The following is a 111,726-nucleotide window of genomic DNA, read 5'->3' on the forward strand; positions in this document are numbered from 1 at the left end:
CGGGGTGGGCTTCTGCGGTTGGCGGGAGGGGGTGGGGGGGGGGGGGAGGGCGGTTTTGCGAGCGGGGGGAAGAGGGGGGGGGGGGGGGGGCGCGGTCCCCCCCCCCCCCCCCCCCCCCCCTCCGCCGTCCCGCCCGGTGGCTTCAGCCGATGTGGTAACTGTCCCCGTACACCTTCCAGTCCAGCGGCGGGTCGAGGTTCAGATTCCGCTCCCGCAGGAAGACCCGCTGGGCGGTGTCCACCCGGCTGGTGTCCGAGTGGGCCTCCTCCTGCTTCATGGCCCACACCCGGGCGTCGAGGAAGGCGTTCAGATACGTCACCTCGTCGCCGCCCTGCGCGGGAGGCTGGGCCTCGTCCAGTGCGCGCCCGCGGATGCTGCTGAAGCTCGTGCTGTCGGTGCCGTCGCCGTGCATCACGATGGCGTCGTAGTACGCGAACTGGCCGAGTACGCCGATGCCGTCGGTCTTGCCCTGCCGGACGGCCGGGTTGAAGTAGACGCGGTCGCGCTCGTCATTCTGGGCCTGCTGGAACGCCGAGTCCTGGGCGGCCGTGCGCCAGTCGGCGGGGAAGCCGGGGTCCAGGCCTTCGTGGGAGTCGCTGCCGTTCACATTGCGCAGGGCAGGCAGGTACTTGGCGAGGACGTTGCCGGGCTTGCGTTGGGTGTAGAGCTCGACGAGGTCGAGCATGTCGCCGGTGCCGGAACAGAAGCCGATGATCCCGGCGGTGTAGCCGCGCCCGTCGCCGATGTCCTCGATGTACTTGTACTGCGCCGTCCAGTCCAGCGAGGAGTTCTCCGCGCTGGAGACCAGCTTCATGGCGATTTCCTTCTTCGCCGGGTCGTCCAGACCGGCCGGCGCGGCGGTCGCGGAGTGGGTCGCGATCACCGGACCTGTCACCAGTGAGACTCCGATCAGGGTGAGCAGTGTGCGACGCGAAGTGCGTATGTGGGGGGTGTGCACGGTACCTCCGATGGGGGAGTGTGTCGTTGCCGCGTACTGTTAGGAAAGTTTCCTACCAGAGTTTCCGAGTGACGTATACCCGTCAGGGACGGGCGAGTTGACGGTTCCGCGCCGACTGTCGAACCGTACTGGGCTACGGTCTGAGCGCACGGATCACGTAGGGGCCACGCACAGATCACGTATGGACCACGCACAGACACGCTCGCAACGGGGAGAGTCGGTCATGAACGAGTCGGGCCGCGTGGAGGCCTTCAGCGACGGCGTCTTCGCCATCGCCATCACGCTCCTGATCCTGGAAATCAAGGTCCCCGAGGTCGGTGAGCACGGAGGACTGTGGCACGCGCTGGGCGCGCAGTGGCCCTCCTACGCCGCCTACGTGGTCAGCTTCCTGGTCATCGGCATCATGTGGATCAACCACCACCAGGTCTTCAGTTACGTCGCCCGGATCGACCGCAAGCTGATGTTCCTGAACCTGCTCGTGCTGATGGTCGTGGCCGCCGTGCCCTGGCCGACGGCGATGCTGGCGGAGTACCTGCGCGAGGACAAGGCCTCGCATGTCGCCGCCGCCGTCTACAGCATGGTGATGGTCGCCATGGCCCTGACCTTCCAGGCGCTGTGGTGGCACCTCACCCGCACCGGACACCTCTTCGACGACCGCGTCGACGTCGAGGGAGCCCGCCGCACCCGCGTCCGCTTCGCCCTCGGCTCCCTCGCCTACCCCGCCACAGTCGGCCTGGCCTTCATCTCGGCCCCGCTGACCCTGGCGGCCCATGGCCTCATCGCGGTGTACTACGCCTTCAATCAGGTACCGGTGCCGACGCGAACGCCTGACACGGCTGTGCGGTAGGCGTTCACCGATGGCCAGGCGGCGCGCCAACTCCCGTACGCCATCCGGAAGGTAGCTTGCCTCCGTCGACATCGCCTCCACCGCGGTGCCAAGCAGGGCCATGCGTGAGTGCCGATGGCTGCCAGGCGGTCGGGCAGGGGCACTCGGGACCGTCGCACACGCAGGGGCCCTCCAGGTGGAGGTCGTGCGCGCGGGACTACCGCGAGCCCGTGTCGACAGAGGCCGCGATGCCCGGGGCCTCCGCCCTCTTCTCGCCGGGTGTATCGGGGCCCCGTGATGTGGTGGACGCGGACGTGGTCCGGCCTGCCGTCTCGGGTGTGCCCTTCGTCGTTGCGGAGGTGCCGCGCCCCGGCCGCAGGAGCGCCGCCGCCAGCACCAGGGCCGCGGCCGCGATTCCCGTGGCCACGGTGAACGCCAGCCGATAGCCGTCCGCCGTCGCCGCGACGAGTCGCTCGACTCCGGCTCCGGCTCCGCCTCGGCCTTCGCCGAGCAGGTGCTCCGTGCGGCTCGCCGCCAGCGTGGTGAGGATCGCCAGGCCCATTGAACCGCCCACCACCTGCGTGGTGCTGAAGAGCCCGGAGGCCAGGCCCGCGTCCTCCTCGCGGGCGTCCGACATGGCGAGTCCCGTCACCGCGGGCATTGCGGCCGCGAACCCGGCGGCGAGCAGGAGCAGCGGGGGGAGGACGTCGGCGACGTATCTGCCGTCGACCGGGGCGCGGCTCAGCAGGGCCATGCCCGCGGTGATGAGGACGAGTCCGGCGAGCAGCACGCGGTAGGGGCCGAAGCGGGCGATCGTCCGCGCGGACAGGCTCAGCATCAGCACCCCGATCGCGATCGGCGCGGGCAGGAACGCCGTGCCGGTGAGCAACTCGCTGTAGTCCAGGACGCGTTGGAGGTAGAGCGCGCCGATGTACTGGAAGCCGAACATCGCCGCGATCATCAGGATCTGGACCCCGTTCGCGCCGCTCAGCACGCGGGAGCGGAACAGGCGCAGCCGCAGCAGGGGGCGGGCGGTTCGCGCCTGGCGCACGGTGAACGCCACGAACAGGGCGAGCGAGATGGCCGCGAGGGTCAGGGTGCCGCCGAGCCCTCGGTCTCCGGCGCCCACGATCGCGTACACCGTCAGCATCAGCGCGCTCGTGACCAGCGCCGCCCCGGGATAGTCGGCGCCCCTGCCGAGACCGACTCCCTTGTCCGGGGCGAGAATCCGCAGCGCGGCCACCCACGCCACCACCCCGATCGGCAGGTTGATCAGAAAGATCCAGTGCCAGTTCAGCGCCTGTGTCAGCGCCCCGCCGAGGAAGGTGCCGAGTGCGCCACCCGCCGCGCCGACGGCGCTGAACACCGCGATGGCCCGGGCCTGTTCGCGCGGCTCGGGGAAGAGCGCGATGAGCATGCCGAGCACGACGGCCGAGGTCATGGCCCCGCCGATGCCCTGCACGGCGCGGGCCGCGACCAGGACGCCCTGGCTGGTGGCGACTCCGCACAGCACGGACGCCGCGGTGAACACGGCGAGCCCGGCGGCGAACATCCGCTTGCGGCCCACCAGGTCCCCGAGCCGCCCCACGAGGAGCAGCAGCCCGCCGAAGGGGATCAGGTACGCGTTCACCACCCAGGCGAGCCCCGGGCCCGAGAACCCGAGGTCGCTCTGGATCGCGGGCATCGCGACCGTCACGATGTTGCCGTCCAGGATCGTCATGAGCGTTCCCGCGCACAGGACGACCAGGGACGCCCAACGGGAGTAGGTTCGTGGTGTGGGTGACTCGGTGCGCTGCGACACGGCGACGACCTCCGCGGTTCTCCATAGGTGCACGACTGGTAACGGGGTTCATCGTCAGTGACCATGGGGACCGGCATAAGGAGGCACTTCGATGTCCCAGGGGAACACCGGTGTTACCTCGCAGGCTGTGCTCGCGCAGGCGTGCCCGGTCCGTGAAGTTCTTGACAGGGTCGCCGGAAAATGGAGCGTGCTGATCATCGTGGCGACCGCGCACGGGCCGATCCGCTTCACCGAGCTGGAGCGCAGTGTGGAAGGCATCAGCCGCCGCATGCTGACCCTCACGCTGCGCAATCTGGAGCGCGACGGACTCGTCACGCGCACCGTCCACCCGACGGTCCCGCCGAAGGTCGAGTACGAACTCACCCCGGTGGCCCGCGAGTTGCACGCGACCCTGCTCTCTCTGACCGACTGGGCCGAGCGGCACCGCGTCACGATCGCCGAGTCGCGCGCGGCCTACGACATCGAGCACCGGCCGGAGCTGGTGGACTCCTGAGCGGTCTCGGGGAAGTGAGGCACGCCCCCACGCCGCCCTGCACGGCACCTCGCCGCACTGCCGCATCACCCAAGTACGTCCAGTACGAGGGCGATACGGCAGCACGCCGATGCTCCCCCGTAGCCCTGAACGGGCACGGGAGGTGCCCCCAGCACCGGACGACGCGGGAACGCACCCCACTTCCCCGAGACCGCTCAGGCCGCGCACGGGACTTCAGGGCGTGGCGAGAGCCTCGGTCGGCGACAGCCGTGCCGCGCGGATCGCCGGGTACAGCCCGGCCAGGCCGCCGATCACCAAGGTGGCCACCTTGCCTCCGGCCGGCGCCCACGGCGGTACGACGGCCGGCCAGCCCTGGTAAAGGGCGTACCCGGTGGTGACGGCCAGGCCCAGCAGGGCGCCGGCCGCGCCGCCGAGGGCGGACAGCAGCAGCGACTCGGCGAGGAACTGCGTACGGATCTGGCCTCGCGTCGCGCCCAGCGAGCGGCGCAGCCCGATCTCGGCCCGGCGCTCAAGGACCGAGATGACCATCGTGTTGGCGACGCCCACACCGCCGACGAGCAGGGCCACCGAGCCCAGGCCCAGCAGCAGCCCGGTGAACGCCTCGCCCGCGGCCTGCCGGGCGGCGAGCGCGTCCGAGGGGCGGGAGACCTGGACCTCGCTCGGCGCCTCGGGGTTGGCGGTGGCGCCCAGCACGGAGCGGACCGAGGTGACGGACGCGTCCGCGGAGCGTGTGTAGACCTTGGTGGCATGACCGTCGAAGCCCAGCTCCGACTCGGCCACGGGCCAGCCGACCAGCGTCGCCGTGTCCAACTCTGGTGTCAGCGGCACTGGTTGGAGGATTCCGACGACCGTGAACCAGCTGCCGCCGACCAGTACCTGGATGTCCGGGCTCGCATGGCCGATCCCGAGCCGCGCGGCGGCCGTCGCACCGAGCACGGTCGCCGGGTAGCGGCCCGTGGCGCCGTTCAGCCAGGTGCCGCTCGCCAACTCGGCGCCGACCGTCGCCCGCAGTGAGGCGCGGGCCGCGTACACCGCGATCCCGTTGGTCTGCGCCTCGGGGATCCGGTCGGTGCGATAGGCCTTCGCGTCCGCCGCCCTGCCGACCGCCGACACGGACTGCACTCCTTCGATGCGGGACACCATCTGCTCAGCGGTGGACGGAAGTTGGGACTGCCCGCCGGTCAAGGTGCTCCCCGCTGACACCGTGAGCAGATTGGTGCCGAGAGCCGCGAGCGCGCGGTCCAGATCGGCGCGGGACGAGGACGAGATGCCGACGACGGCGACCATCGCCGCGATGCCGATCGCGATGCCGAGCGCCGAGAGGAAGGCCCGCAGTGGCCGGGTGCGCAGACCGACGGCGCCGACTCTGACGACGTCGGCGGGGCCGAGCCGGGCGGGGCGCAGTACCTCCGTGGTCATCGGACCACCTCCCGTGGACCTGCGGCCGTGGGGCCCGCTTCTCCCGCGACTCCCACCGCTTCGTCGGCCGAGTCCTCGACCACCCGGCCGTCCCGCATCCGTACCCGCCGCGGCAGCGACGCCGCGATCTCCCGGTCGTGGGTGATGATCACGACCGTGGTCCCGGTGGCGTGCAGATCGCGCAGCAGCCTCATCACACCCAGACCCGACACGGAGTCCAGCGCGCCCGTCGGCTCGTCGGCGAGCAGCAGCGGCGGGTCCCCGGCCACCGCGCGGGCCACGGCGACGCGCTGCCGCTCGCCGCCGGACAGCTCGTGCGGCTCGTGGTGCATACGGTGGCCCAGGCTCACCCGGCGCAGCGCCGCGGCCGCCCGACGACGGCGCTCGGCCGGCCGCAGCCCGGAGTACAGCAGACCGTCGGCCACGTTCTCCAACGCCGTTGTCCCGCCCGCCAGATGGAACCGCTGGAAGACGAAACCGATGCGCCGCGCCCGGAGCGCCGAGAGCCGGGCGTCCGACAGCGCGCCCGCGTCGTACCCCTCGACCCGGACGCTGCCCGAGGTGGGCCGGTCGAGGGTGCCGAGCATATGGAGCATGGTCGACTTGCCGGAGCCCGACGGTCCCACGATCGCGACGAGTTCGCCGCGCGCGATGGTCAGCGTCACCCCGGCCAGCGCGGTGACCTCGCCCGGATAGACCTTGGTGACATCGGTCAGCGAGATCATGCGGGTATCCCCACCTTCGTGCCCTCGGCGATCCCCTCACCGGTGATCTCCACCCGCCCGCTCGCGAACAGCCCCGTCTCGACAGGGACGTACGCCGTGGTCGACCCCCGTACGACCTCGACGCCGAAACCGCCTTCCCCAAGCGCGACGAGCGCGGCGATCGGAACGGTGAGGACGTTCTTGCGCTCGCCCGCCGTGAAGAAGACATGCACCGCGGCCAGTACGTAGGACGCGGCCGCCCTCTGCGCCTTGGCGCCGTCGAGCGCGACCGTCACCTTCACCTTGGTCGTCGCCTCCTGGTCTCCGCTGTTGCCGGGATCGACCACGGTGGAGACGTCCTGGACGCGCCCCTCGACGCGGCTGCCGTCCGGCAGTTCGACGGCGACCTTCGTGCCCTTCTTCGCCAACCGCTGGTCCGCGGTGTCGAGTTCGAGGCTGACGACCTGGGCGGTGCCGGTGTACGAGAGCACCTTCTGGCCGGGCCCCGTCGCCGCACCCTCCTGGGCGTCCAGGGAGTCCACGCGGACGGCTCCGGGAGCGAACACCACGCGGCCGAGCTCCACGACGCCGGTCTCGTCCAGGCCGTGGTCCTCCTGCCACCGCCGTACCGCGTCGGTGGTGGCGTCGGTGTACTCGTCGTCGACCGTGTAGCCGGAGTAGCCCAGCGCCTTGAGATTCCGCTCCAGCTGCTCGACGTCCGCCCCTTCGACGCCGGGCTTCAGATCGCGGTACGCGGGAGTCGCGCCGTACATCAGGGTTACGGGCTTGTCGTCCACCTCATACAGCGCCTCGCCCCGGGTGATCCTCTCGCCGGCGTCGGGGAGTCGGGTGAGGGTGCCGGGGACGCGGCCGGCCGCGGCGCTCGCCGTGCCGTAGCCGAGTTCGCCGTCCTCGGACTGGCTGTCCTTGAGGGTCTGGCGGGTCACGTCGGCGGTGGCCGGGGGGAGCCCGGCGGCGGAGCCGTCGCCGGAGCCGTCGCGTCCGGCGAGCCCGAGCCCGGCGGCGGCCGCCCCGCCGACCGCGGCGAGCACGCCCACGGCGATGACGGCTTTACGTCCGCGACGCCGGTGGCGGCGGGGGCGGTCCGGCTCGGACGGAGGGTGAAGTTCTGGTGAGGTGTCCTCGGGCACGACCGTCGTCTCACTCATTGCCGGCCTGGTCGTTGGCGGGGCCGCTGCCCGAAGGGGCGTACTTGTCGCACTTCTTCTGGGCCTTCGCGAAGTCGGGGTCGTCGGCGATGTCCTTCGTGATCTGGATGCCGCCGTTCTCGGGGTCGGGGAAGTCCTCGACGCCGTTGTCGCGCATGCACTGGGCGAGCTTGCGTACCTTCTGCTCCAGCTCGGGGTCGGCACTGGCGCCCCCGTTCTGCACGGGGTCGTACTTGCGGCAGTCCTTCATGGCCTTGTCGATCTGGCTCTTGGGCAGATGACCGGTGATCCGGATGCCCTTTCCGGGCTCCGGGTCCTCCACGTCCACGCCGTGCTCACGCAGGCACTGCGCGAACTTGACGCCCTGGTCCTCGCGCGAGCTCTTGCTCGCCGCCGCACCGGTCTTCACGGTGTCGCCGCCGGAGCCGCAACCCGAAAGCGCCAGCGCCAGCGCCAGGGCCAGCGCGGCGGGGAGGGCGGCCAGTGTGCCGCGGGTCCGCGTCCGCATCGCGTCGTCTCCTCGTCTCGGGGCCGGAGGGGCTCTCCGGCCGCATGTCAGGAGGCAACAGGAGCGGGTGTGGCTGCGCGGTCACGCCCACGCGGTCGACACGGCGTACGACGGCGCGGCGGCACTGGAACGTGCGACGGTCGTCGACTACGACGTGGTCGTCCTCGACCGGGACCTGCCGCGCGTGCACGGCGACGACGTGTGCCGCGAGCTGGTCGCCTCCGAGTCGACCGCGCGGGTGCTGATGCTCACCGCGGCGGCCGAGGTCACCGACCGGGTCATCGGCCTCGGTCTCGGTGCCGACGACTACCTCGTCAAACCCTTCGCCTTCGTCGAACTCACCGCCCGTGTCCTGGCGTTGGGCCGGCGCTCGCGACCCGCCGCACCTCCCGTGCTGCGCCGCGCGGGGCTCACCCTCGATCCCGCCCGGGGCGAGGTGTTCCGGGGCAGCCGATACGTCCCCCTGTCGAAGAAGGAGTTCGCCGTGCTGGCCGAGCTGCTGCGCGCCGAGGGGGCCCCGGTCTCCGCCGAGCAACTCCTGGAGAAGGCGTGGGACGAACACGCCGACCGTTCCTATGGACTGAGCGGGAGTGAGTCCTGTTGCCAGGATTCATGCTCAGCCGAACGCTCCGAACGGTGTTGGGCGTTCTGGTTGCCCGCGTTCGCTCCGCGTTCCGGCGGCACGCATCTGGTGCGTGGTCCGGGGATGCGGGGGCGGGGTCCCTCACGCCCAGAAGGTCCCGGTCCGGCCTGGGCGGTCCGATGCCCCTGTACATCGCTCTGGTGTGCAGGGGGCGGTGTCGTCCGTCGCCGGATCGGGTGGCCTTGGGCGCGCCGTCCGATCGCCACGGCGGCAGCGTCGTGGCGAGTCGTCTTACGTGTTGTGCTGGTGAGGGGCTTCTGCCAGTGCTGGGCGCCCCATTTGGAGGTGTAGGCCGGGTCCACGGCGATGACCGCGATGCCGGTCTGGTCGGCCATCGAGGTCAGCCGGGCACGGAGTCTGCCGGTGGGCATGCCGGAGATCAACTGCCGGAACCGGCGCTTGCGGCCGTGCTTCTCGCGGGTCTTCTCCGCGCCGAAGTCCAGGTCCTCCACCGCGATGGCCTTCACGCCGCAGGTCCTGGCCCAGTGCAGCAGCCGGGTGAGGGCGTGGCGGACCTGGGCGTCCCGGTGCTGCGCGGTACCCGTGAGGTCGAAGAAGAACCGGCGCGGGTTGCCGATCGGGTTGCCATGAACATCGAGACGCCAGGCAGCCAGGTGATCGGCGTTCGTATCGACGCCGATCACACCGTGCGCGAGGGCGGCGGGCATCGGGATGGTCTTCGTGGGCGGGATCTGCCAGGAGGCCGTCAGGTACCAGCGGCCCCGTGCCACGTCGTAGTGGATGCGGTAGGCGACGGCCCGGTTCGCCTCCACCCGGTCCGCCCACTCCTGGCCCCGGTGCGCAAAGCCGACCCGGCAGGCAAGCACGTACCGGCCGTGCTTGGCGTTGGCCAGATCGGCGAGCGGGGCCGGGAGCTTGATGCTCACCTCGCCGTCCGGGCTGACGCGGACCGTCTCATTGCCGTACCGCTTCCCAGCCTCGCCGTCGGCCTGCAGGAAGCAGCGCTCGGCCTCCCACCGCCGACGCCACTGGGCCTCGGTGAGCCCGGCGGCGGGCAGGTGGTGGCGGGTGCGGGCCAGCCGTTTGCCGCCCCGCACGACATGCACGGTCCCGGCCTCGCGGTCGGCGCGCGCACGTTCCAGCCGGTCTTCCAGCACGTGCAGGCGGCGGGACTTGGCATGCCACTCCCGCTTGCTGCGGTAGCCGCCGGGCGCCGTCTTCGAGCCCTTCGCGCCGACCGGCAGCGACAGCCGGTGCGCGATCGTACGGATCCCCGCCTCAAGGCACTGGATGTGGGCGAGCTGGCCACGTCGGGCGAGCGCCCACTGGTCGTGCGTGGCTTTGGTGATCGAACCGGCCCACCGGGACGACGAGACACCCGTCAGGCCCCGCTTACGGGCCGCCCACGTCTGCGCGGAGTACCCCAGACCATCAGCGCACCGCGCCCTCACATCCCGGGAGGCGAGCGAGCCGAGGTGCGCGCCCACCAGCGCGAGCACCTTCTCATCAGCGGGCGTGAGCTGCTTCAACCGGGTACGGACCGCCACCCTCGAGGGACCGGCAGCGACAAACGACGCCGCAAGCTCCCGCAACCCGCCCACCCCACACCCCCCATACAGCCCCTCGAAAACCCGCTCATCACACCCAACGAGCACCACCCGAAAAGGTCACACATTCGACAGACGCACTCTGATTCCCCTCCAGGGAGAGCAGCACCCAGCCGCCGGCCGGGAGCCTCAGTACTCACTCACACACGTCAGAACGCACTCACACTCAGTCAAACCCCAGCAGTTCCCAACCCTTCCGCCGCCTCGGCGTCGACCGTGTGGTCACCTCGAAGGGCGCGGGCCTCGGCCTGTCCATCGTCCGCTCCATCGCCCGCGCCCACGGCGGGGAGGTGGTCGCACACCCGCGCGAGGGCGGCGGGCTGACGGTGACGGTCACGCTTCCGGCGGAGGAGTTCAGAGCCCGAACGCCCCCGGATCGGAGGCCAGCGACTTGAAGACCGCTCGGGGGTCGGCGACAAGCCTGCGCTCCTGGAGGTCCATCAGCCCGCCGACCGCCGTCACCTCGGCGGCCACCGTGCCGTCCGCCTTCCGTATCGTCTGCCCGATCCGGAACGTCTTGCCCTCACCCCAGAGGAAACCGCACGTCACCTCGATCTCGTCGCCCGCGCGCAGCTCCCGCAGATAGCGGATGGTCGTCTCCAGGGCCACTGGGCCCACGCCGCTGCCTATCAGCTCGTTCTGTCCGATCCCGGCCGCGTGCAGTATCGACCAGCGGGCGTGCTCCGCGTACTGCAGATAGACGCTCTGGTTGAGGTGTCCCAGCACATCGGTCTCGTACCCACGGACGGTCACTGCGACGGAAAACGGCTCTGCCACGACTTCCCCTTCTACGACGGTCAGGACGGAGGTAAGACTACTGGGAACACCTGTGCGGGTGGTGATCAACTCCCTTGCGCTGTACGGCGTTTCAGGACGTCCAGGGCGCGCCGGAGGGAGGCTTCACACCCGGCGTGGCGAGGCCAGCACGTACCGTGCCCCCGTGCGTGGCTCGGTGTGCTCGCCGACCTGCCAGCCCGCCTTCTCCAGCGTGGCCGCGCAGGCGCGCAGCGCCCCGGGATCCGGCTCGCGCACGGCGACGGCCTCCGGCTGCGGCGTCGCCCTCACCCGGTAGCCGCCGTCCTCCGCCCCCGCGGGCCGGTGCCCCGCGGCCTCCAGCGCGAGCGCGGCGGCCCGCACCAGATGCGTACGCTCCCATCCGCACGGACGGTCGATGGCACCGGCCGGGTTGGTCATCCGGCGCAGCTCCAGGAGCCCCTGCCAGGCGCTGTGCACCTCGCGTATACGCGCGGGGCCGGGGTCGGCCGTCTCCTCGCCGCCGATCCGCGCGGCGAACACACCGGTCTCGGCCGCGACGGGGGCGGCCTCCACGGCGGCGACCGGCTCGGGCGTCTCCCGTATGCGATGTCCGGCGGGCGTCAGGAAGTGGTCGTGCGGCGGCCGGGGATGCCGGAAGGCGAGCTCGCGCTTCACCAGCGCGGCGAGCTGGGCCTCCGTGCCCTTCAGCCGCCCGGTGACGGGATCGGCGGCCTCGATGACGCGCCGCTGCGCTGCGGTCGGCGGTCGTGTCACGGCGCGCTCCCTCCCGCCGCCGGTCGTGTCCCGGCGGCTCCCTCAGCCGCCCGTCAGTTGCTCCCCGGGAGTCTGTCCTGCCGAGGGGGGCGGCTCATGGGAACAGTACGTGTCGGGTCTGACATTCCAGCCGGCCACCACATGCCGCCGGTGCTCCGTGCTGAGCCGGCTCATCGTCCCGGTGCCCAGCTGGAACAGGGCACCGGCCCCGGCGGGCAGCCCCAGCCGTCGCGCGGTCAGCACCCGCAGGAAGTGCCCGTGCGACACGACCACGACACTGCCCTCCGCCTCCGCGAGCGCCGCGTCGATCTTGGCCAGCATCCGCTCCGCGCGCGCCCCGACCTCGTCCGGGCTCTCCCCGGGGTGCTCGGGCGGGCCCGCGGCGACGCCGTCCGTGAACAGGAACCAGTCGGGCCTGCTCCGGTGGATCTCGACGGTCGTGATCCCCTCGTACCCGCCGTAGTCCCACTCGGACAGGTCCGCGTCCACACGCGGCCCGCCGACCCCGGCCAGCCGTGCCGTCTCCTGGGCCCGCTGCATCGGGCTGACGAACGCCGCCGCGATGTGGTGCCGGGCGATCAGCGGAGCCAGCCTGCGCGCCTGCTCCCGGCCGTTCTCGGTCAGCGGGACGTCGGTGGACCCCGTGTGCCGTCCGGACATCGACCACTCGGTCTCACCGTGCCGTACGAGGAGCAGGTCACCCATCGCCGTCCCTTCCTGTCGTTCCCCTCGTACGGTGTCATCGACTCCCGGCGGCCCGCAGGACCGACTCCGCCAGACGGCCGTTCTCCGGGGACGCGCCGTCACCCGAGGGGAACGCGAAACGGCGCCGTGTGTAGGCGCACGCGACACCGCTCGCCGGGTCCGCGAAGGCGAGGGACCCCGTCGCTCCGCTGCGCCCGAACGCGTCCCGCCCGAGGAACGGGTACCGGTCGGCCAGGATCTCGAAGCCCAGCCCGAAGTGGTCCAGCTGCCCGGTGACCAGGTCGGGGCCCGCCGCGTGGACCCGGCTGAACTCCGCCACGGTCCCGGGGGCCAGCAGCGCGGCCCTGCCGTCCAGCGCGCCGATCGCCGCCGCGTACATCCCGGCGACCCCGCGCGCGTTGCCGACACCGCCCGACGACGTGGGCCCCAGCGCGCGTACGGCGCGGGTGTTGGCGAAGGCCACCAGGTCGGTCGGAGGAGTGGCGTTCTGGTTGAAGGCGACGGCCTTGACGCTGTCGGGCGCGAAGGCGTTCGCCGTCAGCAGCGCGATCTGTTCGGGTGTCGGCACCAACGGCTGGACCTCGAGCCAGCGCGGCGCCGGCGCCTCGGGCAGGCCCAGGTGGAAGTCGAGGCCGTACGGTGCCCGGATCCGCTCCTCGTAGAGATCCTGGATCGACTTCCCGGTGACCCGGCGCACCACCTCGCCGGTGAGCGCGCCGATCACGAAGGCGTGGTAGCCGTACGCCGTTCCCGGCTCCCAGAACGGCTTCTGCTCCGCCAGGCGAGCCGCGAGCAGCCGGTCGTCGGCCAACTCCTCGATCGAGAAGCCGCCTTCGACCCCGACCAGACCGGCCTGGTGCGCCAGCAGCTCGCGCAGCGTCAGCCGGTCCTTGTCCTCGGCGGCGAACTCCGGCCAGTAGGCGGCGACTTCACGGTCGAGGGCGAGTACGCCCTCCTGCACCAGCAGCGCGACGACGAGGTGCGCCGCGCCCTTGGTGATCGAGTAGAGGCTCGTCAGCGAATCGGTCGTGCCGTCGCCCGCCCAGAGGTCCACCACCCGGCGCCCGCCCAGGTACACGTGAGCTGGGCGCCCGGCTGGTGCTCCTCCCCGGCCAGGAAGTCCGCGCGCTCCTCCCGAACGCCCTCGAAGCCCTCTTCCACGGTGCCCCGCACCTCGTACGACATCGTCGGTCCCCCCATCCGGGGATCACGTACGAGGTCGCCAACAGGCCGGGGAGAGTGGGCATTCCCTACTGCCGGTACCCGCTCAGGAACCGCCCGATCCGGCTGATCGCCGCGTCCAGGTCGTCGGCGTGCGGGAGGGTGAGGATGCGGAAGTGGTCGGGGCGGGGCCAGTTGAAGCCGGTGCCCTGGACGACCTGGATCTTCTCGCGCAGCAGCAGGTCCAGGACGAACTTCTCGTCGTCGTGGATCTTGTGCACCTCGGGGTCGATCCGCGGGAACGCGTACAGCGCCCCCTTCGGCTTCACGCACGAGACGCCGGGGATCTCGTTGAGCTTCTCCCAGGCGCGGTTGCGCTGTTCGTGGAGGCGGCCGCCGGGCGCGGTCAGCTCGTGGATGGACTGGCGGCCGCCGAGCGCCGCCTGGATGGCGTACTGGGCGGGGGTGTTGGCGCACAGCCGCATGGAGGCGAGCATCGTCAGGCCCTCCAGGTAGTTGCGCGCGTGCTGCTTCGGGCCCGTCACCACCAGCCAGCCCGAGCGGAAGCCGGCGACGCGGTAGGTCTTCGACAGTCCGCAGAAGGTGAGAACCACCAGGTCGGGGGCGAGCGCGGCGGCCGAGTGGTGCACGGCGTCGTCGTACAGGATCTGGTCGTAGATCTCGTCCGCGAAGACCATCAGGCCGTGGCGGCGGGCGAGGTCGAGGATGCCCTCGACGATCTCCTTCGGATAGACGGCGCCGGTGGGGTTGTTCGGGTTGATGATGACGACGGCGCGGGTCCGGTCGGTGATCTTCGCCGCCATGTCGTCCAAGTCCGGGTACCAGTCGGACTGTTCGTCGCAGAGGTAGTGGACCGCCTTGCCGCCCGCGAGCGTGGTGACCGCCGTCCAGAGGGGGAAGTCCGGGGCGGGGATGAGGACTTCGTCGCCGTCCTCGATGAGGGCCTGGACCGCCATTGAGACGAGTTCGGAGACGCCGTTGCCGAGGAAGACGTCGTCGACGTCGACCTCCAGGCCCCGGTCCTGGTAGCGCTGGGCGACGGCGCGGCGGGCGGAGAGGACGCCGCGCGAGTCCGTGTAGCCGTGCGCCCGGGGCAGCATCCGGATCATGTCCTGGAGGATCTCCTCCGGCGCCTCGAAGCCGAAGGCCGCGGGGTTGCCGGTGTTGAGGCGCAGCACGCTGTGGCCCGCCGCCTCCAGTGCGTCGGCCTGCTCGATCACCGGACCGCGGATCTCGTAACAGACCTCGCTGAGCTTGCTGGACTGCCGGAACTCCATGCGCTGCGCCCTCCGGTTCGGTGTGTTGCTTGGTTTTACCAAGTAGACGCTTGGAAAGTCCAACAAGATAGCTAGACTGCGTCGCATGTCACCTCGCCGAAGCTACGACCAGTACTGTTCCGCCGCCCGGGCCCTCGACGCCGTCGGTGACCGGTGGACCCTCCTGATCGTCCGCGAGCTGCTCGGCGGACCGCGCCGCTACACCGATCTGCACGCCGACCTGCCGGGCGTGAGCACCGACGTCCTCGCGTCCCGGCTCAAGGACATGGAACGCGACGGGCTGACGACGCGGCGGCGCCTTCCGCCGCCGGGTGCGGCATATGTCTATGAACTCACCCGTCGTGGGCGGGAGTTGCTGCCGGTACTCCAAGCGCTCGGGGAGTGGGGGGCGCCCGCGCTGGGGGAGCGGCGGCCCACGGACGCCGTACGGGCGCACTGGTTCGCGCTGCCGTTGCTGCGGGGGCTGGAGGGGGAGGGGCTGGTCGAAGTCCGCCTGGACGAAGGGGAGTTCCATGTGTGGCTGGGTGCCGAGGACGGGCCGGTGTACGGAGACGGGGCCGCCCCGGAGGAGCCGGACGCGCGGCTGACGCTCGACAGCGAGACGGGTGAGGCCGTGAGTCGCGGGACCTTGGCCTTGCTGGACGCGGTGCGTGAGGGGCGTATCGGAGTGGCGGGTGAAGGGGCCCTGGCCAAGGGGTTGCGGGAGGCGTGACGCCGCGGGCTGAAAGAGAGGCCCGTCGCGCACCCGAGTTGGATGCGCGGCGGGCCTCGGCCTCAGTCGGCGTCAGATGACCGGCGGTACCCGTGAAGGCCGCCCCGACCCGCGGGTCAGCGCGTACCCGCCGATGCCCGCCAGTGCCGCGAGGACGCCGCCGATCGCGGTCCACACCCATCGGTCGGACCACCAGCCGGAGGTCCAGCCGTCGGCCGGCTCGATCGAGGAGAGCGCGGCCGTCGAGGAGTCGGAGCCCGAGTCGGAGGTCTCGGCGGTCGTCGCGATCCCCGGGACCAGCGGCTTCGCGAGCGAGCCGTCCACCGCCGCCGAGCCGCCGATGTCCTTGGAGTCCACCTGGACCTCGGCGTTCACCGGCAGCCCCAGGTCGGAGGCCCCCAGACCGGTGGCGGTCAGCCGGATGTAGTACGTGCCCGGCAGCGGGTCGTTGGCCCAGCTCTCCGACCAGGCACGGACGGTGCGCAGGGTGCAGGACAGCTCCACGGAGGCCGCGTCCTGCGCCGCCGCCCGCGTCTGCGCCCCGTACTGGCACGCCTGGCGACGCCGCAGCCCGTCGTACACGTCGATCTGCCAGGTCTCCGCGGCGTTCCGCGTCGAGGCCTCCGGCAGCTTCACCGTCGCCTTCACGGTGGGCCGCTGCCCGGCGTCCGCGGGGAACGACCAGTACAGGTAGTCACCCGTGGAGCCACTGGCCGTGGCCTGCTGCCCCTGCTCGATCTCGGTCGCCGTACGGAACGACGTACCGGCCTGGGTGGGCGCGCCACCGTCGCTCGACGGGCTCGCCGAGGGCGAGGAGTCGGCGACGGCGGGCGCCGCGGCGACCCCGAGGAGCAGCACGGCCGCACTCAACACACGTCTGATACTCATCAGTTGGTCCTCCAGACCGCGACCCGCCAGCGCGAGATCCAGCCCCACAGCACACCCGCGAGGAAGCCGGTGAGCACGAGGGCGCCGAGCAGCCACCAGCCGCGCCCGAGACCGAACGAGGCCACGTCGCCCGACTGGTCGGGCCCGTCCACGACGTCGACCGTCAGCTCCAGCGGCAGTCCGGGCGTGGTCTTCACACCGGCGGCCGCCGAGAAGGAGTTGGACACCTGCAGACACACGACCTCGGCGGCGGCGTTCTCGTCGTCGCTCTCGGCCTTCGGGTAGCGCAGCCCGGTCGAGATGACATCGGTACGGCCGTTGCCCGCCGCCTCACCGCGGACGATCTCGCGTCCGTGCGCGGTGACGGCCCGCAGCAGCACCCCGTAGTCCGGGTTGACTTCGCGGTCCGCGGCGACGCTCACCGAGGCGCGCAGCTCCTGGCCCGGCTTGACATCCACGCGGTACCAGCGGTGCTGCGCGAACTCCTCGCGGTCGGTGTAGAGCCCCGACTTGAGGGTGGGTGCCTTCGCGCACTCGGCGGCGCCCTCCACGGCGACCGGAGTCACCACCGGATCGGCGGCCCGCTCCACCAACTGCCCGACCCGGTCGGAGAGTTCTTCCTTGTGCTGGACCGAGGTGTACGTGCCACCGGTCGCGTCCGCGATGCAGCTGAGCTGGTCGCGGGTCTTGGCGTCGGGCACGAGCCCGAGGGTGTCGATGGTGAGACCGATGCCCTTGGCCGCGATCTCGCGGGCCACCTCGCACGGGTCGAGCGGCTGGCAGGTGTCCTCGCCGTCGCTGATCAGCACGATGCGCCGGGTGCCGTCACCGCCGTCGAGGTCGTCGGCCGCCTTGAGCAGCGCGGGGCCGATCGGCGTCCAGCCGGTGGGCGTCAGGGTCGCGACCGCGGTCTTCGCCTCGGTACGGTCCAGCGTGCCCACCGGATACAGCTGAGCCGTGTCCTTGCAGCCCGTCTTCCGGTCGTTGCCGGGGTAGTTGGCTCCGAGGGTGCGGATGCCGAGCTGCACCTCCTCGGGTGTCGCGTCGAGCACCTCGTTGAACGCCTGCTTCGCCGCGGCCATCCGCGACCCGCCGTCGATGTCGCGCGCCCGCATCGAACCGCTGACGTCCAGCACGAGTTCGACCTTGGGAGCGGCCTGCTCCGTCGTTTCGTCGGCGACCGCTCCGGCCGGGAAGGCCATCCCGGCCGTCAGGGCGGCGAGCAGGGCGCAGAATCCTGCCGCCAGCCGTTGTCTTGTGATCATCGGCGGATCTTATTGATCAAACGTGCCGCGCTTCAAAACGAGGGGGTGAGGCGCAGGCCGGGGAGCTGCGCCCAGCTGTCCCCGGGAGTCCCCGGAGACAGCCGCATCAGGGTCAACGCCTTGGTCGGCAGCGGCCCGTCGAGCAGGGCCGCGAGGTCCGCGGTGCGCGGCAGATCGCCCACGACGGTTTCCAGGGCCTCGCGCAGAACGGCCGACGAGCCCGCCGTCGCCCCCAGCGCGCCCCCGACGAGAGAGCCGAAGAGCTTACGGCGCAGCGTGGTCTCGTCGTCCGTGACGATACGGCCGGAGAGGGGCGGGGCCGGGATACCGTGGCGGGCCAGCCGGGCCGGGCTGATCCGGATGTCGGCCAGGTCGCGGTAGACGAGCCGGACCGGGGCGCCCGCGGGGGACAGGACCACGAGCAGGTTCTGGCCGTGTGCCTCCAGGGCCACGCCCAGGTCGAGCAGGCGCAGGCCGACGGTGAGGACGAGCCGGGTGAACTCGGCGAGCCAGGCAGGGCGTTCGGGCAGGGCGGTCGGGGGGAGGGCGGCCACGGGCACGACCTGCTCGCCCGGCCCCGCGTACAGGTCCGGGGGCTCCCTCAGCACCGCCGCCAGATCAGGGCTGTCGGCGGTGACCGCGCCGAGGGTCCGGGTGATGTGCAGCGGCACGTCCGGACGGTCGGTCACCGCCTCCATGAACGCCGACACGGTCTCGGCCGTCGCCACCGAGTACACCGAGATGTCCCGCACGGAGGAGGTCAGCCGGGCGCTCAGAGCGGTCTTGACGTGCGGTCCGTCCGGCAGGGCGAGGGTGCGCAGGGACATCAACGGGTGGGCGGCGAACCCCTCCTGGACCGGATCGCCGAGCACATGAGCCGACTGCCAGGGGTGGACCGGAATCAGGACACGCTCCCCGTCCCGCAGCCACTTCGGCCACTCGCCCGTGACCAGACAGTCGTCCACCGCCACCAGCCCCAGCTCCACGACCGGCCGGTGCTCCGGAGCGTACGCGAGCTGCTCGGCCACCGAGAACCCCGGCCGCGAACGGCAGTTGGGGTGGTACGGATGCCCGTCGACCACCTGCTGCTCCCACGTCCAGCTCGCCCCGGGCTCGGCCGGGGTCCAGGAGGCGGGCTGACCCGCCCGGGACAGGGCCAGGGAGGCGACGCTGTGATCGAGTTCGGCCGCGAAGGCGGCACCGTGCGGAACGGCCAGGGCCGTCATGAGCCGGGCCGGACCGTCGTACGGCGTTTCGTCGAGCCGCACCTCGGTCACGTATGCGGCGGTGGCGTACGGGTCCGCGTGCGGGCCGTGCAGCCGGCGGCCGTCGGTCAGGTGGAGCGTGAGACCGTCGCGCCCCGTCTCGCGGCGCGCGATCCAGGGCATCGGCTCATGCGCCAGCGCACGCCACAGGCGCGTCAGCACGGCCGCCCGGGCACCGGGCAGCGCGGCCGCGTACGGCGCCGACAGGCCGGGGCGTACGGCGCTCAGCTCGTCGGCGAGCGTGGCCTCGGCCTCGGACGTGGAGGGACGGTGCACGGGCGGGCTCCTTGGGTACGGGGACTGCGTCGCGGTCGCCTGCGACGGCAGACATACTGATCACCAGTGCACCGTATGGACGAAAGATCGCGTGGACTCCATGCCTCCCATGCTCCCCCCGCTCTCGGGGAACGACTCTCCCGGGAATGACCTTCGCAGGAATGGACTCTCCAGGATCAGCCGGTCCGGGATCGGCCGGTCCGGGATCAGCCAGTCCAGTAACACCCTTGACGGCAACGACGTAGAAGAGGCCGCAGACGCGTACGCCGCCGCGCCGCTGCTCAATTGTCTGCTGCGGGAGGTGGGAGAGCCCGCGGACGGCGTCCCCGGTGTGTACCGGCTCCGGGCGAGTGGACGGCTGCTGCGGGTGCGGGGCGATCGGCGGCCCGGCGAGCCCGAGGTGTACGCGGGCGGGGCCTGGTACCGGCTCACCCACTCCGAGCTGGTCAAACTCACGGCGGAGGAGTTGCGCCGTCACACCGGCCTGTCCAACTCCGACCTGCCCGCCGAGATGATCGACAGCCGGGACGCGGTCGCCGCGCTGCTCGCCGCCCGCGCCCGCGCGACCCCGCCCGAGGACCCGTACCTGCGCTCCGAGCAGTCGCTGATCACCGGGCACCCGCACCACCCCGCGCCCAAGGCCCGCGGTGGCGGCCCGGTCACCGGCTGGCTGCCGTACGCGCCCGAGGCGTACGCCCGCTTCCCGCTGGAGCTGCTCGCCGTGCGCGAGGACGCGGTCGTCGAGGAGGGCGACACCTCGGCACTGGACGCCCTGGGTGATCCGCCGCCGGGCTACCGGCTGCTCCCCGCCCACCCCTGGCAGCTCGACCTGGTCGGCACCCGCCCGGAGATCCGGGACGCCTTCGCGGACGGCAGGCTCATGCGACTGGGCCGCACCCCACGCCCGCTCCGGCCGACGGCCGCCATTCGCACGCTGTACGCCCCCGAGGACGACCTCTTCCTCAAGTTCAGCCTCGACGTGCGCATCACCAACGACATCCGGCGCTTGTGGCGGCACGACCTGCTGAAAATGTGCCGCACCGACCAGGCGACCGCGGCGGCCTTCACGGCGCTGCGCGGCCCCGCCGCCTGGCTGAGCGACCGCGGCTACCGCACCGCGGACTTCGCCTTCGAGGAACTCGCCGTCCTCGTCCGCGACGGACTGCGCGACCACCTGGTCCCCGGTGCGACTCCGCTCCTCGCGGCCGCGCTCGTGGAGGGCTTCGACGGCAGTCCCCTCGACCGGCTCACCGACCCGTCCGCCTGGTGGGCGGCGTATCTGCGCCAGGTCATACCCCCCGTACTGGAGGCGTTCGCGCGGTACGGGGTCGTTGTCGAGGCGCATGTGCAGAACACGCTGGTGGCCGTCGACGCCGACGGCATGCCCGTACAGGCGCTGTTCCGGGACGCGGAAGGGGTGAAGCTGCTGCCCGGGGTGACGCGAGCGGCCGGCTGGGAACGGCTCGTGTACTGCCTGGTCGTCAACCACCTCGCCGAACTGGCCGCGCTCCTCGCCGAACACCACCCGACAGCGGACCTGTGGACCGCCGTACGACGGGAGTTGACCCGTTACGACGCGGAGCACGGCCTCCCGGAGATCGCGGACCTGCTCGCCTCGCCCACACTCCCCGGCAAGACGAACCTCCTGCTGCGCTGGACGGGCGCGGACGGCGCGGACGCCCGCTATGTACCGCTGCCCAACCCGCTGCGGAAGACGGCGAGTTGATCGTCGGCCCAGAGTTGGGCCGTGACCGGTGACGACAAGGCGCGGGGCGGCGGGGGCAGGTACAACAGCGGCAGCCGCGCATAGAGACGAGCGTGAAGCGGCGTCGTATCCGGTGATCGCCCTCGAAGACGGGCAGCAGATCGAGCACGCGATGCGGCGCGGCCGCCGACCGCACCGCGAAGAGCACACTCCTGAACCCCGCCGCGGACCCCCACCGGGCCTAGCCATCGGCTGCCCGCTGCCCGCTGCCCGCTGCCCGCTGCCCGCTGCCCGCTGCCCGCTGCCCGCTGCCCGCTGCCCGCTGCCCGCTGCCCGCTGCCCGCTGCGGGAGTGTTCATCCTAGTCTGCGAGGGTCTGTCGGGTATGGCTTTTCCGCAGGTCGGTCGGGGTATGTGAGGGTCGGCGGGCGGCATGTCCGCGATCGTGCCAGGGCCGGGCGGAGCGGAAAATGCCGATCACGTTTCCCGTCCGCTGCTTTACGCTGGCCGGTGTGCTGCGCGACGTGACCGCTGTTCGATACGTGACCCCGCTGAGGGCGGGCGGCTCCGTGCCCGGAGTCGTCGAGGCCGATGACCTGGGGACGTACGTCGTGAAGTTCACCGGCTCCGCGCAGGGCCGCAAGGCGCTGGTCGCCGAGATCATCGTCGGCGAGCTGGCCCGCGCCCTCGGGCTGCGCTTCCCCGAGCTGGTCCTCGTGCACTTCGACCCGGCGGTCGGCGAGCACGAGCCCCACCAGGAGGTCCAGGACCTGCTGCGCGCCAGCGCCGGGCTCAACCTCGGCATGGACTATCTGCCGGGGGCGAAGGACTTCACCCCGGAAGTCGCCGAGACCTTCGCCGTCGACCCGCTGGAGGCCGGCAAGGTGATCTGGCTGGACGCCCTCACGGTCAACGTGGACCGCACGGTGCACAGCTCGAATCTGATGATCTGGCCCACGTTCGGCATCGCGCCCCCGCACCTGTGGCTGATCGACCACGGCGCCGCCCTCGTCTTCCACCACCGCTGGGACGCGTCGTCGCCGGAGAAGGCGTACGACTTCCGGTGCCACGCGCTCGGCGGCTACACCCCGGACACCCGGGCGGCGGACGCCGAACTCGCGCCCCTGGTGACCGAGGAGCTCCTGCGCGCGGTCCTGGCGGAGGTGCCCGACGCCTGGCTCGCCGACGAGCCCGGTTTCGCGACCCCGGACGAGGCCCGCGAGGCGTACGTCCGCTATCTCCTCGCCCGCGTGCGGGCGTCCGGCGCCTGGCTCCCCACGGACTTCCCGAGCCGCGAACAGCTCGCCGCCGAGGACGCGGACCGCGCGGCGAAAACACAGCAGGGCCGCCCGAACTGGCTCAAGCGGGTCCCCGACCTGCACGGCAAACCGGCGGCGGAACAGGATTGGTCGGTGCACCTCGGATGACCACGCAAGACACCACCCACCGCGTCCAGATCGAGTACTGCACCCAGTGCCGCTGGCTGCCGCGAGCGGCATGGCTGGCACAGGAGCTCCTCACCACCTTCGAGACGGAGCTGACCGAGCTGTCGCTGAAGCCCGGCACCGGCGGCGTCTTCGTCGTCCGCGTCGGCGACGAGGTCGTCTGGGACCGGCGGGAGCAGGGCTTCCCGGAGCCGACCGCCGTGAAGCGCCTCGTACGCGACCGAGTGGCCCCGGAAAAGTCCCTGGGCCACTCGGAGAAGTGAGACGGGGCCGGCTCAGCCGGCCAGCTGCTCGTACGCGGGCAGCGTCAGGAAGTCCGCGTAGTCCTGGTCCAGCGACACCTTCAGCAGCAGGTCGTGGGCCTGCTGCCAGTTGCCCGCCGTGAAGGCCTCCTCACCGATCTCGGCGCGGATGTCGGCAAGCTCTTCGGCGGCGACCTTGCGGGCCAGCTCGGGAGTCGCGCTCTCGCCGTTCTCGAAGACGACCCCCGCGTTGATCCACTGCCAGATCTGCGAGCGGGAGATCTCGGCGGTGGCCGCGTCCTCCATGAGGTTGAAGATGGCGACCGCGCCGAGGCCGCGCAGCCAGGCCTCGATGTAGCGGATGCCGACCTGAACGGCGTTGACCAGACCGTCGTACGTGGGCTTGGCGTCCAGCGAGTCGATGGCGATCAGGTCACCGGCCGCGACCGACACGTCCTCGCGCAGCCGGTCCTTCTGGTTCGGCTTGTCGCCGAGGACGGCGTCGAAGGAGGCCATCGCGATCGGGACGAGGTCCGGGTGGGCCACCCACGACCCGTCGAAACCGTCGCCCGCCTCGCGGTCCTTGTCGGCCTTGACCTTCTCGAAGGCGACCTTGTTGACCGCTTCGTCGCGCCGCGACGGGATAAACGCCGCCATGCCGCCGATCGCGTGCGCGCCGCGCTTGTGGCAGGTGCGGACGAGGAGTTCGGTGTACGCGCGCATGAACGGAGCGGTCATCGTCACCGCGTTGCGGTCCGGCAGGACGAACTTGGTGCCGCCGTCACGGAAGTTCTTGACGATGGAGAAGAGGTAGTCCCAGCGGCCCGCGTTCAACCCGGCGGCGTGGTCGCGGAGTTCGTAGAGGATCTCCTCCATCTCGTACGCCGCCGTGATCGTCTCGATCAGCACGGTTGCGCGGACCGTGCCCTGCGGGATGCCGACGTAGTCCTGCGCGAAGACGAAGACGTCGTTCCAGAGCCGGGCCTCCAGGTGCGACTCCGTCTTCGGGAGGTAGAAGTACGGGCCCTTGCCGAGGTCCAGCAGGCGTTGCGCGTTGTGGAAGAAGTACAGGCCGAAGTCGACGAGCGCGCCCGGGACGGGCTTGCCGTCCGCGTCGACGAGGTGGCGCTCGTTCAGGTGCCAGCCGCGCGGTCGCATGACGACGGTCGCGAGCTCGTCGTTCGCCTTGAGGGCGTATGACTTGCCGGACTTCGGGTCCGTGAAGTCGATGTTCCGGGTGTACGCGTCGATCAGGTTGAGCTGACCGAGGACCACGTTCTCCCAGGTGGGCGCGGAAGCGTCCTCGAAGTCCGCGAGCCAGACCTTGGCGCCCGAGTTGAGGGCGTTGATGGTCATCTTGCGGTCGGTGGGGCCGGTGATCTCGACACGGCGGTCGTTCAGCGCGGCCGGAGCGGGGGCCACCTTCCAGGAGTCGTCGGCGCGGATGGAGGCCGTCTCCGGGAGGAAGTCGAGCGTGGAGGTGCGGGCGATCTCGGCGCGGCGCGCGGCGCGGCGGGCGAGGAGCTCGTCACGCCGGGGCGTGAACAGCCGGTGCAGCTCGGCCACGAAGGCGAGGGCCGCGTCGGTGAGGACCTCTTCCTGCCGGGGCAGGGGCTCGGCGTCGACGATGGCCAGCGGGGACGGCGCTGGTGCGGACATGAGCTGTCACTTCCTTCAGCGAGCTACTTACGAGCTACTTACGAGCTATGTACGAGTTGTGTACAAGCTAGGTACGAGCGAACCATGTGCGTCGCGGGTACGCCGTGGCACTGGGTGCCAGGGCCCCCGCAAACGCCGGATCACGCCCTCGCAGCTGTAGGGCGCTTCTGAACAGTGGATACTAGTTTCCTCATGGTGGAAGTTCAATGGTTTGTTGATGTCGAGATTCTCTGAGTCGACAGAAGGTGGCGCTCAGTGCCACGCCGTTTACTCAAGGTGGACGAGATCCTCCTCCGTGTCGATGTCGTACGCCTGCGCCACATCACCGCACTCGACGAGCGCGATCGCGTCCTCGTGGGCCTTGAGGTAGGCGCGCGCCCCGCGGTCACCGGTCGCGGTCGCGGCGATGCCGGGCCAGTGGTCGGCGCCGAACAGCACGGGATGCCCGCGCTCACCGCCGTACGCCGCCGCGGCGAGCGACCGAGGGGACTCGTACGCCGCGAGCACCCGGGCCACCGCCTCCTGTCCGATCCCGGGCTGATCGACGAGCGACACCAGCGCGGCCCGCGCCCCCGTGTCCGCCAGTGAGTCGAGCCCCGCCCGCAGCGAGGAACCCATCCCCTCCTCCCACTCCGGGTTGTTCACGAGAACGCAGCCGGGCAGTGACGCTTGCTTCCGTACGGCATCGGCCTGGGCGCCGAGCACCACATGGACGCGGGTGCAGCCGCCGGCCCGCAGGACTCCGACCGCGTGTTCGACAAGGGGCCGCCCTCGGTGCGACAGGAGTGCCTTGGGGCGCCCGCCGAGGCGCCGTCCACCGCCGGCCGCCAGCAACAGCCCGGCCACCTGGTCTTTGTTCTCCGCCATGTCCCTTGCATACCCGACCCGGCCGGAGCGTGCCCCGGAACCCGGGCGGGCCTTGTGGTGTCCATGGACTGAATTTCGGTCCTCGGAGTGGCGCCCACCGCGCTGGGTGGCGTTTACTGGCCCGCGTCCCCCGGCGCCCGACCACCGCCACGGGGATCTGGGGCAGAGGCACAAGGACTTGCGCACAAGGGCGTGCGAGCGGGGAGAGCTGTGTTGCGGAGCTTGGGGCAGAGGCCAGTGACCGGCAGGGACGAGGACCCGAGGGTGACGGAACTTAGTTCCGCCGTCTCCCGGCTGCGCCGTGAACTCGCCACGCATCCGGCGGAGTTCCCCGACCGTGGCATAGCCGAGGACGAGCTCGCGGCCCTCGCCGCGATGGCCGTCAGTGGCATCCCCGAGATCCCCCGCCTGCGCCGCTCGCTGCTGCTGATCGCGGGCGCGATCGGCTCGGTCAGCGCCCTGGCGACGGGCCTCGCGGACGTCCGCAGCGCGGTGGAACTGTTCGGGGAACCACCGCGACGGTAGCCCTTCGATTCGGGTGAACCGTGCCGTGGCGCGATGTCCCGGACGCGGCCCGGGCCGCAGGGTGGGGGCATGTTCGTCGCGTGGAGAGACCTCAGGTTCGCCAAAGGGCGGTTCGCCCTCATGGGGGCCGTGGTCGTGCTGATCACCCTGCTCGTGGGGCTGCTGTCCGGGCTGACCGCCGGGCTCGCCAAGGAGAACACCTCGGCGATCACCGGCCTGCCCGCCGATCACCTCGCCTTCGCCGCGCCGCCCGACGGCCAGTCGGTGTCGTTCACCAACTCGTCGGTCCCCCCGCGCGCGTGGCGGACCTGGGCCGGACGGCCGGGCGTCACCTCGGCGGAACCGATCGGCATCCGGACGCTGAACGCGGGCGCGGGGCACCGTACGGCCGCGGTCTCATCCTTCGCCGTCGCGCCGGACTCCGGGATCGCCCCGGACGGCGTCGGCCCGGACCGGGTCGTGCTGTCCGAGAAGGCCGCCACCGAACTGCGCGTCGGAGCCGGTGACCGCGTACGGCTCGGTGGCACCGAGCAGACCGTCGCGGCGGTCGCGGGCGACGCCTCGTACAGCCACACGCCCGTGGTGTGGACCGCGCTGTCCGGCGACGCCACGGTGATCGCCCTGCGCACCGACGGCGCCGACGGCCCCGGCCTCGCCGCGGGCGACCGGGCGGCGGGCACCCGGACCCTCGGCAAGGACGATGCCCTCACGGCCATCGGCTCCTACCGGGCCGAGAACGGTTCGCTCCAGCTCATGCGCGGATTCCTCTTCGTCATCTCGGCGCTCGTCATAGGGGCGTTCTTCACGGTCTGGACGATCCAGCGGTCCGGAGACATCGCCGTACTGAAGGCGCTCGGTGCCTCCACGCCGTATCTGCTGCGCGACGCGCTCGGCCAGGCGGTGCTGTTGCTCACCGCCGGAACGCTCCTCGGCGCCGGGCTCGCCACCGCGATCGGCGGGCTGGTGCGCGGCGGCGACGTGCCGTTCGTCCTCGACGCGCCGACCGTCCTCGGGCCCGCCGGCGTGATGATCGCCCTCGGGGCGCTCGGCGCGGGCCTGTCCGTCCGGCGGATCACCGCCGTCGACCCGCTGACCGCGCTGGGGAGTGCCCGATGACCCTTGTCCTGGACGACATCACCCTCACCTATCCGGACGGGGACGGCCGGCTGACCGCCCTCGACGGCGTGGACCTGGAGGCGTGCGCGGGCACGCTGACCGCGGTCCTCGGCCCGTCCGGCTCCGGCAAGTCCAGCCTGCTCGCGGTCGCCGCGACCCTGGTCGCGCCGGACCGCGGACGCGTCCTCGTCGGCGGTACGGAGACGGCGCGGCTGAGCCCCGCCGAGCGGGCCGTGCTGCGCCGGCGCGAGATCGGCATCGTCTTCCAGCAGCCGAACCTGCTGCCCTCGCTGACGGCGCTGGAGCAGCTCCAGGTGATGGGTCACCTGGACGGGCGGCGCCAAGTGGCGGACCGGGCAAGGGAGTTGCTCGCGGCGGTAGGGCTCGCCGAGCTGGCGCACCGGCGTCCGCACCAGCTCTCCGGCGGTCAGCGGCTGGGGGTCCCCCCAGGCCCTTAAGGCACTGGGGGAGCGTGAACATCGCTCGCGCGCTGGTCAACGAGCCGTCCGTACTCCTCGTGGACGAGCCGACCAGCGCGCTCGACCACGAGCGGGGCGCGGCGGTCCTCGACGTGCTGGTCCGGCTCACCCGCGAGCGCGCCACGGCCACCGTCCTCGTGACACACGACCGCGCCCACCTCGGCGAGGCGGACGCGGTGCGGGAGATGGCGGACGGGCGGATCGAAGTGCTGGTCTGACAGCAGCAGCAGCAGCAGCAGCGGCAGCCGCCGCTCGCGTCCCTGGACCGGTCAGGCCGCGGGGCCCGAGCTCGCCAGCGCCTCCGACAGCTCCGTCGCGACCTGCTGGAGCACGGGCACGATCTTGTCGGTGGCGGCCTCGGTGACGCGGCCCGCGGGTCCGGAGATCGAGATGGCGGCGGCGGTGGGGGAGTCGGGCACGGAGACGGCAAGGCAGCGGACGCCGATCTCCTGCTCGTTGTCGTCGACCGCGTAGCCGAGCCGGCGTACCTCTTCGAGCGCGGCGAGGAAGCCGTCGGGCGTGGTGATCGTCTTCTCGGTCGCGGCGGGCATCCCGGTACGGGCCAGCAGCGCGCGTACCTCGTCGGCCGGGGTGTGCGCGAGCAGCGCCTTGCCCACGCCCGTGGAGTGCGGCAGCACGCGGCGGCCTACCTCGGTGAACATGCGCATCGAGTGCTTGGAGGGCACCTGGGCGACGTAGACGATCTCGTCCCCGTCGAGCAGCGCCATGTTCGCGGTCTCGCCGGTCTCCTCGACGAGGCGTGCGAGGTAGGGGCGGGCCCACGTGCCCAGCAGTCGGGAGGCGGACTCCCCGAGCCGGATCAGACGGGGGCCGAGCGCATACCGGCGGTTGGGCTGCTGACGTACATAACCGCAGGCCACCAGCGTGCGCATGAGGCGGTGGATGGTGGGCAGCGGCAGCCCGCTGCTCACGGAGAGCTCGCTCAGACCGACCTCGCCGCCCGCGTCGGCCATCCGCTCGAGCAGGTCGAAGGCGCGCTCGAGGGACTGGACACCACCGCTCGGTGCGGATGATTTGGCGGCGTCGGTGGTGCTGGCGCTGGACGTCGGCACGGCGGCGGTCCTTTCACGGCTCGGAATCGAGAGGGGCGGCCCGAAGGGCCTCGAACGGGGCGGTGGCGGGTGACGGGTGGGCAGTTGATGCAGCCTACCCGGCGGTCGGTTGACTCCTGGCTTGTGCGTAGCTACGTTCTGCTTGATGGAATTCTAATTCCGCTTTGTGGAAACGTCCAGAGGGGGCGCGTTGGGGGCAGAGTGGAGAAGTGGACCCTTGACGGCGCGAGGGCTGGAGTGAAGACTCCTTCAACAGAACGTTGAATTCCGTTACGTGGAAGTAAACGGCGGAAGTCGACAGCGGCAGAGAGAGGGGTCCGGGTGTCCGACGACGGATGGGTCGAACTGGTGCTGCGCTCGACGCGCGTCATCACTCCCGAGGGGACACGCGCGGCCTCGGTCGCGGTCGCCGCGGGGAAGATCACGGCCGTGCTCGCGCACGACGCCGAGGTACCGGCCGGCGCCCGGCTCGAGGACTTCGGTGACGACGTCCTGCTGCCCGGCCTCGTCGACACCCATGTGCATGTGAACGACCCCGGCCGCACGGAGTGGGAGGGCTTCTGGACCGCCACGCGCGCCGCGGCCGCCGGGGGCATCACCACGCTGGTCGACATGCCTCTCAACTCCCTCCCGCCGACGACGACGGTCGACAACCTCCGCACCAAGAAGGACGTCGCCCGCTCCAAGGCGCACATCGACGTCGGCTTCTGGGGCGGCGCGCTGCCCGACAACGTCAAGGATCTGCGGCCGCTGCACGATGCGGGCGTCTTCGGCTTCAAGGCCTTCCTGTCGCCGTCGGGTGTGGACGAGTTCCCGGAGCTCGACCAGGAGCAGCTCGCCCAGTCCCTGGCCGAGATCGCCGGCTTCGGCGGCCTGCTGATCGTGCACGCCGAGGACCCGCACCACCTCGCCGCGGCCCCGCAGCAGGGCGGCCGGAAGTACGCCGACTTCCTCGCCTCGCGCCCCCGTGACGCCGAGGACACGGCCATCGAGAACCTCATCGCCCAGGCCAAGCGCCTCAACGCGCGGGTGCATGTGCTGCACCTGTCGTCCAGCGACGCGCTGCCGGTGATCGCCGCGGCGAAGGCCGAGGGCGTACGGCTCACGGTGGAGACCTGCCCGCACTACCTCACGCTGACCGCCGAGGAAGTCCCGGACGGCGCCAGCGAGTTCAAGTGCTGCCCGCCCATCCGCGAGGCCGCCAACCAGGACCTGCTGTGGCAGGCGCTCGCCGACGGCACGATCGACTGTGTCGTCACCGACCACTCGCCGTCGACGGCCGACCTGAAGACGGACGACTTCGCGACGGCGTGGGGCGGAATCTCCGGCCTGCAGCTGAGCCTGTCCGCCGTCTGGACCGAGGCGCGGAGCCGCGGTTACGGCCTCGAGGACGTCGTCCGCTGGATGTCCTCGCGCACCGCTCAGCTGGTCGGCCTCGACGACCGCAAGGGCGCCATCGCGGTGGGCCGCGACGCCGACTTCGCGGTCCTCGCGCCCGACGAGACCTTCACCGTCGACCCGGCAGCTCTCCAGCACCGCAACCGGGTCACCGCGTACGCGGGCAAGACCCTCAGCGGCGTCGTCAAGTCCACCTGGCTGCGCGGCGAACGCATCGTGACCGACGGCGAGTTCGGCGAGCCGACCGGCCAGCTGCTCTCCCGCCGGCCGTAATCCGCGCACCCGACCCGCCCCGCACCCGCAGCGGCCGATCTCGAAAGGCAGACCTGATCATCGTGACGGCGATTCCTCACTTCACCGGCGACGCGAACCCCTACGGAGGAGGCGACCCGTACGCGGACTACCGCACCGCCGACTTCCCCTTCACCCAGTACGCCAACCTCGCCGACCGGCAGCTCGGCGCCGGTGTCATCGCCGCCAACGACGAGTTCTTCGCCCAGCGCGAGAACCTCCTGGTGCCCGAGGCCGCCGAGTTCGACCCCGAGCACTTCGGCCACAAGGGCAAGATCATGGACGGCTGGGAGACCCGCCGCCGGCGAGGCGCCTCCGCCGCGCACCCGTGGCCGACGGCGGAGGACCACGACTGGGCGCTCGTCCGCCTCGGCGCGCCCGGTGTCGTACGCGGCATCGTCGTCGACACGGCCCACTTCCGCGGGAACTACCCGCAGGCGGTGTCGGTCGAGGGCGCGTCCGTCCCCGGCTCGCCGTCCCCCGAGGAGCTCCTCGCGGACGACGTGAAGTGGACGACGCTCGTTCCGCGTACGGCGGTCGGCGGTCACGCGGCCAATGGCTTCGCCGTCTCCGTCGAGCAGCGTTTCACGCACCTGCGCGTCAACCAGCACCCCGACGGCGGCATCGCCCGCCTGCGCGTGTACGGCGAGGTCGTGCCCGACCCGAAGTGGCTGTCCGTCCTCGGAACCTTCGATGTCGTCGCCCTCGAGTACGGCGGCCAGGTCGAGGACGCCTCCAACCTCTTCTACTCGCCCGCCACGAACACCATCCAGCCGGGGCGGTCCCGCAAGATGGACGACGGCTGGGAGACGCGTCGGCGCCGTGACAACGGCAACGACTGGATTCGCTACCAGCTCGTCGCCCAGTCGGAGATCCGTGCGATCGAGATCGACACGGCGTATCTGAAGGGCAACTCGGCGGGCTGGGCGTCTGTTTCGGTCAAGGACGGCGAGGACGGCGACTGGAGCGAGGTCCTGCCCCGCACCCGCCTCCAGCCCGACACCAACCACCGCTTCGTCCTCGCCGCGCCCGCCGTCGGCACTCACGCGCGCGTGGACATCTTCCCGGACGGGGGCATCTCCCGCCTGCGGCTGTTCGGCTCCCTGACGGAGGAGGGTGCCACGCGCCTGGCGGCGTGGCATCAGGAGTTGGGTGGCTGAGAGGTTTTTCGCCCCCGCCGCCCCAACCCCGCTCGTCAAACGCCGGAGGGGCTGGAGACAGCCCGTCCGGCATTTGAGGACGAGGCCGTTCAGGCTGATGGCGGAGGTCTGGCGGCGGCAGCCCCCAAGTACGGGAAGGGTAGGGGCGGCGGGGGCGAAACAAACCGCCCCTACGCCGCGTACCCCCCATCCACCGAGAACTCCGCCCCCGTGACGTACCCCACCTCCACTCCCGCCAGATAAGCCACCAAAGACGCCACCTCATCCGCCGCCCCGAAGCGCCCCAGCGCGGTCATCGCCGCCTGGCCCGGCGCATGCGGGCCGTCCGCCGGATTCATGTCCGTATCGATCGGGCCGGGATGCACGATGTTCGCCGTGATCCCACGCTCACCCAGCTCCCGCGCCAGTGCCTTGGTCAGTCCGATCAGGGCGGACTTGCTGGTGGCGTACAGCGTGCCGCCGGGCCCTGGCACCCGCTGAGTCATACACGTACCGACCGTGATGATCCGCCCGCCACGCCCCATGCGTGAGGCAGCCGCCTGAGAGGCCAGGAAGACGCCTCGTACGTTCACGGCCAGCACCCGGTTGACATCGGCGAGGGACAGGCTTTCCAGAGGGCCGAGCAGACCGACGCCCACGTTGTTCACCAGGACGTCGAGGCCGCCCAGCGCCTCCTCCGTGCGCCGCACGGCGCCGGCCGCCTCCTCCGCATCCGCGGAGTCCGCCCGCAGCGCGACCCCGCGCCGCCCCAGCGCCTCGACGGCCCGCACGACGTCCTCGGCCGCCTCCTTGCCGTGCACGTAGGTGAGGGCGACGTCGAGGCCCTCCCGAGCGAGCCGCACCGCCGTGGCCGCGCCGATGCCGCGGCTCCCGCCGGTCACGAGTGCCACCTTGCCGTTCATGGTTCCTTGGGAAGTCATGGATCCATCCCAGCGCCCGCGAGGCCCGGACGCTGGCGGCGAACGGACACCGAACTCGGGTCACGGAAATACCACCCCCAGATGACCGGAACTCTTCCCTCCGCTTCCCGCGTTCTCCCGGCGTGACTCTTCAGCAAGAAATCGTCGGCAACGCCATGCAGATGGCGGTCGTCAACCTGAACCCCGGCCAGACCGTGTACTGCGAAGCCGGAAAGTTCCTGTTCAAGACGGTGAACGTGACCATGGAGACCCGGCTCTCCGGGCCGTCCGGTGGCGGTGGCGGACAGCCCCAGGGCGGTGGCGGAGGCATGGGCGGCGTGCTGCGCCAGGCCATGGACACGGCGATGCAGGCCGGCCAGCGCGCCCTCACGGGCGAGTCGCTGGCATGCCAGTACTTCACCTCGACCGGCGGCGAGGGCACCGTCGGCTTCGCGGGCGTGCTGCCCGGCGAGATGCGCGCCCTGGAACTCGACGGCACGCGCGCGTGGTTCGCGGAGAAGGACGCGTTCGTGGCGGCGGAGTCGAGCGTGGACTTCGGGATCGCCTTCCAGGGCGGCCGGACGGGGCGCAGCGGCGGCGAGGGCTTCGTCCTGGAGAAGTTCACCGGGCGCGGGACGGTGATCATCGCCGGTGCGGGCAACTTCATCGACCTCAACCCCGCCGACTTCGGTGGCCGCATCGAGGTCGACACGGGCTGCGTCGTCGCCTTCGAGGAGGGCATCCGGTACGGCGTCCAGCGCGTCGGGGGCCTCAACCGGCAGGGGCTCATGAACGCCGTCTTCGGCGGCGAGGGTCTGTCCCTGGCCACCTTGGAGGGCAACGGGCGCGTCATCCTGCAGTCCCTCACCATCGAGAGCCTGGCCAATGCCCTCAAGAAGGCCCAGGGCGGCGACAAGCAGGGCCCGACGGGAGGGCTGTTCTCGACGAACGCCGGATGACGTCCGAGCGCGGGACGAGGCCCATCGGCCGACCGATGAGTTGCGGGTGCCTGTGGGGTCTGCACTGATGACAGCAGACCCCGCCCCCAGAGAGAAGGCACCCGCCATGGGCAAGCTCGTCTCCACCATTTTCGTCACCCTCGACGGCGTCTACCAGGCTCCCGGCGGCCCGCAGGAGGACCGCCGGGGCGGCTTCGAGCAGGGCGGCTGGAGTTTTCCGTACGGCGACGAGGACTTCGGCCGGTTCATCGGCGAGGTCTTCGACCGCGTGGGCGCCTTCCTGCTCGGCCGTCGTACGTACGAGATCTTCGCCTCGTTCTGGCCGAAGATGACCGACCCCGCCGACCCGGTCGCCTCCAAGCTGAACGCCCTGCCGAAGTACGTCGCCTCCGCCTCCCTCACCGACCCCGAGTGGGCCGGCACCACGGTGATCGGCGGCGACCTCGCCAAAGAGGTCACCGCCCTCAAGGAGCGCACCGACGGCGAGCTCCAGGTCCACGGCAGCGGAGCCCTCGTCCAGTCCCTGCTCGCCCTCGACCTCGTCGACACGATCCACGTGCTGACCTTCCCCGTCGTGCTCGGCGCCGGCCTGCGCCTGTTCACCGAGGGGGCCGTACCCACCGCGTTCAAGCACGCCGGCGGGCGAGTCACCGCCGCGGGCGTCTCCATCCAGTCGTACGACCTGGTCGGACGCCCGGAGTACGGCTCGTACGAGCTCCCGGAAAACGCCTAGCGGGAGATCATCCGGCCCGGTACGGTGATCGCTCCGCGTGCGAGCCGCCGACGTCTCCACCTATCCGATGGAGACCGGGAGAGCCGCCCACATGTCCTCGATCGCCGTACCGGGAGTCGTCGCGCCACGCCGCGCCTGGCTCACCGACCTGCCCGTCCTGCTCGTGGCGGTGGTGTGGGGCGCGAGCTATCTCGCGGCCAAGGACATCACCACCGCGCGGACGGTGATCGCCGTGCTGGTGCTGCGCTTCGGTGTCGTCCTGCCGGTGCTGGTCATCGCGGGGTGGCGCGCGCTGTGTGCCCTGACGGCCGCGCAGTGGCGCGGGGCCGCGCTGCTCGGGCTGATCCTGAGTGGCATCTTCCTCCTGGAGACGTACGGCGTCGTCCACACCTCGGCGACCAACGCCGGCCTCATCATCAGCCTCACCATGATCTTCACGCCGCTCGCCGAGGCGGTCGTGACCCGGGTCCGCCCCTCGCGCGCCTTCCTCGCCGCGGCCGGGATCTCCGTGCTCGGCGTCGTGCTGCTCACCCAGGGCGGCGGCTTCACCAGCCCCTCGGCCGGTGACCTGCTGATGCTCCTCGCGGCCCTCGCCCGGACCGTGCACGTGCTCGCCATGTCCCGCATCAAGTCCGTCCAGGGCGCCGACGCGCTGCCGCTGACCACGGTCCAACTGGGGGCCGCCGTGGCGGTGTTCGCGGTGCTGGCGACGGGCGCCGACGCCACGCCGTGGAGCACGGCCGCGGACTTCGGGGCGCGGGAGTGGGCCGGGCTGCTGTTCCTCTCCGCGTTCTGCACGCTCTTCGCCTTCTTCGTGCAGATGTGGGCCGTGCGGCGGTCCTCGCCGTCCCGGGTCAGCCTGCTGCTCGGTACCGAGCCGCTGTGGGCCGCCGCCGTGGGCATCGCACTGGGCGGGGAACGCCTCGGCGTGCCGGGGCTGCTGGGCGGCGTCCTCGTACTCGCGGGGACCGCGTGGGGGCGCCGGGCGGCAGGTTAACTCCCGGAAAACTCATCGGACTTGGCGGGAGAAATCAACTACCTTGACATTGACATGCCAGGGTCTACGCGCGTCATTCTATAGCCATGAGATTCCCCCCACGTACCACTCGTATCGGCACCCTCGTCGCCCTCATGTCCGCTCTGCTCATCGGCGGCACCGCCGTGGTTCCGGCCAACGCGGCGGCGACTGCCGTGGGCAGCATCTGTTACAGCGCGCTGCCGTCACAGGCGTACGACACGCTGGACCTGATCGAGTCGGGAGGCCCCTTCCCGTACTCGCAGGACGGGGTCGTCTTCCAGAACCGGGAGGGCGTGCTGCCCGCCCAGAGCACCGGGTACTACCACGAGTACACGGTCATCACGCCCGGCTCCTCGACGCGCGGCGCCCGTCGCATCGTCACCGGAGAGGAGACGCAGGAGGACTACTACACCGCGGACCACTACGTCACGTTCAAGCTGATCAACTTCAGCTGCTGATCCGCGGGTGATCCGGTCCGCCGGAAGTCCGGTCCGCGTTCAGCCGGGCTTCCGGCTCCCGGCGGCCGCGAACAGCGCGAACGACAGTACGAGGAGTGCGACGCTCGCGTAGATCTCGTAGCCGTCGAGGAAACCGAGCCGCTGTACGAGACCCCACCCGTGCAGTCGGCCCGTGAGTTCGTGCAAGAGGCCGAGAGCGCCCTGGACCAGGGCGACAAAGCCGAGCACCTCCAGTATCTGCTTCATACGAAGACCCTCGCCCCGCGGACCCCCCACATTCATCGGCCGCGGGGCGAGGCATGTCCGCCCCAAGTCGCGGGGCGTGGTGGCCGGGTTGGGACGAAAGTCTGAAGGGCCGCGACTTTGGTCGGTGATATCGGTCGCGGGGAGGTGGCGGCGGGCGTGCCTGCGTAGATTTGTCGACCGTGAGTGGTGACAATCCGGCGCGGGTGCCGAGGGAGACGGCGACCGCGGCGCGCGAGACCGCGTCTTCGCCGGAGGGACTGACCGGGCAGCCGGTGGCTCCGGCGCAAGCCCTGCCCGGGCGGCGATGGCTGCTGCCCTCGGCGGTGATCGCCGAGCTGGACCCCGGCACCGAGCGCGCGGGCCGGTCCGGACGGCCTCGGCGCACCGTGCGCGACTGGGTCGTCGACTTCGGATGCTTCCTGCTGGCCGTCGTCATCGGACTGGCGTCCGCGAACACACTGACCCACGACCCGAACACCCCCCACGGCCTGGCCGTCGCCGACCAGTTGCTCGGCGCGCTCGCCTGCGCAGCGGTCTGGCTGCGGCGGCGCCGGCCGCTGGGGCTCGCGGTCGCGATGGTCCCCGTCGGGCTGCTCTCGAACACCGCGGCCGGCGCCGCCATGGTCGCCCTCTTCACGCTCGCCGTGCACCGGCCCTTCAAGTACGTGGGCTGGCTCGCCGGTATCCAGCTCGCGCTGATTCCAGTCTTCTTCTGGCTGCGGCCCGACCCCGACCTGCCCTACGCCGCCGCCATCGCCGTCACCACGCTGCTCACCGCGGCGGTGGTCGGCTGGGGCATGTTCGTACGGTCCAAGCGCCAGCTCATGCTGAGCCTGCGGGACCGCGCGCGGCGGGCCGAGACCGAGGCGGCGCTGCGGGCCGAGCAGGCGCAGCGGCTCGCGCGCGAGGCCATCGCACGCGAGATGCACGACGTGCTCGCGCATCGGCTCACGCTGCTGAGCGTGCACGCGGGGGCGCTGGAGTTCCGGCCGGACGCGCCCCGGGAGGAGGTCGCGCGGGCGGCCGGGGTGATCCGCGAGAGCGCGCACGACGCCTTGCAGGATCTGCGGGAGATCATCGGGGTGCTGCGGGCCGGGGACTCCGACGACGCGGGGCGGCCGCAGCCCACGCTCGCCGCGCTCGACGCTCTGGTCTCCGAGTCCCGCTCGGCGGGCATGAAGGTCGTCCTCGACAACCGCGTCACCGATCCGGCCGCCGTGCCCGCGTCCGTCGGCCGCACCGCGTACCGCATCGCCCAGGAGGGCCTGACGAACGCCCGTAAACACGCGCCGGGCGCGGAGGTCACGGTGTCCGTCTCGGGCGCCCCGGGTGACGGACTCGTCGTGTCCGTACGGAATCCGGCGCCGCCGGGGGAGGTTCCGCACGTTCCCGGGTCGGGGCAGGGACTGATCGGGCTGACCGAGCGGGCGACGCTGACCGGGGGCCGGCTGGAGCACGGCGCAGAGGAGGACGGGGGGTTCCTGGTGCGGGCCTGGCTGCCCTGGGGGTGAGCGTCGGGAGACCCGGGCGGCCCGTCGCCGCCTCCCCGCTGCCCCGCGAGCGGCCCGTACGCCCCTCGACGGCGACCCGAAAACGACCGGGTGACGACCACGACCGGCCCTCGCCGAATGCCCGGCGGGCAGTAGCGTGAGCGCGGGCCCGGTGCGGCCCTTGTGGCCGGTGACGCGCGCCCGGGATCATGGGTGTGTGTCCCCTGGTGCTCCGCAGTTCAACGCCGCGTCGGTTCTCCAGGAGGTGAAGATGGTCCGGGCGGAGGGCTTGGTCCGGATCCGGGACCTCCATCTGCCGCTGCTTCGGCGGGCGTTCGCGTCGCTCTTCGCGGCCGTCACCGACGCCTGGCCCGTCGAGGTCGAGAACCTGCTGCGCGCGGCGGTGTCCCGGCTCGGCGGCGGCGAGCTCCAGGAAGCGGCCGCGTACACACTCGGCCTGGCGCCCGGCATGCGCGACCGGCCCGCGGCGGACCGGCGCCGGCTCGCCACCAAGGTGTACAGCGTCAGCGTCGAACGCTTCCGCAAGAGCCAGGAGGCCGCCGGCACCGCCGCGGACCGAGACGTGCGTCTCGTCGTACGCAGGCCGCTGATCGCCGACCTGGTGGCCGATGTCCTCGGTGCGGAACAACAGCCCCTGACAGCAACAGAGTTACCCAGTGGCGAGGAGAGAGGGCACAGGTGCGGGTGAACCCCTTCATGGTGCTGGCCGCCTTCGCGGCCGACTGGAGCAGGCTGTCGCGCCTGCTCGACCCCGGTGCGCGGCAGGCGCTGCGAGAGCGGCTCGCCGAGCTGCGGGCGGCGGGCGGCGACCGCGAGCCGGCCGCCGACCGGGCGGCGCGGACCGTACTCGACGCGCTCCCGGCCGACGAGGCGGCCCGACTGCGGCAGGACACAAGCCCGGGGCGGTTCGCAGGGGCGCCGTCGGCGACCCTCCACGAGGGGTACGGCACCGCGGACCTGTGCATGCTCGTGCTCGACGGCAACCCGATGGTCGGCCCCCTCCTCGGCCCCATCCGTGAACGACTCCTCCAGGAACCGGCGTCGCCGTGGGCCGAGGGCACGGATCCGCGGCTGATCGTGCTGTCGGGCGCGGACGGTCGCAGACGGCTCCCCCTCTTTCAGTTCGAAGCCGGGGCCATGCCGTGGAAGGTCGTCCTGGAGGTCAACTCCGTCCTGCGCGCCGACACCGACCCGTGGGGCGCGGCCGACTGGTGGCTGTCCCGCAGCGCCTGGTGGGGCGGCACACCGGCCGGCCTGCTGGGCCGCGGTCGCGACGCGGAACTGCTGGGCGCGGCACGGGCCTTGGTGGCAGCGGACGGGGAGGACTAGGCGATGGGCAAGTTCCCACCCCCCGAAGTCCTGCCGGGCGAACCGGGCCGGGCGGTCCTGCGGGCGGGCACGCCGGTGTACCGGGTGCACTCCACGCACCGGGAGCCCACGACGTACAACTCGCGCCCCTCGCACGCCTTTTACTACGGCGGCCGGTTCGACAGCACACCGTACGACCCGTACGGCTATCTCTACGTCGGGTTCGGTGTGGGCGCCGCCGTGTGCGAGGTGCTGCTGCGCTCGCTGCCCTTCGAGAGCGACGGGAGCCCGCGGTTGCTGCCACGGGAGGCGTTCGAGCGGCGCAGCCTGTCGTTCCTGCGGCTGGCCGCCGACGTCGACGTCGTGTCGCTGATGTCCGGCAGGGATCTCGCGGCGGTGGCGCAGGACTCCTGGCTGGTGCACACCGAGGGCGCGGACTATCCGCAGACCCGCGACTGGGGCCACTGGATCCGACGGCAGACCAAACCCTGGGCGCAGGGGTTCGTCTGGCCGTCCAAGCGGGAGCCCGCCGACCGGGTCGCGATCCTCTTCGACGACCGGGGCGACGCGCCCGTGCTCGAAGCCACGGGCGCTGACCCCATCGACTTCGGGACGGAGGACGGCGAGCGCTGGCTGAACGGGGTGCTCGCGCCGTATCGGACACAGGCCGCGCCGCGGTGGCGAGGAACGGAATTCTGAAGTGCCGCAGAGAACTTACGACTTGCACGCCCTGCTGTACGAGATCCAGCAGACGGCCGGTGGCGGCCTGACCGACGTCCAGGACCTGTCCCGGCTCACCTCCCTGGTCCTCGACCGTTTGGGCTGCGCGACGGCGACCGAGGCGTACGACATGCTCTACGCCGACTGGAAGGCTCTGCCCCGGGGCACCATGCTCTCCGGCATGCGGGCGGGGCAGATCATCGGGGTGCTCCCGCCGCTGATGTTCGACCGACCGGTCTTCGACCGCCAGCGGCAGGAGGAACTCCTCGGCGAGGCCCGGGAGTTCGGCCCCCAGGATGATCAGTGGCAGGCCAACATCGCGGCCATGAGCAGCTTCGCGGGGCTGAAGAGCATCGAGCAGCCCGCCGACATGGAGGCGTCACTCGCCCGGCTTGAGCAGGCCCGTGCCATGCTGCCGCCCGACAGCCCCGTACGGGACGCGATCGACATCAATCACGCCTCCCTGCGGGCGCACCTGGCCCAAGCCGGCGGCGGTGAGGACGACTTCGACTCGGCCGTCGAGGACCTGGCCCGCCTCGCCGAATCACCGGTGCTCAATGAGGAACAGCGGCTGGCCATGGCCGGACAGCTCGCCGTGTTCCGCTCGCACCAGGCCGGACGGCGCCAGGACGAGGCGGACCTGGCCGAACAGATCCGGCGGCTGGAGTCCGTCATCGCGCGGCTCCCGCCCGATCAGATGGACCGGCTCGGGATGGAGGCCCAACTGGACGTCGCCCGGAGTAACTTGACCGTGCTCCGTGCCCGCCGCACGGGAGACTACGAGCCCACCGCCGATGACCGGACGGCCGGCGCTCCGATCCACGAGGTGCGGCGGCGGATCGCCGGGCTGCCGCGGGACGCGCAGGTCGACCGGCTCAGCGAGGTGGGCATGGCACGTGGGGCACGTGCGGTTCTCGCCAGGGACCACCAGGGACTGGTCGAGGCCCTGGAACTCCTCGAAGACGCCATGGAACTGCTGGAACCCGACGACGACCGGTGGATCCGCACCGCGTCCACCCTGGGCACGGGGCACTGCGCGCTGGCCACGTTGTCGATCGCTCCGCAGGCGGACCGTCCCCACCACCTCGACCAGGGAATCTCCTGGCTCAGACACACCCGTCGGCTGGCCGGGGGCCCGGAGCATCCGCAGTGGGGCAGCACGGGGATCTCCCTGGCCACGGCCTACCGGTTCCGGGGCAGCCTGTTCCACGTACGCGACCCGCGTGCCAGGCGCCTCAACTACGACGAGTCCCGGCGCGTAGGCCTGGAGTCGCTGCGGGCGGTCGCCTGGAACGTCCTGCTCCAGTCCGGTACGGCGCACGCCGCCGAGACCGCCCGGCGCGCGGGTGAGAACGCGGTCGAGATGGCCCGGTGGTGCCTGGCCGACGGTGCCCATGCCGACGCCATACAGGCCCTGGACGCGGGACGCGGACTCGCCCTGCACGCGGCGACCGTGGCGGTCACCGTGCCCGACATGCTGGTCGCGCTGGGACAGTCCGGGCTCGCGGACGAATGGCGGGCGGTCGGCACCGTCGTCGTACCCGACGGAGGCGGGCCCATGGCGTTCACCGGCCAGGCGGCCGCCTCCGGGCCGTCCAGTCGGCTGCGGCGCCGTGTGCTGCGGGCGCTGGTCGCGTCACCGCTGCGGCGGCCGCTGCTGGATGCCCCCTCGCTGGAGGAGATCGGAAGGGCGCTGAGCGCCATGGGCGCGACGGCCCTGGTCTACCTGGTGCCCGCCGACGACGAGAAGCCGCGCCTGGTGGACCAGGTGTTCTTCGGCAGGCGCCCCGGCCACGGAGCGGCCCTCATCGTCTTCTCCGACGGCACCACCCGAGTGCTGGAACTCCAGCAACTCTCCGTGGAGGCACCCGAGTTGGCTGCCTACCGAGCCACCGGTACCCCCGGCCGCGACGCCGGTGGCCCGCCCACCGCGTCCGCCGCCGAACCGCCGCCCCGCGCGGACGAGAGCCGGGCCGCGCTGGAGCGGCTGTGCGACTGGGCGGGTACGGCGGCGATGCAGCCCCTGCTCAAGGAACTCCCGCGCGGCTACGGCAGAGTGCCCTCCGTGGTGCTGGTGCCCATGGCGGAACTGGGTGTCGTGCCCTGGCACGCGGCGCGTGTGGCCGGGCGGCGCCGGGCGCGCGGCCACGCCTGCCAGGAGGCGGACATCTCCTACCTCCCGTCCGCCCGTCTGCTGTGCGAGGTGGCCGCCCGGCCGGCGGCCGGCACCCGGCAGGCCCTCGTCGTCGGCAACCCGACCCGCGACCTCCATCACGCGGGCGAGGAGGCCGAGGCCGTCCACCGCACCTTCCACCCGGACGGCGACCTCCTTGGGCCAGGCGCCGCCACGCCCGCCGCCGTCACCGACTGGCTGCGCCGGCAACGCGGCGGACTGCTGCACCTCGCCTGCCACGGAGTGGTGCGCCAGGGCGAACGGAACAGCGCCTATCTCGCCCTGTCCGGCGGCCAATTGACCGCGGAGGAGCTGACCGAGGGCGTCACCCGCTACCGGCACCTGGACCTGGTGGTGCTCGCGGCCTGCCGGACCAATGTCTCCGGGCACGGCTACGACGAGGCGTACAGCCTGTCCACCGCGTTCCTCGTCGCGGGCGCGCGCTCGGTGATCGGCTCCCTGTGGCCCGTACCCGACGAGGCGACATCCCTGCTGATGTACATGACCCACCACTTCATGAGCCGCGACGGCCTGCCGCCCGGACAGGCGCTGCGCAGTGCCCAGTTGTGGATGCTGGACGACCGCCGCGATCCGCCGCCCGGGATGCCGTCCCCTCTGCAGGTCCGGGTGCGGCGGATCAGGAGCGACGACCTGACCGCGTGGGCCGGCTTCACCCACCTGGGGTGGTGAAGCCGGCTCCGGCGTCGCCGCTCAGGGCACCTCGGTGCGCACGACGACGTGGGCCGTCCCCCAGCGGCCCACGTCGTGCGCGGGGCCGCCGGCGTCCCGGCTGCCGCGCGGCGCGGTGAGCCGCACCAGCCCGGCGCCGTCCGCCGGGTCCGTGCCGCCGCGCGCGCCCGACGGGGCGTCGGGGGACCAGGCGGACAGCCGGAACGGGGCGATGTTCAGCTCGTTCTCGGCCACGATCAACTTCAGCCAGTCCCGGGCGAAGGCGCCCCGCACCAGCGCACGTCCCGGCGGCAGCCGCAGCCACACGGGCTCACCGCGGCGCGCCAGCCCCACCAGACCCTCCCCGATGAACTCTCCTTCGTACAGATGCGGCGATGCGCCATAACTGTCCGTCAGATTGAGCAGCACGCACCACAGTTGCCGTTCGGAATGGTTGTGGATGCGGACCGTCACCTGCGGCTCGCGGCCGTCAGGGGCGTACGCGCAGACGATCTCGCCGTCGGTGGAGTGCCCGACACTGCCCACCGACGTCCCCTCGACGGTGACGCGGACCAGTGACGACAGCCAGGGATCGGGGTTGTCGAGGTCCCGGAGGTGGTGCCAACGGGCGATGTGCGCAAGGCAGTCCGCGATCCGCGCCGCGTCCGCGGGCGACCGCAGCGGCAGCACGGGCACCGGATGCCCCGCGCCACCGGACACCCGCGCCCAGCCGTCCCGCTCCTCGACCCGCAGCGGCAGTCCGTCCCCGCCGGTGGACAGCGACGGCTCGCCCGCCAGAGCCTCCGAGAGCAGGTGTACGGCGCCCGGCTCCCCGGTGAAGGTCACGGTGGCCGGCGGGAACGCCAGCGCCGACGGCGTCACCCCGTACACCGACTCCCGTTCCTGCGGGCCGGGTTGCCAGCCCACCGGTTCCACCAGCGATGATTCCGGGAGCACTTGACGTACGGCGACGACGCGCGCCCCGCCCTCCTCGTCGAGCAGGGTGAACTCGGCCCCGACCGCCCGCAGCCCGTGCGCGTAACCGCAGTTGACCTCCCAGCCCGACGCCGTGTGCCGAAGCAGGAAGGGCGAACTCGCGACGGAGTCGCCGTGCAGGAAGCGACCGTCCTCCGGGCCGCGCAGCTCGGGATGCTGGACGGGGCCCAGCGCGCGCACGCGTTCCTCGACGAGCGCGTGCACCGTGCCGTACGTGGCCGTGGGGCCCAGTTGGTCGAGCGTGCGCAGCATCGCGTGGCTGAAGAAGCCGCGGACCCGCCCGTCGAGCAGGTCCTCGTGCGCGCGCTCCTGCGGGCGGCACGCGGCGAGCAGCACGTGCCGGCGCTGCTCCGGTCCCTGCCCGCCGCCGTCGCGGGAGCCCCGGGTGCCTTCCGTGCGCCACCCCGGCCGCCACGCCACGCCACGGACGGTGGCCCCGGGGATCCCGGCGCCGTCCCGGGTCGCGCCGCCCGCATGGCAGCAGTCGAGGACGGCGACGACATGCGTGCCGCGCGCGGCGATCCCGTCGAGCAGCGCGCCGAGCTCGGTGTCCTGCAGCAGCGCCTGTCCGCCCACGTCGAGGCTGTCGTGGCACACCAGCGCCTGGGACCTGCCGGTCGCCTCGCGCGGGTCGTCGGTGGTCCGCTCGCTGCCGTGCCCGCTGAACCACAGCAGCGCGGTGTCACCGGGACCGCTCGCTCCGAGGTGGTCCTCGACGCCGGCCAGCACGGCCGCCCTGGTCGCTTGCGCGTCGTACAGCGTACGGATCTCGGGCGTCGGCCCCCGCTGCTTCCGCAGCCAACTCTCGGCCGCTCGCACGTCGTTGACGCAGCCTTGCAGCGGTACGTCGGGGTAGTCGTCGATGCCCACGAACAGGGCGAACACGGTCCGCATGCGGCGATCTTGCCAGCATCCGGGGGCGCGGGCAGGGCGTTTCCCGGGCGTCCACCGGTCAACTGCGCACAACCCCATGTCCCGCCGCGCCCATACCAGTTGAATGGGCTGGATCACCGGGCCGACTCATCCGCACCGCTCAGCATCAGGAGCACCAGGCCCGGCACCACGAGCACCGGAAAGGACAGCAGCGTGAGTTTCGGGGGACACAACCCGTACCAACCGCCATGGCCGCCGAACGGAGGACCGTATCCGCCGCCCCCGAACACGGGACCGTACGTGCCGCCCCAGCCGGGCCCGCCGCCGTACGGCCCCTACCCGCCCCACCCCTATGTCCCGCCGCAGCCGCAGATCTCCCTCTGGCGGCGGCTGCGCGAGGACGAATGGCCGCCGCTGGGGGAGCTGTTGCGAGGCAGACGTCAGCGGATCCACGGCTGTGTGTGGGCGCTGCTGCTGTTCCCGTGCACCTGGTCCTTCTCGCTGCCCCTGCTGGCGTGCTACCCGCTGGCCCGCTCGGCCCGCCGCAAGGCGCGGCGGATCTTTCCCGGGCGCGGCCACCGCCGGATCGAGGACCCCGAGGTGATGCGCGTACAGCGGGCGCGGGCCTGGATCGCCGCCGTCATGTCCCTGGTGCTCCTGGTCGCGTACGGCAAACCGGCGGACATGGAACAGGTGCAGACGCAGTACGTGCTGCGTCTGACGATCACCCCCTGGCTGCTGCTCCTCAGCGCGCCCGTGGTGGTCGCGGTGCTCTTCCGCTGGGCGTCGCCGGAAGCGAGACGGGCCATGCGCCCGCGGCTGCGCGACGCCGGGCGGTCCGCCCTCTGGTACTTCGGCGCCTGCACGCTGGTGGTGTTGCTGGCCGTGGCGGCGGGCCTGGGCCAGCGGTACGTGTCAGCCACGGCGGAAGGCTGGATCTTCCTCATTCCGTTGATCACGTTCGCGATGTTCGTGCCCATGCTCTGGGTGGCGCTCTTCGTGGGCTTCTGCACCGGCCCCGCCGTCCGCGGCGCCTTCAACACAGCGGAGGCGCATGCGGCACTCCCGGCACTGCTCACCGGCGTCCTGGTCTGGGAGTTCGCGGCCATCGGCCTGGCTGCGGGCGGTCCGCCGCCCGGCCCGCCGCTGATTCAGATCGCCTCCCTCCTCGGCGGCCCGGCCTCGGTGACGGCCGTGGCCTGGTGGGAGATCCGCCGCCTGCGTACCCGGTACGGCGTGCAGCTGCGCGCCTAGGGAGCCTCCCGTGCCGGACAACCGTGATTACGTAGGCCCATGACTGCGATCAGACTGCTCCTCGTCGACGACGACCCCCTCGTGCGGGCCGGCCTGGCCCTCATGATGGGTGGCGCCGAGGACATCGAGATCGTCGGCGAGGCCGCCGACGGGAGCGAGGTCGAGGCACTCGTCGACCGCACCCGCCCGGACGTCGTCCTCATGGACATCCGGATGCCGACGGTCGACGGACTCACGGCCACGGAGAAGCTGCGCGGCCGCAAGGACGCTCCCCAGGTGGTGCTCCTGACCACCTTCCACGCCGACGACCAGGTGCTGCGGGCGCTGCGCGCGGGGGCGGCCGGGTTCGTCCTGAAGGACACTCCGCCCGCGGAGATCCTCGAAGCGGTACGGCGTGTCGCGGCCGGCGACCCCGTGCTGTCGCCCACCGTCACCCGCCAGTTGATGGAGCACGCGGCCGGATCCACACTCGACGCGCGGCGTTCCGGAGCCCGCATGCGGATGGCCGCCCTGAACGACCGCGAGCGCGAGGTCGCCGTAGCGGTCGGGCAGGGCAGGTCGAACGCCGAGATCGCCGGCGAGCTCTTCATGAGCGTGGCCACCGTGAAGACCCATGTCTCACGCATCCTCGCGAAGCTCGACCTCAACAACCGTGTACAGGTCGCCCTGTTGACGTACGACGCGGGGCTGCTGGAGGAAGACGGGCATTGAGGACGGGAATTGAGGACGGGACTGAGGACGGGCACTGGCGGGACTTCGCGGGCGTTGGAGAGGGCGAAGGGGGAAGCGTATGGCGGAAGTGATTGATCTGGGGGAGTACGGGGCGCGGTTCACCGAGGATCCGCACCCTGTGTACGCCGAGTTGCGCGCGCTCGGGCCGGTGCACCGGGTCCGGCTGCCACCGCCCGACGAACACCACGAGACCTGGCTCGTCGTCGGGTACGAGGAGGCGCGGGCGGCGCTCGCCGATCCGCGGCTGGCCAAGGACGGGGAGAAGATCGGGATCACGTTCCTCGACGAGCAGCTGATCGGGAAGTATCTGCTGGTCGCCGACCCGCCGCAGCACACTCGGCTGCGGTCGCTCATCGCCCGCGAGTTCACCATGCGCCGGGTGGAGACGCTGCGGCCGCGCGTCCAGGAGATCACCGACGAGCTGCTCGACGCGATGCTGCCGCGCGGGCGCGGCGACCTCGTGGAGTCGTTCGCGTATCCGCTGCCGCTCACCGTCATCTGTGAGCTGCTCGGGGTGCCGGAGCTCGACCGGACGGCGTTCCGCGCGCTGTCGACGGAGGCGGTCGCGCCCACCAGCGCGCAGAGTGAGCACGACGCGTTCGTCCAACTCGCTGCCTATCTCTCCGACTTGATCGAGGACAAGCGGTGCGCCGGCCCCGCCGACGACCTGCTCAGCAGCCTGATCCGCACGACCGCCGAGGACGGTGACCGGCTCTCCTCGGAAGAACTGCGCGGCATGGCGTTCGTGTTGCTGATCGCCGGGCACGAGACGACCGTCAACCTCATCTCGAGCGGCGTCCACGCCCTGCTCACCCACCCCGCCCAACTCGCCGCGCTGCGCGCCGACATGACACTCCTGGACGGCGCCGTCGAGGAGATGCTGCGCTACGAGGGGCCGGTGGAGAACGCGACGTTCCGGTACGCCGCCGAGCCGCTCGACATCGGCGGCACCACCATCGAGGCGGGCGACGCCGTGATGATCGGGCTCACCGCCGCCGACCGCGACGGGATCCGGTATCCGGCGCCCGACCGCTTCGACATCCGGCGCGACGCCCGCGGCCACATCGCCTTCGGGCACGGCATCCACTACTGCCTGGGCGCGCCGCTGGCCCGCCTCGAAGCCCGCGTGGCCCTGCGCTCCCTGCTGGAGCGCTGTCCGGACCTGGCGCTCGACGAGCCGCCGAGCGGCTGGCTGCCCGGGATGCTGATGCGGGGCGTACGCCGTCTGCCGGTGCGCTGGTGAGCGGCCCCCTGCCGCGAGAGGAGCGTCAATCGTGCTGCGTACGGCGGAGATCACCGCGGAGCTGACCGGCGAGGAGCTGCGCGGTGGGGACTCCCACCAGCTGTACTGGCGCGCCACGCTGGAGTTCGCACTGGACTGCTTCATCTGCGAGCGGACCGGCCGGACGACGGTCTTCGAGCGCGGAGCGGAGCGGGCGCTGTGCTCGGGCAGCCGCAGCGGATTCAAACGGCACTGCACGGCCGCCAGGATCGCCGCGTTCGACAGCACCAACGGCCGGGAGCGGCTGGCGGTCCGAGCCCTGCTCGACTTCTGGTGGGCGCCCTTCACGGACACCCGGGACGGCAACAAGGCCGCGGCGCCCACCAGCCACCCCTGGGTCCGGCTGCACCTCGGCTATTACTGCAAGGACGCCGAGGAGTCCGGCACCGACAGCATCCAGACGAACCTGGTGCGGCCGTACAAGCTGACGTGCCGGCACTGCGACCGCGTCCTCGGAGTCGACACGCGGAGCCCGGCGGTGCGCCTCCTCGTGTGAGGCGCACCGCCGGGGACGCTTCGCTCAGTCCCGGCCGCCCGGGATCTCCGCGAGGCGCACCGGACGCCGCTCCCGCCGCGACAGCTCGCACGCCTCGGCGATGCGCAGGGCGTGCAGGGCCTCGCGGCCGTCGCACGGGTTGACGCGTTCGCCGCGGACGACGTCGACGAAGGCGGCGAGTTCGGCCTCGTACGCCGGACCGAAGCGCTCCAGGAAGCCGGTCCACGGCTTGTCGGCGGGCGGCGGTCCGGCCGGTTCCGTGGAGCCGATCGGCGTACGGTCGTCCAGGCCGACGCCGATCTGGTCCAGTTCGCCGGCGAGCTCCATCCGGACGTCGTAGCCCGCGCCGTTCAACCGGGTCGCCGTCGCCGTGGCGAGCGTGCCGTCGTCGAGGGTGAGGACGGCCGCGGCGGTGTCGATGTCGCCCGCCTCGCGGAACATCGCGGGCCCGGCGTCCGACCCGGTCGCGTACACCTCGGTGACCTCGCGGCCCGTGACCCATCGCAGTATGTCGAAGTCGTGGACCAGGCAGTCCCGGTAGAGCCCGCCGGAGAGCGGGAGATAGGCGGCCGGGGGCGGCGACTGGTCCGACGTCATCGCCCGGACCGTGTGCAGCCGCCCGAGCCGTCCCGACCGCACCGCCTCGCGCGCGGCCGTGTAGCCCGCGTCGAAGCGGCGCTGGAAGCCCAGCTGGAGCACGGTTCCGGCGGCGTCGACCTCGGCGAGCGCGGCCAGCGTGCCCGGCAGGTCGAGGGCGATGGGCTTCTCGCAGAAGACCGGGAGCCCGGAGCGTGCTGCCCGACCGATCAGTTCGGCGTGGGCGGAGGTCGCGGCCGTGATGACCACGGCGTCCACGCCCCAGGTGAAGATCTCGTCCACGCCGGGCGCCAGCGTGGCCCCCAGGCGGTCCGCGAGCTCACGGGCCCGCGCGGTGTCCGCGTCCGTGACGATGAGGGATCCGTCGACCTCGCGGTGACGGCTGAGGGCGGTCGCGTGGAATGTGCCGATACGACCCGTTCCGATGAGTCCGATGCGCATGGGAACAAACTGAGGGCGAACCGGGCACCGTGTCAATGATTTGTCCGGACAATCGAACTTCACAACTTCCCGTCAACATCTCCCGGAGCTACGCTCGGGCCGTGCCGAAACCAGATGTGGATCCGACCGTGTCGCTCCAGCTCAGCGTCGACCGCAGCAGCCCGGTCCCGCTCTACTTCCAGCTGTCCCAACAGCTGGAGGCCGCGATCGAGCACGGAGCGCTGACGCCGGGCAGCCTCCTTGGCAACGAGATCGAGCTCGCCGGGCGGCTCGGCCTGTCCCGGCCCACGGTCCGCCAGGCCATCCAGTCCCTCGTCGACAAGGGCCTGCTGGTGCGGCGCCGCGGCGTCGGCACCCAGGTCGTGCACAGCCAGGTCAAGCGCCCGCTGGAGCTCAGCAGCCTCTACGACGACCTGGAGGCGGCGGGTCAGCGTCCGGCGACCCGCGTGCTCGTCAACACCGTCGTGGCGGCGTCCGCCGAGGTCGCGGCCGCTCTGGGCGTGGCCGAGGGCAGCGACGTACACCGTGTGGAGCGGCTGCGTCTCGCCCACGGGGAGCCGATGGCGTACCTCTGCAACTATCTGCCCCCCGGCCTGCTGGAGCTGGACAGCGCCCAGATGGAGGCCACCGGGCTGTACCGGCTGATGCGCGCGGCGGGCATCACACTGCACAGCGCCCGCCAGTCCGTCGGCGCCCGCGCCGCCACCGCGGAGGAGGGCGAGCGGCTCGGTGAGCCCGCGGGATCGCCCCTGCTCACCATGCAGCGCACCACCTTCGACGACACGGGCCGCGCCGTCGAGTTCGGCACCCACACCTATCGCGCCTCGCGCTACTCCTTCGAGTTCCAGCTCCTCGTACGGCCATGACACGGCTCGGATTCACTCAGAGCAAGCATGCGTCTCAATCGTAAGAATGTTCTGACAAATCCATTGACTGGTGTGCGGGCCCGGAGCTAGAACTCCCCTCAGCCGCAACGGGGCGGCGGGAGAGAGGGTGGTCACCCATGCGTACAGCCCGAACAGCAGCAGCAGTCATAGCCGCGATCGCGCTCGCGGCCGGGTGCAGCAGCTCCGGCGGCAAGGACTCCGAGAACAACGCGAGCGGCAGCGGGAGCGGCGGCAAGGCCGTCAGTACACCCCGGCTGAAGATCGCCATGGTGACGCACTCCGGTGAGGGCGACACCTTCTGGGACATCGTGCAGAGCGGCGCCAAGCAGGCGGCCAGCAAGGACAACGTCGACTTCCTGTACTCCAACGACAAGGAAGCGAACGGGCAGGCCCAGCTCGTCCAGGCCGCGATCGACAAGAAGGTCGACGGAATCGTCGTCACGCTGGCCAAGCCCGAGGCCATGAAGGACGTCCTCGCCAAGGCCGAGCAGGCGGGCATCCCGGTCGTCACGATCAACTCCGGCGCTGAGTTCTCCAAGCAGTACGGGGCGCTCGTGCACTTCGGCCAGGACGAGTCGGTCGCCGGCGAGGCCGTGGGCGACGAGCTCAACAAGCGTGGTCTGAAGAAGGCGGTCTGCGTCATCCACGAGCAGGGCAACGTCTCGCTGGAGCAGCGCTGCGCGGGCGTGAAGAAGACCTTCAAGGGGTCCCTCGAGAACCTCAACGTCGACGGAACCAATGCCCCCGCCTCCCAGTCCTCCATCGAGGCGAAGCTCCAGGCCACGAAGGACATCGACGCCGTCGTCACGCTGGGCGCCCCCATCGCCGCCATCGCGGTGAAGGCCAAGACCGACGCCGGCAGCAAGGCGGAGATCGCCACCTTCGACCTCAACGCCGAGGTGGTCAAGCGCCTGAAGGCCAAGGAGGTCGGCTTCGCGGTCGACCAGCAGCCCTACCTGCAGGGCTACGAGGCGATCGACGAGCTGTGGCTCTACAAGACCAACGGCAACGTGATCGGCGGCGGCAAGACGGTCTTCACGGGCCCGGCCATCGTCACCGAGAAGGACGTGCCGCAGCTCGAGAAGTACACAGCGCGCGGTACCCGATGAACGGGTGCATGATCCCCGTGTCCGATACTTGGACGGACCAAGTATCAGATCAAGAAGGGCACGGCCTCGTGGCACGCACTCGGACCTGGGTAAGCATCGCGCTCGCAGGGGCGCTGGGGGTGTCCCTCGCGGGATGCAGCAGCACCGGCGGGAAGCGGGCTGAGGACGCCCGCAAGGCGGCGGCCGCCCAGGGCAAGGCCGCGGTGAACACGCCCAAGTGGACATTCGCGATGATCACCCACTCGGGCGATGGTGACACCTTCTGGGACATCGTCCAGAGCGGGGCCAAGCAGGCTGCCGTCAAGGACAACATCAACTTCCTGTACTCGCACAACGCCGAGGCGCAGCAGCAGGCCCAGCTCGTCGACGCCGCGGTGGACAAGCAGGTCGACGGCATCATCGTCACGCTCGCCAAGCCCGACGCCATGAAGGCGGCCGTCGCGCGCGCCGAGAAGGCCGGCATCCCCGTGATCACCGTGAACTCGGGATCCGAGGAGTCCAAGGCGTTCGGCGCGCTCACGCACATCGGCCAGGACGAGACGGTCGCGGGTGAGGCCGTCGGCGACGAGCTGAACAAGCGAGGCCGGAAGAAGGCCCTGTGCATCCTGCACGAGCAGGGCAACGTCGGCCACGAGCAGCGCTGCGCGGGTATCAAGAAGACCTTCGACGGCACCGTGCAGAACCTCTACGTCCAGGGCACCAGCATGCCCGACGTGCAGGCCTCCATCGGCGCCAAGCTGCAGGCCGACAAGTCCATCGACTCCGTCGTCACGCTCGGTGCCCCCTTCGCGGACACCGCGGTCAAGGCCAAGAAGGACGCGGGCAGCAGCGCCGAGATCGACACCTTCGACCTGAACGCGAAGGTGGCCTCGGAGCTCAAGAACGGCACGCTCGGCTTCGCCGTCGACCAGCAGCCCTACCTCCAGGGGTACGAGGCCGTGGACCTGCTCTGGCTCTACAAGTACAACGCCGACGTCCTCGGCGGCGGCAAGCCGGTCCTCACCGGACCGCAGATCATCACCAAGGACCAGGCCGCCAAGCTGGAGGAATACACGAAGCGGGGGACCCGATGACCGCTACCGCACCCGCACCCGCGCCGTCCCCGGACACCAAGGTCGACGAGCGCCTCCTGAAGACCTCGCCACTGCGCAAGCTCATGGGCCGCCCCGAACTCGGCTCGGTGGTCGGCGCCATCGCGGTCTTCGTCTTCTTCGCGATCTTCGCGGACAGTTTCGTACGGGCCGCGAGCCTGAGCACGATCCTGTACGCCTCCTCGACCATCGGCATCATGGCCGTGCCGGTCGCGCTGCTGATGATCGGCGGCGAGTTCGACCTCTCCGCGGGCGTCATGGTCACCAGCTCCGCACTGATCTCCTCGATGTTCAGCTACCAGATGACCGCGAACGTCTGGGTCGGCGTCCTCGTCTCACTGGTCGTCACACTGGCGATCGGCGTCTTCAACGGCGTCATGCTGACCCGGACCGACCCGCCGAGCTTCATCATCACGCTCGGCACCTTCCTGATGCTGACCGGCATGAACCTCGGCTTCACCAAGCTGATCAGCGGCACGGTCTCCACCAAGTCGATCTCCGACATGCAGGGCTTCTCCTCCGCCAAGGACGTCTTCGCCTCGACGATCACCATCGGCGGCGTCGACTTCAAGATCACCATCCTGTGGTGGCTCGGCCTGATCGTGGTCGCCACCTGGATCCTGCTGCGGACCAAGGTCGGCAACTGGATCTACGCCGTCGGCGGCGGCGAGGAAGCCGCCCGCGCGGTCGGCGTCCCGGTCAACAAGACCAAGATCGGCCTCTACATGGGCGTCGCCTTCGGCGCCTGGATCTCCGGCCAGCACCTGCTGTTCTCGTTCGACGTCGTGCAGTCCGGCGAAGGCGTCGGCAACGAGCTGATCTACATCATCGCGGCCGTCATCGGCGGCTGTCTGATCACCGGCGGCTACGGCTCCGCGGTCGGCGCGGCGGTCGGCGCGCTGATCTTCGGCATGGTCAGCAAGGGCATCGTGTTCGCCGAGTGGAACCCGGACTGGTTCAAGTTCTTCCTGGGAGTGATGCTGCTCCTGGCGACCCTGCTCAACCACTGGGTCCGCAAGCGCGCGGAGGCGACGAAATGACGACGGACGCGGAAAAGACGACCGACGCGGCCTCCACGGAGGGCTCGGCACTCGTCGAGCTCGACGACGTCAGCAAGTACTACGGCAACATCCGCGCCCTCGAGGACGTCTCGCTGGTGGTGCACGCGGGGGAGATCTCCTGTGTGCTCGGCGACAACGGCGCGGGCAAGTCCACGCTGATCAAGATCATCGCGGGCCTGCACCAGCACGACTCGGGCACGCTGCGCATCGAGGGCGAGGAAACCCGTCTGTCGTCCCCGCGTGAGGCCCTGAACCGCGGTATCGCCACGGTCTACCAGGACCTCGCCGTCGTGCCGCTGATGCCGGTCTGGCGCAACTTCTTCCTCGGCTCCGAGCCGTCGAAGGGCACGGGCCCCTTCAAGCGCATGGACGTCGACTTCATGCGCAGGACGACCCATGCGGAGCTGCTGCGCATGGGCATCGACCTGCGCGACGTGGACCAGCCCATCGGCACCCTCTCCGGCGGCGAACGCCAGTGCGTGGCGATCGCCCGTGCCGTCTACTTCGGCGCCAAGGTCCTCGTCCTCGACGAGCCCACCGCCGCCCTCGGTGTGAAGCAGTCCGGTGTGGTCCTCAAATATGTGGCCGCCGCACGGGACGCCGGACTGGGTGTTGTGTTGATCACCCACAATCCCCATCACGCGTACCTGGTGGGTGACCGCTTCGTGCTCCTGAAGCGGGGCACGATGTTCGGCAGCCACACCCGTGACGAGATCACACTGGACGAGCTGACGCGCCAGATGGCCGGGGGAAGCGAGCTGGACGATCTACGCCACGAGCTGGAACGCGCCCCTTAGGGGCGCGGGGCTGTGACATTTGCGGCTCCGCCGCGGGGCGCGACCAGCCACGGACGGCCCGCAGTGTACGGACGGCGTGGGGCTGCCCGATCCCACTCCTTGTGGGGCGGCACCGCTGGGCTCGGCGGAGGCTCCCACAATGCAGCCCCGCGGCCGCGTAGGGCACAATCGGCCCGATGAGCACCTACCGCGACCTCGCACACCGCGGCTCCGCGCGGGCCACCGTCCTGCGGACCGTCGGGACGCGCGAGCGCCGTTCCCACCTGACGGCGCCCCGTGTCCCCACCGTCGGCATCGACATCGGCGGCACGAAGGTGATGGCGGGCGTCGTGGACGCCGACGGCAACATCCTGGAGAAGGTCCGCGCCGAGACGCCGGACAAGTCCAAGAGCCCCAAGGTCGTCGAGGACACCATCGTCGAGCTGGTCCTGGACCTGTCCGACCGGCACGACGTGCACGCCGTCGGCATCGGCGCGGCGGGCTGGGTCGACGCGGAGCGCAACCGCATCCTGTTCGCCCCCCACCTGTCGTGGCGCAACGAGCCCCTCCGGGACCGCATCTCAAGCCGCCTCGCCGTCCCCGTCCTGGTCGACAACGACGCCAACGCCGCCGCCTGGGCCGAGTGGCGCTTCGGCGCGGGCCGCGGCGAGGACCACCTCGTCATGATCACGCTCGGCACCGGCATCGGCGGCGCGATCCTGGAGGACGGCCAGGTCAAGCGCGGCAAGTTCGGCGTCGCGGGCGAGTTCGGCCATATGCAGGTCGTGCCCGGCGGTCACCGCTGCCCGTGCGGCAACCGCGGCTGCTGGGAGCAGTACAGCTCCGGCAACGCGCTGGTCCGCGAGGCCCGCGAACTCGCCGCCGCGGACTCCCCGGTGGCGTACGGGATCATCGAGCACGTCAAGGGCAACATCGGCGACATCACCGGCCCGATGATCACCGAGCTGGCCCGTGAGGGCGACGCCATGTGCATCGAGCTGCTCCAGGACATCGGCCAGTGGCTCGGCGTCGGCATCGCGAACCTGGCCGCCGCCCTGGACCCCTCCTGCTTCGTCATCGGCGGCGGTGTGTCGGCCGCCGACGACCTGCTGATCGGCCCCGCCCGGGACGCGTTCCGCAGGCACCTCACGGGCCGCGGCTACCGCCCCGAGGCCCGTATCGCCCGCGCCCAGCTCGGCCCCGAGGCCGGCATGGTCGGCGCCGCCGACCTCGCCCGCCTCGTCGCCCGCCGCTTCCGCCGCGCCAAGCGCCGCCGCGTGGAGCGCTACGAGCGGTACGAGCGCTACGCGGAGACGCGCCGTACGACCCAGGGGACGCCGTGACGGCCTCGCTGCCGCGCCAGGCGTCGCCGCCGGACGAGCCGCAGCGACCGCCCGAGGACCCGCGCCACAAGTTCCGCCGCCGCGCCCTGACGCTGCTGATCATCGGGCTGCTCATCGGCGTCCCGGCCGGCTATCTGGTGATCTCCGCCAACCAGAGCCGCAACAGCGGCAAGGACAAGGAGGAGAAGTACTCGGCGACCGGCCTCACCTATGGCTGGCCGTCGAAGGTCCAGCGCCGCCTCTACCAGGTGCCGGTCCCGCACCCGGCCGCCAAGGTCGCCTTCTACGAGACGAACAACTGGAAGACCAGCCGTCTCTACGTCCAGTTCCAGACCACCAACGCCGGCCTGGACACCTTCCTCGCCGACATCGGCACCAACCGGAACGCGCTGAAGAAGGACGACATCACCATCAGCGCCCGCGACCAGAAGGTCACCGGCTGGAAGTTCTCGGTCCCCGGTCAGTGGTCGGGCCTCGTCCACGAACAGAAGAACCCGGCGCCCACGCACGACATCATCGTGAACATGGCCAATCCGGTGTACCCCATGGTGTACGTCGTCTCGCGCACGGTTCCGTGACGAGCCGGACCCCGGCCGGTCGTCGGGGCCGATTGTCAGACCCCGCCCGTAGAGTCGAAGACAATTGATTCGACTGAGGGGCGGGAGGTGACCGGGCGTATGGGGGACGGGGTGGATACGGTGGCCGAGCGGGCGCTCCCCCTGCGGCTTGCCGCCGTCTTCCTGCCCGCGCCGCTGCCGCGCGAGGGACGGGTCGCCTTCTGGGATCCCGACGGCGGGCCGCTGCCGTCCCGTGCGCACCCCGAGAGGGTGCCCTCGGGCGAGCAGACCGAGCTGACGGTCGTACGACCGCACGGTCCCGGAGTCCGCAGAGGCACCGTCCCCGCCGTGACCCTGCCGATCGCCGAAGCCCTGCCGCTGCTCGCCGGGGCGCGCCGCGACCCCGCCGCGCACCCCGCCACGGCCTGCTGGGGCGCCGCCGCGCTGCACGCGCTGCGGCTCGTGGCGCGCGGGCGGCTGCTGCCGGGGCTGACGGGCGAAGGCTTCGACGCCTGGCGCGCGGGCCCGCTGGATCCGGAGGACATCGCCCACCTGAGGGCGGTGGCCGCGGCTCTCCCGTACGAGGGGCATGCCGTCCCGCTCCCCGGCAAGGGCCCGCTCCGGCTGCCCGAACCGGAAGCGCTGATGCGGTCCTTCCTGGACGCGGTCGCGGACACCCTGCCGCGCACCCCGGCCGCCCCGTACACCTCCGGCAAACCCTTCGCGGCGAGCCGGCCGCAGCGGCTGCCCGGCGCCCACGACTGGGCCGCCGAGGTCGCCGCGGGCATGGACGCGGGCGTACGGATCTCGCTCCGCCTGGACCTGTCCGCCTACCAGCTCTTCGACGACGGCGAGGGAGCGCACCGCGCGGGCGCGGCCGTCGTCCAGGTGCACAGCCTCGCCGACCCCACCCTCGTCGTCGACGCCACGGCGCTGTGGTCGGGCGAGGCCGACGCGACGTTCGGCCCCCGCGCGCGCGTCGACGCGGCCCTCGCCGTCCGCCGCGCGGCCCGGGTCTGGCCGCCCCTGGACCGGCTGTCCGAACAGGACGTGCCCGACGTACTCGCGCTCTCCGAGGAGGAGTTGTCCGATCTGCTCGGGATCGCGGCGTCCCGGCTCGGTGCGGCCGGAGTCGCCGTGCACTGGCCCCGGGACCTTGCCCACGACCTGAGCGCGGCGGCGGTGGTGCGCCCCGCGCCCGGGTCGGCGACGGACGGCACCGGATTCTTCGAGAGCGAGGAACTGCTCCAATTCCGCTGGCAGTTGGCCCTCGGCGGCGACCCGCTCACCGAAGCCGAGATGGACACCCTCGCCGAGGCCCACCGCCCGGTCGTACGGCTGCGCGACCAGTGGGTGCTCGTCGACCCGGCCCTCGTCCGCAAGGCCCGCAAACGCGAACTGGGCCTGCTCGACCCGGTCGACGCGCTGTCCGTCGCGCTCACCGGCAGCGCGGACGTCGACGGCGAGACGGTCGAGGCGGTGCCGGTCGGCGCGCTGGCCGCGCTGCGCGACCGGCTGACCGCGGGCGTGACTCCCGTGGAGCCGCCGCCCGGTCTCCAGGCCCGCCTCCGGGACTACCAGCTCCGCGGCCTCGCCTGGCTGGACCTCATGACCTCCCTCGGCCTCGGCGGCTGCCTCGCCGACGACATGGGACTGGGCAAGACCGTCACCGTCATCGCCCTGCATCTGCGGCGGGCGCGCAGCGAGCCGACCCTGGTGGTCTGCCCGGCGTCGCTGCTGGGCAACTGGCAGCGGGAGATCGCCCGTTTCGCGCCCGGCGTCCCCGTCCGCCGCTTCCACGGACCCGACCGCACCCTTGAGGGCCTCGACGGCGGCTTCGTCCTCACCACCTACGGGACGATGCGGTCGGCGGCATCGCGGCTCGCCCAGCAGACGTGGGGCATGGTCGTCGCGGACGAGGCGCAGCACGTCAAGAACCCGTACTCGGCGACGGCGAAGGCGCTCCGCACGATCCCGGCCCCCGCCCGCGTGGCGCTGACCGGCACCCCCGTGGAGAACAACCTCTCCGAGCTCTGGGCCCTGCTGGACTGGACGACCCCCGGCCTGCTCGGCCCCCTCAAGTCCTTCCGCGCCCGCCACGCGCGCGCGGTGGAGAACGGCGAGGACGAGGAGGCGGTGGCACGCCTGGCCCGGCTGATCCGCCCGTTCCTGCTCCGCCGCAAGAAGTCGGACCCCGGGATCGTTCCCGAGCTGCCGCCGAAGACGGAGACGGACCACCCCGTTCCTCTGACGCGCGAGCAGGCCTCCCTCTACGAGGCGGTGGTGCGCGAGTCGATGCTGGCGATCGAGACCGCCGACGGCATCGCGCGGCGGGGCCTGGTCCTGAAGCTCCTCACCTCCCTCAAGCAGATCTGCAACCATCCGGCGCTCTATCTGAAGGAGGACGCGCGGGCCGCCGCCCACGGGCTCTCCGCCCGCTCCGGCAAACTGGCCCTGCTCGACGAGCTGTTGGACACCCTGCTCGCCGAGGACGGCTCGGCGCTTGTCTTCACGCAGTACGTGGGGATGGCCCGCCTGATCACGGCCCACCTTGCCGCGCGCGCCGTCCCGGTGGAGCTCCTCCACGGCGGCACTCCGGTCGCCGAGCGCGAACACATGGTGGACCGCTTCCAGAGCGGTTCGACCCCCGTCCTTGTGCTGTCCCTCAAGGCCGCAGGCACCGGCCTGAACCTCACCCGCGCCGGCCACGTCGTCCACTTCGACCGCTGGTGGAACCCGGCCGTCGAGGAACAGGCCACCGACCGCGCCTACCGCATCGGCCAGACCCAGCCCGTCCAGGTCCACCGCCTCATCACCGAGGGCACGGTGGAGGACCGCATCGCCGAAATGCTCGAAGCGAAGCGCGCGCTGGCCGACGCGATCCTCGGCTCCGGCGAGGCATCCCTTACGGAACTGACCGACCGCGAGCTGTCGGACCTGGTGTCACTTCGGAGGTCCACGTGAGCGGTTCCACGGACGAGTCGCGCCCCGCCGACGAGGCCCGTCGGGCGCTGCGGGCCGCGCGGGAGCGTGAGGCACGGGCGACCGCGGCGGCTGACGATCAGCCGGGTTCGCCGCCTGCCCGTCACACGGACGGCCCGCCGCCCGAGGGGGCTCCCTCCCCAGGAGCGAGGCCGGGCGACGCGGCACGGGAGGCTTTGCGACGCGCGTCCACGGCCGGTAGATCCGCTGGTGCTGGTGCTGGTGCTGGTGCTGGTGCTGGTGCGGGTGCGGGTGCGGGTGCGGACGCCGTGGCGGCTCCGGCGTCCGGCGGTGCTGTGGGCGGCCCCGGCCCGGAGGAGCCTCCCACGACGGCGGAGGCCGCCCCGGCGGTCCGTCCCGGTGACGGCGCCTCGGGGAGCGCGCGCCCCGGTGACATCGCGCGCGAGGCGTTGCGCGCCGCGCGCGGCGAAGCGCGGCGGGCGCGGACGGACGCCGCGTCCAACGGGGTTACGGATGCCGGAGCCAGGGGGGTCACGGACGCTGGAGCCAGGAGGGTTACGGAGGCTGGAGCCAACGGAGTTGAGGATGCGCGCCGGTCCGCCGCCTCCTCGCCGACGCGTTCCCGGGCTCGACGAGACCCGCGGAGCCACGATCGGGGGGCCCGGGCCCGGGACATACGCGATCTGCTCGCCGGGGCCTTCGAGCTGCCCGAAGCCATCCACGCGGCGCCCCACGCCGCGTACCCGAAACCGCCCCGCAGCCCACGCGAGGCCGCCCCGGACGAGAACCGGGAGCCGCCCTACAGCGCACGCGAGGCCGCCCCGGACGAGAACCGGGAGCCGTCCGGCGGCGCATCCGAGCCGACCCCCGATGACGCCGCCCCCGTACAGGCAGGCGCCGTACGCGCGATGCCCCGTGACAGTGACGCGCACCCGGGGCCGATCGGTGCCGCACGCGTGGCGACCCCGGACGCGCACCCGGAGTCGACCGGCGCCGTGCGCGCGATGCCCCGTGACGCGCACCCGGAGCCGACCGGCGCCCCGCGTGTGGGGCCCTCGCCCGTGCACCCGGAGCCGGCCGGGTCACGTGGCGCGCCTCCGGCCGGACGTGTGCCGCGGTCGATGGGATCCCCGGGGCGTGACGGCGAGTTGCGTCGTACCTTCGCCGCCTTCCCGGTGCGGGCGTCGGACGCGGACGGCTTCGCGGAGACGTGGTGGGGCCACGCGTGGGTGAGCGCCCTGGAGGAGGGGGCGCTGGACGCGGCGCGGTTGGCGCGGGGGCGGGCGTATGCCGGGAAGGGGCACGTCGATGCCATCACGGTCACGCCGGGGCTGGTGCTCGCCTACGTGCACGGGAGCCGTCCGCGGCCGTATCGCGTGCAGGTCAGGCTGCGGACACTGGACGACGGCGACTGGGACCGGTTCCTCGACGCCGCCGCCGAGCGGCCCGGCCACATCGCCGCGCTGCTCGACAAGGAGATGCCCAAGTCGCTCGCGGAGTGCGGGATCGCGCTGCTCCCCGGCCCCGGCGAGCTCGAACCGCACTGCAGTTGCCCCGACTCCGGCCACCCCTGCAAGCACGCGGCCGCCCTCTGCTACCAGATGGCACGCCTGCTGGACGAAGACCCCTTCGTGCTGCTCCTGTTGCGCGGCCGGGGCGAACGCGAGCTGCTCGACGCGCTGTCCCGCCGCAACGCCGCCCGCGCGGCCCGCGCCGCGCAGGAACAGGAACCGGCGCCCCTGCCCGGCGTACGCGCCCGAGACGCCCTCGCGCGGCGCACACCTGCGCCGCTTCCCGCGCCGCTGCCGCCGCCCGCGCACCCCGAGCAGCCGCCGACCTATCCGGGCGGGCCGGGCGGCCCGGACCCGTTCGCGCTCGACCAGTTGGCCACGGACGCGGCGTCCCGCGCGTACGCGCTGCTCACCACGGGCCGCGACCCGGTGGCGGATCTGACACTCTGGCAGGACGCGGTGCGCCTGGCCGCCGCCCGCCCCGGCTCCGGCCTGACCGCCGCGACCCGCGCGCTCTACTCCTCGCTCGCCTCCGCCACCGGACGCACCACGGCCGACCTGGCGCGGGCGGTCGCCGCCTGGCGGCAGGGCGGCTTCGAAGGGCTGGCCGTCCTCGAAGAGCCCTGGGACCCACCGGCGGGCCGTTTCGACCGCGCCCGCCCCCTCCTCCTCGCCGCCGACCTCCCCGCCTTCCGTCCTTGGCGCAACCACCTCACCCACCCCCGCGGGCACGCCCAACTCCGCCTCGGTCACAACGGCCTCTGGTACGCCTACGAATCCGAACCGGGCCAGGACGACTGGTGGCCCCGCGGCACCCCCGATCTCGACCCGGTCGGCGCGCTGACGGGCCTCGGCGCACCGGGCGAGCTCTGACGGCGAGGTGGTCAGGGCTGTGCCGGACGCGGACTGGCCCGATTCCCCGGCGAGTTGAGCCCCGGGCTCGTATCATGGCGCCCATGATCCTCGGCGACCACCGCTCCGCCCCGCGGTCCCGCGCGCAGCTGTCGCGCGGTTGTTGTCGCTGATCCTCGCCACGGCCGCGGTACGCGTCACGGCTGCCGCACTCCCGCAGCAGACGCCGTAGCCACCTCCTGGTTCAGGCACCCACGGAGTGCCGCCCCGAGCGCCGTCCCCTCGCACGGTCGACATCGCCGTGCCGCGCGCGTTCGCCTCCCGCCTCCCGCCTCGTACGGTCCGAAAGGCAGGCCCTTCCATGTCGCACGTGTCCCGCCCCGAATCCACCTACGACCGCCGCAGACTCCGCCAGTGGCTGGCGGGCGATGCCCGTGCCGACGGAGTCGCCCGGCGCGACCTGCTCAGGCTGCTCGCCGCGGCCGGACTCACCGCGGCCGCCCCGGCAGCCCTGGCCGCACCAGCCGCGGCCGCCACCGAGGGCTCCGCCGGGAGCACCGCCACGGCCGCCGCCCCGGGCATCGTCAAACCCCTCCCCGACGACTGGTTCACCGTCCGCGGCACCAACGCCGAGACCAAGTTCCCGTCCCTCGCCGGCACCGGCTACCACACCCCCATAGACCACTTCTTCGTACGCAACCACACGGCCACCCCGGTCCTGGACGCGGGCACCTGGAAGCTGACCGTATGGGGAGACGGCCTCGCGGGCGACGAACCCGTCGAGTTCACGCTGGACGAGCTGAAGGGGCTCCCGGCCACCACCCGGACCGCGTTCGTGGAGTGCGCGGGCAACGGCCGCAGCTTCTTCACGACGCAGCAGGGCCAGACGGTCACCGGCACGGCGTGGACGCTCGGCGCGATCGGCACGGCCCGCTGGAAGGGCGTCAGGCTGGCCGAGGTGCTGCGCCGGGCCGGGCTCACGCACCGCGCCGTGGACATCATGCCGCGCGGCCTCGACGCCGAGTACGTCACCGCGGACGGCACGAACCTCGGTCATGTCCGCCGCCCGCTGCCGCTGTCGAAGGCGCTGGACGACGTACTGCTGGCGTACGAGATGAACGGCGAACCGCTGCCCCCGGACCACGGCCACCCGGTGCGCCTGCTCGTGCCCTCCTGGGTGGGCATCGCTTCGATCAAGTGGGTCGGCGACATCGAGGTGGCCGCTCAACCCCTGTACTCGCCCTGGAACACCGACTTCTACCGGCTGTTCGGCGACGCCTACCCCGAGGGCGGCAGCACGCCCCTCACCCATCAGACGTTGAAGAGCGCCTTCGAGCTCCCCTGGAACGCGAGTCTCCCGGTCGCCGAGGACCACCGCCTCACCGGCCGTTCCTGGTCCGGCGCCGGTGGCGTCGTCCGTGTCGACGTGAGCACCGACGGCGGTACGACCTGGCGCCGCGCCCGTCTGCACGACGCCCCGCGCCGCGCGGGCTGGGTCCGCTGGTCCACCGACTGGCGTCCGGCGACTCCAGGGACGTACACGCTGCTGGCCCGCGCCACCGACACGACGGGCCGCAGTCAGCCGCAGACCACGGCCCTCAACACGCAGGGCTATTTCTTCGACGCGGTGGTCCGGCACCCCGTCCTGGTGGCCTGACCAGTTGTGACGGACCGGTGTGGGCGGCGTGGACAAGCGGGGGCCATGTCCGCCCTCAAGGTGCGGAAGTTAGCGTGGTGTGGTGAGTGCACGACGGCGCCCGCCGAGCGCAGCGCCTCACCGTGCGGGTGACGCCGAGCAGGTCGACGAGATTGCGGGCCGGGCATGCACGACGGCGCCCGCCGAGCGCAGCGCCTCACCGGCGAGGCCGCCGTTGATGCTGAGTCCGAGCGCCGCGGGGTTGGTCAGCGCGTCGGCGTGCAGCACCGGCGCGGCGACAAGGAGCCCGGCATCGGTCCGGTCGGCCGGCTGTCCCGCAGGCATCGGGTCCGCGGGTGCCGGGTCCTTCTCACGCGCCTGGGTTGCCACCTCGGCCATCTCACATCCTGAACGTTCATGAACGTGCCGGTCGCGCGAAAAGACACGCGCGTCGGGCAGTCCATCCGGAGCGCCGGCCCCCGCCAACGAGGACGCGGCCTTCCGGGTGACCCGTCACCGCGTGGCGTCGTACCACCGCCCCACGCACCGCCGGGTCAGCCGCCCGAACCCGGTGAAGACCGCCACCCCGAGCAGCGATGCCACGAGGACCGAGGCGAACAGTTCCGGGGCCTGGGCGCGGGCCTGGTAGCGGCTGATCAGGGCGCCGATCCCGGGCTCGCCCTGCCGGAAGAAGAAGTCGGCCACGATCGCGCCGACCACCGCGAGCCCCGCGGAGATCCGTACGCCCGCGAAGATCGCCGGCAGGGCCGCGCGCAGTTTCAGCTGGGTGAGCACGACCCACCTCGACGCCCCCTGCAGGGCGAACAGTTCGCGCTGCGCGCGTTCCACCGACTGCAGCCCGAACAGCGTGTTGGACACCATCGGGAACAGCGCGATCAGTACGCAGACGACGACCCGTGCGAAGAAGTCGAAGCCGAACCAGAAGCCGATCAGCGGCACGAGCGCGAGCACTGGGATGCACTGCAGCATCACCGCGTACGGGAACAGCGATCGCTCCACCCACCCGGCGTGGTTCATCGCGATCGCCCACAGCACGCCGATGACGACCGCCGCCGCGAGCCCGGTGAACGCCACCTGCGCCGTGCTCAACAGCCCGTCCGCTATCTCGCCGCGCACATCGGCGTCGAGGAACGCCTCGGTGACCACGGTGTGCGGCGCGGGCATCAGGAAACGCCGGGCCGGGTCGAGTACGACGTACGTGATGAGGTACCAGACGCCGACGATCCCGGCTGCGACGAGTAGCGGCGGCCCCACCTTGCCGAACTGCCGCCGCAACGCTGCCGATTGAGACTTCTTCATGCCGCGTACCCCTCCCGCAGTGCGGTGCTGATGCGTTCCGACAGTGCCCCGAACTCGGCCGTGAACCGCAGGCCCGGATCCCGCTCGATCCCGAACGGCACGTCGACGGTGTCGACCACCCGGCCGGGACGCCCTGACATGACGATCACCCGCGTCGACAGATAGAGCGCCTCGCTGACCGAGTGGGTGACGAACACACCGGCGAACCGCATCTCGGCGAACAGCCGAAGGACCTCCTCGCCAAGGCGCTGCCGCGTCAACTCGTCGAGCGCGCCGAAGGGTTCGTCGAAGAGGAACAGGTCGGGTTCGAGGGTCAGCGAGCGCGCCAGTGAGACCCGCATCCGCATGCCGCCGGAGAGCTGGTGCGGCAGATGGTCCTCGAACCCGTCGAGACCGACCGTCGCCAGGGCCTCGCGCGCCCGCTCCCTGCGGGCCGGCTTACCCGCCCCCGTGAGTCGGGGGAAGAGCGCCACGTTGTCGAGCACGCTCAGCCAGGGCAGCAGGGTCGCCTCCTGGAATACGTAACCGAGGCGCTTGGCGTCGACGATCGCCTCGCCCTCGCTGGCCCGCCCGAGTCCGGAGGCGATCCGCAGCAGCGACGACTTGCCGCAGCCCGACGGTCCCACCACGGCGACGAACTCGCCGCGCCCCACTTGGAGATCGACGGACTCCAGGGCCGTGGTGCCGCCGGGGTAGGTGAGCCCGACGCCGCGGAAGTCGAGCATGAGATCCGACATCGTCACGTCACCCCTTCTTGCTCTCTGCAAGCCCGATGGACGGGTCCAGGAATTGGTCGGTGGCCACGTCCTGCGCCTTCAGACCGTCGGCCGGCGCGGTGCCGTTGCGGGTCAGGATCGGGGTGGTGATGTCGAGGATCTTCCGCACCCGCGCCTGGTCGAAGTCGCCGATGGTGCGGTCGTCGCCGTTGCTGACGATGCCCTCCGCGAGCTGCCGCTTCGCGGAGTCGGCGGCCTGCCCCTTCGTGTAGACCCAGCCGGTGTCGAAGGCATCGACAGCCTTGACGATCAGCTTGTTCACCGGGGCGGGGTCGGCGAAGTAGTCAACAGTCGACTGCTGCACGACGGGGATCAACTTCTTCAGGCACTTCGACTGCGCGGTCACGTCCTCGCTGCGTACGGACAGCGCCACGGCGTACAGCGGATACCCGGTGTCATTGATCAACTGGTGGGCGACCGGCTTGTCCCACTCCTTCAGGTCGTGCTCGTAGAGATACGGCTCCACGGTGGCGAAGCCCTGTTGGGCGTCCTTGCCGCCGGCCGCGAGGAAGGCCGCGGGCGAACCGTCGTAGCTGGCGTCGATCTGGTCACGGCGCAGGATGCCCTTGCCGAGGAGATAGTCCATCCAGGTCGCGCCGTCGAAGTACCGCACGGTCGCGTCCGTCTTCCCAAGGTCCTTGATCGTCTTGACCTTTGGATACTTCTTCGGGTCCCACATGATCATCCAGGGGGCCTTGTCGAAGGTGGCGAAGACCTGGGTGACGGGCTTGTCCGCGGAGTTCTGCACGGCCTCGTCGGTGTTGACCCAGCCGAGCATGATGTCGGGGTCGGTGTACATCTGCACCGGCACCGGCTGGTTGCCGATCGCCGGGCCGCCCGCCCGTATCTCCACGTCGACGCCGGTCCAGGAGCCGCCCGCGAAGAGCGGCCCCCGCACCTGCTTGGCGGAGGAGTCGATGACCGGGTCGGGCCCGAGCAGCTTGTACAGGCCACCCTGCTCGGCCTGTGGGTTCCAGTCGGTCTGGATGACCACCTTCTTCGGGCAGACTCCGGACAGATCGGTGGAGCCGACCTTGTACTTGTCCGCGCTGCGGAGGCCGTCGGACCCGGCGCCCGAGCCGGAACCGCAGGCCGCGGTGAGGAACAACAGCGCGGCGGCACAGAGCGCCGCTGGAAGAGCGGGGCGAACGGGGCGAACGGGGCGAACCGTCATCCTGGTGACTCCTTCGGTGGGCCGGGTCACAGCGAGTCGATCTCGGTGCGGTGGGCGGGCGGGGCTCCGGCGCCGTCGCCGTCCCGTGAACTCAGGGCGAAACGGTCGCGGCTGGTGACGTAGAAACTCGCGCCGAACCGCCCCACCGGGTGGTAGTCGGTGAGCCGTACGTGCCAACGCTCCGGGTCGATCAGCCCTTCGCGGGCCCACAGGTGCTCGATGCGGCCGAAGTAGATGTCCCGGCTCGCCGTCTGCAGGCGCTCGTGCAGGGTGCACTCCAGGGCGACCGGCGCCTCGGCGATCCGCGGCGGCGCGACCTGGGTGGTGGGGGCGGCGGTGAGGCCGACGTGGCGCAGTTCGTCGACCTCGGGCGGGTGGGCGAAACCGCAGTCGTGCATCTGCTGCGCGAGTGCCTCGTCGACGAGATGGACCACGAACTCACCGGTCGCGTCAATGTTGATCGCGGTGTCCTTGCGAGCGCCGCCCACCCGCCGGTCGAGGCTGATCATCACCAGCGGTGGCTCCTCGCCGACCATGGCGAACATGCTGAAGGGCGCCGCATTGACCACCCCGTCAACGCTGACGGTGGTGACGAACGCGATCGGCCGCGGGACGATGAGACCGGCCATGAGCTTGTAGCGCTCGTAGGCACTCAACTCGCCCATGACGACGTGCGTTTCACGTGTGGGAACAGATGCGGTGGGCACGGATACGGTCCGCTCAGCCATGGCTGGCCACCCACCACGACAGGAGTACGTCGCGCAGGGCCCCCGCGTCGTCGGTGTACAGATCGGACCGACGCACGGAATCCAGCGCCGCCAGCTCCTCCTCGCCGAGTTCGACCGCGAGCTCCACCGTCCGGACTGGAGTGCGCGGGAAGTCGGGCACATAGGCCGGGTCGCGCTCCAGGCTCCGCTCGGCGCGGATGTGCGGCTGCCGGAACTGGTCCGGGGTGCGCTGGGTGTCGTACGCGAGGACCTCGGGCGCCGTATCGATCTCGGCCCGCGACGCGGTGTACAGGACGGCGAGCACCGGGGAGAGCGTGTAGTTGCTGGTGCTCATGATGTCGTTGCCGCAGATGTTGGGGACGACGAGGACGTCCATCAGGGCGAGCAGTTCGACGTGGTCGCCAGGGGCGGTCCGCTGGCGCACGATCTCGGCCTGCCCGTCGACGACCCGGGTCGCCATGAAGAGGTTGAACGAGTCGTGCACGTCGTCGGGGGTGAGCCCGTACTCGCGCTGCGCCTCGGCCTGGATATCGGCGCAATTGGTGTGCTCGGCGAAGCCGTGCATGGAGGCGTACATGGTGGCGCTGCACCGTGGGAAGAGCGTGTCGTTCAGGTCCGCGGTGTCGGTGAGCAGGTACATCATGGCGCGCTCGCGCGGCGGCGCGGACCACAGGAAGTCGCCCTGCCCCGGGTGGAGTCCGTGCAGCGTACGAGTACGTCCTACGTGCATGGCCTCGCGATAGTCGTGCAGGTTGAACGCGTTGAGGTCGACACATTGATTGCCGTACAGCTGCTCAATGCGCAACACGTGTCCGGCCGGCACCTCGATGGCCTTGCCTGTACCGGGGGCGATCTCCCAGCGGGCCACTTCCTTGCGTTCGCCCGGGGGCTCCTGGGCGAGTCCGTCGAACCAGCGCCATGGGCGTCCGGTGATCCGGGGATGCGGCCGCTTCCGTATCCCCGCGGCCGACTCGGCCAGCGCGAGCCGCACCAAGTCGGCGCGGGAGACGGCCTCTTGGGCCGTGACGGAGGCGTCGACGAGTTCGAGCTGCTGGTCGGTCAGGCTGAGCACCACGTGCGGCATCCGGGCTCCTTGCTGCGCTGTCCGCGCTGTTGCGCTGCCGGAACCGGCCGCGTTGTTTCTGTATACTGAAATGGTGATTTCCGTATACGAGCAGCAGAACGTTGCGCCCGGATCACCGCTTGATTTCCGCCAGGTTGCCAGTCCGCATGGGAGGTTCGGAACGCTTTTCCGTATACACAACGGCTAGAGTCACTCCATGCATCCCTCAGTCGACCGCCCCGCGCAGCGCGCCGAAGCAGCCTTTGTGAGCCTGCGTACAGCCATCGTCGAAGCGGCGCTGCCGCCCGGCATGAAGCTGCCCGAGGACACCCTGGCCGCGCAGTATGGCGTCAGCAGGACACTGGTGCGGGCCGTGCTTGCCCGGCTCGTCGCGGCCGGGCTCGTCGACTCGGGCAAGGCGAAGTCCGCGATGGTGGCGAGCCCGAGCGCCGAGGACGCCAAGGCGGTCTTCGAGATGCGACGCTGTCTGGAGCAGGAGGCGATCCGGCTCGTGGCGGCGCAGTGGGACCCTGCGGCGTCATCAGCGCTGCGCGAGCACGTACGGGCCGAGCGGGACGCGACGAACCGTCGCGACCACCGCCTCTCCGGCCGCCTCGCCGCCGAATTCCACGTAAAACTGGGCGAGTTCAGCGGGAACCCGCTCCTGGAGCGCTACCTCACCGAGGTCGTCTGGCGCTGCGCCCTGATCCTTTCGATCTACGGTCATCCGCACGACCAGATCCAGTCCATCACCGAACACGAGGAACTCATCGACCTGTTGGACGCGGGGGACGCCGAGCGCGCGGGCCGGCTCGCGTTCCAGCACATCGCGGCGGTGGAGGAGCGGGCGCTCGCGCGGACGGCACAGACGGCGGCCCCGGATCTCAGCGCGATCCTGAGCCGGTACTGAGCCGGCTGCGATCACGGCCTTCAGGGCACCTCCGGGCAGCTCTCGGGGCTCGCGAGGGAGCGCACGAGCGAGCGGGCGCCGAGGCGGAACTGATCGAGCTTGTCGACGATGGTCTGCCCGACGGGGGTGTGGCCCCAGATGCTGATGCCTTGATGCGTGGTCGGCTCCCATGTCGACTCATCGACGACGATCGGTTCCAGCCGACCTCCCAGTCGAGGCCGGAGGCGTTCGGGCGCTCGAATCCCGCTCTCCGATCCGCCCGCTTGACCGCCCCCATCCTCTTGGCGCTCAGCGCCTCGACCGCGTGCAACGCCCAGGAGAGGGATGACTACGGCGCCCTCTCCACGTCGCGGTGCACCCCGGAGTTGCAACACGGCACGTTGTCCGAGCCGTTGACAGTTCAGAGCGTGTCGTGGCCTGCAACCTCGACCGACTCACCGACGACGGACTGCTGGTGCTCGTCACGGGCGGTGCGACCCCCGCCCTGCGGTCCTACCGGCTGGCCTCCTGACTGAGGCCGGTATAACTGCGACGGGCAGGCTCTCGTCGTGCAGCGCGATACGTAGCAGGCGATCCCCGGTTAGCGAAACCGGGGATCGTTCAGAGCATGGCCGAGAACGCGCTGCGGCGGGTCCGTTTGTACGATGCCCGCGCGAGTTGCTTCACCTACCCCGTGGTGGTGATCGTCAGGCCAATGCGGCGCTCCATCGCATCGTGTTCACCCGTCTGCGGGTCGACCCGCGCACGCAGGACTATTACGAGCGCCGGATCAAGGAGGGTAAGACCCGGCGCGAAATCGTCCGTTGCCTCATTGGGCAAGTATTGATGCTGCGGCCCAATCCATGGGTTGTGACTCCCTCGGTGGGTGTTGGGGGACGGCCTCGTTGCCGTGCTGCGCTCGACGGCCAGTTTGAGTTTTGCCGCCCCTGACACGCCGGGGCCCCAGACCGGCGTCAAGGACATGCCCGACCGAGGGCCGAACAATGAGGAACCGGCAGCTGGGTCTCGTCACCTGCGGAGTCAACCACCAACTCCGGCAGAAGGGCTGGGATTGATGTTCGTCGGATGGGACTGGGCCAGCGCCAGCCATGACGTGACCATCATTGACGACCGCGGCATCGTGATCGACCACTGGGCCTTCCAGCAGCTCTTCGTCCTGCGTGGCCTGTCGCCTGACGACACCGACCACCGTCTGCCGCACCCGGCGCCGCAGACGCCGGGAGCCGAGGGCGGGCAGTGAGATCAGAGCGACCCTGTGCTCAGGGTCGACCTCGGTGCTGACCGGGTTGCGCTCCATCCGGCTCGGCAGGTCGGTGAGGAAGACGCCGATGTCCCAGTTGCCGTCCTCCAGACGGGTGCCGGCGATTTCGGCCACGTCGGACACGTCGCCCTGCTCGTCCGCCACCAGGGGCGCCGTCACGGTGTCCGCCTGTCAGCGGATGCCCCTGGCGATGCGGCGGCACCCGTTCGGCAGCACGCCGCGCCTGCGGGCCGCCGCACCCCTAGCATGCTGACTGTGCGACCCATTCTCCCGAAGATCGAGGGCGGCCGGGTACAGGGCCTCCTGCAGCTCATCGAGGACGGCATCCACCTCGTCGTCGCGGCGCTCCTCGTACTGCTCGCGGGGCTCCTGACCGTCGGGGTCGTCCACGACGTCATCAGGTCGATCCAGGGTCCGTACCGCGAGGAGACGGTCGTTCTCTCCGCCCTGGACAACGGCCTTGTGCTGTTCATCGTGGCCGAGCTGCTCCACACCGTCCGCCTCACCATCAGGAACCAGACCCTCGACGCGGAGCCGTTCCTCGTCGTCGGCCTGATTGCCGGCATCCGCAAGGTGCTCATCGTGACGGCCGAAGCGGAGAAGTCCTTCCGGTGGAACGTCGAGGGGATCGAACTGCTCATCCTGGCGGGGCTGATCCTCGTGATGGCGACAGCGACGTACGTGTGGCGGCGCTCGACGCGGCCGGGAGACTACTTCCCGCTCCAGGAGGCGCGGCGCTCCCCGTCGCCGGCGCCGTCACCCACCCCGGGGCGCGGGTCCTGATCCGTCACCTTCCGCCGCCGCGGCCGCCCGCACCCGCTGCTCCTCGCGAGCGGAGCCGACGTCCCGTTCCAGGGGTGTGCGGCTCACGGCCGTCGCAAGGTCCTCCAAGGCTTGCTTCTGCAGTTCCGCCCCGCGCCGCACCACCGGGCTCCGGTCCCCGGCGGCGGAGCCCTCCCACGCGTGGAGGGCCTCCTCCACGCGCCCCCAGTCCGGATTCCTGTGCTCGCGCACGTCGACTGCCGCCTGCGCGGTGTCCGCCTCCAGTGCCTCGGCGAACCGCTCCGCCTCGGGGACGAAACGGCTGTCGGCCCGTGGGACGTGGCTCTCCATGAGCATCGCCGCCCGGCCGAACCCCTTGAGCGCCTCCTGCGCCTCCTCCGCCTCGCGCGACGTCAGACCCCTGGGGCGGACCGGTTCCTGCCTTGCCCGGTCGTATGCCTCCTGCCAGGCGGCACGTGCCTCCCTGCTCGCCAGCAGTGCCCTGCGCATGTCGGCGCGATGCTCCCGGGTCGGTTCGGCGTAGCTGCGGAGCACCGCGGCCGCGTAGCGGCCGTTGGCGGCGAGCCAGTCCGCAAGCCGGCCCGGCAGCCGGGGCGTCTCCCATGCGGGGAACACCACGTACGCCAGCATTGCCAGGGCCCCGCCGAGCAGGGTGAGCACCACCCGCTCCGGGACCGTCTGCTCCCATGCCTGGCCGCCCATGCCGAGCAGGAAGACGACGTACGCGGCAGTGAAGCACTGGGAGTAGGCGTAGCCGGTACGGATCAGCGTGTACGACAGGCCCGCCGAGACCACCGCCAGCGCGCCGAACACATGGGCGTCCGGGCCCAGGGCCCGCACCATCACGGTGGCGAGCGCGACCCCCGCCAGGGTCCCGGCGAGACGGGCCACCGCGCGCGCGTACGTCCGGTGGAAGTCCGGCCGCATCACCATCACCGAGGTGATGGGCGCCCAGTAGCCGTGGCCCAGGGGGAGCCGGGCGGCGATCAGATAGCCGAGCGTGGCCACCGCCGCCAGGCGGACGGCGTGCCGGAACACGGGCGAGTCCCGGCGGAGCTCACGGCGGACCGCCCGGACGACGACCGGGACCAGCCGGAACATAGTCGGGCGCACCAGGAACTGGGCGCCCGCGGGGCCGGGCGGCGTGGGAGTCCTCCCGCGCGCGCCGCCGCTCCCGGCGATCTCCAACGCCTCGCCGAGCAGTTCCACGAGCCGCTCGGCGGCCTGCCGGGCGGGCCCCTCCAGCACCTCGTGCTCCTCGTCGACGCGCAGCACGTCCGTGCTCCTGGGCGGCACCTCGGCGGGAGTGCCGCGGCGGATCGAACGGGCGGCCGCATCCAGGACGTCGGCGGCCGCGTCGAGCAACTCCCGCGCGCGGTCCCGCCCGGGTCCCTCCGCCGGGGCGCCGACGTCCGGGTCGGCGAGCGCGGCGACGACCGGCCGAATACGCTCGGCGAGTCCCCGGGGGCCGTGCAGGACGGGGGGACGGGTGCGGGCCTGTGATGGCGTCACGGCGGCCGCGTCCCGGGCCGTCATCAACGGCTCCGGGTCGAACGGGGCGGTCGGGTCGTGCCGCAGCCGGCGGGCGTAGTCCGCCACGGCGGCCAGGGCGTCGGCGAGCGCGTCACGGTGCGCCCCCCAACGGCGGATCGGGAACAGCAAGATCAGCACGGCCTGTACCACGCCCCCGAGCGCGATGACCCCGGCGTGCTCCAGGGCTCGCCCGACGCTCGTGGGCAGGGTGATGGTCACCAGCATGCTGCCGACGGTCGTCGCTGCGACGATCCCAGCGGTCGATCCGACGGCCCACGCCATCCCCGCGACAAAGGCCCATACGGCCAGCAGTGGGAGGAACGTCACGAGTCGTCCCGCCGCCAGGTAGCCCACGAAGGTGCTGAGTGCCAGACCCGCGCCCGCGCCGAGCGCGATCACCTTGCGTGGACGCCAGGTGCGCTGGAAGGTGGCCCCACCCGCGGAGTAGGCACCGAGGGCGGCGGACGCGGCGTACGCAGGAGAGACCAGCCACAGCGCCGGCCCGATGACGATCGCCACCCCAGCAGCCGTGCGCAGCGCGAGCAGGGGCTCCAGCCGCGTCTCCTCGATCGTGAGCCCGGATCGCACGACCTCCCCGAAGGCCCGCAACCACGTCACGGATGTGAGCCTAGCCGGAACGTTCTGCCGGGTCGCGTCGGCCGCGCCGCCGCCTCCTGGCTGCGCTGTGCTCGGCGGGCGTGCGACCCCGGGCCGACCTGCACTTCACAAACCGGCACTCTCGCGTACAGGGCGATCGATGACCGCACCCCCAGCGCCGCCTGTTCAGCCCAGCGGCCGCGGCTCGTCGTCGTTCTCGTGGCCTATCCGGGGTGGCCGACGGAGGTCGCGAGACGGCTGAAGAAGGGTGACGGACCTGCCCTACCGGGACAACACCCGCCCTGTCATCGCCATGATCAGCCCGCCGGAGCAGATCGCGCTGCTGTCGCTGCCCATGCTTAGCCTGATGCGCGTCGCCCACCGGCTGAGGGGAGCGGCCCTCGGCGTGATCGGAGCGCTGATCCCGGAGTCCGGCAACGCCCTGCCACCCGAGTTGACTTCCGCGATGGGCACGAACCGGGGAGGAGCCAGCCATGGGGGCCGGACTGATGGGTCGGCTGTCCGCGGGACAACGACAGCGCCTGCGCTGCCCGCCGTCGCAGGCGTGCTCGGCGGACCGGCCGATGCTGGCACTGCTCAGCGCCCGGTGGTCCTGTGCCGGCGGCCGGCTCTTCGAACGCAAATGTTGGACATGGTTGGCACCTGTCCGTCGTACATTTCCACGATCATCACGCTCGGCAACCACCGCGCCTCACGGGCTCAGTCCGCGAGGTCGGGCTTGCCGAACAGGACCGCGTAGCTGGAGGGGAGTTGGCTGATGATCTGATTCAGCTCTCCGCCGGTGACAGCGTCGGCGACGGTGGTCAGGACCGCGCTGGCGTCCCACTGCGCCGTACGCGGCCGGGCATGGGTGCGCTCGGCGACCCGGCGGTAGAACTCTTCGATCCCGAAGCCCCGCGCCTGCTGCGGCGTGGCATGGTCCAGAACCTGTCCCAGCGGGCCGGGCAGCTGGGATGCGAGGTCCTTGACCTCTCCCGGGCTGATCCGTTGGGCCAGCACTTCCAGCACGGCGTTGGTGACGTCCGCGGCTTCGTCCTGGTCGTTGTATTCGCCTCGCTCGCGTACACGGGCGAGGAATCCGTCGTATTTCATCGCTGCCATCCTTCTGCCCGCTCCGGTCACCGCTGGTCATGGAGGTCGCCCGGTGCGCTGTCGGGTCTGCCGGGTCCGTCCGCCGGCGCGTAGCTGCCGTTCGCGAGGCCCTTGGCCCGGGACTCCCGCACGGACTCACGCAGGGCACGGCGGAAGCGCCCGGGGCCCCAGGAACGGCCACCCACCACCTGTTCGAGTCGGTCGCGGCTGGTCGGGCCGGTTTCTTGGAGCGCGTGGGTGATCTGTTCGATCTCGTCGTCGAGGCGTTGTTCGGCCATGGCGGACGTACGGCTTGCCGTGCCAGCGGTGCCGGCCATCCCCGGCGAGTACAGGGTGCTGCCCGGTCCGGTGCCCGGGCGGTAGCGGCGGGCTCCGGCGCGCTCCCGCTCCCGGCGGCGGGCGGTGCGGTCGGCGATCCGCAGTTCCCGCTCGTGCGCGGCCTGCCGAACGTGCGCGGGCCGGAGGCGGTCTCGTGCGTCCTGCGGCGCGGGCTCGTTGCGCCAGGCTGCCTCGGTTTCCTCAGCGGTGAGCGGCCGGGCGATGTTCTCCAGGGACTGTTGTTCGGCCCGCACACCGAAGAAGACCTCGGCCACCCCGCCCAGCGCCATGACTGCCGCTCCGATGAGGAAGCCGATGGCCACCAGGTCGGCATCGCCACTGTGAATCAAGTGGCCGAACAGCAGCGGGCCGGTGATTCCGCCCACGGCCGTGCCGATCGCGAAGAACAGTGAGATGGACAGGGCCCGGGTCTCCATGGGGAAGACCTCGCTCACCGTCAGGTAGGCCGAGCTCGCTCCCGCGGACGCCACGAAGAAGGTCAGCGAGACCAGCAGGAAGAACGACCATGTCGTCAGGGAGCCGTTGATCAGCAGGAAGGCGAGGACGGCTGCCACGACGGCCGAGCCGAAGTAGGTGCCCGTGATCATCGGCTTTCTGCCGACGGTGTCGAACAGTCGGCCGAGAAGGAGTGGTCCGAGGAAGTTGGCGATCGCGAAGAGGGCAAGGAAGTAGGGGATCGAGCCGGAGCCGATGTCGAAGAAGCCGTTCAGGATCGTGCCCAGGTCGAAGACGATCGCGTTGTACAGGAACGCCTGTCCGATGAAGAGCGCCAGACCGAGAACGGCGCGACGCGGGTACCGCCGCAGAGCCACGCCGGCGATCTCCGTGAACGGGATGACGTCGCGCTGCCGTACGGTGACCGCCTCGCCCGGTTCCGGCAGCTCGCGGCCGCTCTCTTGGCGCACCTCGGCCTCGATCCGGTCGACGATGCGTTCGGCCTCGGCTTGATGCCCGTGGATGAACAGCCAGCGCGGACTCTCCGGCACATGGCGGCGGACCAGCATGATGCCCAGGCCCAGAATGCCGCCCAGGCCGAAGGCCAGCCGCCAGCCGAGGTCGGCTGCCAGCAGACTCTCGTTGAGAAGCAGCACGGCGACCAGGCTGCCGAGCGCCGCACCGACCCAGTAGCTGCCGTTGATGGCCAGATCCACCTGCCCGCGGTTGCGGGCCGGAATCAGCTCGTCGATGGCCGAGTTGATCGCGGCATACTCTCCGCCGATGCCCATACCGGTGATGAAGCGGGCGAGGCAGAGGTACCAGGCGTCGTGGGCGAACGCGGTCGCGACGGTGGCGAGGATGTAGATGCCGAGCGTGAGCATGAACAGCTTCTTGCGCCCGTAGCGGTCGGTGAGTCTCCCGAACAGGAGAGCGCCCGCACATGCGCCTGCCACGTAGATGGCGGCGGCAGTGCCTATGTCGGCGCTGGTCAGGTTGATGCCGCTGCCCGGCTCGGTCATACGGGCGGCAACCGCCCCGACGATCGTCACTTCGAGTCCGTCCAGAATCCAGACGGCTCCCAGACCGACGACGATCCGCCAATGGAATCGGGACCACGGCAGCCGGTCAAGCCGGGCGGGAACCTTGGTCGTGACGACACCGAGCTCGGCGGTGGTGGTCATGCCACGCCTCCTCGTTCAGGACCATGGGCTGTTGCCTGGAGAGGGGCAGAACGGGCCGGAATGGACAGGTCCGCATAGGGTGGTCTGCTGTGCTGCGCTGCCACCTTCTGGGACACCGTTTTCGCTTTCTCCATGAGGGCGACACGATGCTCTGGCACTGCGCGCGTGGGTGCGGAGCGGAGGGAATCAAGCGATATCCGACGGCCCAGGACGCCGAGCGTTACGCACGGGCATTCGACCGCGAGGACCAGGCGGACATGGGCCGGCGAGCACCGCTGGGTCTGCTCCCCCTTCGGCTGCTGCGCGCCTGGCGTCTGCGGCGCTGAAAGGAAGCCGATGGGGAGCCGCGTGCTGCGTCTCCGCCGCCGTGAGGGGTTGTGATGTCGGACGTCGTTCATGAGCCGCCCCGGGTGTCGAGCCTCGCCGGCCCGGCCGCGGTGCCGGATGGGTGCCCGGAACCGCGGCGTTCGCGTCTCAGCCGCTGCTCTCGGTACTTTCACTCGTCTCGCTGATCTCGACGTGCCGCGGCTTTGCGACCTCGGCCTTGGGGACGGTGATGGTGAGCACCCCGTCCGACATCTGCGCATTGATCTTTTCGGTGTCGACCTCTCCGGGCAGCCGCAGCCGGTACTCGAAGGCTCCGGTGCGGCGGGCGCTCCGGCGCAGGACGCCTTTGCGTTCCTTCTCCTTGATCTCTCCGGTGACCACCAGCTCCTGGCCGTTGACTTCGACGTCGATGTCCTGCATTGCGCCACCGCGGTGGCGCCGGACGGGCGTGGTCATTCCCATCGCTTCCTTCTCGTGATCTCGTCGCCCGCTGGGTGTCATGCGAGCCAAGCGGACTCCTTCGGACGGGTGTGCGGTGAGCTGTCGGTGCCGCCGTGCGCGGCCGTGTGGCCCAGGTAGCGGTGCACGAAGTGGATGCTCATCGCGCCTTCGCCGACCGCGGAGGCCACACGCTTCACCGAGCCGCTGCGGACGTCGCCGGCGGCGAAGACGCCAGGCAGGCTGGTCTCCAACGTCAGGCAGTCGCGGCCCTGGCTCTGCCACAGTTCGGGAACGGAGCACGCCTGCGCCTCCGCGCCGGTGAGCACGTAGCCGCGCGCGTCGAGGGCGAGCGCGCCGGACAGCCACTCGGTGTGAGGGTCTGCGCCGGTGAAGACGAACAGGGCCCGCACCGCGAGGTGGCGATGCTCGCCCGTACGGTGGTCGACCACGGTGACCGCCTCCAGCGCCTTGTCGCCGAGTGCCTCGGTCATCTCGGTGTGCAGCAGCACGCGCACCCGCGGGTGGCGCTCGATCTGATCGATCAGGTAGCGGGACATGTGCGCCTCGAGGCTCGGCCCACGGACGAGCAGATACACCTGCGGTGCGTACCCGGCCAGGAAGAGCACGGCCTGGCCCGCGGAGTTGCCGCCGCCGACCACCGCCACCGGGTCGGTACGGCACTGCTGGGCCTCGTAGACGGTCGCCGAGTAGTGGACGCTCGCGCCCTCCAACGGCTCGATGCCGGGCACATGGAGGCGGCGGTAGCGGGCGCCGGTGGCCAGGACGACGGTACGGGCGGTGATCTCGCTGCCGTCGGCGAACCTGACGGCGTAGTGGCCGTCCCGCGGTTCGAGCCGGGCCGCCTCCGCCGGGACGCTGATCCGGGCGCCGAACTTGCCCGCCTGGAGCACCCCGCGCTCGGTGAGTTCGGCGCCGGAGATGCCGGAGGGGAAGCCGAAGCAGTTGTCGATGCGGGAGGACGTCCCGGCCTGGCCGCCGGTGGCCATCGCCTCGACCACGGTCGTGCCGAGGCCCTCCGAGGCGGCGTTCACCGCGGCGGCGAGACCGGCCGGACCGGAGCCGACGATCAGGAGATCGCCGCGGCCGTTGCCCGACGGCAGGGGCGGCAGGCCGATGAACCGGGCCAGTTCGGCGTTGCTCGGATTGCGCAGCAAGGTCGTGTCCCGCCAGATCACCAGCGGCGTCTGCTCCGGACCGACCGCGAAGCGGCGCAGCAGCGCTTCGGCCTCCTCGTCCGTCTCCAGATCGATCCAGCGGTGCGGCAGCCGGTTGCGGGCGGCGAACTCGCGCAGCCGCCGGGTGTCGGGCGAGTAGCGCGAGCCGATGATGCGGAAACCGGTGCCCTGCCCGACGAGCAGGGCACGGCGGCCCAGGCAGGCGCGCAGCACCACATCACCAAGGGTGGAGTCCCGGGTCACCAGGTCACGCAGCTGATCCATGGACAGGGTGAGGATCTCGCCGGGGTCCCTGACCACGGCGGTGTAGAAGGCCACCTGTCCGTTCAGGAGGCCGAGTTCGCCGATGAAGCGGCCAGGGCCGTGCACACGCAGCAGGCGTTCGCCGGGTGTGCCGTAGCCCTCGACGATGGCGACCGAGCCACTGAGGACGACGTAGAACGTCTCGCACCGCTCCCCCTCCCGGATCAGCACGTCACCGGCGTCAACCGGGCGCCTCCGGCCATGCTGCGCGAGGCGGGCCATCTGGTCGTCCGGCAGGCGGGGATAGGCGCCGTAGATGTCGGGCGTCTCGAAGGGGACGCTCTCCTCCACCTCGTCCGGCACAGGCGCTGCGCCCGGCCGCGTCTCGTCGCCGGGCATCACACGAACGCCTCGTGGACGAAGCACCACCGCCAGTCCTCGCCGGGCTCCAGCGACGCCACGATCGGATGGCCGTCGGCGGCGGCGTGACGGCGGGCGTGCCGGTTCGGCGAGGAATCGCAGCAGCCGACGTGGCCGCAGGTCAGGCAGAGCCTGAGGTGGACCCAGGGGGAACGCGTGGCCAGGCATTCCTCGCACCCCGGGGCGCGCGGGGTGACGGGGCGTACGAGGGCGAGGTGGGGGTCGGCCCGTACGGTCATGGCCGATCACCCTTTCCCGGCCGGTTCGCGGCCCGCGATCGACTGCTCCACCCACCGCCGCAGGGCAGGGGCAGGTGCGGCACCCGCCTGCCGGGCGATGGTCTGTCCTTTGTCGAGGACCAGCAGCGTCGGTACCGCCTGGACCTCGAACCGCCGCGCCAGGCGCGGGTTCTTGTCGATGTCGACCTTGACCAGCTTGATCGTTCCCGCGAGATCGGCGGCGACCTTCTCCAGCGCGGGGCTCACCATGCGGCAGGGGCCGCACCAGGTGGCCCACAGGTCGACGACGACGGGCACGGTGGCCTGCTCGACGACCTCGGTGAAGTCGTCGTCGCCCGCGTCGGCCATCCACGGCAGAGGCTGCTTGCAGTTGCCGCACCTGGGGCGGCCCTCGGCGGCCACGGGTACCCGGTTGGCGCGCCCGCAGTGCGGGCAGGTGACGTTGGTGGCTTGCACGGTACTCATGCCGCCCTCGCTCCCTTCACGTCCCCGGGCTGGTCGTAGGTGACCACCAGCTCTGCGTGCTCGGCGTCGACGCGCACCGTCGCGCCGTCCTGGACGTCGCCGCGCAGCAGGGCGCGTCCGACCAGTGTCTCGACCTCGTGGGAGATGTAACGCCGCAGCGGCCGGGCCCCGTACACCGGGTCGTAGCCCTGGTGGGCGATCAACTCCCGGGCAGCGGCGGTCAGTTCGACGGTGATGCGGCGTTCGGCGAGCCGGCGGCGCAGCTCGTCGAACTGCAGCTCCACGATCCGCTCGATCTGCCGCTCGCCGAGCGGCTTGAACAGCACGATGTCGTCGACGCGGTTGAGGAACTCCGGGCGGAAGTGCCCGCGCAGCTCGCCCATCACCAGGGCGCGGGCGTCGGGCTTGATCTCACCCTCGGCGGTGGCGCCGTCGAGGAGGTGCTCGGAGCCGATGTTGGACGTCATGATGATCACGGTGTTGCGGAAGTCGACGGTGCGGCCCTGGGCGTCGGTGATGCGGCCGTCGTCGAGGATCTGCAGCAGGGTGTTGAAGACATCGGTGTGCGCCTTCTCGATCTCGTCGAACAGCACGACCGAGTACGGCTTGCGGCGTACGGCCTCGGTGAGCTGGCCGCCTTCCTCGTAGCCGACGTATCCGGGCGGGGCCCCCATGAGCCGGCTGACGGTGTGCCGCTCCTGGTACTCGCTCATGTCGAGGCGGACCATGTTCTCCTCGGAGTCGAACAGAGTCCGGGCGAGGGTCTTGGCCAGCTCGGTCTTCCCGACGCCGGTGGGGCCGAGGAAGATGAACGACCCGATGGGGCGGCGAGGGTCGCGGATGCCGGAGCGGGCGCGGATGATGGCGTCGGTGACGAGTTTGACGGCCTCGTCCTGGCCGATGACGCGCTCGCGCAGGATCTCGTCGAGGCGCAGCAGTTTCTCGCGTTCGCCCTCCTGGAGGCGGGCGACGGGGATGCCGGTCCAGGCGGCGACGATCTCGGCGATCTCCTCCTCGGTGACGACCTCGCGCAGCAGCCGGTTCTGCCCTTGTTTGGCGGCCAGTTGCTCCTCCTCTGCGCCGAGTCGGCGCTCCAGGTCCTGGAGGCGGCCGTAGCGGAGTTCGGCGGCGCGGTTGAGGTCGTAGGCGCGTTCGGCCTCCTCTGCCTCGTGGCGGACCTGCTCCAGTTCCTGGCGCAGTTCCTGCACGCGGCGGATCGCCTGCCGTTCGGCCTCCCACTGGGCGTGTTTGGCGTCGGCCTCACCGCGCAGGTCGGCCAGTTCCCTGCGCAGCTCCTCCAGGCGGGCCTTGCTGGCGGGGTCGGTCTCCTTGGACAGGGCCGCCTCCTCGATCTCCAGGCGGGTGACGCGGCGGGTGATCTCGTCGAGTTCGGCGGGCATCGAGTCGATCTCGGTACGCAGCCGGGCGCACGCCTCGTCGACGAGGTCGATGGCCTTGTCGGGCAGGAATCGATCGGTGATGTAGCGGTGGCTGAGGGTGGCCGCGGAGACCAGCGCGGTGTCCTGGATCTTCACGCCGTGGAAGACCTCGAGGCGTTCGCGCAGTCCGCGCAGGATGGAGATGGTGTCCTCCACGCTCGGCTCGTCGACCAGGACCTGCTGGAAGCGGCGTTCGAGGGCGGCGTCCTTCTCGATGTGCTTGCGGTACTCGTCGAGGGTGGTGGCGCCGATCATGTGGAGTTCGCCGCGGGCGAGCATCGGCTTGAGCATGTTGCCCGCGTCCATGGCCCCTTCGGCGGCGCCTGCGCCGACGACGGTGTGGAGTTCGTCGACGAAGAGCAGGATCCGCCCTTGGGCGGCCTTGACCTCGCTCAGCACGGCCTTGAGGCGTTCCTCGAACTCGCCGCGGTACTTGGCGCCGGCGACCAGGGAGCCCATGTCGAGGGCGAACACCGTCTTGTCGCGCAGACCCTCGGGGACATCGCCGCGCACGATGCGCTGGGCGAGGCCCTCGACGATGGCGGTCTTGCCGACGCCGGGGTCGCCGATGAGGACGGGGTTGTTCTTGGTCTTGCGGCTGAGGATCTGGGTGACGCGGCGGATCTCCGCGTCACGGCCGATGACCGGGTCCAGCCGCCCGGACCGAGCCTCGAGGACCAGGTCGCGGCCGTACTTCTCCAGAGCCTCGTAGGCCACTTCGGGGTTGGCGGAGGTGACGCGCTGGTTGCCGCGGACCTGGGTGAGCGCGCTCAGGAACGAGTCCCTGGTGATGCCGGCCTGTTTGAGCAGTCGCCCGGCGGCGGTTGAAGAGCTCTCCTCAGCCAGGGCGAGCAGGAGGTGCTCCACGGACACGTACTCGTCCTTGAGGCGTTTGGCCTCCCGTTCGGCGGCGTCGAGCAGGTGGGCGAGGCGCTGGGTGACGAAGACCTGGCCGGGTGCCGCGCCGGGGCCGGTGACCTTCGGGCGGCGGGAGAGTTCCTCGCGCACGGCCGCGCGCAGTTCCTTCGGCTCGGTGCCGGCCTGTTGCAGCAACCGCGGGATCAGACCGTCCTCCTGATCGAGAAGTGCGAGCAGCAGGTGTTCCCCGTCGACCTCGGTGTGCCCCATGCGGCCGGCCGCGGTCTGGGCCTCCTGGAGGGCTTCCTGGGACTTCTGGGTGAGACGGTTCATGTCCATGGGGGTGTTTCACTCCTCATGCCGCGGCCGCGCAGGGCGGCTTCGAGCAGGCTGATGCGGTCGAGCAGGTCGAGCACCAGGCCGATGGATGCGTAGTTGAGGCAGAGTCCGGTGCGCAGCCGCTGGATGCGGGCAAGGACCGCCGGGGCCGTGGGGTCGAACACCAGGCGCCCCGCGGCGTCGCGTTCGGCGTCGATCAGGCCGAGGGCGACGAACCGGCGGATCAGATCGGGGTGGAGGCCCGAGCGACGGGCCACGGCGTCCAGGGAGAGCCTGGGAGCGGGCACGAGCGCGTACCGGACAGCCGTCGAGGCGGTGACGTCGACGCCCGTCCGTACCGGACGGTCGCCCACGCCGGCCCGGCCGATGCCTGCCGCTCCCGCGGGTCGGTCGTTCATCGCGTCCTCCTGGGGTCGAACGAGGAGGTGGCGGCGAGCTCCTCGAACAGTTCGCGCTCCCGGTCGCCGAGGGTGGGCGGCACCATGATGCGGAGTTCGGCGTACAGGTCGCCGTTCGCGCCGCGCGGGTTCGGCATGCCCTCGCCGCGCAGCCGCAGCCGCCGGCCGCTGGACGAGCCCGCGGGCACCGTGACCTTGGCCGTGCCACCGCCGGGGGTGGGCACCGGCACGGTCGCACCCAGGGCCGCCTCCCAGGGAGCGACCGGGACGTGGACGTGCACGTCGCGGCCGTCCAGCCGGAACCGGGGGTGGGGCTGGATACGCACCCGCAGGTACAGGTCGCCCGCGGGGGCGTCCCCACTGCCCCGGCCGCCCTCGCCCGCCAGCCGGATGCGCTGCCCGTCGGTGACGCCCGGCGGCACGTCGACCTCGTACCGCCGCGGCTGCCCGGTGGGACCGGTGAGTGTGACGGTGCGACGGCCGCCTCGGTACGCCTCCTCGACGGTGAGCGGCAGCTCGGCCTCCTGGTCCGCTCCGGGGACGCCGCCTCGGGCGGCGCCGGCTCCGAACATGGAGCCGAGAAGGTCCTCGATGTCGATGCCCTCCGCTCCGAAGTCGTCGCCGAAGCCGGTGGTGTACCGGACGCGAGGACCGCCCCCGCCTGCTGTCCTCCGAGCGCGGAAGCCGCCGCCCGCTCCGGCCGCGACCCGTTCGTCGAAGTCCTCGGGGATCTTGCGGAAGTCCTCGCCGAAGCGGTCGTAGCGGGCCCGGGTCTTAGGATCGGACAGGACGCTGTATGCCTCGTTGAGGTCCTTGAAACGCTCCTCCGCCCCGGGGTCCTTGTTGACGTCGGGGTGGTACCTGCGGGCGAGTTTGCGATACGCCTGCTGGATCTCGTCCTGGCTCGCGCTCCGCGACACGCCCAGCACCTCGTAGAAGTCCCGCGCCATGACCGGTCACTCCCGCTTCGCGACGGTCACCGCGGCCGGCCTGAGCTGCCGCTCGCCGTCCCCGTAGCCGGGGCGCAGCACCTCGACGACCGTGCCCGGTGGGGCGTCGGGGTCCTGGACGACGCCGACCACCTCGTGCCGGGCCGGGTCGAAGGCGACGCCGGTCTCCGCGTGCCGCGGGTAGCCGAGCAGTTGGAGGACGTTCACCGCCTGGTCGCGGACCGCCCGGATGCCCTCCACGATCGCGCCCGGATCGGCGCCGGCGTGGGTCAGGGCGAGTTCGAGGTTGTCGAGGACGGGCAGGAAGGCGGCCGCCGTGCGGGACCGCTCGACCGCCCGTTCGCGCTCCAGTTCCCTGGCGTGACGCTTGCGAAGGTTGTCGAGGTCGGCGAGTGCGCGCCGCCAGCGGTCCTCCAGCTCCTGGATCGCGGTCGTGTACTCGTCCTCGGCAGGCGCGGGGCCGGCGGCGTCGGGTCCCGGTTCGCCGTTCGCCGCTTCCGGCCGGGTTGGCGGGCCCGGTTGCGGCAAATCCCCGCGAGGAGGGCGTACGGCGCCTTCCGGGACCGGTTCGACCGGATCCGACCTGGCCCGGTCGGGTTCCTGGGGGTGGATGGGCATGGCGCGCCTCAGCCCTTGTCGAACTCGGCGTCGATGACATCATCGTCACCGCCACCGCCACTCGTGGGACCGCCGGTGGCGGCGTCCTGGCCGGGACCGCCCGTGGCAGCGGCGCCCTGATGGGCCGCCAGCCCGGCGAGCACCTGCTGGAGTTCGGAGGTCAGGGGCCGCACGCGCTCCACGCCCGCCTCTTCCTTGACCGCCGCCCGGGCGTCGGACACGAGCATCTCGGCGCGTGCCTTCTCGTGCGCGGGCGCTGCGTCGCCCAGTTCGGCAAGGCGCTTCTCGACCTGGTACGCGACGGCGTCGAGTTCGTTGCGGGCGTCGACGGCCTCGCGGAGTGCCTGGTCCTGGCCCCGGTTGCGCTCGGCCTCCTGGACCATGCGTTCGACCTCACTGCGGTCCAGGTTGGAGCTCTCGCTGATGGTGATGCCCTGTTCCTTGCCGGTGTCCCGGTCGCGGGCCTTGACGTTGAGGATGCCGTTGGCGTCGATGTCGAAGGTGACCTCGATCTGTGGTTCGCCCCGCGGCGCCGGCCGGATGTCGGTGAGCTGGAACCGGCCCAGCACCCGGTTGTCGGCGGCCCGCTCGCGCTCGCCCTGGAGGACCACCACATCGACGGCCGGCTGGTTGTCCTCGGCGGTGGAGAAGGTCTCGCTGCGGCGCACCGGGATGGTGGTGTTCCGCTCGATGATCTTCGTCATCACTCCGCCGCGCGTCTCAACGCCCAGCGACAAGGGCGTGACGTCGAGCAGCAGGACGTCCTTGACCTCACCCTTGAGCACCCCGGCCTGGATCGCGGCGCCCAGGGCCACCACCTCATCGGGGTTGACACTCATGTTGGGTTCCTTGCCGCCAGTCAGCCGGCGGACCAGGGACTGGACCGCCGGGATACGCGTGGAACCGCCTACGAGGATGACCTCGTCGATGTCGCTCTCGCCGACCTTGGCGTCGGCCATCGCCTGCTGGACCGGTCCCAGGCAGCGCTCCACCAGGTCGCCGGTGATCTGCTCGAACGTGGACCGCATGATCGAGTCGGTGAGGTGCTTGGGGCCCGAGGCGTCGGCGGTGATGAACGGCAGGCTGACCTGCGTCTGCGTCACCGAACTCAGCTCGGTCTTGGCCTTCTCCGCCGCCTCGAACAATCGTTGCAGCGCCTGCGGGTCCTTGCGCAGGTCGATGCCGTTCTCCTTCTGGAAGTCGTCCGCGAGGTAATCCACCAGACGCCGGTCGAAGTCGTCGCCGCCCAGGTGGCTGTCGCCGGCGGTGGAGCGCACCTCCACCACGCCGTCGCCGACGTCGAGGATGCTCACGTCGAAGGTGCCGCCGCCCAGGTCGAAGACGAGGACGGTCTCGTGCTCCTTCTTGTCCATGCCGTACGCGAGGGCGGCCGCCGTCGGCTCGTTGATGATCCGCAGCACCTCCAGTCCCGCGATCCGTCCGGCGTCCTTGGTGGCGGTGCGCTGGGCGTCATTGAAGTAGGCGGGCACCGTGATGACCGCCTCCGTGACCCGCTCCCCGAGCTGCTTGGAGGCGTCGTCGGCGAGTTTGCGCAGCACCTGTGCGCTGATCTCCTCAGGCGCGTACAGCTTGTCGCGCACCTTGAAGCGGGCCGCCCCGCCGTCGCCGTCGACGACGTCGTACGCCACCGCCCTGGCCTCGTCGGAGATCTCGTCGAAATGCCGGCCGATGAACCGCTTGGCCGAGTAGATGGTGCCCTTGGGATTGAGGATCGCCTGGCGCCGGGCCAGCTGGCCCACCAGACGTTCCCCGGTGTCGGTGAAGGCCACCACGGACGGTGTCGTGCGGTTGCCCTCGCTGTTGGGCACGACGGACGGCTCGCCGCCCTCCCACACGGCGATCACCGAGTTGGTGGTGCCCAGGTCGATGCCCACTGCCTTGGCCATGAGGAACTCCTCCCGGTACGGCGCCTGCGTCGACTCTCCGGATCACGTTCGTTCAGGTACGGGTGGGACCTCCGCCGGTGGTCTGCAGCCCGCCGATCAGCCCTACAGTCTCGTCGGAGACCTCCTCGTCCACGACGACCTCGTACCGGCTCGGCTGGATCGAGCGGATCGAGGCGAAATCCCAGCGACCGCCCAACAGGGCGTGCAGCAGCATGCCGGACAGCGCGCCGATGATCGCTCCGAAGACCAGCCCGTACAGGGCGAGGAGCAGGGCGGAGACGACGGGGTCGAGCCAGTTCACAAGGCCGAACAGCCAGCCGATCAGGACACCGGGGAGCGCACCGCTCGCCGCTCCGTGAAGCGCGGCCCTGCCGTAGTCCGTCCGGCCGATCACCTGCTCGACCAGGCGCAGGCCCTGGCCGATGATCGCCGCCCTCTCCACGGGAAACCCGTGGTCAGAGAAGTGGTCAACGGCGCGTGCGGCTTCCCGGTACGTCTTGTACGAGGCAACCGGCCTGCGATGCTGCTCGGTCATCGCCCAGCTCTTCCTGCCGGTGCGCACGGACGGTTTCGAACACTCCCCAGGGTGGCGAGCCGAGTGGCTCCACGCCTGCGCCTGGCGAGTCAGAAATGCACGGGTCCGGTCGCCCCACGAGTACGAGAGGAAGAATCCGAACATCTCGGATGAGCCGGTCCGCGAGCGGGTACCACCGCCCGCCTGTAGGCTCGAGGAGAACGGAGTGATCCCATGGCCGGCAGCCGGGCGCACAACGTGTACCGCCGCCGCTCCGACCGGGAGGGCAGCCCCCCGCGGGGCAGCGGCGGGCGGCATCCCACGGCCGCGCGGAGAGGGCCCCGCTCACCCGCTCCAACCCCGGCCGACCATGCCCCCCACGAACTGATGGTGCTCTCCCGCGCCCTGTTCGACACCCCGGACGAAGGCGAGATCCTAAGCCTGGCCATGGACCACATAGCCGCCGCAGGGCCTTACAGCGCCGAGGCCGGATACCTCAGGGTGGACGGCGAGCTGGTCCCCAGGCCGCGGGACGGGCAGATCCGTGCCTCGGCCGTGGACCGTAGAGTGCGGGAGCTGAACGGGCAAGACGGCCCTGTGACCGTACCCGGCCGGCCCTGGGGCTGGGCCCTGGGGCTACGCGGACTTGAGAGACTCCACGGCTACCTCGTGGTGACGTCCCGCTCCCGGCCCACCGAGGCCGAGCGATCCCTGCTCGCCACGCTCGTCCGGCACACCGCTGCTGCACTGTCAGTCGCCTTCGCACACCGCCGCCAACGCGAGGACGCGCTGGAACTGCACCGACTGAGGGACGAACGCACAGCCCTCCAGCGGCAGCTGATCTCCGTCGTGGCTGAGCTGGGGTACCAGCGAGCCGTTCACGCGCTCATGGCCGACGTCGCTGCCTCGAGCGGCGGCGAGGAAGCCATCACCCGCGCACTGCACAGGCTCACTGGGCTCCCCGCGCTGGTCGAGGACCGCTTCGGTCGGCTGAGGTCCTGGACCGGCCCCAGCCGCCCCGACCCCTATCCCGAACCGGACCCCGTGCGCCAGGACGAAATGCTGCACGCCGTCGCCCGTCAGGCCGGGCCGGTGCGGATAAAGGACCGGCTGATCACCCTGGTCCGCCCGCACGGCGAGATCCTGGGCCTGCTGGCCCTGGTCGATGCCCGGGACGAGGCCGACGAGCACACCGTGCTCGCGCTGGAACACGCCGCCACGTCACTCGCCCCGGAGCTGACGCACCTGCGCAATCTGGCCGAAGTGGAGCTGAGGCTGCACCGCGAGCTGGTCGACGACCTCCTGGCAGGGACGGACGAGGCGAGCGCCTACGCCCGGTCCGAGGCAGTCGGACACGACCTGCACCGCAGCCACTACGTCGTCGTGGTGCAGTGGTCGAACCGGACTGCGGACGATTCCTTCGCGCAGACCGTGGGCCGGGCGGCCTCTGCCGTGGGCATGCGCTCGCTGCTGACCCGACGTTCCGACCACGTGGTCCTGGTCGCCGACGACAGGCCGCGCGCCCGCGCACTGTACGAGGCGCTCGCCCTGGAGACCGGGACACGGTCCGGGACGATCGGGGTGAGCGCCACTTGCGACTCCCCGGACGACATCCCCCACCGCTACCAGGAGGCGCAGCGCGCCCTGGAAGTGCGCCGCCACTCCCGCGAGCGCTACGGCACGACGTTCTTCGACGAGCTGGGCCTCTACCGCATTCTGGGACCTGGCAACGATTACCGGGAACTGGAGACGTTCGTCCACGAGTGGCTCGGGCAGCTCATCGACTACGACTCCCGGCACCACACGGCCATGGTGGAGACCCTGTCCCGGTACTTCGACTGCGGCGGCAACTACGACGAGACCGCCGAATCCCTCGCGATCCACCGCAGCACGCTGCGCTATCGGCTCCAGCGCATCCGCGACATCAGCGGCAACGACCTCGCGAACGTCGAGGACCGGCTCAACCTCCAGGTGGCGACCCGAGTGTGGAAGATCGTGCTGGGCGGAGCCGGCTGATGGCCCGCTGGAACTGTCGCACGAGCGGTGCCAGCGGCAGTTGGTAGGGCTGCCCTGTGCGGTCCCTGGCCCAGCTACATCAGCACGGGCGGCGGAATCTGCGCCACCTGCTCCGACAGGATTCGCGGGCTCTCCGAGCCGCAGTACCGGCAGCGCGTCACCGAGCCGGGCGGAACGATTCTCGGCGACTACGTCAACACGCACACGCCGGTGCTGGCGCGTTGCCCCGAAGGCCACGAGAATCGCGTCATCCCGAATCATGTTCAGCCAGATCCGGAAGCATCGGCGGGTCCCTCCCCGGAGGAGACGCAAGCACCGCCGATGCTTCTCTGCTGGCCCACCCGCACGTGCCCTGTTGGTCTTCTCGCCAACGTCGAGTTGGGCCAGGACCAGGCCGGAGAGATGGTCGCAGGCGGCGAGTAGATGAATCTTGCGGCCCGTGGCCCTGGCCGCTCCGCGCAGGGTCTTGCCGTCGGCCGCCATTGCGTGCAGCCGGCCGTCGGCCCCAGCGCGCCGGTCGGCCAGCCAGCGGCCCACCGCCCGGTCCAGCGCGTCGCCGTCGATGCGGCCCAGCAGCCGACGCACCGTCGCCTCCGCCGGCAGGCACCGTTTCGGGGACAGCGGATCGGGCCGTACGCCGAGACGCTCTAGGACGGACGGCGGGGCGTCGGTGATCCACTCACCCACCGCCAGCAGGGAGGTCGCTCCGGCCAGAACCGCGCACGCGGTCAGCGCAAGCATGACGACCAGCGCGTGCCGTACGCCGCGCGGATCGCGAGGGTCGGGCACCTCGGCCAGACACTCCAGCAGGCCCGGGATCTCCCCGGGTACGGCCCCGGGATGCTCGCGGAGTTGGTCAAAGGCAAGCGGGATCGGCGATGACGCGTCGGCAGGCACGGTTCATTCGCCCGCGGTGTCCTCGGCCTCCCAGCGAAGCAGGTCGCCTGGCTGGCACTTGAGTACCTCGCAGAGCGCGGCGAGCGTCGCAAAGCGCACCGCCTTGGCGCGGCCGTTCTTGAGTACCGCCAGGTTGGCGGGCGTGATCCCTACGCGGTCTGCGAGTTCGCCCACGGACATCTTCCGCCTGGCCAGCATCACGTCGATGTCGACGGCGATCGGCATCAGATCACCTCGTCCAACTCGGCCTGCATCTGCGCCGCTTCGACGTCGCGGGCGACGGCCTGGGCGAGCAGCATCCGCAGCACGAGCACGATGAGCGCGACTCCCAGGATGGCCACGCCAATCCCGCCCATGATGAGGGTGACGCCCGGGTCGTCCCGCTGGCCGGGCGCATTCAGGACCGTGACCGCGAACCACACGAGAGCAGCCGCAACGATCGCGCCGATGATGACGTCCACGTACCGGAAGGCGGCGTGGGAGAACACGGTTCCGCGTCGCACCATCGTTACCAGCCGCCATACACAGACCAGGGCGACCTGGGCCGTCCCGATGCCCAGGATCGTGATCACGCGCAGCGGCTGTCAGCTTTCCCATGACCCACCCTTCCATCGAGCTACGATGGGAATCTATCGAATCTCGATAGGTGAAACAAGGGCTGGGTCGGAGGACGGGCGGCGGTGTCGCACCATGGCGGGATGCCGCCGCCCCCTCCCGTGGCATGGCGCGATGCGAAGGTTTTCGATCTTGCCGAAGTCGACCTCACTTAGCCACAAATCGGACACCATACGACTACGCCGAAGCCTTGCCCCGGTGCCCAGGTGTCGGCGCACGCGGGGAAGAGCTCTGACCGGGAAGGTTGGCCGCAGTCTGTGTTGTCCAGCGGTTTCAACGGCGGTGCGCGTCGGATGGCGGCGCAAGGTCAGGGATGCGTTCTGGGTTGAAATGGCCGACCGGCGGCGTCCGCGCGAGGGAGGACGAGGCAGGATCTGACTCGGTGAATCGGTCCATGAGGCGTTGTCGGCCCGCTTCCTGCTATCGCGTGGGGGGCCGCTGTGGGGAGCGGAGTGTGAGCAGGGTGATCTCGCTGGGGGCGAAGACGCGGAACGGCGGGCCCCAGAAGCCGGTGCCGCGGCTGGTGTAGAGGAGGGTGCGGGTGCCGTGGCGGCTGAGGCCGGCGAGGGCGGGCTGGTCGATGCGGACGAGGTGGTGGAAGGGCCAGATCTGGCCGCCGTGGGTGTGACCGGAGAGTTGGAGGTCGATGCCGCCTGCTGCGGCCCGGTCGATGAACTTGGGCTGGTGGGCCAGGAGCAGGACGGGCAGGTCGGGGTCGGCGCCGTTCAGGGCTCCGGCGAGGTGGGCGCGGTGGCCGGGCAGGCCGGAGGATTCGGCGGTGACGTCATCCACGCCGGCGACCACGAGGGTGTCGCCGCCGCGTTCGATCAGCAGATGACGGTTGCGCAGCGGCTCCCAGCCCAGCTCGTCCATCAGGTCGACCCAGCCCTGGGCCTCGCTGTAGTACTCGTGGTTTCCGGTGACGTAGACCCGGGCCCGGGTGGCTCGCACGGTGCCGAGCGGAGCGGCTTGGGTGCGCCGGCGTTCGGCCGTGCCGTCCGCGATGTCTCCGGTGTGGCAGACCAGGTCGGCCTCCAGGGTGTTGACCTTCGCGCAGACCCGCGCAGACCAGCGGGCGCGGTCGAGCGGGCCGTAGTGAGTGTCGGTGATGAGGACGACGCGGGTGCCGTCCAATCCGGCTCCCAGGCGCGGGAGTTGTACGTCGAGCTGGCGCACCCGTGGCACCCGGCGGGCCTCGGCGTACCCCCAGGCGAGCAGCACGGCGGCTACGCCGAGGACCGCCCAAGTGACGATCCGGGCCCGGTTCTGACCGTCGCCTACGCCGACCACGGTCAGGGCGAGGCGCAGCAGGACGCCGAGCACGACGGACCAAGTGAACAGTACCCAGCTGGCCCCGAGGAGGGTGTCCCCGACGATTGCCGCCCAGTCCTGCTGCCGCCGGCCGTGGCCGCGCATCATCGCGAGCGGCATAGCGATCAGACCGAGGACGAACAGGGCGGTGCCGCCCAGCGCCACGGGGAGGGGCCAGTGCTGGCCGGTGTGCAGCAGCAGCCAGCAGGGCACGGTCCACAGCAGGACGGGGGCGATCAGGGGGAGGTAGCGCATCAGGCGGTGCAGTCGGCTCTGCTGAGTCGCGTGCGCTGCACTGTCGGCGGATCGGGTTTCGCTGGTGTCGGTCACGCTTCCCCTCCTTGAGCAACCAGGCTGCCGTCGCGCGCACTGTATCCGGCCGTCCCGGGCCGGTCGGACGGACGGGGTGCTCATGGTGGGCAGCCCCATGTGGCGAGGTGGCCTCCGAGTTCGCCCCCGGCTTACGCGGTTGGTGACTCTGCTCCTGACCGGGGCCGCGGCGGCTTCGAGCGGTGAGGCGTAGAAGCTCCCGGAAGCAGTGGAGAGTACAGCCCATCGTCGTGGGCCGGGTGAGATCCACATGCCGGTGCCTGTAATGCTCAGTATTTCTGGGTGGGGATGCTGTGACGGGCGGGAGGATGGGTGGGTGCTGTCCCGGGTCCGGGGTCTGACTCATGACACGCCTGACCGAAGTGTCCTGGTCTCACGGTGTCGGCCGTTGGCCGGGGATGGTGCGTTGTCGGTGCCGGGCCGGCGGGGCGTGTCGCGATAGGGGCCTGCCGATCAGTTGTGGCGTCCTCACGATTCTGACCGGCCGATGCGGCCCGATACCGGCAACGTGACGCGCCATCGGACCGGAAGGGGGGACGGGCATGTCCAGTTCGACCATGTCCAGTACGCCGCCTGCCCCGCAGACTTGTCGTCGACGCTCTGCGGGATACCGCGATCTGCTGAAGTAGGCCAGGAAGTGGGGAGCCGTGAGGCTGCCCGCGAGGTCTTCCACCTGGTCGGACAGCTACAGCCAGGACCCCGCTCATAGGGGCTGTCGTGACAGATGAGAGGGTCAGGCGGGTGAGTGAGACACCGATGAACACCCTGCAATACCGCTTTGACGGGCCAGAAGACGCCCCGGTCCTGATCCTCGGTCCCTCACTGGGTACCACATGGCACATGTCGTAGAAACCGTCCACGGGCGTTCAGTTGATCCAGGATGAGCGCGTAAGTCCAGGTCAGAGCAGTGTGACGTGAGGGCGTCCGCGGGGTTGGAGATACGCCTGTGATCGCTCGTGACACGTGAGGACCCCCGTCGGCTTGCTCCGGCGGGGGTCCTGCGTAGACGGGGACCGCGTCGGCACGCTGATGGCAGGCGAGCCACGGGCATGCGCGCATGGTCTTGTCCTGCGGGTTCCAGGAAGGCATCGGTACCCCGAGACGAAAGTGCTCTTTCGGAGGGGGACAGCGGCTCGCACCTTCGGGTCCTGCGACTGCAGGGCACAATTAGAGGTCGTTTTCTCCCGTTGGTTCATCCCGGGATGCGAATTTGATCCGGCGATGTCGGGTCGCGCCAGGAGATGGTGTTCTCGCCGGTGAGGCGGCGGGCCATCAGGTCGGTCATGGCGAGATGGATCATGGCTTCGGAGCGGTGCGGGTGGGTTTCGTAGTCGGGCGCCAGGCGCCGGTGCAGCATGAGCCAGCCGTAGGTTCGCTCGACCGTCCAGCGTTTCGGAATCGGGGTGAATCCCCTGGTCCCAGGGGTGCGTTGGACGATTTCGAGGTCGATGCCGAGAGCGGCGGCGTGCTCGACGAAGTGCTTGCGGTAGCCGCCGTCGACCCAGACCTTGCGCAGGGTGGGGTGGTCGGTGACGGCCTGCTCCAGGAGGGGTCGGCCGGCGGTGGAGTCCTGGAGGCCGGCCGCGGTGACCAACACCGCCAGCAGCAGGCCGAGGGTGTCGGTGATGATGCTGCGCTTGCGGCCGACGATCTTCTTGCCCGCGTCGATGCCCTGCGTCTTGGCGGGGACGGAGGTGGAGGTCTTCACGCTCTGCGCGTCGATCACGCAGGCTGAGGGGTGGCGGTGCTTGCCTTGCTGCTGGCGCACCAACTCCCGTAATAGGCCGTTGAGCTGGGCGAAGATGCCGTCGGTCTGCCATTTGGCGAAGTAGCCGTAGACCGTCTGGTGGGGCGGGAAGTCATGTGGGAGGTAGGCCCACTGGCAGCCGGTGCGGTCCACGTAGAGAATCGCGTTCATGATCTCGCGCAGGTCGTGCTGGGGCGGCCGGCCGAAGTCCAGGGCCCGGCCGCGGCGTTCGAGGCGCCAGGCGGACAGTACCGGCTCGATCAACTCCCAGCGGGCATCGGACAGATCACTCGGATACGCACGGCGGTCGGTCATGGCCTGGGCATACCGCCGATCGGGGGTGTGGCGCCCAGGCGTGTGTTCAGCCTCGCGGGAGCACGGGACAGATCCGGGCGTCCTGGAATGAGACAGGCGTAGGGCGCCGCTCGCCCCAGACACCACACCATCCGCCTCGCCAGCCGCGGCCCGCACTGCAGACTCGCCAGCACCAGATCATCAGTGGGCGCAAAGCTAGAGATAACACCGCACTGCAGAGGAAAACGACCTCTAAGAGGGCGTTTACGTAGTCCTGTTCCGGTGAGCGGCCTTGTCGCTGTCGTAATTTGTTCTGCTTAACGAGCTATGCAGACTTCGCGACCCGTCGCAGCTCAGGACCTGCCGCCCGTTTCACTCGCTTCTGATGCCGGGATTCCGTCTGGTTTGAAGATGTGACAGAACCGCCCGATGTCCAACGGAACGACAGCTTCCGGCCTTCCTGTGGAAACGCTACCGCGTGAGCCAGCGGAAGCCGTACCCCAGCGACCTGTCCGACGCCCGATGAGCCTTGATCGAGCCGACCTTGACGGCCTGGCGGAAAGCCCGGCTCGACCGCCGCAAGTCGAACTCCGCGACGTGTTCAATGCGGTTCTCTATCTCAACCGCACCGGAATCCCCTGGAAGTACCTCCCGCACGACTTCCCCGGACACGGCACCGTCTACTTCTACTACGCCGCCTGGCGCGACGAGGGAATCTTCGCCCAGCTCAACTACGACCTCACCGCCCTGGCCCGCGTGAAGGAGGGTCGCAAGCCCGAGCCGACGGCTTCCGTCATCGATACCCAGAGCGTGAAGACTTCGACCAACGTGCCCGTGACCAGCCAGGGAACCGATGCGGCGAAAAAGATCGTGGGCCGGAAGCGAGGAATCCTCACCGACACGATCGGCCTGATCCTCACCGTGACCGTAGCCGCCGCCAGTCTCTCCGAAAACGCTCTGGGAATACGCCTCCTCGACCAGGCCAAAACCACCTACCCGACCATCGCCAAGAGCTGGGTCGACACCGGCTTCAAGAAGGCCGTCGTCGAGCACGGGGCGCAGCTCGGCATCGACGTCGAAGTCGTCGACAAGAACCCCGGAACCCGCGGCTTTCACGTTTTGAAAAGGCGCTGGGTGGTCGAGCGGAGTATCGGTTGGATCATGATGCATCGACGCCTCGCCCGCGACTACGAGACGCTCGCCGCCAGCTCCGAAGCCATGATCCACGTCGCTTCGATCGACAACCTCGCCAAGCGCATAACGGACGAGACTACGCCAACCTGGCGAGGGACTTACTAGTACATAAGCGGCAATCTGACTAGATCAAACGCCCTCTAAGTACCCGGCCCGCGAGATCAGCGAACTCATACCATCCGCCATGATCTACAGCCGAATGGCAGGATCAATCGCTCTTACCACATGACCACCTGAAATCCCTTCCTTGCATTTCCAGACTGCAGTCTCATGAAAATAACCTACGTGCAGGCCGCGGCCGTGATGTCCGCAGACAGGCCAGACCATACGATAGTGACTCATAACAAATTCCTGCACTCCTTCCGCCATGACACCCAAAACCTCTCCCCAATCCGGCGTTGAGACCTCCATGGATTTAATGCGAACTACGCCGACCGGCCCCAATTCCGGGTCGCGCAGATAATCGATGTAACAAAATTCCTCCCCAGCGATCCCTTTCCCCGTTTCCCCCTCCGCCGACCTGCGGATTACCTCGAAGGCCAATCTCGCCATAGAAAAGGTTCGCCCCGTCCAAAGTTCACAGAATTCAATTTCCGGCATTTCTCCAAATTCGTCATACACCTCAGACATCCATGCCAGTACTTCTTCCGAGAGATTTTCCCCGTGCCGCCAGACCGCTCGCAGCGCCCTGTCTTGCCAGTCCGAAAAGTTCGACATCCTCGCCGTCTTCCGATGGGATCCATATGCTCAAAGTTCACCTCGCGAAGCGGTGTATCGCCAGGTGAGAAAGAGATCATCCACTTCTCCCCTGGCGATACAATTTCACGAGATTACCCGGATCAACCTAAAGGTCCTTAGGTGAAAAGGCCGTAAACCTTCAGGGTCGGATTCTTCACGCATATGCCCTGGACGGAGTCGCCGCCGGTGCCGTTGGTGGTGTCCAGCTTCTTGTTGGGCAGGCTGCTGTTGTCCAGGCCCCAGTAGTAGCCGGCGCCGTCGGTGGAGGAGGTGTCGATGGTGCAGGACACGGCGTCGTCAGCCTTCGCCGTCCAGCCGTTCTCCTCGTACGTGTCACAGGTGACCGTCGGGGCGGCGGGCTTGCCGTTGTTCATCACGAACGTGGTGTAGCCGGTCCACGAGCCGTAGTCGGTGCCGTCGTAGGCGCGCACGCGGTAGCGCAGGTGCGTGCCCGCCGGGAAGGCGCTCGCCGAGGGGATGGCCAGCTTGGCCGTCGAGCCGGAGGACACCGACGAGGACGTGCCGGTGTACGAGTAGGTGGTGTCCGCGTAAGCCGGGTCGGCCGTGATCTCGAACTGGCCCTTGGTGCTGGAGCCGTCCGGGTCGGTTACTTTCGCTGACAGCGTCGGCGTCAGGGAGGTGACGTACCGGTTGCCGTTGTAGGCGTTGACCTGCGACGGCGAGATCGCCAGCGAACTCGGCGTCGAGGGATACGAGTTGTACGTCACTGTCAGGTGCGGCTCGGTAGAACCGTCCCCGGAGACGTAGTTGGCCGAGCGGAAACGCCGCCAGGTCGTCGAGTCCGTCTCGGTCACACCACGGATCATCAGCCCGTAGTTGGCTGTACCGTCCGCCCACGCCTGGGTAATGGTGTCGATGTCGAAGTTCATCGTGCCGGCCGGGCAGGAGCTGCTGTAGCCCAGCGCCGCGGTGTTGACCACCTGGCCCGTGGTGGTCCCGGCGGGCTTGGTGGACCACGTGACGTCCGACGACGACCACGACTCGGTCACCCGGCGCACCACCGTGCCCGACCCGGACGTCGAGCAGGTCGAGGAGTAGTACGAGTACAGCGCCAGGTTGGTGTCGGTGATGTGCTTGCCCTGGAACGCCGACACGTCGAACTTCAGGTATGAGCGGGCCACGTCCGTGCCCGCGTTGTAGGTACCCGACTTCAGTTCGGTCGAGGAGACCTGCGAGTCGGTGTAGTCCGGGGTCTGCACCCACGTGTCCGTGGTGACCGCGAGCGTGGAGGTCGGGTCGATGGTGACCGGATAGGTCAGGTCCTGCGTGAAGTAGTCCGCGTCCGGGGTCAGCACCAGGATCTGGGAGCCGTCGTCGGCGGCCTCGACCTTCGTGGCGACCCTCGCCTGGTACTTCGACTCACCCGAGGCGTCGTCCTTGGAGGAGTCCCACATCATCGGCGCGGGCGCCTCGGCGACCAGCTTGCCGTCGGAGTCCTTCAGCAGCAGGTGGCCGGAGTCGGCCACGGACAGCTCAAGTCCCTTGAGCTGCAGGGGAATGCGGTACTCCAGGCCCCCCTCGGGCGCGGAGTCCAGGACCACGTTCTGGCTGAAGCCCTGCGACAGGGCCGTCACGGTCAGCGTCTGACCGTCCCCCAGGTCATAGGAGGCGGTGTCGTCCTTCACCGACGGCGTCGGCAGCTTCGACTCCCACCCCAGGCCGAACGACGTGTCCCCCTTGTCGACCGACACCAGCGCCGTGTCACCGCCGTCCGAGACCGCGATGTCCGCTGCCGCCACATCCGGCTCCAGCACGGAACCGGTGTCCGACAGCGTCGTGTCGATGTCACGCCAACTGCCGTCCACCTTCTGCCGGATCGGCCCGGCATACGTCGACGTCTGTAACTCCCCGGACGCCAGCGCGTAGGTCGTCGAGGTCGCCGAACGCTCCGACAGCACCTCGATCTTCCGGTCCTGCAACCGCGCCATCAACAACGCCGCCGCCACCGAATCAGCCGACGAAGCCGCCGACTTGGTGTCCGACGCCGCCGTCACCTCGGTCGTGCCCGAGTCGGCCGCGAACGCCGCCCCCGTCCCCAGCGACACCAACGCCGTCTCCGCCGCCAGCACCGCAGCGACCGCCAACGCGGTCCGCTTCAGCAGAGCACGCGAAGATCTCGCCCGCCTTCTTGAAGCCAGGAAGACTCTTCTCCCCTTGAGTCCCATCACAGCTCCTGTGGTCACCTCGCGACGCCCACTGCGCCACAAGCAGACGTGATCAAAAGCCAAGGAACTGTGAAGAGAGTCGAAAGACCAGGTCACGGGATGATCAAGGGCGGGGGAGCGGCTTTCCCTGCTCTTGACCTGACCGGAATTCAGCGTTTCGGACCCTGTGAATCCTGTGGAGCAGCGATGCATCTCCTGTCGAACAAGACGGGATTCGAGTGACGGAGGCAATCAAAAGCCGCACCCAATCTATGAACTTGCTGTTGCAAAATTTGTTATCCCTTCGTGACACCCTCCGGGTCGCCCTCCCCCGGTAACCCAGGGGCGATGCGTTCTCAGGCTGCGAGTCGGAGTGTGGCGGTCGCGTGCTGGGGGCGTGACCGGTAGCTGCGGCGATGTTGGTCCAGCCTGCTTGGCGCATGAGTCCGATGGCGAGGTTGCGCAGGGTGGCCATGGCGCGGGGTGCGGTGCCGGTGCGTACTCGCGAGGCGTCCTCGCGAACGTCACGTCTCGGATGTGGTGCAGGGCCTCAACTGACCAGTGATTCTGGACGAGTTCGGCGAGTTGCGCTGGGCTGGTCTGCTTGGGAGTGAGGCTGGTTGCCGCGTAGACGGTCTTCGTCTCGACCTTGCCGGTCCTGCGGTTGGTGCGGCGGCGCTCGATCTCCATGGCCTGGACGGCATGCGGGAAGGGCAGACCGGGCTGGACTGTGCAGACCTTCAGACGGCGGACCTCGCGGCGGCCGTGTCCGGCCCCGGTGGTGCGGTTCTGCGGCGGGATCTGACGCCAGGGCAGGCGGGGTTTCCTCGACCGGGTCGGCGGCATAGCGGGCGAGCCAGGCGCCCACGGCGTCATCGAGGGCGTCGTCGTCCAGGCGGGCCAAGAGTCGTCCCAGCGTGGAGGCGTTCGGTGCGCTGGAGGCCAGCCCGAGTTGTTCGCGCAGGTCGGCTTCGGTATCGGCGGCGAAGCGGGCGATGGCGGCCAGCGACGTGGCTCCGCCGGGGACGGCGACCAGGCACAGGGCGAGCAGCGAGCCCAGTCGGTAGCGGCGGCCCGGGACCCGGCGGGGATCGGGTATCCGGCCCAAGACCTTGGCCGGGGAGGTGAGCTGCGGCGCTTCCGGATGCGGGCAGGTGGCGTCGATGTCCTCGCAGTGGCGCTGCAGGACACCGATCAGGGAGGACGGCACGCGAACGCTACCCCTGTTCGTGATCAAGGGCTTCGACAACCTTGATCATCAGGGGTCGCGTCTCTCGTTGCCGAACCGGCGAACCGTACCCACCAGCCCACACTCAGGCGATCGCTCATCTCGCCGGCTGAGAACGCATCAGCCCTGAGGCTTGGGCTGGTCAGGGGCACGATGTTCCACGTCGCTATCGCTGTCCCCGCGTCGGCGTCGACCGACAGCCGAACCCGGTGCGGTGTGGTGATGACGTAAAGCTCGGCGACGAACGTGTTGCCCTGCCAGGCCCCAGCCGCGACGACAGGGCGGCCGAGCGGCGAACTTTCCCGCCATTCGCCGTGGCCGACCTCGACGTTGAGGTACGGCCCGAGTCGAAGGAGCCATCCATCGTCCACGGGATCGACGATCACCGTGGTTCCGTCGGGCAGAGCCGAACCCTCGGCGGAGGCGTCGAGTCTCGCCTTGACGGAACGCTCCGGGGCGGCCTCACCCAGCACCGGTGCCAATGACAACCGCCGCAGCCGATCGGCGAGGATCTCGTCGTCCGGGGTGCTTCCCGCGTCCTCCATTCCGGGCAGCAGGCACTCCCATATTGCGTCAAGCACTGCCTGTGCCTGCGTATGGCCGCCGGTCACGGCGACCACGAGATCGTGCGAGGGGACGACCACGCATTGCTGGCCGAATGAGCCGTCACCGTGGTAGCCGTGACGCGACATCCAGAACTGGTAACCGTAACCGCGAAGGTAGTCGACATCCCCCGATCCGTCCTCGAGTTGCAGGCTGTCGGTGTGCCGTCTGGTCGCGAGCTCCACCCATGCGCATGGGACGAGCCGCCGGTCGTCCCACATGCCTCCGCGCAGGAGCAACTCACCGAAGGCGGCGACAGCCTCGGTCGTGAGGTGCAGTCCGTGGAATCCGAAGGCGGCACCGCTCGCCACACGGTCCCATTCTGCGTGATCGACGCCCATCGGCTTGAAGAGGCCCAGGACCGAAAGTGGCGGGCGCAGGAGGAGGCGAAGGCACGAGAACTGTGGATGACGGAGGTCGACGGCCTGTCCTGGCAGGACTTTGAGGCTTACGTCGCTGACCTGTGTCGCCGGGACGGCTGCACGAAGGTTGTGGTCAGCGGCAGGAGCGGCGACCTGGGAGCCGACGTCGTCGGGTACCTTTCGGACGGACGTAAGCTGGTCGTCCAGTGTAAGAAGTACGCGCCCGAGCGCAGCGTGTCCTCGCAGGACATGCAGAAGTTCGTCGGCACGGCCCGCCTCGAGCACGGCGCGGACGTCGCTCTATTCGTCACCACCTGCCGTACGTTCACGAAGGCCGCGCAGGGGCTGGCGCTGCGGCAGGACATTATGGCCCTGCACCGGGATCTGCTGGGGTCCTGGGTCAAGGGAGCCCATCTGGAGGCACTTATCCCGCTGAGCGGGTACGGCGACGGCAGAGCGAAGCGGAACTCGCCCGCCTGATGCCATGCCGCCGGAATCTGATGGTGAAGGCGCCGCGACGAGCCCGCAGGAGGAGCGCCGAGGACCTTCGGCCGTCCACCAGGATGAGGGGTCGGGGGGGCCGTCCGTGCGATCGCTGACGAAGCACAGGCGGTACGACATGCCACACGGCTGCCTGCCAGGGTCGGTCATGAGTGGATGTGGAGTCACCTCATCGTCCACTCGTGGGAGCCAGGTCTAGTACCGGTTCGGACGAAGTGTCCCGGGAGCGGTCGGGTCATGCGGTTGTGCTGGGGGTAGTGGGACGGTTGCGCAACACCGTTCCGGACGGGGGTCTGACTCATGACACCTTTGACCGAAGTGTCTTGTCACGGGCCTGTCGACTGCCGTTGCGGGATGGTGCCTGCTGTCACCGAGCCACAGGGTGTGTCCCAATAGGGGCCTTGCCGTCTTTCAGGCGCCACCACGGTTCAGACCGCCCGACCGGCAGGTGCTGGCCACCCAGCACATCACCACGCGGGAGGCAGACCACCATGACGACCAGAAAGCGCAGCACCTCTTCCACCAGCACAGGCCCGCCCGCGTGGGGCGAGGTCGTCCTGGGCGTGGACACGCACGGCGAGGTTCATGTCGCCGCAGTGGTCTGCCCACTGGGCCAGATCCTGGGCACCAAGTCCTTTCCGGTCACGGCGGTCGGCTACCGTCGGCTGCTCGCCTGGGCCCGCAAGTTAGGCATGGTGCGGCGGGCCGGGTGGAGGGCACCGGTACCTTCGGCGCGGGTCTGTCGCGGTACCTGCTGGCGCAGCATGTCGCGGTGTTCGAGCTGAACCGGCCCGACCGCTCGGCCCGCCGGCTGCTTGGGAAGTCAGACCCGCTCGACGCACAGGCCGCCGCGCGGGCCGTGCTCAGCGGTCGCGCCCAGGCGCGGGCGAAGACTGGCGACGGTCCGGTGCAGAGTGCTCGGATGTTCAAGCTCGCCAAGGATTCCCCGGTCAAGGCCCGCACCCAGGCGATCAACCAGCTCAAGGCCGTTCTGGTCGTAGCCGACCCGGTCCTGCGGGAACGGCTGTCTGGCCTGGGCAACGCGAACTGTTCCGCACCTGCGCACGCCTGAGTCCGCGCGAGGGCGAGGCCGGCGGGAGCGATGAGGACCCTGTAGCCGAGGCCACCATGCTGGCTCAGCGCATCGAGCAGCTCACCGGGCAGATCGATCAGCTGAATCAGCAATTGACCGGGCTCGTTGAACGCCATGCCCCGCAGCTGCTCGCGCCGGTTGGTATCGGCCCGGACTCCGCTGTCACGCTCCTGATCACCATGGGCGACAATCCCGAGCGGCTGAGCACCGAGGCGTCTTTCGCCGCTCTGTGCGGAGTCAGCCCCATCGAGTACTCCTCGGGCGGTCGGAGCTCACGGCGGCTCAACCACGGCGGCGACCGGCAGGCGAATGCCGCTCTGCACCGCATCGTGTTCACCCGGCTGCGCCACGACCCGCGTACCCAGGCGTACTACGAGCGCCGCACCCAGGAGGGCAAAACCCGTCGTGAGATCATCCGTTGCCTCAAGCGATATGCCGCCCGCGAGGTCTTCAACCTGGTCCGGACGGTCTCCACCGACCCCCCGTTATAGGGGCGTCCGTGACAGATGAGAGGGTCAGGCGGGTGAGTGAGACACCGATGAACACCCTGCAATACCGCTTTGACGGGCCAGAAGACGCCCCGGTCCTGATCCTCGGTCCCTCACTGGGTACCACATGGCACATGTGGGACCGGCAGGTCCCGGAGCTGTCCAAGAACTGGCGGATCTTCCGGTTCGACCTGCCGGGACACGGCGGAGCACCCGCGTATCCGGCGGGTTCGGTCACCGAACTCGCCGGGCGGCTGCTGGCCACGCTCGACGGGCTCGGCGTGCAGCGCTTCGGCTACGCGGGCTGTGCGTTCGGCGGGGCCATCGGGATCGAGCTGGCCCTGCGTCACCCGGAGCGGATCGCCTCGCTGGCGGTGATCGCCTCCTCACCCCGTTTCGGCTCGGCCGACGAGTTCCGGCAGCGCGGTGTGATCGTACGGACGAACGGGCTCGACCCGATCGCCCGCACGTCGCCCGAGCGGTGGTTCACCGGCGGGTTCGCCGCCGCCCAGCCCGCGATCACCGAGTGGGCCGTGCAGATGGTGCGCACCACCGACCCCGGCTGCTACATCGCGGCCTGCGAGGCGCTCGCCGCGTTCGACGTACGCGTCGAGCTCACCCGTATCGGCGTCCCGACCCTCGTCCTGGTCGGCTCGGACGACCAGGTCACCGGGCCCGCCGAGGCACGCACGCTGGTCGCCGGGATACCGGATGCCCGGCTCGCGGTCGTGCCCGGCGCCTCGCACCTGGTGCCGGTGGAGCAGCCCGCCGCGGTCACGGACCTGCTGGTCCGGCACTTCTCCTCCGCCTGGCAGCCCGCCTTCGACTCCACGACCGGTCAGATGGCCATCCCGGCGGCCCCGGTGAAGCCGGTGCTGGCTCCGCCCCCGCCCCCGCAGGCCGCGCCCGTCGCCGAGATCGCCCCGGCCGTGGCCCAGCCCGAGGTGCTGGGGCGCCCGGATCCGTACGACGCCGGGATCAAGGTCCGCCGCGAGGTGCTCGGCGACGCGCATGTCGACCGGGCGCTGGCGACGGCGGACGCGTTCTCCGGGGACTTCCAGGAGTTCATCACCCGCTACGCGTGGGGCGAGATCTGGGACCGGCCCGGACTCGACCGGCGCGCGCGCAGCTGTGTCACGCTCACCGCGCTGGTCGCGGGCGGCCACCTCGACGAGCTCGCCTTCCACACCCGGGCCGCCCTCCGTAACGGTCTCACCCCCGTCGAGATCAAGGAGGTGCTCCTCCAGGCGGCCGTCTACTGCGGCGTACCGGCCGCGAACAGCGCCTTCAAGGTGGCGCAGCAGGTCATCCGGGAGGAGACCACGCCGCAGGAGTGAGCCCCGGCAACGAGCCGGGGGCAGGATGGGACCCATGAGGTTCACGAAGAAGTCGCACGCCTGCATCCGCCTCGAGAAGGACGGGCGCACGCTCGTCATCGACCCGGGCACCTTCAGCGAGGAGGACGCCGCGGTCGGCGCGGAGGCGATCCTGGTCACGCACGAGCACTTCGACCACTTCAACGAGGAACGGCTGCGGGCGGGCCTGGAATCCAACCCGGCGGCGGAGATCTGGACCCTGAAGTCCGTCGCGGAGAAGATCTCCACCGCCTTCCCGGGCCGCGTGCACACCGTCGGCCACGGCGACACGTTCACCGCCGCGGGCTTCGACGTCCAGGTGCACGGCGAACTGCACGCCGTGATCCACCCGGACATCCCGCGCATCACCAACGTCGGCTATCTCATCGACGGCGGCCGCGTCTTCCACCCGGGCGACGCCCTCACCGTTCCCGACCAGCCGGTCGAGACGCTGATGCTCCCGGTCATGGCCCCGTGGAACAAGATCGCCGAGGTCATCGAGTACGTGCGCGAGGTCAAGCCGCAGCGCGCGTACGACATCCACGACGCGCTGCTCACGGACCTCGCCCGGCCGATCTACGACAACCAGATCGGCGCCCTGGGCGGCTCCGAACACCTGCGGCTCGCGCCGGGATCCTCGGCGGAGGTCTGAGGCTCAGCCCTTCAGCAGCGCCAGCACCTCGTCGGTCGTCGCCGTCTCCGCGATCCGCGGGAAGATCTTGCCGAAGGTGTGCGCGTGGGCCTCGATGTCCACATCGGTCGTCGCGTCCTCGACCACCGTGAGGTGGTAGCTGTGCTCGTGGGCCGAGCGGGCCGTCGACTCCACGCCGATCGAGGTGGCGATGCCGCCGAGGACGATCTGGGTGACGCCCCGGCGGCGCAGCTGAAGGTCCAGTTCGGTGCCGGTGAACGCGCCCCAGTGCCGCTTGGTGATCACGATGTCGTCGCCGATCGGCCCCAACTCGTCCGGGAACTCGGCGAAGTCCGCCGGGGGCGCGGTCGTCGGACGCGCCAGTGCCGTCCGGCTCACGGGCATGTCCCCGCCGTCCGGCGACCAGGCGACCCGGACCCGCACGACCGGCAGCCCCTTCGCCCGGAAGGCCTCGGCCAGCCGAGTGGCGTTCTGCAGCACGCCGTCGGCGGGGTGCGCGGTCGGCATGGCGAGGATGCGCTTCTGGAGGTCGATGAGCACGAGGGCGGAGCGCTCGTCGAGAGCGGTGGCGGGCATGTCGGAACTCCTTGGATGGATGTAGTACGGGGTCGAGTCCTCGCCCAGCCGTTGCAGCAGCCCGACGGTTTTGGACAGGGCGTGCTGCTCGGCCGGGGTCAACCGCCGGGCCATCAGCCGGGCCAGCGCGTCCTGGCTCAGCTGATGGCGCTGCCGGAGCTGCTCCCGGCCCGCGTCGGTCAGCGTGATCAGCACCTGCCGCCCGTCCGTCGGGTGCGGGCCGCGCGCCACGAACCCGTGCTCCTGGAGGGCGTTCACAGTGGCGAGGAGCGACTGGGGGCGGACCAGCTCGGCGCGGGCGAGGGCCGCCGGGGTGTCCGGGCCCTCCCGGTCGAGCCGCTTGAGCAGCGAGGCCTGGGACAGCGTGAGTGCCTCGTCGGCGGCGTCCGCGCGGACCCGCCGGACCAGTCGGCCGACAGCGCCGCCCAACTCCTGGGCTGCCCGGCTCAGCTCTTCTCCGTTCAAGGGCACACGATCACCGGAGGTCATGAACGACAGGCTAACTTATAAGTTTACCTGCCGAAACTGGCGGGCCCCGGTGATTGTCGGACCCGCCCGGTAGGTTGTGAGCCATGCGTATCGCCACCTGGAACGTGAACTCGATCACCGCCCGTCTCCCGAGGCTGCTGGCCTGGCTGGAGAGCAGCGGCACGGATGTCCTGTGCCTCCAGGAGGCCAAGGTCGCCGCCGAGCAGTTCCCGACCGACCAGCTGCGCGAGCTGGGCTACGAGGCGGCGGTACACGCGACCGGCCGGTGGAACGGCGTGGCGGTGATCTCCCGCGTCGGCCTCGAAGACGTGGTCAAGGGCCTGCCCGGCGACCCCGGCTACGACGGAGTCGAGGAGCCCCGCGCCATCTCCGCGACCTGCGGCCCCCTCCGCGTCTGGTCGGTGTACGTACCGAACGGACGCGAGGTGGACCACCCCCACTACGCGTACAAGCTCCAGTGGTTCGAGGCCCTGAAAGCGGCGGTCGCGAGCGACGCCGCAGGCAGCCGGCCCTTCGCGGTGACGGGCGATTACAACGTGGCGCCGACGGACGACGACGTCTACGACGTGGCAGCCTTCGAGGGCCTCACCCACGTCACCCCGGCCGAGCGCGCCGCACTGGCCGCCCTGCGCGAGGCGGGCCTCTCGGACGTGGTCCCGCGGCCCCTCAAGTACGAGCACCCCTTCACCTACTGGGACTACCGCCAGCTCTGCTTCCCCAAGAACCGCGGCATGCGCATCGACCTCGTCTACGGAAACGAGGCGTTCTCGAAGGCGGTCACCGACGCGTACGTGGATCGCGAGGAGCGCAAGGGCAAGGGGGCGTCGGACCACGCGCCGGTCGTGGTGGATCTGGACGTCTAGGGTCGTCCGCCGGGGCCGCCGGGGCCACCTCGCGGCCCCGTGCGAGGGCCACGGTCCCGACGTACAGCCGTGCCCGCGTACCCGAATCCGGCGTGATCTCCCTGGCAGACGCGGCTCCGCGCGCCTGTGGTGCGCGGGGCGGCGTGAATGACACGCTGGGCTTATGAACATCCCTTTCCTGGGCAACTGGCGCAAGAAGCGCGGCCCCGCCTTCGGTGTCGCGGTGTTCTCCGACGGTGAGACGGACCCCGAGGGCGTCGCCGAACTCCTCTCCGAGTGCGAGCTGCTGCGTTCCCACGCGCAGCTGGCGGGCGTCGAACTCGACGACTCCGCGGCCTCGTTGGAGGCGCTCGACCAACTTTTGCCGCGCTGGCGCGACGACGAGGAGAGCCTGCCCTGGCTCGGCAACGACGCCGGTCTCTACGTCGGCACGGTCATCGTGCGCACGGTGACGGGCGCCGTCTGGGAGATCTGGCCCAACGGCCACCCCGTGGTACGGCTGACCTCCGGCCGTGAGATCGACGTGGTCGCCTCCGGGCACACGTGGGCGTCCAGTGGCGCCCCCGAACTCTCCCAGCTGTACGCGGAGGTGGCGGAGGGGTAACCGTACACAGCGCGGCGCGTAAAATGAAAACTCAATAAATACGGCTATTGCCCGAAAAGTGCGTGTCGAGTATTAAGTCCGTTCTTGTCCAGATAGTTTGCGGCAACTGCGACACAGCTGCGAGTGGGTAGGGCAGGGCATGGCCGTCGATCCTTTGATCGAGCTGCATGACGTGAACAAGTACTTCGGGGAGCTGCATGTCCTTCAGGACATCAATCTCACCGTCGGCAAGGGGGAGGTGGTCGTGGTCATCGGCCCGTCGGGGTCGGGCAAGTCGACGCTGTGCAGAGCGATCAACCGGCTGGAGACCATTCAGTCCGGGACGATCAAGCTCGACGGTCACCCGCTTCCGGACGAGGGCAAGGAGCTCGCCAAGCTCCGCGCCGAGGTCGGGATGGTCTTCCAGTCCTTCAACCTCTTCGCGCACAAGACAGTTCTGCAGAACGTCTCGCTCGCCCAGATCAAGGTCCGCGGCCGCAAGAAGGAGCAGGCCGACCGGCGCTCCCGCGAACTCCTGGACCGCGTGGGCCTCGCCTCGCAGGCCCCGAAGTACCCGGCACAGCTCTCCGGCGGCCAGCAGCAGCGCGTGGCCATCGCCCGCGCCCTCGCCATGGACCCCAAGGCGCTGCTGTTCGACGAGCCGACCTCGGCACTCGACCCGGAGATGATCAACGAGGTCCTGGAGGTCATGCAGCAACTCGCGCGCGACGGCATGACCATGGTCGTCGTCACCCACGAGATGGGCTTCGCGCGCTCCGCCGCCAACCGCGTCGTCTTCATGGCCGACGGCCGCATCGTCGAGGACCGCACCCCCGAGGAGTTCTTCACCAACCCGCGCAGCAACCGCGCCAAGGACTTCCTCTCCAAGATCCTCAAGCACTGAGCGGGGGAGCGCACCGGATGATCCGTACGACACGTGTGTGCCGTGCCCTCGCGGCGCTCGCGGCACTGATCGCCATGGCCGCAAGTGCCGCCTGCGGCAAGGAGGGCAGCCCGCCGACCAAGGGCCCGGCCGCCGACAAACTGCCCATCTACCAAGTGGACCATGACTTTCAGCTGCCCGACTCACCCACCTGGAAGCGCGCCAAGAAGCGCGGCTACTTGACGGTCGGCGCCAAGGAAGACCAGCCGTACCTCGGCGAGAAGGACCCGGCGACCGGCGCCTACTCGGGCTTCGACATCGAGATCGCCAGGATGATGTCGGCCTCGCTCGGCTTCCCCCCGGACACTATCCGCTTCAAGACGATCGCCTCCGCCAACCGCGAAACCGCCCTGCAGAACGGGCAGATCGACTTCTACGTCGGCACCTACACCATCAACGACATGCGCAAGAAGCTCGTCGGCTTCGCGGGCCCCTACTACATGGCCGGTCAGTCCCTGCTCGTACGCAAGGACGAGAACGACATCCACGGGCCGCAGGACCTCGCCGGCAAACGCGTCTGCTCGGCGGCCGGTTCGACGCCGTACCAGCGCATCAAGGAGAACTACCCGGAGGCGACGCTCGTCGCGTACGACACGTACTCGGTCTGCGTGGACAACCTGCTCACCTACCAGGTCGACGCCGTCACCACCGACGACGCGATCCTGATCGGCTATGCGGCGAAGCTTCCCGACGAACTCAAGGTCGTCGGCAAGCCGTTCTCCGAGGAACCGTACGGCATCGGCGTCCCGCGCGGCGACAACGCGCTGCGGTTCGCGCTCGATGACGCACTGGAGGCGCGCGAGAAGAACGGCGACTGGAAGAAGGCGTACGAGGCGACGCTCGGCCTGTCCGGCGTGCCCGCGCCCACCCCGCCCCCCATCGACCGTTACCCGGCGAGCTGAAGGGACGAGCGGCCGCATGAACGTACTGACAGACAACTTCTCCACCTTCGCCGAAGGATTCCTCGGCACGGTCGAACTCACCGTCTACGCCTCGGCGTTGGCGCTTGCGCTCGGCTTCCTGATGGCGTCGTTCCGGGTCGCACCGGTCGGCTCCCTGCGGGCCTTCGGCACGGTGTGGGTGACGGTGCTGCGCAACACCCCGCTGACCCTGCTGTTCTTCGCGGTGCTGCTCGGCCTGCCGCGCTTCGGACTCGTGCTGCCCTTCCAGGTGTTCGCGGTCCTGGCGCTCGGCTGCTACACCTCGGCGTTCATCTGCGAGGCGCTGCGCTCCGGTATCAACACCGTGCCCAAGGGGCAGGGTGAGGCGGCCAGGAGCCTTGGCATGACGTTCAGTCAGACCTTGTCCGACGTCGTGCTGCCGCAGGCCTTCCGGTCCGTGATCCCGCCGATCGGCTCCACGCTCATCGCCCTCGCCAAGAACTCGGCGATCGCCGGAGCGTTCAGCGTCACCGAGCTGCTCGGCACCTACCGGACGCTCAGCGAGCTCGGCTACAACATTGTCTGGACCTTCATCTGGATCGCCGTCGGCTACCTGATCATCACCCTCACCATCAGCGCGATCTTCAATGTCCTCGAAAAGCGCTGGGGAGTCGCCCGATGACCGCCACCGCCACCGAATCCACCGCCCTCTACGACATCCCCGGCCCCAAGACCCGTGCGCGGCACCGGATGTACGCGGTCGTGTCCACCACCCTGATCCTCGCCCTGATCGGCTGGATCCTGTATCTCCTCTTCGACACCAACCAGTTCACGTACACGAAGTGGATGCCCTTCGAGTACAAGGGCATCCAGGAACTGCTGCTGCGGGGCCTCGGCAACACCCTCAAGGCCTTCGCGATCGCCGCAGTACTCTCGCTGGCGCTGGGCACCGTGCTCGCGACGGGACGGCTCTCGGACCACCGGCCGGTGCGCTGGCTCTCCACTGTGGTCGTCGAGTTCTTCCGCGCCATGCCCGTCCTGGTGATGATCTTCTTCATCTTCGTGGCGCTCAAGGCGCAACCGCTGACGGCGCTGGTCGCCGGACTGACGCTCTACAACGGCTCGGTGCTCGCCGAGGTCTTCCGCTCCGGCGTCAACTCCGTCGACCGCGGCCAGCGGGAGGCCGCGTTCGCACTCGGCATGCGCAAGACCCAGGTCATGACGTACGTCCTCGTACCGCAGGCCGTGCGGGCCATGCTGCCCGCCATCATCAGCCAGCTCGTGGTCGCCCTGAAGGACACCTCGCTCGGCTATCTGATCACCTACGAGGAGTTCCTCCACGCGGGGAAACTGATCGCGTCGAACCTCGACTACGATTTGCCGTTCATCCCCGTGGTGATGGTGATCTCACCGATCTATATCGGGATGTGCATGCTGCTCTCCTGGTTCGCCCAATGGGTGTCCCGGTGGGAGCAGCGCAGTCCCAAGACCGAGGCCGTGGACGTGGCACCGGCCGAACCAGGGACGCTGCTGCCGGGTGGGGGTCCCCCCACAGCCCCGAGACTGTAGGGGGAAGCAGCGGCTCACAGGGCCAGACCCGGCCGGCGGCAGCCGGAGATCACTGCTCGCGCAGGGGCACCGACACATACGAGGGGTCGTGCTCCGGCGAGGAGAAGGTCAGCTGCGCGCCGGACGGGTTGTGCTCGATGTAGAGCGGGTCGACCGTGTCGACGACCAGGGCGAGGCGATGCCCTGCCGGGACGTCGTAGGCCGTGGAGTTCAGCTCCAGGTCGACGCCGAACGGCTTGCCGGGCGTCTGTCCGTGGAAGGTGTACGGCGCGTTGCTGACCAGCTTGCCGAGGCCGAGCGGGCCCACGTCGTAGAGGTAGGCGACGAGGGTGCCGCTCTCCTTGGTGCCGGTGACCGTGGTGTGCAACTTGACGGTGCCGCGTACCTGTTGGGCACTCGTGTACTTCTCCGACTGCCAGACGGCCGCCCAGTAGCGCGGCAGCAGCGGGATCGACGCCATCGGGGGCACCTGGGCGAGCTGGTCGAGGATGCTGGAGAGGAAGACGATCCCGCCGTCCGCGCCCGAGTCGACGTTCGTGTGGATGGTGGTGGTGCCCGCGAGGGCGATCTTCCTCGTGGTCGCGCCGACGGACTTCCAGTCCGGATAGCCCTCGTAGCCGCCCGTGGAACGGGACTTGAGCTGGACCGGCTGCTCGCGGTCGATGCCGTTGTCCTCGCCCTTGAGGTAGTGGTCGAACCAGCGGCCGGTGTCCGTCCACACGTCGTTGGGGAGCCCGAACAGACCGGTCACCTCGGCGGTGGCGTGGTCGCCGGGGCGGAACTCCAGGCGCTTCGGTCCGGTCAACTCCTCGTAGAACTTGGCGTATTGGTTGGGCGGGAAGATCGTGTCGCCCCAGCCGTTGGCCATGAAGACGGCCGCGCCGTTGTCGTTGATCTGGTCGACGTAGGTCTCGGGGGAACGTTTCTTCCCCCAGGCGATCATCTCCTGCTCCTTCGACAGGTTCGAGGCGAAGAAGTCCTTGAGGGTCTGCTGGAGTTCGGCGCTGGGGCGGCCGGTGAGATAGCCGGCGCCGCCCAGGAGCGCGGCCGCCTGGGCGTGCTGGGTGCGGCCCGAGTAGATCGACTCGATCAGGTCCGCCCAGCCGCTGAGAGCCGCGACCGCCTTGATCCGCTTGTCGTGCGCGGCGGCGAGCAGGCTGATGCCGGCGCCGTACGAGACGCCCGCCATGCCGACCTTCTGCGCGTCGGCCGGGGTGTTCGCCAGCGCCCAGTCGATCACCTTGGACGCGTCCGCTATGTCGGGTGGGCCCGCCACTTCTATTTCCCCGCCGGACTGCCAGAAGCCGCGGGCGTTGTAACTGACCACGACATAACCGGAGTTCGCGAGTTTCTGGGCCTGCGCGAGGTACTCGACCTGGGGCAGGCCCCAGCTGGTGGGCAGCACGATGAGCGGGTAGCTGCGGGTGCCGTCGGCGCCGGCGGGGGTGACGACGTTGGCCTTGAGGACCGTGCCGCCGTCTCCGGAGATGTCGACGAAGCGGATGCCTGTCGTGCCGGTGGAGGCCTGGGCGGCGGGGGCCAGACCGAGGCCGGCGGTGGCGATCAGCGTCGCGGAGACGGCACCGACCGCGGACGTACGCAGGGCGTTGCGACCGTGTCCCACGGGTCACTCCTCACTCGTGTCAGTGCAAAGTGACCCGACGGTAACCTCGGTCGCTTACCGGAGGTAACCCGTCAGTAAGTTACGTGCGGGTAACGATTGTTGAAGTGTTGATTTCGTGCGTACCGGGCGCGCTGAAGTGTGTGTTCCGTGCGCACCTGCGCACTAGCGGAGTGCGCTCTTCGCCTGCCACTCGGCCCACGACAGATTCCATTCGCCGTAGCCGTAGCCGTAGCCGTAGCCGTAGCCGTAGCCGTAGCCGCAGCCGTTCCCGGGCGCGGGCTTCCCCTTCGAGCCGCTGCCCGTCACCTCGAACGGGTCGCCGACCTGGACCTGCCCGCCGATACCGGCACCGACTGCACGGTCCGCCCGTCGCGCACCAGCCTCAGCCGCTTGCTTGCGAGGTCGACCTTGACCACTTGGCTCCCGCCGAAGTAAAGCCCGTGGCGTAGTCGCGGACGAACCAGCCGCCCGCCGCCCCGGAGTCGCAACGGTGAGGCGGGCGTCCAGCCGCACCTTCGTACCGGACTTCCAGTGGCGCTCGGATCACATCGTCGCGGTTCGTCATGAGTTCGCCCGGTGTGAGTTGCGCGGTGGTGTGGGGGTGGGCAGCGGGGTGTGCGCGGCGCGGGTCACGTCCGCGACGAGTTCGACGACGTCGGGGCCGTACGCCTGGGAGTTCACGACCTTCAGAAGGAGGACGAAGGATTTGTCGCCCTGCTTGCGCGCGAGCCGTTCGTGGTTGCGGGCGAGGTAGCGGGTC

General features: G+C 70.5%; 97 protein-coding genes and 12 pseudogenes (1 of these 109 running past the window's edge). 52 read left to right on the plus strand and 57 right to left on the minus strand.

Translation table 11 applies throughout. The features are described 5' to 3' along the window. Nucleotides 1-142: 142 nt before the first annotated feature. The gene (locus ACZ4WS_RS19920) at nt 143-958 is read right to left on the minus strand and encodes a chitosanase (protein ID WP_467982068.1); all 816 of its coding nucleotides are present in this window, start codon (nt 956-958) and stop codon (nt 143-145) included. Nucleotides 959-1,181: 223 nt separating this feature from the next. Here ACZ4WS_RS19920 and ACZ4WS_RS19925 point away from each other — a divergent pair, with 223 nt between their 5' ends. Beyond that, nucleotides 1,182-1,805, plus strand: a complete 624-nt coding sequence (locus ACZ4WS_RS19925; RefSeq protein ID WP_467982070.1) for a TMEM175 family protein — start codon at nt 1,182-1,184, stop codon at nt 1,803-1,805. Between the two features lie 196 nt (nt 1,806-2,001). Here the strand turns inward: ACZ4WS_RS19925 and ACZ4WS_RS19930 are convergent, their stop codons facing one another. Beyond that, nucleotides 2,002-3,504 carry an MFS transporter gene (locus ACZ4WS_RS19930; protein ID WP_467982261.1) on the minus strand — a complete coding sequence of 501 codons (1,503 nt, stop codon included), beginning with the start codon at nt 3,502-3,504 and terminating at the stop codon, nt 2,002-2,004. 172 nt (nt 3,505-3,676) lie between these two features. On the opposite strand from ACZ4WS_RS19930, the gene ACZ4WS_RS19935 reads away from it, so the two are divergent. Continuing rightward, nucleotides 3,677-4,078 (plus strand): winged helix-turn-helix transcriptional regulator, encoded by a 402-nt coding sequence (locus tag ACZ4WS_RS19935; RefSeq protein WP_467982072.1) that lies wholly within the window; start codon nt 3,677-3,679, stop codon nt 4,076-4,078. A gap of 213 nt (nt 4,079-4,291) precedes the next feature. On the opposite strand, the gene ACZ4WS_RS19940 is transcribed toward ACZ4WS_RS19935, so the two are convergent. The 4 genes from ACZ4WS_RS19940 to ACZ4WS_RS19955 are packed head-to-tail and all read right to left on the minus strand — an operon-like array spanning nt 4,292 to nt 7,878. After that, a complete protein-coding gene (locus tag ACZ4WS_RS19940; RefSeq protein WP_467982074.1) occupies nt 4,292-5,497 on the minus strand; it encodes an ABC transporter permease in 1,206 nt (401 codons plus the stop codon). Beyond that, complete coding sequence (locus ACZ4WS_RS19945; RefSeq protein ID WP_467982076.1) at nt 5,494-6,222, minus strand: ABC transporter ATP-binding protein; 729 nt, start codon at nt 6,220-6,222, stop codon at nt 5,494-5,496. The genes ACZ4WS_RS19940 and ACZ4WS_RS19945 overlap by 4 nt, the downstream gene beginning before the upstream one ends. Beyond that, nucleotides 6,219-7,370, minus strand: a complete 1,152-nt coding sequence (locus tag ACZ4WS_RS19950; RefSeq protein WP_467982078.1) for an efflux RND transporter periplasmic adaptor subunit — start codon at nt 7,368-7,370, stop codon at nt 6,219-6,221. Before ACZ4WS_RS19950 ends, ACZ4WS_RS19945 begins: the two co-directional genes overlap by 4 nt. After that, complete coding sequence (locus ACZ4WS_RS19955) at nt 7,363-7,878, minus strand: hypothetical protein (RefSeq protein WP_467982080.1); 516 nt, start codon at nt 7,876-7,878, stop codon at nt 7,363-7,365. The genes ACZ4WS_RS19950 and ACZ4WS_RS19955 overlap by 8 nt, the downstream gene beginning before the upstream one ends. A 67-nt stretch (nt 7,879-7,945) precedes the next feature. Between ACZ4WS_RS19955 and ACZ4WS_RS19960 the strand changes: the two are divergent. Next, nucleotides 7,946-8,446 (plus strand): annotated as a pseudogene (locus tag ACZ4WS_RS19960) (response regulator transcription factor); the annotation flags it as partial. A 5-nt stretch (nt 8,447-8,451) separates the two neighbouring features. Here the strand turns inward: ACZ4WS_RS19960 and ACZ4WS_RS19965 are convergent. Continuing rightward, nucleotides 8,452-10,083, minus strand: a pseudogene (locus tag ACZ4WS_RS19965) (nuclease/transposase family protein). A 182-nt stretch (nt 10,084-10,265) separates the two neighbouring features. On the opposite strand from ACZ4WS_RS19965, the pseudogene ACZ4WS_RS19970 reads away from it, so the two are divergent. Then, nucleotides 10,266-10,484: pseudogene (locus ACZ4WS_RS19970) on the plus strand (ATP-binding protein); the annotation flags it as partial. Here the strand turns inward: ACZ4WS_RS19970 and ACZ4WS_RS19975 are convergent. From ACZ4WS_RS19975 to ACZ4WS_RS20000, 6 genes are all read right to left on the minus strand, one after another. Continuing rightward, the gene (locus tag ACZ4WS_RS19975) at nt 10,444-10,866 is read right to left on the minus strand and encodes an acyl-CoA thioesterase (RefSeq protein WP_467982081.1); all 423 of its coding nucleotides are present in this window, start codon (nt 10,864-10,866) and stop codon (nt 10,444-10,446) included. The pseudogene ACZ4WS_RS19970 and the gene ACZ4WS_RS19975 overlap by 41 nt on opposite strands. Nucleotides 10,867-10,989: 123 nt before the next feature. Continuing rightward, on the minus strand, nt 10,990-11,619 hold the full coding sequence (locus ACZ4WS_RS19980) for a hypothetical protein (RefSeq protein ID WP_467982083.1): 630 nt from the start codon (nt 11,617-11,619) through the stop codon (nt 10,990-10,992). A gap of 42 nt (nt 11,620-11,661) precedes the next feature. Next, the gene (locus ACZ4WS_RS19985; RefSeq protein WP_467982085.1) at nt 11,662-12,324 is read right to left on the minus strand and encodes a histidine phosphatase family protein; all 663 of its coding nucleotides are present in this window, start codon (nt 12,322-12,324) and stop codon (nt 11,662-11,664) included. Between the two features lie 34 nt (nt 12,325-12,358). Continuing rightward, nucleotides 12,359-13,381 carry a serine hydrolase domain-containing protein gene (locus ACZ4WS_RS19990; RefSeq protein ID WP_467982087.1) on the minus strand — a complete coding sequence of 341 codons (1,023 nt, stop codon included), beginning with the start codon at nt 13,379-13,381 and terminating at the stop codon, nt 12,359-12,361. Then, nucleotides 13,339-13,524, minus strand: a complete 186-nt coding sequence (locus tag ACZ4WS_RS19995) for a hypothetical protein (protein WP_467982089.1) — start codon at nt 13,522-13,524, stop codon at nt 13,339-13,341. Before ACZ4WS_RS19995 ends, ACZ4WS_RS19990 begins: the two co-directional genes overlap by 43 nt. Before the next feature lie 50 nt (nt 13,525-13,574). Beyond that, a complete protein-coding gene (locus tag ACZ4WS_RS20000) occupies nt 13,575-14,783 on the minus strand; it encodes a pyridoxal phosphate-dependent aminotransferase (protein ID WP_467982091.1) in 1,209 nt (402 codons plus the stop codon). Between the two features lie 85 nt (nt 14,784-14,868). Between ACZ4WS_RS20000 and ACZ4WS_RS20005 the strand changes: the two genes are divergently transcribed. After that, entirely contained in the window at nt 14,869-15,495 is a 627-nt protein-coding gene (locus ACZ4WS_RS20005; protein ID WP_467982093.1) for a winged helix-turn-helix transcriptional regulator, read from the plus strand. A 72-nt stretch (nt 15,496-15,567) separates the two neighbouring features. On the opposite strand, the gene ACZ4WS_RS20010 is transcribed toward ACZ4WS_RS20005, so the two are convergent. From ACZ4WS_RS20010 to ACZ4WS_RS20020, 3 genes are read right to left on the minus strand one after another with little or no spacing between them, the layout of a single operon-like run. Beyond that, entirely contained in the window at nt 15,568-16,383 is an 816-nt protein-coding gene (locus tag ACZ4WS_RS20010) for a hypothetical protein (RefSeq protein WP_467982095.1), read from the minus strand. Continuing rightward, complete coding sequence (locus ACZ4WS_RS20015) at nt 16,383-17,648, minus strand: VWA domain-containing protein (protein WP_467982097.1); 1,266 nt, start codon at nt 17,646-17,648, stop codon at nt 16,383-16,385. The genes ACZ4WS_RS20010 and ACZ4WS_RS20015 overlap by 1 nt, the downstream gene beginning before the upstream one ends. 32 nt (nt 17,649-17,680) lie before the next feature. Further along, nucleotides 17,681-19,189 carry an IucA/IucC family protein gene (locus tag ACZ4WS_RS20020; RefSeq protein WP_467982098.1) on the minus strand — a complete coding sequence of 503 codons (1,509 nt, stop codon included), beginning with the start codon at nt 19,187-19,189 and terminating at the stop codon, nt 17,681-17,683. A gap of 109 nt (nt 19,190-19,298) precedes the next feature. Here ACZ4WS_RS20020 and ACZ4WS_RS20025 point away from each other — a divergent pair, with 109 nt between their 5' ends. The 3 genes from ACZ4WS_RS20025 (at nt 19,299) to ACZ4WS_RS20035 (ending at nt 22,601) form a co-directional block, all read left to right on the plus strand. After that, nucleotides 19,299-20,915: an IucA/IucC family protein gene (locus ACZ4WS_RS20025; RefSeq protein WP_467982100.1), complete on the plus strand. Its 1,617-nt coding sequence runs from the start codon at nt 19,299-19,301 to the stop codon at nt 20,913-20,915. A 490-nt stretch (nt 20,916-21,405) separates the two neighbouring features. Next, nucleotides 21,406-22,320, plus strand: coding sequence for a HipA family kinase (locus ACZ4WS_RS20030; RefSeq protein WP_467982263.1), 915 nt, complete (start codon nt 21,406-21,408; stop codon nt 22,318-22,320). Beyond that, nucleotides 22,317-22,601, plus strand: a complete 285-nt coding sequence (locus ACZ4WS_RS20035; protein WP_467982104.1) for an Rdx family protein — start codon at nt 22,317-22,319, stop codon at nt 22,599-22,601. The genes ACZ4WS_RS20030 and ACZ4WS_RS20035 overlap by 4 nt, the downstream gene beginning before the upstream one ends. 12 nt (nt 22,602-22,613) lie before the next feature. Here the strand turns inward: ACZ4WS_RS20035 and aceB are convergent, their stop codons facing one another. Both aceB and ACZ4WS_RS20045 read right to left on the minus strand, forming a co-directional pair. Beyond that, on the minus strand, nt 22,614-24,239 hold the full coding sequence (gene aceB / locus ACZ4WS_RS20040; RefSeq protein ID WP_467982106.1) for a malate synthase A: 1,626 nt from the start codon (nt 24,237-24,239) through the stop codon (nt 22,614-22,616). 267 nt (nt 24,240-24,506) lie between these two features. Continuing rightward, a complete protein-coding gene (locus tag ACZ4WS_RS20045) occupies nt 24,507-25,106 on the minus strand; it encodes a nucleotidyltransferase family protein (RefSeq protein WP_467982108.1) in 600 nt (199 codons plus the stop codon). 210 nt (nt 25,107-25,316) lie between these two features. Between ACZ4WS_RS20045 and ACZ4WS_RS20050 the strand changes: the two genes are divergently transcribed. The 3 genes and pseudogenes from ACZ4WS_RS20050 (at nt 25,317) to ACZ4WS_RS20060 (ending at nt 27,444) form a co-directional block, all read left to right on the plus strand. Then, entirely contained in the window at nt 25,317-25,631 is a 315-nt protein-coding gene (locus tag ACZ4WS_RS20050) for a DUF5955 family protein (RefSeq protein WP_467982110.1), read from the plus strand. A gap of 69 nt (nt 25,632-25,700) precedes the next feature. After that, nucleotides 25,701-26,747 carry an ABC transporter permease gene (locus ACZ4WS_RS20055; protein WP_467982112.1) on the plus strand — a complete coding sequence of 349 codons (1,047 nt, stop codon included), beginning with the start codon at nt 25,701-25,703 and terminating at the stop codon, nt 26,745-26,747. Beyond that, nucleotides 26,744-27,444: pseudogene (locus ACZ4WS_RS20060) on the plus strand (ABC transporter ATP-binding protein). The gene ACZ4WS_RS20055 and the pseudogene ACZ4WS_RS20060 overlap by 4 nt, the downstream one beginning before the upstream one ends. A gap of 51 nt (nt 27,445-27,495) precedes the next feature. Here the strand turns inward: ACZ4WS_RS20060 and ACZ4WS_RS20065 are convergent. Further along, a complete protein-coding gene (locus tag ACZ4WS_RS20065; protein WP_467982115.1) occupies nt 27,496-28,299 on the minus strand; it encodes an IclR family transcriptional regulator in 804 nt (267 codons plus the stop codon). A gap of 321 nt (nt 28,300-28,620) precedes the next feature. On the opposite strand from ACZ4WS_RS20065, the gene allB reads away from it, so the two are divergent. Together allB and alc are read left to right on the plus strand one after the other, a co-directional pair. After that, complete coding sequence (gene allB / locus ACZ4WS_RS20070; RefSeq protein ID WP_467982117.1) at nt 28,621-29,970, plus strand: allantoinase AllB; 1,350 nt, start codon at nt 28,621-28,623, stop codon at nt 29,968-29,970. Nucleotides 29,971-30,032: 62 nt separating this feature from the next. Further along, nucleotides 30,033-31,148 carry an allantoicase gene (gene alc / locus ACZ4WS_RS20075; protein WP_467982119.1) on the plus strand — a complete coding sequence of 372 codons (1,116 nt, stop codon included), beginning with the start codon at nt 30,033-30,035 and terminating at the stop codon, nt 31,146-31,148. Between the two features lie 170 nt (nt 31,149-31,318). Here alc and ACZ4WS_RS20080 read toward each other — a convergent pair whose 3' ends face one another. Next, nucleotides 31,319-32,068, minus strand: coding sequence for an SDR family oxidoreductase (locus ACZ4WS_RS20080; protein WP_467982121.1), 750 nt, complete (start codon nt 32,066-32,068; stop codon nt 31,319-31,321). A gap of 122 nt (nt 32,069-32,190) precedes the next feature. Here ACZ4WS_RS20080 and ACZ4WS_RS20085 point away from each other — a divergent pair, with 122 nt between their 5' ends. The 4 genes from ACZ4WS_RS20085 (at nt 32,191) to ACZ4WS_RS20100 (ending at nt 35,215) form a co-directional block, all read left to right on the plus strand. After that, nucleotides 32,191-33,006 carry an AIM24 family protein gene (locus ACZ4WS_RS20085; RefSeq protein ID WP_467982123.1) on the plus strand — a complete coding sequence of 272 codons (816 nt, stop codon included), beginning with the start codon at nt 32,191-32,193 and terminating at the stop codon, nt 33,004-33,006. Between the two features lie 106 nt (nt 33,007-33,112). Then, on the plus strand, nt 33,113-33,739 hold the full coding sequence (locus ACZ4WS_RS20090) for a dihydrofolate reductase family protein (protein WP_467982265.1): 627 nt from the start codon (nt 33,113-33,115) through the stop codon (nt 33,737-33,739). Nucleotides 33,740-33,830: 91 nt separating this feature from the next. Then, the gene (locus ACZ4WS_RS20095) at nt 33,831-34,736 is read left to right on the plus strand and encodes a DMT family transporter (protein ID WP_467982267.1); all 906 of its coding nucleotides are present in this window, start codon (nt 33,831-33,833) and stop codon (nt 34,734-34,736) included. Nucleotides 34,737-34,822: 86 nt separating this feature from the next. Further along, nucleotides 34,823-35,215 (plus strand): guanyl-specific ribonuclease, encoded by a 393-nt coding sequence (locus ACZ4WS_RS20100; RefSeq protein WP_467982124.1) that lies wholly within the window; start codon nt 34,823-34,825, stop codon nt 35,213-35,215. Between the two features lie 39 nt (nt 35,216-35,254). Here the strand turns inward: ACZ4WS_RS20100 and ACZ4WS_RS20105 are convergent, their stop codons facing one another. Continuing rightward, nucleotides 35,255-35,461 (minus strand): hypothetical protein, encoded by a 207-nt coding sequence (locus ACZ4WS_RS20105; protein ID WP_467982126.1) that lies wholly within the window; start codon nt 35,459-35,461, stop codon nt 35,255-35,257. A gap of 257 nt (nt 35,462-35,718) precedes the next feature. Here ACZ4WS_RS20105 and ACZ4WS_RS20110 point away from each other — a divergent pair, with 257 nt between their 5' ends. From ACZ4WS_RS20110 to ACZ4WS_RS20130, 5 genes are all read left to right on the plus strand, one after another. After that, nucleotides 35,719-36,972 carry a sensor histidine kinase gene (locus ACZ4WS_RS20110; protein ID WP_467982269.1) on the plus strand — a complete coding sequence of 418 codons (1,254 nt, stop codon included), beginning with the start codon at nt 35,719-35,721 and terminating at the stop codon, nt 36,970-36,972. A gap of 196 nt (nt 36,973-37,168) precedes the next feature. After that, nucleotides 37,169-37,660, plus strand: coding sequence for a hypothetical protein (locus tag ACZ4WS_RS20115; protein ID WP_467982128.1), 492 nt, complete (start codon nt 37,169-37,171; stop codon nt 37,658-37,660). After that, complete coding sequence (locus tag ACZ4WS_RS20120; protein ID WP_467982129.1) at nt 37,651-38,301, plus strand: hypothetical protein; 651 nt, start codon at nt 37,651-37,653, stop codon at nt 38,299-38,301. The genes ACZ4WS_RS20115 and ACZ4WS_RS20120 overlap by 10 nt, the downstream gene beginning before the upstream one ends. Before the next feature lie 3 nt (nt 38,302-38,304). After that, nucleotides 38,305-38,979, plus strand: coding sequence for an RES family NAD+ phosphorylase (locus ACZ4WS_RS20125; protein ID WP_467982131.1), 675 nt, complete (start codon nt 38,305-38,307; stop codon nt 38,977-38,979). A 1-nt stretch (nt 38,980) separates the two neighbouring features. Further along, nucleotides 38,981-41,863 carry a CHAT domain-containing protein gene (locus ACZ4WS_RS20130; RefSeq protein WP_467982133.1) on the plus strand — a complete coding sequence of 961 codons (2,883 nt, stop codon included), beginning with the start codon at nt 38,981-38,983 and terminating at the stop codon, nt 41,861-41,863. Between the two features lie 21 nt (nt 41,864-41,884). Here the strand turns inward: ACZ4WS_RS20130 and ACZ4WS_RS20135 are convergent, their stop codons facing one another. Continuing rightward, nucleotides 41,885-43,732, minus strand: a complete 1,848-nt coding sequence (locus ACZ4WS_RS20135) for a caspase family protein (protein ID WP_467982135.1) — start codon at nt 43,730-43,732, stop codon at nt 41,885-41,887. 279 nt (nt 43,733-44,011) lie between these two features. Here ACZ4WS_RS20135 and ACZ4WS_RS20140 point away from each other — a divergent pair, with 279 nt between their 5' ends. The 4 genes from ACZ4WS_RS20140 to ACZ4WS_RS20155 all read left to right on the plus strand — a co-directional run bounded on the left by ACZ4WS_RS20140 (nt 44,012) and on the right by ACZ4WS_RS20155 (nt 47,475). Beyond that, the gene (locus ACZ4WS_RS20140; protein ID WP_467982137.1) at nt 44,012-44,965 is read left to right on the plus strand and encodes a hypothetical protein; all 954 of its coding nucleotides are present in this window, start codon (nt 44,012-44,014) and stop codon (nt 44,963-44,965) included. A 39-nt stretch (nt 44,966-45,004) separates the two neighbouring features. Further along, nucleotides 45,005-45,676: a response regulator gene (locus tag ACZ4WS_RS20145; RefSeq protein ID WP_467982139.1), complete on the plus strand. Its 672-nt coding sequence runs from the start codon at nt 45,005-45,007 to the stop codon at nt 45,674-45,676. 79 nt (nt 45,677-45,755) lie between these two features. Further along, entirely contained in the window at nt 45,756-46,940 is a 1,185-nt protein-coding gene (locus tag ACZ4WS_RS20150; protein WP_467982141.1) for a cytochrome P450 family protein, read from the plus strand. Nucleotides 46,941-46,971: 31 nt separating this feature from the next. After that, nucleotides 46,972-47,475, plus strand: a complete 504-nt coding sequence (locus ACZ4WS_RS20155; RefSeq protein ID WP_467982142.1) for a hypothetical protein — start codon at nt 46,972-46,974, stop codon at nt 47,473-47,475. 24 nt (nt 47,476-47,499) lie between these two features. Here the strand turns inward: ACZ4WS_RS20155 and ACZ4WS_RS20160 are convergent, their stop codons facing one another. After that, entirely contained in the window at nt 47,500-48,513 is a 1,014-nt protein-coding gene (locus tag ACZ4WS_RS20160) for a Gfo/Idh/MocA family protein (protein WP_467982144.1), read from the minus strand. A gap of 128 nt (nt 48,514-48,641) precedes the next feature. On the opposite strand from ACZ4WS_RS20160, the gene ACZ4WS_RS20165 reads away from it, so the two are divergent. From ACZ4WS_RS20165 to ACZ4WS_RS20210, 10 genes are all read left to right on the plus strand, one after another. Next, nucleotides 48,642-49,379: a GntR family transcriptional regulator gene (locus ACZ4WS_RS20165; protein ID WP_467982270.1), complete on the plus strand. Its 738-nt coding sequence runs from the start codon at nt 48,642-48,644 to the stop codon at nt 49,377-49,379. Nucleotides 49,380-49,516: 137 nt separating this feature from the next. Then, nucleotides 49,517-50,509, plus strand: a complete 993-nt coding sequence (locus ACZ4WS_RS20170) for a sugar ABC transporter substrate-binding protein (RefSeq protein ID WP_467982146.1) — start codon at nt 49,517-49,519, stop codon at nt 50,507-50,509. Nucleotides 50,510-50,577: 68 nt separating this feature from the next. Then, complete coding sequence (locus tag ACZ4WS_RS20175) at nt 50,578-51,582, plus strand: sugar ABC transporter substrate-binding protein (RefSeq protein ID WP_467982147.1); 1,005 nt, start codon at nt 50,578-50,580, stop codon at nt 51,580-51,582. Beyond that, entirely contained in the window at nt 51,579-52,640 is a 1,062-nt protein-coding gene (locus ACZ4WS_RS20180) for an ABC transporter permease (RefSeq protein WP_467982149.1), read from the plus strand. Before ACZ4WS_RS20175 ends, ACZ4WS_RS20180 begins: the two co-directional genes overlap by 4 nt. Further along, nucleotides 52,637-53,458 (plus strand): ATP-binding cassette domain-containing protein, encoded by an 822-nt coding sequence (locus ACZ4WS_RS20185; RefSeq protein WP_467982151.1) that lies wholly within the window; start codon nt 52,637-52,639, stop codon nt 53,456-53,458. The genes ACZ4WS_RS20180 and ACZ4WS_RS20185 overlap by 4 nt, the downstream gene beginning before the upstream one ends. Before the next feature lie 176 nt (nt 53,459-53,634). Then, entirely contained in the window at nt 53,635-54,780 is a 1,146-nt protein-coding gene (locus ACZ4WS_RS20190; RefSeq protein WP_467982153.1) for an ROK family glucokinase, read from the plus strand. Continuing rightward, the gene (locus tag ACZ4WS_RS20195) at nt 54,777-55,358 is read left to right on the plus strand and encodes a sugar kinase (protein ID WP_467982155.1); all 582 of its coding nucleotides are present in this window, start codon (nt 54,777-54,779) and stop codon (nt 55,356-55,358) included. The genes ACZ4WS_RS20190 and ACZ4WS_RS20195 overlap by 4 nt, the downstream gene beginning before the upstream one ends. Nucleotides 55,359-55,457: 99 nt before the next feature. Next, entirely contained in the window at nt 55,458-58,301 is a 2,844-nt protein-coding gene (locus tag ACZ4WS_RS20200; RefSeq protein ID WP_467982272.1) for a DEAD/DEAH box helicase, read from the plus strand. 287 nt (nt 58,302-58,588) lie between these two features. Further along, nucleotides 58,589-60,664, plus strand: a complete 2,076-nt coding sequence (locus tag ACZ4WS_RS20205; protein WP_467982157.1) for an SWIM zinc finger family protein — start codon at nt 58,589-58,591, stop codon at nt 60,662-60,664. Between the two features lie 340 nt (nt 60,665-61,004). Beyond that, nucleotides 61,005-62,300 (plus strand): sulfite oxidase, encoded by a 1,296-nt coding sequence (locus ACZ4WS_RS20210; protein WP_467982159.1) that lies wholly within the window; start codon nt 61,005-61,007, stop codon nt 62,298-62,300. Nucleotides 62,301-62,417: 117 nt separating this feature from the next. Here the strand turns inward: ACZ4WS_RS20210 and ACZ4WS_RS20215 are convergent, their stop codons facing one another. From ACZ4WS_RS20215 to ACZ4WS_RS20240, 6 genes are all read right to left on the minus strand, one after another. Next, the gene (locus tag ACZ4WS_RS20215; RefSeq protein WP_467982161.1) at nt 62,418-62,678 is read right to left on the minus strand and encodes a hypothetical protein; all 261 of its coding nucleotides are present in this window, start codon (nt 62,676-62,678) and stop codon (nt 62,418-62,420) included. Nucleotides 62,679-62,792: 114 nt separating this feature from the next. Beyond that, complete coding sequence (locus ACZ4WS_RS20220) at nt 62,793-63,599, minus strand: ABC transporter permease (protein WP_467982163.1); 807 nt, start codon at nt 63,597-63,599, stop codon at nt 62,793-62,795. After that, nucleotides 63,596-64,336: an ABC transporter ATP-binding protein gene (locus ACZ4WS_RS20225; protein WP_467982274.1), complete on the minus strand. Its 741-nt coding sequence runs from the start codon at nt 64,334-64,336 to the stop codon at nt 63,596-63,598. Before ACZ4WS_RS20225 ends, ACZ4WS_RS20220 begins: the two co-directional genes overlap by 4 nt. A 7-nt stretch (nt 64,337-64,343) precedes the next feature. After that, nucleotides 64,344-65,549 (minus strand): hypothetical protein, encoded by a 1,206-nt coding sequence (locus ACZ4WS_RS20230; protein ID WP_467982165.1) that lies wholly within the window; start codon nt 65,547-65,549, stop codon nt 64,344-64,346. Nucleotides 65,550-65,575: 26 nt separating this feature from the next. Next, entirely contained in the window at nt 65,576-66,214 is a 639-nt protein-coding gene (locus tag ACZ4WS_RS20235; protein ID WP_467982166.1) for a flavin reductase family protein, read from the minus strand. 55 nt (nt 66,215-66,269) lie between these two features. After that, entirely contained in the window at nt 66,270-67,361 is a 1,092-nt protein-coding gene (locus ACZ4WS_RS20240) for a DUF1989 domain-containing protein (RefSeq protein ID WP_467982168.1), read from the minus strand. Nucleotides 67,362-67,557: 196 nt separating this feature from the next. Between ACZ4WS_RS20240 and ACZ4WS_RS20245 the strand changes: the two genes are divergently transcribed. Then, nucleotides 67,558-68,250 carry a GntR family transcriptional regulator gene (locus ACZ4WS_RS20245; RefSeq protein ID WP_467982169.1) on the plus strand — a complete coding sequence of 231 codons (693 nt, stop codon included), beginning with the start codon at nt 67,558-67,560 and terminating at the stop codon, nt 68,248-68,250. A gap of 20 nt (nt 68,251-68,270) precedes the next feature. Here ACZ4WS_RS20245 and ACZ4WS_RS20250 read toward each other — a convergent pair. After that, a pseudogene (locus ACZ4WS_RS20250) lies at nt 68,271-68,473 on the minus strand (hypothetical protein); the annotation flags it as partial. A 443-nt stretch (nt 68,474-68,916) separates the two neighbouring features. Between ACZ4WS_RS20250 and ACZ4WS_RS20255 the strand changes: the two are divergent. From ACZ4WS_RS20255 to ACZ4WS_RS20265, 3 genes and pseudogenes are all read left to right on the plus strand, one after another. After that, a pseudogene (locus ACZ4WS_RS20255) lies at nt 68,917-69,060 on the plus strand (IS110 family transposase); the annotation flags it as partial. A gap of 244 nt (nt 69,061-69,304) precedes the next feature. Beyond that, the gene (locus tag ACZ4WS_RS20260) at nt 69,305-69,490 is read left to right on the plus strand and encodes a hypothetical protein (RefSeq protein ID WP_467982171.1); all 186 of its coding nucleotides are present in this window, start codon (nt 69,305-69,307) and stop codon (nt 69,488-69,490) included. A gap of 267 nt (nt 69,491-69,757) precedes the next feature. Then, nucleotides 69,758-70,294: a phosphate-starvation-inducible PsiE family protein gene (locus ACZ4WS_RS20265; protein WP_351311771.1), complete on the plus strand. Its 537-nt coding sequence runs from the start codon at nt 69,758-69,760 to the stop codon at nt 70,292-70,294. Here ACZ4WS_RS20265 and ACZ4WS_RS20270 read toward each other — a convergent pair. From ACZ4WS_RS20270 to ACZ4WS_RS20330, 13 genes are all read right to left on the minus strand, one after another. Further along, the gene (locus ACZ4WS_RS20270) at nt 70,268-72,445 is read right to left on the minus strand and encodes an FUSC family protein (protein WP_467982173.1); all 2,178 of its coding nucleotides are present in this window, start codon (nt 72,443-72,445) and stop codon (nt 70,268-70,270) included. The two genes, ACZ4WS_RS20265 and ACZ4WS_RS20270, sit on opposite strands and share 27 nt — an antisense overlap. A gap of 699 nt (nt 72,446-73,144) precedes the next feature. Further along, complete coding sequence (locus ACZ4WS_RS20275) at nt 73,145-73,537, minus strand: DUF2267 domain-containing protein (RefSeq protein ID WP_467982175.1); 393 nt, start codon at nt 73,535-73,537, stop codon at nt 73,145-73,147. Nucleotides 73,538-73,563: 26 nt separating this feature from the next. After that, the gene (locus ACZ4WS_RS20280) at nt 73,564-75,495 is read right to left on the minus strand and encodes an MFS transporter (protein ID WP_467982177.1); all 1,932 of its coding nucleotides are present in this window, start codon (nt 75,493-75,495) and stop codon (nt 73,564-73,566) included. Between the two features lie 474 nt (nt 75,496-75,969). Next, the gene (locus ACZ4WS_RS20285; RefSeq protein WP_467982179.1) at nt 75,970-76,278 is read right to left on the minus strand and encodes an Hsp20/alpha crystallin family protein; all 309 of its coding nucleotides are present in this window, start codon (nt 76,276-76,278) and stop codon (nt 75,970-75,972) included. 41 nt (nt 76,279-76,319) lie between these two features. Then, the gene (locus tag ACZ4WS_RS20290) at nt 76,320-78,101 is read right to left on the minus strand and encodes an FAD-dependent oxidoreductase (RefSeq protein WP_467982181.1); all 1,782 of its coding nucleotides are present in this window, start codon (nt 78,099-78,101) and stop codon (nt 76,320-76,322) included. Further along, nucleotides 78,101-78,361 (minus strand): UBP-type zinc finger domain-containing protein, encoded by a 261-nt coding sequence (locus ACZ4WS_RS20295; RefSeq protein ID WP_456210641.1) that lies wholly within the window; start codon nt 78,359-78,361, stop codon nt 78,101-78,103. The genes ACZ4WS_RS20290 and ACZ4WS_RS20295 overlap by 1 nt, the downstream gene beginning before the upstream one ends. Before the next feature lie 6 nt (nt 78,362-78,367). Further along, entirely contained in the window at nt 78,368-78,826 is a 459-nt protein-coding gene (gene trxA / locus ACZ4WS_RS20300) for a thioredoxin (RefSeq protein WP_456210640.1), read from the minus strand. Further along, nucleotides 78,823-81,462, minus strand: coding sequence for an ATP-dependent chaperone ClpB (gene clpB, locus ACZ4WS_RS20305; protein ID WP_467982184.1), 2,640 nt, complete (start codon nt 81,460-81,462; stop codon nt 78,823-78,825). The genes trxA and clpB overlap by 4 nt, the downstream gene beginning before the upstream one ends. After that, the gene (locus tag ACZ4WS_RS20310) at nt 81,453-81,860 is read right to left on the minus strand and encodes a chaperone modulator CbpM (protein WP_467982186.1); all 408 of its coding nucleotides are present in this window, start codon (nt 81,858-81,860) and stop codon (nt 81,453-81,455) included. Before ACZ4WS_RS20310 ends, clpB begins: the two co-directional genes overlap by 10 nt. After that, nucleotides 81,857-82,810, minus strand: a complete 954-nt coding sequence (locus tag ACZ4WS_RS20315) for a DnaJ C-terminal domain-containing protein (protein ID WP_467982188.1) — start codon at nt 82,808-82,810, stop codon at nt 81,857-81,859. The genes ACZ4WS_RS20310 and ACZ4WS_RS20315 overlap by 4 nt, the downstream gene beginning before the upstream one ends. 6 nt (nt 82,811-82,816) lie before the next feature. Next, on the minus strand, nt 82,817-83,428 hold the full coding sequence (locus tag ACZ4WS_RS20320) for a nucleotide exchange factor GrpE (protein WP_467982191.1): 612 nt from the start codon (nt 83,426-83,428) through the stop codon (nt 82,817-82,819). Between the two features lie 8 nt (nt 83,429-83,436). Next, entirely contained in the window at nt 83,437-85,335 is a 1,899-nt protein-coding gene (gene dnaK, locus ACZ4WS_RS20325; protein WP_467982193.1) for a molecular chaperone DnaK, read from the minus strand. Nucleotides 85,336-85,387: 52 nt separating this feature from the next. Then, a complete protein-coding gene (locus ACZ4WS_RS20330; protein ID WP_467982195.1) occupies nt 85,388-85,870 on the minus strand; it encodes a YflT domain-containing protein in 483 nt (160 codons plus the stop codon). A 213-nt stretch (nt 85,871-86,083) separates the two neighbouring features. On the opposite strand from ACZ4WS_RS20330, the gene ACZ4WS_RS20335 reads away from it, so the two are divergent. Then, a complete protein-coding gene (locus ACZ4WS_RS20335; protein ID WP_467982197.1) occupies nt 86,084-87,865 on the plus strand; it encodes a PucR family transcriptional regulator in 1,782 nt (593 codons plus the stop codon). Between the two features lie 534 nt (nt 87,866-88,399). Here ACZ4WS_RS20335 and ACZ4WS_RS20340 read toward each other — a convergent pair. The 5 genes and pseudogenes from ACZ4WS_RS20340 to ACZ4WS_RS20360 all read right to left on the minus strand — a co-directional run. Further along, a pseudogene (locus tag ACZ4WS_RS20340) lies at nt 88,400-88,762 on the minus strand (transposase family protein); the annotation flags it as partial. Between the two features lie 3 nt (nt 88,763-88,765). Beyond that, on the minus strand, nt 88,766-88,987 hold the full coding sequence (locus tag ACZ4WS_RS20345; RefSeq protein ID WP_054237256.1) for a helix-turn-helix domain-containing protein: 222 nt from the start codon (nt 88,985-88,987) through the stop codon (nt 88,766-88,768). After that, nucleotides 88,987-89,343: pseudogene (locus ACZ4WS_RS20350) on the minus strand (DUF2975 domain-containing protein); the annotation flags it as partial. The pseudogene ACZ4WS_RS20350 and the gene ACZ4WS_RS20345, both read right to left, overlap by 1 nt. A 454-nt stretch (nt 89,344-89,797) precedes the next feature. Continuing rightward, complete coding sequence (locus ACZ4WS_RS20355) at nt 89,798-91,018, minus strand: metallophosphoesterase (protein ID WP_467982199.1); 1,221 nt, start codon at nt 91,016-91,018, stop codon at nt 89,798-89,800. Between the two features lie 1,192 nt (nt 91,019-92,210). Further along, entirely contained in the window at nt 92,211-93,080 is an 870-nt protein-coding gene (locus ACZ4WS_RS20360; protein ID WP_467982201.1) for an IS5 family transposase, read from the minus strand. Between the two features lie 508 nt (nt 93,081-93,588). Here ACZ4WS_RS20360 and ACZ4WS_RS20365 point away from each other — a divergent pair. Beyond that, nucleotides 93,589-94,358, plus strand: a pseudogene (locus tag ACZ4WS_RS20365) (IS5 family transposase). Between the two features lie 84 nt (nt 94,359-94,442). On the opposite strand, the gene ACZ4WS_RS20370 reads toward ACZ4WS_RS20365, so the two are convergent. From ACZ4WS_RS20370 to ACZ4WS_RS20385, 4 genes are all read right to left on the minus strand, one after another. Beyond that, complete coding sequence (locus ACZ4WS_RS20370) at nt 94,443-94,883, minus strand: hypothetical protein (RefSeq protein WP_467982203.1); 441 nt, start codon at nt 94,881-94,883, stop codon at nt 94,443-94,445. Nucleotides 94,884-95,107: 224 nt separating this feature from the next. Then, nucleotides 95,108-97,177 carry a DNRLRE domain-containing protein gene (locus ACZ4WS_RS20375; RefSeq protein ID WP_467982204.1) on the minus strand — a complete coding sequence of 690 codons (2,070 nt, stop codon included), beginning with the start codon at nt 97,175-97,177 and terminating at the stop codon, nt 95,108-95,110. A gap of 529 nt (nt 97,178-97,706) precedes the next feature. Beyond that, a complete protein-coding gene (locus ACZ4WS_RS20380) occupies nt 97,707-98,366 on the minus strand; it encodes a transposase family protein (protein ID WP_467982206.1) in 660 nt (219 codons plus the stop codon). A gap of 23 nt (nt 98,367-98,389) precedes the next feature. Then, the gene (locus tag ACZ4WS_RS20385) at nt 98,390-99,328 is read right to left on the minus strand and encodes a hypothetical protein (protein WP_467982208.1); all 939 of its coding nucleotides are present in this window, start codon (nt 99,326-99,328) and stop codon (nt 98,390-98,392) included. On the opposite strand from ACZ4WS_RS20385, the gene ACZ4WS_RS20390 reads away from it, so the two are divergent. From ACZ4WS_RS20390 to ACZ4WS_RS20405, 4 genes and pseudogenes are all read left to right on the plus strand, one after another. Continuing rightward, on the plus strand, nt 99,314-99,829 hold the full coding sequence (locus ACZ4WS_RS20390) for a restriction endonuclease (RefSeq protein ID WP_467982210.1): 516 nt from the start codon (nt 99,314-99,316) through the stop codon (nt 99,827-99,829). The genes ACZ4WS_RS20385 and ACZ4WS_RS20390 overlap by 15 nt on opposite strands. A 512-nt stretch (nt 99,830-100,341) precedes the next feature. Beyond that, a pseudogene (locus ACZ4WS_RS20395) lies at nt 100,342-101,434 on the plus strand (IS110 family RNA-guided transposase). A 32-nt stretch (nt 101,435-101,466) separates the two neighbouring features. Continuing rightward, nucleotides 101,467-102,768 (plus strand): bifunctional 3-oxoadipate enol-lactonase/4-carboxymuconolactone decarboxylase PcaDC, encoded by a 1,302-nt coding sequence (gene pcaDC, locus ACZ4WS_RS20400; RefSeq protein ID WP_467982212.1) that lies wholly within the window; start codon nt 101,467-101,469, stop codon nt 102,766-102,768. 34 nt (nt 102,769-102,802) lie between these two features. Beyond that, the gene (locus ACZ4WS_RS20405) at nt 102,803-103,438 is read left to right on the plus strand and encodes an MBL fold metallo-hydrolase (RefSeq protein ID WP_467982214.1); all 636 of its coding nucleotides are present in this window, start codon (nt 102,803-102,805) and stop codon (nt 103,436-103,438) included. A gap of 3 nt (nt 103,439-103,441) precedes the next feature. Here the strand turns inward: ACZ4WS_RS20405 and ACZ4WS_RS20410 are convergent, their stop codons facing one another. Further along, complete coding sequence (locus ACZ4WS_RS20410; protein WP_467982276.1) at nt 103,442-104,014, minus strand: isochorismatase family protein; 573 nt, start codon at nt 104,012-104,014, stop codon at nt 103,442-103,444. Between the two features lie 204 nt (nt 104,015-104,218). Next, nucleotides 104,219-104,503 (minus strand): annotated as a pseudogene (locus tag ACZ4WS_RS20415) (MarR family winged helix-turn-helix transcriptional regulator); the annotation flags it as partial. Nucleotides 104,504-104,586: 83 nt separating this feature from the next. Here ACZ4WS_RS20415 and ACZ4WS_RS20420 point away from each other — a divergent pair. From ACZ4WS_RS20420 to ACZ4WS_RS20445, 6 genes are all read left to right on the plus strand, one after another. Further along, a complete protein-coding gene (locus ACZ4WS_RS20420; protein ID WP_467982217.1) occupies nt 104,587-105,366 on the plus strand; it encodes an exodeoxyribonuclease III in 780 nt (259 codons plus the stop codon). 163 nt (nt 105,367-105,529) lie between these two features. Then, nucleotides 105,530-105,970 carry a DUF6278 family protein gene (locus ACZ4WS_RS20425; RefSeq protein WP_467982219.1) on the plus strand — a complete coding sequence of 147 codons (441 nt, stop codon included), beginning with the start codon at nt 105,530-105,532 and terminating at the stop codon, nt 105,968-105,970. A 139-nt stretch (nt 105,971-106,109) separates the two neighbouring features. Next, nucleotides 106,110-106,853, plus strand: coding sequence for an amino acid ABC transporter ATP-binding protein (locus tag ACZ4WS_RS20430; protein ID WP_467982221.1), 744 nt, complete (start codon nt 106,110-106,112; stop codon nt 106,851-106,853). Nucleotides 106,854-106,870: 17 nt separating this feature from the next. Then, on the plus strand, nt 106,871-107,794 hold the full coding sequence (locus tag ACZ4WS_RS20435; RefSeq protein ID WP_467982223.1) for a glutamate ABC transporter substrate-binding protein: 924 nt from the start codon (nt 106,871-106,873) through the stop codon (nt 107,792-107,794). Between the two features lie 16 nt (nt 107,795-107,810). Then, on the plus strand, nt 107,811-108,455 hold the full coding sequence (locus ACZ4WS_RS20440) for an amino acid ABC transporter permease (protein WP_467982224.1): 645 nt from the start codon (nt 107,811-107,813) through the stop codon (nt 108,453-108,455). Continuing rightward, on the plus strand, nt 108,452-109,342 hold the full coding sequence (locus tag ACZ4WS_RS20445; RefSeq protein ID WP_467982226.1) for an amino acid ABC transporter permease: 891 nt from the start codon (nt 108,452-108,454) through the stop codon (nt 109,340-109,342). Before ACZ4WS_RS20440 ends, ACZ4WS_RS20445 begins: the two co-directional genes overlap by 4 nt. 49 nt (nt 109,343-109,391) lie before the next feature. Here the strand turns inward: ACZ4WS_RS20445 and ACZ4WS_RS20450 are convergent, their stop codons facing one another. The 3 genes and pseudogenes from ACZ4WS_RS20450 to ACZ4WS_RS20460 all read right to left on the minus strand — a co-directional run. Continuing rightward, the gene (locus ACZ4WS_RS20450; protein ID WP_467982228.1) at nt 109,392-110,966 is read right to left on the minus strand and encodes an alpha/beta fold hydrolase; all 1,575 of its coding nucleotides are present in this window, start codon (nt 110,964-110,966) and stop codon (nt 109,392-109,394) included. Nucleotides 110,967-111,128: 162 nt separating this feature from the next. Next, a pseudogene (locus ACZ4WS_RS20455) lies at nt 111,129-111,500 on the minus strand (hypothetical protein); the annotation flags it as partial. Between the two features lie 27 nt (nt 111,501-111,527). Beyond that, nucleotides 111,528-111,726 carry the 3' portion of a hypothetical protein gene (locus ACZ4WS_RS20460; protein WP_467982230.1) on the minus strand. 563 nt of this gene lie beyond the right edge of the window, so 199 of the gene's 762 nt are visible here — the last part of the coding sequence; its start codon lies off the right edge, out of view; the stop codon is at nt 111,528-111,530.

Source organism: Streptomyces sp. NPDC029292, assembly GCF_055569295.1.

What these genes read in the sequence shown, in the direction of transcription:
- ACZ4WS_RS19925 (WP_467982070.1), top strand. Translation starts at nt 1,182, where the DNA reads ATGAACGAGTCGGGCCGCGTGGAGGCCTTCAGCGACGGCGTCTTCGCC.
- ACZ4WS_RS19930 (WP_467982261.1), bottom strand. Translation starts at nt 3,504, where the DNA reads ATGACGATCCTGGACGGCAACATCGTGACGGTCGCGATGCCCGCGATC.
- ACZ4WS_RS19935 (WP_467982072.1), top strand. Translation starts at nt 3,677, where the DNA reads ATGTCCCAGGGGAACACCGGTGTTACCTCGCAGGCTGTGCTCGCGCAG.
- ACZ4WS_RS19940 (WP_467982074.1), bottom strand. Translation starts at nt 5,497, where the DNA reads ATGACCACGGAGGTACTGCGCCCCGCCCGGCTCGGCCCCGCCGACGTC.
- ACZ4WS_RS19945 (WP_467982076.1), bottom strand. Translation starts at nt 6,222, where the DNA reads ATGATCTCGCTGACCGATGTCACCAAGGTCTATCCGGGCGAGGTCACC.
- ACZ4WS_RS19950 (WP_467982078.1), bottom strand. Translation starts at nt 7,370, where the DNA reads ATGAGTGAGACGACGGTCGTGCCCGAGGACACCTCACCAGAACTTCAC.
- ACZ4WS_RS19955 (WP_467982080.1), bottom strand. Translation starts at nt 7,878, where the DNA reads ATGCGGACGCGGACCCGCGGCACACTGGCCGCCCTCCCCGCCGCGCTG.
- ACZ4WS_RS19985 (WP_467982085.1), bottom strand. Translation starts at nt 12,324, where the DNA reads ATGGGTGACCTGCTCCTCGTACGGCACGGTGAGACCGAGTGGTCGATG.
- ACZ4WS_RS19995 (WP_467982089.1), bottom strand. Translation starts at nt 13,524, where the DNA reads ATGGGGGGACCGACGATGTCGTACGAGGTGCGGGGCACCGTGGAAGAG.
- ACZ4WS_RS20000 (WP_467982091.1), bottom strand. Translation starts at nt 14,783, where the DNA reads ATGGAGTTCCGGCAGTCCAGCAAGCTCAGCGAGGTCTGTTACGAGATC.
- ACZ4WS_RS20005 (WP_467982093.1), top strand. Translation starts at nt 14,869, where the DNA reads ATGTCACCTCGCCGAAGCTACGACCAGTACTGTTCCGCCGCCCGGGCC.
- ACZ4WS_RS20010 (WP_467982095.1), bottom strand. Translation starts at nt 16,383, where the DNA reads ATGAGTATCAGACGTGTGTTGAGTGCGGCCGTGCTGCTCCTCGGGGTC.
- ACZ4WS_RS20015 (WP_467982097.1), bottom strand. Translation starts at nt 17,648, where the DNA reads ATGATCACAAGACAACGGCTGGCGGCAGGATTCTGCGCCCTGCTCGCC.
- ACZ4WS_RS20025 (WP_467982100.1), top strand. Translation starts at nt 19,299, where the DNA reads ATGCTCCCCCCGCTCTCGGGGAACGACTCTCCCGGGAATGACCTTCGC.
- ACZ4WS_RS20035 (WP_467982104.1), top strand. Translation starts at nt 22,317, where the DNA reads ATGACCACGCAAGACACCACCCACCGCGTCCAGATCGAGTACTGCACC.
- aceB (WP_467982106.1), bottom strand. Translation starts at nt 24,239, where the DNA reads ATGTCCGCACCAGCGCCGTCCCCGCTGGCCATCGTCGACGCCGAGCCC.
- ACZ4WS_RS20045 (WP_467982108.1), bottom strand. Translation starts at nt 25,106, where the DNA reads ATGGCGGAGAACAAAGACCAGGTGGCCGGGCTGTTGCTGGCGGCCGGC.
- ACZ4WS_RS20055 (WP_467982112.1), top strand. Translation starts at nt 25,701, where the DNA reads ATGTTCGTCGCGTGGAGAGACCTCAGGTTCGCCAAAGGGCGGTTCGCC.
- ACZ4WS_RS20080 (WP_467982121.1), bottom strand. Translation starts at nt 32,068, where the DNA reads ATGACTTCCCAAGGAACCATGAACGGCAAGGTGGCACTCGTGACCGGC.
- ACZ4WS_RS20090 (WP_467982265.1), top strand. Translation starts at nt 33,113, where the DNA reads ATGGGCAAGCTCGTCTCCACCATTTTCGTCACCCTCGACGGCGTCTAC.
- ACZ4WS_RS20095 (WP_467982267.1), top strand. Translation starts at nt 33,831, where the DNA reads ATGTCCTCGATCGCCGTACCGGGAGTCGTCGCGCCACGCCGCGCCTGG.
- ACZ4WS_RS20100 (WP_467982124.1), top strand. Translation starts at nt 34,823, where the DNA reads ATGAGATTCCCCCCACGTACCACTCGTATCGGCACCCTCGTCGCCCTC.
- ACZ4WS_RS20105 (WP_467982126.1), bottom strand. Translation starts at nt 35,461, where the DNA reads ATGAAGCAGATACTGGAGGTGCTCGGCTTTGTCGCCCTGGTCCAGGGC.
- ACZ4WS_RS20125 (WP_467982131.1), top strand. Translation starts at nt 38,305, where the DNA reads ATGGGCAAGTTCCCACCCCCCGAAGTCCTGCCGGGCGAACCGGGCCGG.
- ACZ4WS_RS20135 (WP_467982135.1), bottom strand. Translation starts at nt 43,732, where the DNA reads ATGCGGACCGTGTTCGCCCTGTTCGTGGGCATCGACGACTACCCCGAC.
- ACZ4WS_RS20145 (WP_467982139.1), top strand. Translation starts at nt 45,005, where the DNA reads ATGACTGCGATCAGACTGCTCCTCGTCGACGACGACCCCCTCGTGCGG.
- ACZ4WS_RS20150 (WP_467982141.1), top strand. Translation starts at nt 45,756, where the DNA reads ATGGCGGAAGTGATTGATCTGGGGGAGTACGGGGCGCGGTTCACCGAG.
- ACZ4WS_RS20160 (WP_467982144.1), bottom strand. Translation starts at nt 48,513, where the DNA reads ATGCGCATCGGACTCATCGGAACGGGTCGTATCGGCACATTCCACGCG.
- ACZ4WS_RS20170 (WP_467982146.1), top strand. Translation starts at nt 49,517, where the DNA reads ATGCGTACAGCCCGAACAGCAGCAGCAGTCATAGCCGCGATCGCGCTC.
- ACZ4WS_RS20180 (WP_467982149.1), top strand. Translation starts at nt 51,579, where the DNA reads ATGACCGCTACCGCACCCGCACCCGCGCCGTCCCCGGACACCAAGGTC.
- ACZ4WS_RS20185 (WP_467982151.1), top strand. Translation starts at nt 52,637, where the DNA reads ATGACGACGGACGCGGAAAAGACGACCGACGCGGCCTCCACGGAGGGC.
- ACZ4WS_RS20190 (WP_467982153.1), top strand. Translation starts at nt 53,635, where the DNA reads ATGAGCACCTACCGCGACCTCGCACACCGCGGCTCCGCGCGGGCCACC.
- ACZ4WS_RS20200 (WP_467982272.1), top strand. Translation starts at nt 55,458, where the DNA reads ATGGGGGACGGGGTGGATACGGTGGCCGAGCGGGCGCTCCCCCTGCGG.
- ACZ4WS_RS20210 (WP_467982159.1), top strand. Translation starts at nt 61,005, where the DNA reads ATGTCGCACGTGTCCCGCCCCGAATCCACCTACGACCGCCGCAGACTC.
- ACZ4WS_RS20215 (WP_467982161.1), bottom strand. Translation starts at nt 62,678, where the DNA reads ATGGCCGAGGTGGCAACCCAGGCGCGTGAGAAGGACCCGGCACCCGCG.
- ACZ4WS_RS20220 (WP_467982163.1), bottom strand. Translation starts at nt 63,599, where the DNA reads ATGAAGAAGTCTCAATCGGCAGCGTTGCGGCGGCAGTTCGGCAAGGTG.
- ACZ4WS_RS20225 (WP_467982274.1), bottom strand. Translation starts at nt 64,336, where the DNA reads ATGTCGGATCTCATGCTCGACTTCCGCGGCGTCGGGCTCACCTACCCC.
- ACZ4WS_RS20230 (WP_467982165.1), bottom strand. Translation starts at nt 65,549, where the DNA reads ATGACGGTTCGCCCCGTTCGCCCCGTTCGCCCCGCTCTTCCAGCGGCG.
- ACZ4WS_RS20235 (WP_467982166.1), bottom strand. Translation starts at nt 66,214, where the DNA reads ATGGGCGAGTTGAGTGCCTACGAGCGCTACAAGCTCATGGCCGGTCTC.
- ACZ4WS_RS20240 (WP_467982168.1), bottom strand. Translation starts at nt 67,361, where the DNA reads ATGCCGCACGTGGTGCTCAGCCTGACCGACCAGCAGCTCGAACTCGTC.
- ACZ4WS_RS20245 (WP_467982169.1), top strand. Translation starts at nt 67,558, where the DNA reads ATGCATCCCTCAGTCGACCGCCCCGCGCAGCGCGCCGAAGCAGCCTTT.
- ACZ4WS_RS20260 (WP_467982171.1), top strand. Translation starts at nt 69,305, where the DNA reads ATGTTCGTCGGATGGGACTGGGCCAGCGCCAGCCATGACGTGACCATC.
- ACZ4WS_RS20265 (WP_351311771.1), top strand. Translation starts at nt 69,758, where the DNA reads ATGCTGACTGTGCGACCCATTCTCCCGAAGATCGAGGGCGGCCGGGTA.
- ACZ4WS_RS20275 (WP_467982175.1), bottom strand. Translation starts at nt 73,537, where the DNA reads ATGAAATACGACGGATTCCTCGCCCGTGTACGCGAGCGAGGCGAATAC.
- ACZ4WS_RS20280 (WP_467982177.1), bottom strand. Translation starts at nt 75,495, where the DNA reads ATGACCACCACCGCCGAGCTCGGTGTCGTCACGACCAAGGTTCCCGCC.
- ACZ4WS_RS20285 (WP_467982179.1), bottom strand. Translation starts at nt 76,278, where the DNA reads ATGACCACGCCCGTCCGGCGCCACCGCGGTGGCGCAATGCAGGACATC.
- ACZ4WS_RS20290 (WP_467982181.1), bottom strand. Translation starts at nt 78,101, where the DNA reads ATGCCCGGCGACGAGACGCGGCCGGGCGCAGCGCCTGTGCCGGACGAG.
- ACZ4WS_RS20295 (WP_456210641.1), bottom strand. Translation starts at nt 78,361, where the DNA reads ATGACCGTACGGGCCGACCCCCACCTCGCCCTCGTACGCCCCGTCACC.
- trxA (WP_456210640.1), bottom strand. Translation starts at nt 78,826, where the DNA reads ATGAGTACCGTGCAAGCCACCAACGTCACCTGCCCGCACTGCGGGCGC.
- clpB (WP_467982184.1), bottom strand. Translation starts at nt 81,462, where the DNA reads ATGGACATGAACCGTCTCACCCAGAAGTCCCAGGAAGCCCTCCAGGAG.
- ACZ4WS_RS20310 (WP_467982186.1), bottom strand. Translation starts at nt 81,860, where the DNA reads ATGAACGACCGACCCGCGGGAGCGGCAGGCATCGGCCGGGCCGGCGTG.
- ACZ4WS_RS20315 (WP_467982188.1), bottom strand. Translation starts at nt 82,810, where the DNA reads ATGGCGCGGGACTTCTACGAGGTGCTGGGCGTGTCGCGGAGCGCGAGC.
- ACZ4WS_RS20320 (WP_467982191.1), bottom strand. Translation starts at nt 83,428, where the DNA reads ATGCCCATCCACCCCCAGGAACCCGACCGGGCCAGGTCGGATCCGGTC.
- dnaK (WP_467982193.1), bottom strand. Translation starts at nt 85,335, where the DNA reads ATGGCCAAGGCAGTGGGCATCGACCTGGGCACCACCAACTCGGTGATC.
- ACZ4WS_RS20330 (WP_467982195.1), bottom strand. Translation starts at nt 85,870, where the DNA reads ATGACCGAGCAGCATCGCAGGCCGGTTGCCTCGTACAAGACGTACCGG.
- ACZ4WS_RS20335 (WP_467982197.1), top strand. Translation starts at nt 86,084, where the DNA reads ATGGCCGGCAGCCGGGCGCACAACGTGTACCGCCGCCGCTCCGACCGG.
- ACZ4WS_RS20345 (WP_054237256.1), bottom strand. Translation starts at nt 88,987, where the DNA reads ATGCCGATCGCCGTCGACATCGACGTGATGCTGGCCAGGCGGAAGATG.
- ACZ4WS_RS20360 (WP_467982201.1), bottom strand. Translation starts at nt 93,080, where the DNA reads ATGACCGACCGCCGTGCGTATCCGAGTGATCTGTCCGATGCCCGCTGG.
- ACZ4WS_RS20370 (WP_467982203.1), bottom strand. Translation starts at nt 94,883, where the DNA reads ATGTCTGAGGTGTATGACGAATTTGGAGAAATGCCGGAAATTGAATTC.
- ACZ4WS_RS20375 (WP_467982204.1), bottom strand. Translation starts at nt 97,177, where the DNA reads ATGGGACTCAAGGGGAGAAGAGTCTTCCTGGCTTCAAGAAGGCGGGCG.
- ACZ4WS_RS20385 (WP_467982208.1), bottom strand. Translation starts at nt 99,328, where the DNA reads ATGGGCGTCGATCACGCAGAATGGGACCGTGTGGCGAGCGGTGCCGCC.
- ACZ4WS_RS20405 (WP_467982214.1), top strand. Translation starts at nt 102,803, where the DNA reads ATGAGGTTCACGAAGAAGTCGCACGCCTGCATCCGCCTCGAGAAGGAC.
- ACZ4WS_RS20410 (WP_467982276.1), bottom strand. Translation starts at nt 104,014, where the DNA reads ATGCCCGCCACCGCTCTCGACGAGCGCTCCGCCCTCGTGCTCATCGAC.
- ACZ4WS_RS20420 (WP_467982217.1), top strand. Translation starts at nt 104,587, where the DNA reads ATGCGTATCGCCACCTGGAACGTGAACTCGATCACCGCCCGTCTCCCG.
- ACZ4WS_RS20425 (WP_467982219.1), top strand. Translation starts at nt 105,530, where the DNA reads ATGAACATCCCTTTCCTGGGCAACTGGCGCAAGAAGCGCGGCCCCGCC.
- ACZ4WS_RS20430 (WP_467982221.1), top strand. Translation starts at nt 106,110, where the DNA reads ATGGCCGTCGATCCTTTGATCGAGCTGCATGACGTGAACAAGTACTTC.
- ACZ4WS_RS20435 (WP_467982223.1), top strand. Translation starts at nt 106,871, where the DNA reads ATGATCCGTACGACACGTGTGTGCCGTGCCCTCGCGGCGCTCGCGGCA.
- ACZ4WS_RS20440 (WP_467982224.1), top strand. Translation starts at nt 107,811, where the DNA reads ATGAACGTACTGACAGACAACTTCTCCACCTTCGCCGAAGGATTCCTC.
- ACZ4WS_RS20445 (WP_467982226.1), top strand. Translation starts at nt 108,452, where the DNA reads ATGACCGCCACCGCCACCGAATCCACCGCCCTCTACGACATCCCCGGC.